The organism is Microbacterium natoriense (genome assembly GCF_030816295.1).
GTDB lineage: Bacteria > Actinomycetota > Actinomycetes > Actinomycetales > Microbacteriaceae > Microbacterium > Microbacterium natoriense_A.
The window spans coordinates 1876143-1989219 of the sequence record NZ_JAUSXV010000001.1; the positions used below are offsets into that span (position 1 = coordinate 1876143).

Consider the following 113077-nt stretch of genomic DNA (forward strand, 5'->3'; position numbering starts at 1 on the left):
AGGCGATGGTCGACATCCGCCGCACACCGCTCGAGCTGCTGCTCAAAGTGCTCGACGTCGACGGTGCGGTCCGCCGCGTGCAGGGCGGCTGGGTCGCCACCGGAGAGCCGTGGATCTACGACGCCGAGCGTTACGAGCGCATCGCCGCTGAGCGGGTAGCCGAGCAGCAGAGCATGATCGACTACGAGACCACGCGCGGGTGCCGTATGGAATTCCTGCAGCGATCGCTCGACGACGACACTGCTGTGCCCTGCGGTCGGTGCGACAACTGTGCGGGAGCGTGGTTCCCTCGCGACATCGAGGAGACTGCGACGGCAAGCGCCGCCGAGTCGCTCGACCGGGTGGGCGTGCCGATCGAGCCTCGCCGTGCCTGGCCGACGGGCGCCGACCGTCTGGGCGCGCCGGTGAAGGGCCGGATCGCCGCTGAGGAGCAGGCGACCGAGGGCCGCGCGCTCGCGCGCCTCACAGACCTCGGCTGGGGCGGCACGCTGCGCGAGCTGTTCGGAGCGGGGGCAGCGGATGCCGCGGTGTCCCCACAGTTGCTCGCGGGGTGCGTCCGCGTGCTCGCCGGATGGGGCTGGGGGCACAGGCCGGTCGCCGTCGTCGCGGTGCCGTCCCGCTCGCGGCCGCTGCTCGTCGATTCGCTCGCCCGCGGCATCGCAGAGATCGGTCGGCTGCCCTACCTCGGCGAGCTCGGACTCATGGGCGGCGGGCCGACCGGGCAGCCCGGCGGCAACAGCGCCTTCCGCGTCGCGGGCCTGTGGGAGAAGTTCACTGCCGAGGGCCTCGAGGTCCCGGCGGGCCCGGTGCTGCTGGTCGACGACCAGGCCGACAGTCGCTGGACTCTGACGATCGCAGCCCGCACGCTCAGGCGGGCGGGAGCCACCGACGTGCTGCCGTTCGTGCTCGCCCTGCGAGGGTGAGCTGCAGCATCCGCTCCTGAGCTTTCGCGGCCTGCAGAACTTTGGATTGGCCGTGGAATGGGCAGACGCCGGCATCCGTCCTGGGTGTCGCTTTGTCGGGAGCGACGCAGGAGATCGCGGCGAGTCGTGCTCGAGACTCCCGACCGACCGGAGAACTCCCGACAAAGTGAACGGCGACCGCGACACGAGGCGACGGTCACCGCGCGACCGGCATTCCCTCAGCGCAGGTCGTAGACCCGCTTGTATTTGCCCTCGCTGCGCGGCAGCGTTCCCGGTTCCTCGACCTGCACGCCGACGCTGGTGCCGATGTGCATCTTGATGCGGTGCTGGAGCACGGCCGCCGCAGCATCGCACTCCCCGGCGCTCAGCTGCGGGTGGCGCTCGATGCGCACCGTGAGAGTGTCGAGCCGGGCGACGTGGCGCAGCTCGAGCACGAAATGCGGCGTGAGCGTCTCGATGCCCATCACGAGCTCTTCGATCTGGGTGGGGAACAGGTTCACCCCGCGCAGGATGATCATGTCGTCGTTGCGTCCGGTGATCTTCTCGATCCGGCGCACGGCGGGATACGTCGTGCCGGGAAGGAGCCGGGTGAGGTCGCGGGTTCGATAGCGGATGACGGGGAAAGCCTCCTTCGTCAGCGAGGTGAACACGAGCTCGCCCAGTTCGCCGTCCGATACCGCCTCACCGGTGTCGCCGTCGATGGTCTCCGGCAGGAAGTGGTCCTCCCAGATATGCGGGCCGTCTTTCGTCAGCACGCTCTCGCTCGCGACGCCCGGACCCATGACTTCACTGAGGCCGTAGATGTCCACGGCGTCGAGGTTCAGGCGCCGCTCGATCTCCCGGCGCATCTCGTTCGTCCAGGGCTCGGCGCCGAGGACGGCGATCTTCAGCGATGTAGCGGCCGGATCCAGGCCCGCCTCTTCCAGGGCGTCTGCGATCGTGAGTAGATAGCTGGGGGTGCACAGGATCGCGTCGGGCTGGAAGTCGTTGATCAGCTGCGCCTGGCGGGCCGTCTGTCCACCCGAGACGGGGATGACGGTGGCGCCGAGCCGCTCGATGCCGGCATGCGCGCCGAGCCCGCCGGTGAAGAGGCCGTAGCCGTAGGCGTTGTGCACCTTCATCCCTGCGCGGATGCCGGCCGCATGCAGTGAGCGGGCGACCAGGTCGCCCCAGTGGTCGAGGTCGCCTGCGGTGTATCCCACGACGGTCGGCCGTCCGGTCGTGCCGGACGAGGCGTGGATGCGGCGCACATCCGCCATCGGCACCGCGAACATGCCGAAGGGGTAGGTCTCGCGCAGGTCGGCCTTGGTCGTGAACGGCAGCCGGCTCACGTCGTCGAGGGTGCGGATGTCGTCGGGATGCACGCCGTGCTCGTCGAACTTGCGGCGGTAAAGCGGCACATTCTCGTAGGCATGGTGCACGGTCCACTGCAGGCGCTGCAGCTGAAGCTCGACGAGCGTCTCACGGGAGTGCAGCTCGAGCTCGGTTCCGATATCGGGGCGCTCACTGATCATCGTCGACTCCTTCGTCGCGGGTTCACTCGGACTGCGGACGATTCGTGATGATCGAGCGGCCGCGGAACTCTGCGATGGGGTCGCCGGTCTCATCGGACACCGTGACGTCGTAGAGGCCGGTGCGCCCGCTCACGACGCGGCGAACGGCGGTGGCCGTCAGCGTCTGGCCTGCGCGCGTCGACTTCAGGAAGGTGATGTCGGCGCCGCCTGCGACCGTGACCCGCTCGTCCTCATTGCACGCGATCGCGAAGGCGGTGTCGGCGAGGGCGAACACGAGTCCGCCGTGCGTGATCGCGAACCCGTTCAGCATGTCGTCGCGCACGGTCATCGAGACGACCGCGCGCCCCGGCTCGTCGAGTTCGACGGCCATGCCGAGCATGGCCGAGGCGTTGTCGCGCTGCATCATCGGCCTCACGACTTGCTCACCAGGGTCAGCACGTCGTACGTCGCGACGATCTCGTCCTTCTGGTTGCGGATGACGGCATCCCAGCGCACCTCGCCGTACTCGTCGGTCTCACGGGGCGTGATCTGCTTGGCCGTGAGGTCGACGCGGATCTCGTCACCGGGGGAGACCGGAGTGACGAAGCGCAGGTTCTCGAGCCCGTAGTTCGCGAGCACCGGTCCGGGTTCCGGGTCGACGAACAGGCCCGCCGCCCACGAGACGAGCAGATAGCCGTGCGCCACCCGCCCGGGGAAGAACGGGTTCGCCGCTGCGGCCTCTTCGTCCATGTGCGCGTAGAAGGTATCGCCGGTGAAGTGCGCGAAGGTCTCGATGTCGTCGAGGGTCACCTCGCGCGAGGCGGACGCGATCTGGTCGCCGATGCGCAGCTCGGCCAACGACTTGCGGAATGGATGCCGTCCGCCGCTGTGCGCTGCGGCGCCCGCGTGCCAGACACCTGTCAGAGCCGTCAGCATCTCGGGGGAGCCCTGCACCGCGGTGCGCTGCATGTGATGGTGCACCGCGCGGATGCCGCCGAGTTCCTCGCCGCCGCCGGCGCGGCCGGGTCCGCCGTGCACCAGGTTCGGCAACGGCGAGCCGTGGCCGGTCGAGGAGCGGGCGTCATCGCGGTCGAGCAGCAGCATCCGTCCGTTGAACGGCGCGATGCGCCCGGCGAGTTCGACCGCCTGTGCCGGGTCGTGCGTCGCGATGCTCGTGACGAGAGATCCGCCGCCGCGCGCGACCAGTGTCGCCGCCTCGGCCGTGGTGTCGTAGGTGAGCAGGGAGGACACGGGGCCGAAGGCCTCGACGGAGTGCACGGCATCCGTCTGCGGGTCGGCGAACCGCAGCAGCACGGGAGACACGAAGGCGCCGTTGGATGCAGGTCCGGTACTGCCATCCGCGAGGCGCACCTCGGGGGTGTCCGTCGAGCCCACGACGATCTCGCCTCCGGCCTCCTGCAGCTCCCTGATCCGACGGAGCACCTCGTCGCGCTGGGCCAGAGACGCGAGCGGACCCATCGTCACGCCCTCGGCCCGTGGATCGCCCAGCACGGTCTTCTCGGCGATCCGAGCCCGTACGGCGGCGATCACGGCATCCGCCGACGCCGTGGGCACGATCGCACGTCGGATCGCCGTGCACTTCTGCCCGGCCTTGGTGGTCATCTCCGTGACGAGCTGACGCACGTAGGCATCGAACTCCGGTGTGCCTTCGGCCGCGTCCGTGCCCAGCACCGAGGCGTTGATCGAGTCGGTCTCGGCGGTGAACCGGACGCCGCCCGTCTGCACCGCGGGATGGACCTTCAGCGACTCGGCGGTCGAGGCGCTGCCCGTGAAGCCCACCAGGTCTCCGAGGCGCAGGTTCTCGAAGAGCCCGGGCACGCTGCCGCTCACGAGCTGCAGCGAACCATCGGGAAGCAGCCCCGACTCGATCAGGATGCGCACCATCGCCTCGGCGAGGTAGCCCGTGGGTGTGGCGGGCTTCACCAACGTGGGCATGCCGGCGAGGAACGCGGGAGCGAACTTCTCGAGAGACCCCCACACGGGGAAGTTGAAGGCGTTGATCTGCACCGCGACGCCGGGGAGGGTCGTGTAGATGTGGCGGCCGAGGAAGGATCCGTCCTTCGACAGCGGCTCGACAGGACCGTCGATGTGCACCGTGCCGTTCGGCAGCTCGCGCCGCCCCTTGCCCGAGTATGAGAACAGCACGCCGATGCCGCCGTCGATGTCGACCCAGGAGTCGGTCTTCGTGGCGCCGGTGCGCGCGGAGAGCGCGTACAACTCGTCCTTGCGCTCGGTCAGCGCGAGCGCGAACTGCTTGAGTAGTACCGCGCGCTGGTGAAACGTCAGAGCGGCGAGCGCTGCGTGCCCGGTGGTCCTCGCGTAGTCGAGGGCGCCGGCGAGATCGAGCCCCTCGGTGGAGACACGGGTGATCACCTCGCCTGTCGAGGAATCCCGCACGTCGGTTGCGCGGTCGGGGGACGACGGCGTCCACCACTCGCCCCGGACGTAGCTCGGCAGGTAGTCGGTCATCTCTCCTCGTTCCATTCGTAGAATCCCTGACCGCTCTTGCGGCCCAGCTTGCCCTCGGCGACCATCCGGCGCAGCAGCTCAGGCGGGGCGAAGCGCTCGCCGAAGGCGCGCTCGAGCTCCTCGGCGATCCCGAGCCGCACGTCGAGACCGACGATGTCGGTCGTGCGCAGCGGACCGGTCGGATGCCTGTAGCCGAGCGTCATCGCAGCATCGATGTCCGCGGCGGAGGCGACGCCGTCCTCCAGCATCCTGATCGCCTCGAGGCCGAGCATGACGCCGAGGCGCGATGAGGCGAAGCCGGGAGAGTCGCGGACGACGATCGGCGTCTTGCCGAGGGCGCTGACCCAGACGCGGGCGCTGTCGATCACGTCTGGCGATGTCGCCGAGCCCTGGACGACCTCGACCAGTGCCGACGCGGGCACCGGGTTGAAGAAGTGCAGCCCGAGGAATCGCTCGGGGCGCAGGCGCCGCGAGGCGAGGTCGTCGATCGAGATCGAGGAGGTGTTGCTCGCCAGAATCGCGTACGCGGGCATGGCGGCTTCGGCGCGAGAGAGAGCGGTCTCCTTGAGCGTGCGTTCCTCGGGCACCGCCTCGATCACGAGATCGCACTCACCGAAAGCGGTGGCGTCGGTGCCCGTGTCGAGGCGGGAGCGGATCTCGGTCTCGTCGAGACCTCCGTCGCGCTCGACGGACCGGCGGATGCTGTCGCCGACGCGGTGGGCCGCGGCAGCTGCGCTCTCGTCATCGCGTTCGACGACGCTCACGCGGGATCCGGCCAGCAGGAAGGCATGCGCGATGCCCGCGCCCATGCGCCCGCCGCCGAGCACCCCGACCTGCGCGGGAGCCATCGGCTCGCGGCGTTTCGTCTCGCTCAACGAACCGTGGATTTCCTCAGTTCCGGTCGTTGAGCGAGAAGCGGAGCGACGAGACGAAACGCTCGTCTCCTGCGTCGAGGTCGGCTCGCTCTCACTTCGCCCGGTCATCGATTCGCCTTTCGTTCGAGGAAGGCGGTCATCCGGCGATGTTTCTCCGGCGACTCGAACAGCTCGGCCTGCAGCTCGAACTCGATGGCCGGATGCTGCGCGCGAGGAGTGCGCAGGGCGCGCTTGGTGTGCTGCGTGGCGAGCGGGTCGTTCGCGGCGATCCGGTCCGCGATCGCATGAGCGGCGCTCATCAGATCCACCGCCGGATGCACGGCCGACACGAGTCCCAATTGCAGGGCCTCTTCGGCATCCAGCATCCGCCCGGTCAGGAGCATCTCGCTCGCTCGTGCCGCTCCGACGATCTCGGGCAGCCGCCAGGCAGCCCCGCCGGCGGCCATGATGCCGAGGCCCGTCTCGGGGTTGCCGATCTGCAGAGCCGGTGTGGCGATGCGGATGTCGGCGGCGTAGGCGAGCTCGGCGCCGCCGCCGAGAGCGTAGCCGTCGATCGCGGCGATGACCGGCATCGGGAGCTCGCTGACCCGGATGAACGCCGTGGCGTTGATGCCCCGCCGCGCATCCTCCGCCGTACGGTCTCGCAGCTGCGCGATGTCGGCTCCCGCGGCGAACACGCCGCCCGATCCCGTGACGACCAGGGTGCGAGGGTGGGATTCGAGAGAGGAGCACAGGGCGTGCAGCGCGTCGATGGTGTCCTGATCGATCGCGTTGCGCTTCTCCGGGCGGTCGAGCGTCGCGACGACGCGGTCGGTATGCTCCTCGATGCGCAGGGTCATCACACGCGCTCCACGATCATCGCGGTGCCCTGGCCCACGCCCACGCACATCGTGGCGAGACCGTACCGGACGCCCTCTCGTTCCATCCGCCCGAGCAGGGTGACGACCAGTCGCGACCCGCTCGACCCCAGCGGGTGGCCGAGTGCGATCGCCCCGCCGTCGGCGTTCACGATCGCGGGATCGAGGCCGAGTCGGCGGATGCATGCGAGGGACTGCGATGCGAAGGCTTCGTTCAGCTCCACCGCGCCGAGATCGGCGACCGTGAGTCCGGCTTTCTGCAGGGCCTTCTCCGTGGCGGGTACGGGGCCCAGTCCCATGATCTCCGGCGCGAGTGCGGCCGTCGCCGATGCGACGATCCGCGCGCGCGGGCGCAGCCCGTGTCGCTCCACGGCGTCCACGCTCGCGACCGCGATCGCCGACGCCCCGTCGTTCAGCGAGCTCGAGTTGCCCGCCGTGACCACGGCGCCGCCGCCGACCACTGGCCGCAGCCCCTCCAGAGCCTCGAGAGACGTGTCGCGGCGCGGCCCTTCGTCGGTCCCGACGGAGCCGCGTGGGGTCTCGACGGCGACGATCTCGGCGGCGAATCGCCCGGCGTCGATCGCCGTGACAGCGCGCCGGTGGCTCGCCAGCGCGAAGGCGTCGGCATCCGCTCTGCTGATCCCGTCGACGCGCGCCACCTCTTCTGCGGTCTCCGGCATCGAGAACGTGGCCTTCTCGCGCGCCGCCAGTCGGGGATTCGTGAACCTCCAGCCGATGGAGGTGTCGAAGGCGTCTCCGGGTTTCGCCCAGGCGCGCGCGGGCTTGGCCTGAACCCAGGGCGCCCTCGTCATCGACTCGACGCCTCCCGCGATGATCGCGTCGGCGTCGCCCGCGCGGATCGCCTGAGCCGCGATCGTGATCGCGGACATGCCCGACGCGCACAGTCGGTTGACCGTCATCCCGGGGACCGTGTCGGGCAGACCCGCCAGAAGCACGGCCATGCGGGCGACGTTGCGGTTGTCCTCGCCGGCCTGATTCGCCGCTCCGAGGATGACCTCGTCGAGCGCGTCGACCGGCAGCCCCGCCCGTGCCATGGCTTCTCCGACGACGAGCGCCGCGAGATCGTCGGGGCGGACGCCCGCGAGTGCTCCGCCGTACCGGCCGATCGGCGTGCGCACACCGCCGACGAGATAGGCCTCGGACATCGTCATCCTCTCGATCGTCGACGCTGGCGTATTTCCAGACCGATCGTTCAGGAATACGATCTCAGATCGTCTCGGGAATGGCAACTCCTCGGCGGTGCCAGACTGGACGACATGTCACAGACCGAACTCGGGGCGCCGACGCCCAAGCGGGGACGCCCCGGATACGACCGTGAGCAGGTGCTCGCGGTCGCGGTCAAGGTCTTCAACGAGCACGGCTACGACGCGACCAGCGTGGCGGATCTCACTGCGGCGCTCGGGCTCACCAAGTCGGCCCTGTACCATCACTTCGACTCCAAGTCCGCGATCCTCGAACTCGCTCTGAACGACGCTCTCGACGGTCTCGAGCAGGTGGTCGACGACGCCGAGGCGCGGCATCCGCTCGCCTCCGATCGGCTGCGCGCGATCGTGCGCGGGGCCGTGCACGTTCTCATCGCGAAGCTGCCCTCGGTCACGCTGCTGCTGCGCGTACGCGGCAACAGCGAGGTCGAGACCACCGCGCTGCGGCGTCGCCGCGACTTCGACCAGCGGGTCACCGCGATCCTCGCCGAGGCGCAGAGCGAGGGGCTGATCCGCGACGACGTCGATGCGGCCGTCGCGACGAGGCTGATCTTCGGCATGATCAACTCGGTCGTCGAGTGGTACCGCCCTGGTGGACCGGTCGACCCGGACGAACTCGGCGAGGACATCCTGCGCGTGACCCTCGACGGGCTGCAATCGCGCTGATCGCGGCTCTCCGGGAGGGTCCAGCGATCGCCATGGGCGTCGGGCGGCGCTTGCTGTCAGATGGGGCGCGTGATTCCGGCGCGGGGTGCCACCTCGGTGGGGGAGGGCTGCGGATGCTGCTGCTGCGGGTTCAGTCCTCCGCAGGTGCGACCCGGGGCGGCCAGACGGCCGCGCCCAGCTCGCGCGAGATGTTGCGCGCGGTCTCGCGCAGCGCACCGAGGACGTCGTCGGATGCCGGCGCCTGAGACGTCGGCAGCACGACAGCAAGAGCGGCCACGATGTCGCCGCGAGCGTCCGCGACGGGGGCGGCGACCGACGATTCGCCCAGGACGGCCTCGTCGGTCTCGCTCGCGCTGCCGCGCTCGGTGATGGCGGGGAACTCGAGCGTGAGGCGGGCGACGTCGGTGATCGTGTCGCCGGTGAGGCTGCGCAGAGGGCGTTCGAAGACGGTCTGCTGGAAACCGACGTCGTAGGCGAGCAGCACCTTTCCCATCGCCGAGGCGTGCGCGGGGATGGCGACCCCGGTCTCGAGCATCTGCTGGCTGTCGTCGGGGCGGAGACTGTGATGGATCACGAGCACGTCGGCGAAGTGCGGCGCACCCAGGCGCACCGACAGACCGGTGCGCCTGGCGAGATCCTGCGTCCAGCGCATCGCCCGCGCCCGCACGTCGAGCGTGTCGAGGTACACGTTGCTCAGTCGCAGCAGGGTAGGGCCGAGCATGTACCGCTGCCCTCCGCGCTCCTTCGCGACGAGTCCGTGCTCGCGCAGGGACTTCACGATGCCGTGCACCGTCGACGGCGGAAGATCCAGCGCCAGAGCCAGATCTGTGATGCCCAGATGACGGGCTCCTTGCAGCAGTTCGAGCACCTTCGCGGCACGGTCGATGGCCTGGATCATGCGCGTCCCTCCTGTCCGGATCGTCGTCGAGCCGGGCTCCTGGATCGGGGGTTGACAACCCGATCGAGTCCGAGCATATTCGACATTGACGAAAAGCTTTCGAATTCTCACCGAATTCGACGTGGCCGAGATCAAGGGAGATCGAACGATGAAAAAACTCATCAACAACCCGGCAGACGTGCTCATCGAATCGCTCAGAGGAGTCGCTGCGGCGCACCCCGAGCTGTCGGTCGACCTGGAGACCAGCGTCATCACTCGAGCCGAACCGAAAGCCCAGGGGAAGGTCGCCGTCGTCTCGGGCGGAGGATCGGGACACGAGCCGCTGCACGGCGGATACGTCGGCCTCGGGATGCTCGACGCGGCCGTCGCCGGCGAGGTGTTCACCTCGCCGACGCCTGATCGCGTGCAGGCTGCGACGAAGGCCGTGGACCGCGGAGCCGGCGTGCTGCACATCGTGAAGAACTACACGGGAGACGTGCTGAACTTCGAGATGGCGGCCGAACTCGCCGAGATGGAGGGCATCGAGGTGGGCACGGTCGTCGTGGACGACGATGTCGCCGTGCAGGACTCGCTCTACACTGCCGGCCGTCGCGGCGTGGGCCTCACGGTGCTGCTCGAGAAGATCGTCGGCGCCGCTGCGGAGGAGGGGCAGGATCTCGCCTCAGTCACCGCCCTCGCTCAGCGAGTGAATGGGCAGGGCAGATCGATGGGCATGGCCTTGACGAGCTGCACGGTCCCGGCGGCGGGGAAGCCCACCTTCGACCTCCCTGAGGACCAGATGGAGATCGGCATCGGCATCCACGGCGAACCCGGTCGCCATCGCGAACCGCTCGCCCCGGCGTCCGAGATCGCTCGTCAACTCGTCGAGCCGATCCTCGCCGACCTCGATTTCGCAGGCCCCGCGATCGTGATGGTGAACGGCATGGGCGCGACCCCGCAGATCGAGTTGTACCTGATGTACGCCGAGGTCGCCGCCTTGCTGGAAGCGGCGGGCGTGCAGATCGTGCGCAACCTGGTCGGCAACTACATCACCTCTCTCGACATGGCCGGATGCTCGGTCACGGTTCTGAAGGCGGACGACGAGATCCTGCGCCTGTGGGACGCACCGGTCGTCACCCCGGGCCTGCGGTGGGGCGCCTGATGGGAGCGGTGGAGACGACCACTCTGCAGGACTGGATCTCGCGATTCGGCGCTGCGATCGCAGAGAAGCGCGAGTGGCTCACCGAACTCGATTCGGCCATCGGCGACGCTGACCACGGAGCGAACATGGCGCGCGGCATGACAGCGGTGAGCGAGAAGCTCGGCGCGGGGGCGCCAACGGGCATCGACGATCTGCTGAAGACCGTGGGAATGACGTTGGTCAGCTCGGTCGGTGGCGCGAGCGGACCGCTGTACGGCACCTTCTTCCTGCGCATGGGCATGAGCGCGGGCGCCGTGGCCTCCCTTGACGGACCTGCGCTCGCCGCGGCGCTACGGGCGGGGCTCGAGGGGATCGTCGCCCGGGGCAAGCCCGAAGCGAGGGACAAGACCATGTTCGATGCGATGGCACCCGCGGTCGACGCGCTCGACGAGACGTTGGCCTCGGGCGCCTCGGTGGCCGAGGGTGCTCGGGCTGCGGCCGACGCAGCCGCAGCCGGCCGAGACGCGACCCTGCCGCTCGTCGCGCGCAAGGGGCGGGCGAGCTATCTGGGTGAGCGCAGCGCGGGTCACCTCGACCCCGGCGCGGCGTCGACGGCGATCCTGTTCGAGACGTTGGCCGACGCGATCGCGGGCGCATCCTGATGATCGGCATCGTCGCCGTCTCTCACAGCGCTCGGCTCGGGGAGGCGGCGCTCGAACTCGCCCTGCAGATGGTGCCGGGCGGAGGAGTGCAGGTGCGCGTGGCGGCGGGGGCGGGAACGGATGCCGACGGTGCGCCGATTCTGGGCACGGATGCGGCAGCGGTCGCCGCGGCGATCGACGAACTGGCGGCGGACTGCGACGGCGTGCTCGTGCTGATGGATCTGGGTTCCGCCGTGATGAGCGCCGAGATGGCGCTCGAGTTCCGGATGAGCGACGTCCCGGTGCGGCTCGTGCCGGCGCCGTTCGTCGAAGGGCTTCTCGCCGCGGTCGTGTCTGCGGCGGCAGGGGGAACTCTCGACGCCGTCGCCGAGGAGGCCACGGCCGCGCTCGCCGCGAAGACCGGGCAGCTCGGAGAGCCGGAGCCGGGCGCACCCACCCGGTCGTTGAGCGAGGAGCGCAGCGACGAGACGAAACGCGGTGACACGACGTCGGACTCGTCTTCACCGCGTTCCGTCTCGCTGCGCTCGCTCAACGACCCGCAAGGGGCGGAGCGCACGTTCCGCACAGTGACGGTGCGCAATCCGCTCGGCATCCACGCTCGGCCCGCAGCCCTGATCGCGGAGGCATCCGCCGGTGCGGACGTCCGCTTGCGCAAGCTGCCGGACGGGCCGGAGGCCTCGGCCGCGAGCCTTTCCCGCTTGCTGGTCCTGGGCGCGCGGCAGGGCGACGACATCGAACTCTCCGCATCCGGCGACGATGCCGAGCAGGTGGTGACACGCCTGGCGGCGCTGTTCCACGACGGATTCGGCGAGGGCACCGCTCCGGTGGCGCCGAGGCGTCAGGCGGAGCCCGCCGATGAGCGCGTGCCCGTCGCGGCCGGCGCCGTGCTGCGCGGCCGCGGTGTGAGCGCGGGCGCAGCCGCGGCATCCGTCGTGCATCTGGCCCTGCCGCTGCCGGAGCCGCCCTCCGACATCGTGATCGCGCCGGCCGACCGCGAGTCCGAGGTCTCAGCCATCGAATGGGCGGCTGTGGCGGTGGCCGACGAACTGCGCTCGCGCACCGCCGGTGCGTCGGGGGAAGCCCGCGACATCCTCGACGCCTCCCGCCTGCTGGCCTCCGACCCGGAGCTCGTCTCCGAGGCATCGGCTCTCGTGCGCACGAACGGGCGCAGCGCGGCACGCGCGGTGTGGGAGACCGCCGCCGTGCACGAGAAGAATCTGGCGGCGCTCGGGGGACGCATGGCCGAGCGCGCGGCCGACATCCGCGACGTGCGCGACAGGATCATCGCCGAGATCCTCGAGGTCGAGATGCCTGGCGTGCCCGATCGCGACGAGCCCTTCGTGCTCGTCGCGTCCGATCTCGCCCCGGCAGACACCGCCGCCCTCGAAGGCGGACGCTGCGTGGCTCTCGTCACCGAGCAGGGCGGACCCACCTCGCACACGGCGATCATCGCGCGGTCCCTCGGGCTCCCCGCCGTGGTCGGAGTGATCGGCGCGACCGGCATCGCGGTCGGCGCGACCGTGCTGGTCGACGGAGACCGCGGGACGGTCGAGGTCGACCCTTCCCCGTCGAAGATCCATGCGGCGAAGGCTGCAGGCATCGTGGTGCCGTTCGACGGCACAGGGAGCCTGGCCGACGGCACCGAGCTGCCCCTGTTCGCGAACGTCGGCGGTGCCGCGGATGCGGTCGCCGCTGCAGTCGCCGGTGCCGAGGGCGTAGGCCTGTTCCGCACCGAATTCTGCTTCCTTGACCGAGCCGAGGCTCCGACCGTCGACGAGCAGGTCGCCGCCTACCGCGGAGTTCTCGCGGCATTCCCCGACCGTCGCGTCGTCGTGCGCACACTCGACGCCGGTAGCGACAAGCCGCTGCCCTTCGCGAACTCCGAGCACGAGGACAACCCGGCCCTCGGCGTGCGCGGGCTGCGCATCGCACGGAGATCGCCGGCGCTGCTCGACGATCAGTTGCGGGCGCTCGCGCTCGCCGCGGAGCAGGAGGCTGCTCTGGTCGACGTGATGGCGCCGATGGTCGCGACCGTCGACGAGGCCCGCGACTTCGCGAGCAGGGCCCGCGCGGCAGGGCTGCCGCGCGTCGGGATCATGATCGAGACGCCGGCCGCGGCGCTGCTCGCCGCGGAGCTGTTCGAGATCGTCGACTTCGTGAGCCTGGGAACCAACGACCTCGCTCAGTACACGCTCGCGGCCGACCGGCTGCTGAGCGAGCTGGGCGACCTCAACGACCCGTGGCAACCGGCCGTGCTGCGCTTGATCGGTGCGGTGGGCAAGGCGGGCCGACAGGCCGGCCGATCGGTCGGCGTGTGCGGCGAAGCGGGCGGCGATCCGGCGCTGGCTCCCGTTCTCGTGGGGCTCGGCGTCACGAGTCTGTCTATGACGCCACGGGCGCTCGGGCGGGTCGCAGCTGCCTTGGCGCAGAACACCTCGGAGCAGTGCCGTGAGGCCGCCGAGGCGGTGCTCGTCGCGGCGACCGCCGACGAGGCGCGGGCCGCGGCATCCGCTGTTCTCAGCCGCTGACGGCAGCGGATCGACCGGTACCCGGAAGACGAGGCTCGCCTCCTGCCGGCGCAGATCCTTCGCACTCGGACATCTGCGGCGCGCTCCTCGACAAGTGCGGATGAAGGGGGCATCCGACAATGAGATGAGGTCGACGACCCGGCCTGCGCCCCGCTCGAAGGAGAGTCCTGATGTCCGATTCCGCCGCATCCGCAGCCGCCGTGCTGCTCGACCGCATCCAGGCGCCCGAGGGTTCGGGGCGGGAGATCCCGGATGCCGCGACTCGCGAGATCATCGGCCGTGCGCCCGTCGATTCGGTCGCCGAGCTCGACGAGGCGATCGCCCGTGCCAAGGCGGCTCAGCCTGCATGGGAGGGCTCGGGTCACGAGAAGCGCATCGAGCTGCTGCTCGCGGCTGCTGACGCGATCGACGCGAACGCCGAGGCTCTTGCGTACATCCTCTCGCGCGAGCAGGGCAAGCCGCTGAACGGTCCGAACGCCCGTTTCGAACTCGGCGCCTGCTCGGCCTGGCTGCGCACGAGTGCGGCGATCGCGCTCGAGTCGCAGGTGCTCGTCGACGACGAGAACCTGCACGCCGAGCTCGTCTACAAGGCGGCCGGCGTCGTGGGTGCGATCGGACCGTGGAACTGGCCCCTCATGATCACGATCTGGCAGATCGGCCCATCGCTGCGCATGGGCAACACGGTCGTCGCCAAGCCGAGCGAGTACACGCCGCTCAGCGTGCTCGCGATGCTCTCGGTCATGAACGAGGTGCTGCCGCCCGATGTCCTCATCGGCATCTCGGGCGACCGTGAAGTCGGAGCCCGCCTGGCCTCGCACCCCGACGTCGACAAGATCATGTTCACCGGCTCGACGGCGACCGGTCGCCGCATCATCGAGAGCTCGGCGGGCAACCTCGCCCGCCTCACCCTGGAACTGGGCGGCAACGACGCGGGTATCGTGCTGCCGGGGACGGATGCCGCCGCGATCGCACAGGATCTGTTCTGGGGCGCGTTCATCAACACCGGCCAGACGTGCGCCGCGATGAAGCGGCTCTACGTGCACGACTCGGTGTACGACGACGTCGTGAACGCGCTCGGCGAGATCGCGGCATCCGTTCCGATGGGCAACGGACTCGACGAGGACAACGTCCTCGGGCCGCTGCAGAACAAGGCGCAGTTCGACATCGTGAGCCGCCTGGTCGAGGACGCCAAGGCGCGGGGAGCCCGCGTCGTCACCGGAGGCGAGAGCGCTCCCGAACTGGGCGAGCTGTTCTACCGCCCGACGATCGTCGCCGACATCTCCAACGACGCGGATCTCGTGCAGGAGGAGCAGTTCGGCCCTGCCCTGCCCGTGATCCGGTACTCCGATGTGGACGAGGCGTTCAAGTGGGCGAACGGCGTCGACGTCGGTCTCGGGGCCTCGGTCTGGTCGAGCGACCCCGACGCTGCACGGGAGGCCGCGACCCGCATGCAGTCGGGAACCGTCTGGATCAACTCGCACGGCGGACTGCATCCGATGGTGCCGTTCGGTGGAGTGAAGAGCTCGGGCTACGGTCTCGAGTTCGGCGTCGAGGGCCTCAAGTCCGTGGCTGTCACGCAGGTCGTGTCCGGCCCCGGCCGGAAGGGCTGAGCCGTGCGCTCTGCGATCGTCGTAGGAGCGGGCACTTCGGGCGCGATCGTCGCGCGGCGTCTGGTGGATGCCGGTGTGGTCGTCACCCTGATCGAAGCGGGAGGCTATGACACGAACCCGGCGATCCACGACCCCTCGCGTGCGGGGGAGCTGTGGCACTCCGCGGAGGACTGGGATTTCTTCACCGTTCCCCAGGAACATTCTGCGGGGCGCCGCCTGCATCTGCCGCGCGGAAAGGTCACCGGCGGATCGCACGCGCTGAACGCCATGATCTGGGTGCGGGGCGCGGCATCCGACTACGACGGCTGGGAGCGCGACGGCGCCACAGGCTGGGGCTGGTCCGAGGTCGAGCCGGTCTTCGACGCGATCGAGAACGACCTGCTTCCGGTCACGGACGATTACCCGCTGTCACCGGTCCAGGCGTCGATCATCGATGCCGCAGTGCAGGAGGGACTGCTGCGCAACGCGAACTACAACGGCGGCACCCTCGACGGCGTCTCGCAGGAGCAGGTCACGATGCGCGACGGCCGCAGGGTGAACACCTGGATGGCCTATGCGCAGCCGGTGGCCGACAGGCTCACGATCGTCACGGGCCGCGAGGTGCACTCCGTGATCGTGGAGGAAGGACGAGCGCGGGGAGTCCGGTTCGAGGACGGCGACGAGCTGCGGGCCGACGAGGTCATCCTCTCGGCGGGGGCTCTCGGCTCCCCGGTGATCCTGCTGCGCTCGGGGATCGGCCCGGCGGACGAGCTGACGGCGCTGGGGATCGCTGTGGTGCAGGATTCGCCCCAGGTCGGCAAGAACCTGCACGACCACCTGCTCTCACCGGTGATCTTCACCACGCAGCGCCCGGTGGGTCCGCCGCAACCGGGGGTGTCGGCCACGCAGACGCACCTGTTCTGGCGCAGTCGTGCCGGACTCACCGAGCCCGACACGCAGCCGCTGCACTTCTCGGTGCCGATGTGGGGTGAGCTCGAACCGCGTGGGGACGACGGTTTCACGCTCATGGCCGGTCTCGTCACGCCGCACAGCCGGGGGTCGCTGACCCTGTCGGGGCCCGGCGTGGCGGACCTGCCGCTGATCGACCTGGCCGCGCTCGCCGACGACCGGGATCTCGCTGCGCTCGCCGCATCCGTGCGCCAATGCCGCCGCATCGGCGCACGACCGGCGCTGGCGGAGGAATGGGGCGCGAGCGAGGTGTACCCCGGTCCCGAGGTGGCCGACTCCGACGTGGAGGAGTGGGTTCGCCGCACCGCGATCACCTACCACCACCAGGTCGGCACCTGCCGGATGGGAACCGACCCCGGGGCGGTCGTCGATCCGCAGCTCCGCGTGCGCGGCATCGAGGGGCTTCGTGTGATCGACGCCTCGGTGATGCCGACCGTGCCGACCGGCAACACCAACGCCCCGGCCGCGATGATCGCCGAGCGCGGCGCGAGGTTCCTGCTGGAGGAGTGACCTCACCCCGCGTCTCTCACCCCGCGTCTCTCCCGAAACCCCCACTTACTGCCGAAACCCCCACATATTCGCGTCAACAGGTGGGGGTCTCGGCAACAAGTGGGGGTTTCGATGTGCCGCGCGGAGAGGGTCGCGCGAGGATGTGGGCACGGTGGCAGGGTCTACGGAGGGCGGATGCCGAAGGCGCGAAGTCGCGCGCTGAGGATGTCAGGAGTTCGGATGTGCGAAGACTCCCAGCGGCCGAAGCCCCACCCGGTGACGCCGCGCACGGCATCCTCCCGTCGCTTCTCCGCCATCACGATATCTTCGATCGCGGCGCCGCCGGTCATGGTCGGATCGGAGTACTTGCCCCTGCCGTCGAACTCTCCGAAGCATCGTGACCGCTCGAATGCGAAGTCCAGCCAATAGGACTCGCCGTCCGGGCCGATGATGTGCTCCTGCAGCCTCACAGACCGGAAACCGAGTCGGTGCAGCTGCAGGCGGCTCACGCTCTCGCCGGGGAGCTGCGCCCTGCCGTCCGCGAACGAGATCACCTCCCTCGCCTGGCGGATGCCACGAGTGGAGACGGCGTGAGCGCGCCCGGAGAGCACATCGCGCCAGGTTCCGGCGAGCGCGGCATCCTGGTGATGCCCGTCGATGACGGCGACGCGACGGAGGGCCGCATCGGCCGCGGCGACCGCCGCCTCTCGGTGCATCGTCGCGGTGATGTCGAGAACCGTGCGGTCGAGCGATGTGCAACGGATGCCGTCGATGGCCGTGATGTCCTCGGCGGGCACAGTGACGTCGTGCCAGTGGATGCCCATGCGATTGCGCGTGTGACGTCGTCCGTCGATGGCCGCGTGGACCTGTCGCGGCACCGTGCGGTACAACGGGAGACCATGCAGCACAGCCGCGGAAACCCCGATGAGCAACGGGCCCGGCGGTGCGGAGTTCATCTCCACGGCGACGACCTCGAGAAGGTGTCGTCCCTCGCTCCACAGGTCGTTCCAATCGTGTACGTGCACGTAGCGGCCTCGACGCACTCGGCGCAGCTCACCGGAGTCCACGCGCGCACTCAACTCACGATCCGTCAGACCGGTCGCGCGCAGCTCATCGCGAGAGAGGAGCAGACCGCGTGCGGCGGGGACGGTGAGCGTGCGCATCAGCACATCATTCGGCATCCGACCGGTCGCCGGTGTCCGTCAGCCGCATCCTGTGGATGCTTTCCGCTACCGACTCATCTGTGCAGGAGCAGTGCGCTCGCCCGTTGCATCGCCGACACCCCCACTTGTTGCCGATACCCCCACGTACTTGCGTGAATAGGTGGGGGTCTCGACAACAGGTGGGGGTCTCGACAGAGGGGGAGGGGGAGGGGGCGGGAACCTCAGCCCGAGTACACCTCGCGGCCGGCGAACCACGTCGACAGCACACGCGCGTCGATGATGCGGTCGGCGGGGCCCGCGACGGCATCCCGGTCCAGCACGACGAAGTCGGCGGACTTGCCCACCGTGATCGATCCGGTCTCGGTGTCCAGGCCCATGGCCCGAGCGGCGTTGATCGTGAACACCGCGAGCGCCTCCTCCGCGGTGATCGCCTGCTCGAGCCACAGGGTCCCCGGCGCGCGCCCGAGAGGGTCGGCGCGGGTCACGAGTCCCTGCATCCCCTCGAGCGGGTTCGGGGACTCGCTCACCGGCCAGTCGGATCCGCCGGCGACGAGCCCACCCGCGTCGATGATCGAGCGGTTGGGCTGCGAGTGCTCTGCTCGGTCGCCGAGCACGGCGGCGAGGGCATCCGGGATGACGCCCGGGTACCAGATGAACGGCGAGATGTCGGCGCTCACACGGAGGTCGGCCAGGCGACGGATGTCGTCGTCGGCGAGGAACTGTCCGTGCGCGATCTGGAAGGGAGCGTCCGTGAAGCCCTCAGAGCGGAGGCGCTCGATCACATCGAGCAGCAGCCGCGCCGATCCGTCGCCCGTGGCGTGCACCTTGGCGCCGAGACCGCGCTCGGCCACCCGCCTGAGCCAGTCGTAGAGCTCGTCGAAGGACATCGTCGTGGTGCCGTGGAAGTGCGCGCCGTGCGCATCGTCCGGAAGATACGCGTCGATGAACAGCGCGGTCCGAGCCGGGGGCACGCCGTCGAGGAAGATCTTCACGAAATTCGGACGGTGATGCGTGGTTCGGAATTCCTCGCCGCGGTCGATCAGCGCGTCGCCGATCGTGTCGAATCCGAAGATCTCGTCGTTGATCGTGAGGCTCGAGACCACCCAGGCGTTCAGCTCGCCGGCCTCATCGAGCGTCTTCAGGGCGCCGAGGATCTCGAGCGATGCCGCAGCATCCTGGAACGCCGTGACGCCGAAGCCGTTCAGCAGCTCCACGCCGCGCCGCGACGCCTGCCGATGCTGCTCGGTGGACAATCCGCCGGCGCGGGCGTGCGCCTGCGCGACCAGGACTCCGGCGGCCTCGAGGAGCACGCCGGTCGGCTCGCCGTCGACGGCGTCGAGCAGAGTCACGCCATCGGCCGGGATCGTCTCCTTCGAGATGCCCGCGAGTCGCAGCGCCTCGCTGTTCGCCCAGCGGTTGTGATGGCTGTCGTCCGAGAGCATGACCGGGCGTACGCCGGCCGCCTCGTCCAGCCGCCGCCGCACCGCTGAGCTGTTCAGCTCGTCCATGAGCGTGCTGGCCCAGGACCCGCCGGTGACCCAGGCGCCCTCGGGGAGCGTCGCTGCGCGATCCCGTACGAGATCCAAGATCTCGTCCAGACCGAGAGACGTTCCGAAGGAGAGCTCGAACAGATCGGTCACCCCGGCGACCGCGTGGTGGTTGTGCACATCGACGAATCCGGGATACACGGCGGCACCGTCGAGATCGCGCACCTCGGTGCGCCGCCCGCGGAACGCCTCGATCTCCGACGCCGTACCGACGGCGAGAATCCGACCATCGCCGACCGCGATCGCCTCGGCGAGAGGGTTCTCGAGGTCGACCGTGCGGACGGTCGCGCCTGTGAGGATGAGGTCGGCGATGATCGTCATGTTCAGCGCTCCAGGGCGCGTGCCGGATCGTACTCGACGGGGTGGACGGTGTTCGACAGCAGGCGTCCGTGGGCGCCGAAGGTGAAGTGCGTCGGGGCGGTGCCCGACTCGTCCCAGCCGAACAGCACGCCGTGCGAGCGGATCGCCTTCTGATCGCGGTGGTCGGCGATCGTCACCGAACCGCAGGGAATGACCTTCTCGCGCCAGGTGAAGACGTAGATGCCGGGGCGGACCTTCCACACGGTGTTCGCGTCGGTGTCGGCGAGCCCCTGCTCGGGGCCGGCGAGGCACTGCCAGGTGTACCAGTGCGGCGACAGGTAGACGTGCTCGTACGCGTGGGTGCTGGAGTACACCCACAGCACGCGGCGGCCGATGAGCTCCTCGGTCGGGGCCGGCGCTTCGCCGCGCGTCTCGATGCCCTCGATCAACCCGGGAACGAAGACCATCTGCACGGCGGTCTTACCGGGAGAGGCCTGCCCGAGGATCGAGATGACCGAGAGCGCGTGGCCGCTGGCGAGGTCGAGGATCAGGGTGACGGCCTCGTTCGGCAGGTACTTGTGGTGGAACTGCGCGTAGAACAGGTCGTCGGCGACCTCGATCACCTCGCAGTCGTCTGTGTCCTCTGCCGGGGCGGTCTCGTCACCGGTTCCGGGTTCGTACTTCCAGCTGACGGTTCCGCGGCCGAACGTGTGCGTGACTCGGGTGCCGCGGTCATCGACCACGGTGAACGTGCGGCCGTCGAGCGCGTCGCTGAGCTCGGCCTTGCTGGCGTCGAAGCCCGGTGCGAGGCCGTCGAGCGGCAGCCAGGTGGAGGTGTCGGACAGGTTGACTACATCAGCCATGAGGGTTCCTTCGTGGGTGGGGGTCGGATGCTGTGCGGTTCGGACGATGGGGCGAGGACGCTCAGCGCGTGCTGAACTTCTCGAGGTCGGTGGCGAGGCCGTCGTACACGGCCGGCCGGGACTTCTTCAGGTAGACGCCGTACACGATGCCGCCGATCACGGCGAGCACCAGAAGCAGCGGCATGAGGCGGATGGCGAGCTCCTGCGAGCCGGCGACGATGTCGAAGTTCACGACCGCGAGGATCGAGATCGCCGCGATGCCGAGGAAACCGATTCCGGGGGCGATGAAGGTGCTCCACCACCTCGGGTCGCCCTTGCGGCGGAAGTACACGACGATCGAGATCGCGGCGAGGCCCTGCAGGATCAGCACGCTCAGGGTTCCGAATCCGAGCATCGCCGGGACCAGCGTGACGATCGGATCGGCTCCCGCGATCGCGAAGATGATCGCGACGACGGCGGCGAACGACGCCTGCACGATGCCGGCGAGCTGCGGGGCTCCGCTCGCGCGGGTGCGGGCGAGAGCCTGGGGCAGAATCCGGGCGCGGCCGAGCGAGTACAGGTAGCGGCTCGCCGAGTTGTGGAAGGCGAGCATCGCGGCGAACAGGCTCACCAGCAGCAGGATCATCATGACCGTCGTGAGCGGTCCTCCGAGGTACTGCTGCGACAGCGTGAAGATGAGGTCGCCGGTCGGCAGATGCTCCAGGGCCGTGGCCTGCGCCTGGGCGACGCCGGTCGCGCTGACGACGGCCCACGTCGTGACACCGAGGATGACGCCGATCGCGATGATCGCGGTGTAGGTGGCACGCGGGATCGTGCGCAGCGGCTGCTTGGCTTCTTCGCTGAACAGCGCTGTGGCCTCGAACCCCAGGAAGCCGGTCGCGGCGAGGAGCATGCCGATCGGCAGCGATCCCGAGAACACGGCCTCCGGGCTGAACGCGGCCACGTCGTAGCCGGTCTGCACCAGCACCGACACATCGAAGACGACGAGCATCAACGTCTCGAGCACGAGGCACACGCCGAGCACCTTCGACGAGAAGTCGACGCCGATGCGTGCCAGCACGAAGCAGACGACGATCGACGCGAGCCCCCAGATCAGCCAGTGCACGTCGAGTCCGGTGAGGTCGCGGATGATCGTCTGCATGAAGAAGCCGCTCGTGCCGATCGTGCCGACGACGAAGAAGTTGTAGCCGAGGGTCGCGATGAGTCCCGCGATGAGACCGCCGGTGCGGCCGAGGCCCTTCACCACGAAGGCGTAGAAGCCGCCGGCGTTGACCAGTTGCTTCGACATCTGCGCGTAGCCGATCGCGAAGAGCAGGAGGATCCCCGCGACGAGGAAGAAGGACATCGGAGTGCCGCCGCCGTTGCCGAGTGCGACAGCCAGTGAGGCGACGACGACGATGCCGGTCAGCGGTGCGACGGCCGCCAGCACGAGGAAGACGATCCCGGCGACGCCCAGGGCGCCGGGACGAAGAGCGGTGTGCTCGGTGGGCGGTGCGATCGAATCAGCCACGGCGACTCCTTTGTTCGGTGACGGCCGTGGGTTCGGAGAGCCTGCGCACGGCATCGACGACGAGGGGATCGTCGATAGAGCGAGTCTGCTCCGACGGCACTCGTCGCGCTTGACGCTGAGCGAAGGACGATGGTGCCAGGGTGCACAGCAGCGTCGCGGAGATAGGGGCGAGCGGATGCCGGGTAGCAGGATGACGGCATGGATCTGCAGCTGCGCGGTACGAGCGCCCTCGTCACGGGCGCCGGGAGCGGCATCGGTCGCGCCGTGGCGTCGGCGCTCGCCGCGGAAGGCGTGCGGGTCGTGCTCCTCGACCGCGACGAGAGCGCCGTGCGCGATGCTGCCCGCACGTGCCCGGATTCGATCGTCCTCGTCGCCGACGTCACCGACGAGGAGCAGACGTCCTCAGAACTCGCCTCTCTGGAGCGCCTGGATGCCGTGGTCTGCTGCGCCGGTATCTCCGGTCCCGTCGGCTCGGGCATAGAGGAGATCTCGCTCGGGGAATGGAACGCGGTCTTCGCCGTCAACGTCACGGGTCCCTTCCTCGTGCTGCGCCACGCGCTTCCTGCCCTGAGAGCGGCAGGCGCGGCATCCGTCGTCCTGGTATCCAGCGACTCCGCCTTCGTCGCCTCGCCGGGGATGGCGCCGTACTGCGCCTCGAAGGCGGCGCTCGTGCAGTTCGCGCGAGCCCTCTCCGTCGATCTCGCAGGCACCGGCATCCGGGTGAATACCGTCGCACCTTCGGTGGTCGACACTCCGATGAGCCGAGGCGATCTCGGCGACGCCGCGTTCGACGCGGCGGATTTCCCCGTGCAGACGGCAGACGAGGTGGCCGCCCACGTGGCCTATCTGGTGTCGCCGCGCAGTCGCGCGGTCAACGGAACCACCCTTCTCAGCGACTTCGGGTACACCGCCCGGTCGGGATTTCCCGCTTAGCGCGCACGCGCCGAACAGACAGGAGCAGCACATGGGACTCGCAGTGGGATCGACGGTCTCGGGACGCGTCGTCGTCATCACCGGAGGGGGCACCGGCATCGGCGCCGCGATCGCCGAGCGGTATGCGGCCGAAGGCGCACACGTCGTCGTGGTGGGTCGCCGACCGGAGCCGCTAGAACGGGTCGCGAAGGCGGTCGGGGCGAGGACGATCGTGGCGGATGCGGCGGACACGGCCTCTGCGAAGGCCGCCGTCGCCGAGGTTCTCGCGACGTTCGGGCGCCTCGACGTGCTGGTCGCGAACGCCGGAGGCCACGGGTTCTCGCCCGTCGGCGAGACGGATGACGCGGGGTGGGAAGCAGCGATCCGCGCCAACCTCACCACCGCCTTCATCATGGCGCGTGAGGCGCTGCCGGCGCTCTTGGAGTCGAAGGGGCAGATCGTGATCGTGTCGTCTCTCGCGGGACTCTTCGCTGGCCCCTCGGTCGCCGGCTACACCGTGGGCAAGCACGCTCTGATCGGCCTCACCCGCACCCTCGCCCGCGACTACGGCAAGCACGGCGTGCGCGTGAACGCCGTCTGCCCCGGGTGGGTGCAGACGCCGATGGCCGACGAGGAGATGGACGAGTTCGCCTCGCACGCGGGTCTCGCCTCCCGCGAAGAGGCGTATGCGGCGGTCACCGCCGATGTGCCGCTGCGACGACCGGCGCGCCCGGCCGAGATCGCCTCGGTCGTGCGGTTCCTGGGCTCGGGGGAGTCGTCGTACATCACCGGCTCCGTGATCGTCGCCGACGGCGGCTCGCACGTCGTGGACGTTCCGACCATCGCGTTCGATCACGCCGGGATGTAGCGCCGCGAGGTCGCGTTCCCGGGCTCCTGGGCAGTCCGGATGCGGGTTCGGTCACGCGTCGGGCGGGTTCGGTGGAGGCATGGCCGCCGGATGTGTGACTGGAGCGCAGAGACGGTCACGGTTCAGGCGGCTTCCGCTGGGCTGAGTCGCCAGACGTGTGACCGGGGTGCGGAACTGGCCGCTGCCGGGGTGCCTTCGGCCGGGCCGCGAGATGTCCGCGACCAATGCCAGGGCGCTTGCGGCGGGCTCAGCCGACCGTGAGCTCGAACCCGTCGGCGGTCGCGACGACGGCCACCTGAGTGAGGTCGTCGACGTGGTGTTCGGGAGAGTGTGCGACCGCGTGCGCACCGACGCCGATCACACGCATGCCCGCAGCGTGGGCGGCCTGGATGCCGGCACCCGAGTCCTCGAAGACGATGCAGTCGGCCGGGTCGACGCCGAGCGTCTTCGCACCCAGCAGGAACCCTTCGGGGTCGGGCTTCGAGCGCGTCACGTTCTCGGCGGTCACCGCGGTCGTCGGCACGACGAGATCCGCGGCGCCCATGCGGGCATTCATCAGCCGCAGGTCGGCCGACGTCACGATCGCGTGCGGGTGGGGCCGGAGCGCCTCGAGCAGCACGTCTGCTCCGGCGATCGCGACGACGCCGTCGACGTCCTCCGCCTCGTTCGCGAGCATCGAGGCGTTCTCGGCGATGTTGATGGCGTGATCGCGCTCGGGCAGCATGATCGCCATGCTCTGGTGACCCTGGCGCCCGTGGATGACGCTGAGCACGTGCGCGGGATCGAGTCCGTGCGGCTCTGCCCACGCCAGCCAGATGCGCTCGACGGCGGCCGTCGAATCGACGAGGGTCCCGTCCATGTCGAGGAGGACGGCGCGGGCGTGGACGGTCTCGGTCATGCTCTCAGGCTAGCGTCCCGGGCTGAGCGCCCCTGCGGAGCTTCCCGTGCGAGAATCGTCGCCCCGAGAGCTGCGCAGGACGGCGATCCCCGTGACATGAACGGATCCTGATCCGTTCAGCCGCCGAGATACGCGCGGTGCAGCAGCTCGGGATCGGACTTGATCTGCTCCGACGTCCCCTGGAACGAGACCTGACCGCCGGCGACGACAACGGCCTCGCGGGCGAGGCTCAGCGCGAGCTGGGTGAACTGCTCGACCAGCAGCACGCCGACGCCCGACTCGGCGATGGACTTCACGATCGGCATGAGCCGCATGAAGACCACGGGGGCAAGGCCCAGCGACATCTCGTCGATCAGCAGCACACGTGGTTTCGCCGCGAAGGCCCGTGCGAGCACCACCATCTGCTGCTCACCGCCCGACAGCAGCGCTGTCGGCGAGTCGATCCGCTTCTCGAGTTCGGGGAACTGCTCGAGCGCGGCGTCCAGCTCAGCCGGAGTCCGCGCGGTGAGCGAGATGTTCTCGCGCACCGTCAGCGATGGGAACACCGCCCGCCCCTGCTCGATGTGCACGATCCCGCGGCGGGCACGGGCGACGCGCGAGAGCTTGTCGATGGCCTCGCCGTCGAGGGTGAGCGTGCCGGCGGAGTGCGGAGTCACCCCCGACACGGACTCGATCAGACTGGTCTTGCCCGCGCCGTTCGGCCCGACGAGCGCGAGCACCTCTCCGCCGCGCACGGTGAGCGACACGTCGGAGATCACCGGCCCAGCTCCACGGCTGACGGTCACGCCGTCCAGGACGAGTTCACTCATGACAGCAGCTCCGTCTCTCCCATGTACGCCTTCACGACGTCGGGGTTCGCCAGCACCTCGGCCTGCGGGCCGCTCGCCAGCACTCGACCGAAGTCGAGCACGGTGAGCATCGGGCATACCGAGCGCACGAGATCGAGGTCGTGCTCGATGATGATCAGTGCGACGCCGTAGCGCCCGGGGAGCTCCCGCAGCCGTGCCGCGAGTGCCAGATGCTCCTCGTGCGACAGGCCGGCTGCCGGCTCGTCGAGGATGAGCAGTCGGGGGCGCGCGATCACGTTCGCCGCGACTTCGACCAGCCTCCGGGTGCCGACGTCGACGCTCGACAGGCGAGCCTTGGCCGGCGGGCAGCCGAAGAACTCCAGGACCTCGTCGATGTCGGATGCCGCGAGCCGCCGCCGCGCCACGAAGCGCACGTAGGCTCCGACGGTGAGCGCCGGCGGCACACGATCCTGCTGGAACGTGCGCCGAAGACCCAGGCGGGCGCGCCTCGTGGGGGAGAGGCCGGCGAGGTCGCGACCGCCCAGAAGCACGCGGCCGCCGTGCTTCGGCAGGAATCCGCCGATCGCGTCGACGAACGTCGACTTGCCGGCCCCGTTCGGCCCGATGAGGCCCATGATCGACGCGCTCGGCACCTGGAACGACACATCGTCGAGGGCCTTCAGCGCCCCGAACTGCACCGTGAGCCCTTCGACGGTGAGCACGGGCGCGCCGTCGAGAGCGGCCTCGTCGACGGTCGCCGTGGTCGTGGTGGTGATGACCGCTGCATCGGCTTCGGCATCCGGAGGCAACGCCGTCAGCGCCGCGCCCGCGGTCCTGCGGTCCGCGCGGCGCCAGATCAGATCGCGGACGGTCTGTCCCAGGTTCGTGCCGCTGGTCAGAGCCTGCACGCCGAGCACGCCGAAGACGACGAAGCCCCAGTTCTGGTCGATGCCCCACCGCTTGAGGAGCTCGGGCACGAGCACCCAGAGGATGCCGCCGAGGATCGCCATGTCGATGAGGTGCGCGCCCGACATGATCGCCAGGACATAGAGCGCGAGCGACTGCAGCGGAGTGAAGCTCGAGGCGAAGGGCAGTTGCACCTGGCCCGCGAGGAGACCACCGGCGATCCCGCCGAGGGCCGCCGACACGGCGAACGCCGTGAGCTTCGCGACCTGCACGCTCTGTCCTGCCGCCGCGGTGCCGCGCTCGGAGAAGGCGACGGCCTTCCACGACGAGCCCCAGCGCCCTCGCTGGAGGAAGAACACGCCGAGACCGCAGACGGCGAGCACGACGACGGAGAGGAAGAAGAACTGCCGGTCGTTCGAGAAGAGCTCCGGGCGCTCGATCGAGGTGCCGTCGACAGAACCGGGGAACTGGATCTGCACGAGCGTGACGTCGGCTGCGGCGGCGAATCCCAGGGTGACGACCGCGAGATTCACTCCGCGCAGGCGCAGCGCCGGCAGCCCGACGATGATGCCCACGAGACCGGCGGCTATGCCGCCGAGCACAAGCCAGACGACGAACCCGCCCGGCGCCTGCATCACGTTCAACAGCGAGACGATCCACGCGCCGACGGCCGCGAAGGTGAGCTGGCACAGGGCGATCATCCCGGCCGAGCCGGTGACGATCCCGAGTCCGAGGATGGCGATGGCCGCGACGACCGCGCTGATCGCCAGGAAGACGAAATAGCCGGGCAGGGCGGCGCTGAGGATCGCGCCGATGCCGATGCCGACGGCGGCTGCCGCGACGGCGAACGGCCAGGTGGACTTGAACCAGGAGCGGTCAGCGAGCGGCATCCCACACCTCCTTGCGCTGGGTCCACAGCAGCAGGACCACGATGAACAGGAACGGGAGGAAGTTGCGCACCAGGGCGACCTCGTCGAGCTGCGCGACCAGGCCGCCGAGCACGCCCAGCACGATGCCGCCGACGACGGCGAGGTCGAGCCGGCGGAAGCCGCCGAGCAGCGCGGCGGCAGCGGCGGGCACGATGAGCATCGAGAGTCCGGTGGCGTCGCTGGACTGCGTCGGCGCGACGATGATGATCGCGATGGCGCTGATGACTCCGGTGACGAACCACACCGAGATCGACAGCGGACGGGAGCGGATGCCGAGCAGCTCCGCCGTGGTCGGACGCTCGGACAGCGCCCTCAGCTGCGTGCCCACCCTCGTGCGGCGGAGGACGACGCGAACGACCACCGCGGCCACGACCGCCATCAGCACCGTGGCGACGGTCACCTGGCTGACGACGACGCCGCCGAACGAGAATGCCGGTCCCGCGATGATCGGCGTGAACGGCTGCGGTTTGTTGCCGAACAGGATGAACGACAGCGAGATCAGCAGGAGCAGAGGTCCGACGGTCATCGCCGAGCGGGTCGTCGTGGACGCCTCCGAGAGCCAGGTCGCGGCGATCCATCCGATCGCCGCCGACAGGAGCCCGGCGACGAGGATCCCGATGATCGAGCCGAGCCAGATCGGCAGGCCGAGTCTGCTCACGAACCACACGGCCGTGAACGCGCCGAACATCCCCGTGGCGGCCTGAGCGAAGTTGACGACCCGCACGAGGCGGCTCATCAGCGTCAGACACACGCCGAGGACGGCGTAGAGTCCGCCGGCGGCGAGTCCGGCTATGGCGCCTTGCAGCATGAGGCGTCCTTTCTGATCTGAGGGGGAGGAGACCCCCGGTCGTTGAGCGAGGCACCCGGTCGTTGAGCGAGCGAAGCGAGACGAAACGCAGTGACCGACGTTCGGCGCCGGGTGAGGCGTTTCGTCTCGGTCGCTCCGCTCCCTCGCTCAACGACCGGGAGCGAAGAGCGACTATTCGCCGATGCGCAGCCAGTCTTCGGAGACCTTCTCCCAAGCGTTCGTGCCGGATTTCAAGATGATCGGCCAGCCGGCGGTGTTCTGCGTGCCGAACGCGTAGGGCGTTCCCACCATCGGGTTGTCGATCGGGTCCATGCCCTGCAGCGCCTTCGTCACGCTCTCGCGGGTGATGTCGCCCTTGATGGACTTCAGCACCTCGATGAAGTACGTCGCGGCGAGGTAGCCGCCCTGGCTGAACGACGTGAGCGGGATGTCGTTCTTCTCCATCAGCGCCCGCCAGTCCTTGTTGATGTCGTTGTCGTCGGTGAACGGATAGAACTCGGCAGGCACGTAGATGCCGGCGCCCGCGTTGTCGACCGCCTTCGCGAAGTTCTCGCTGTAGACGCTGGTGAGGTAGAGCCAGGTCACGTCGTCCCAACCCTGTGCGTTGGCGGCCTTGACCTGACCGATCGCGTCGGGCTCGACGGGGTTGATCGCGAGAGCCTTGCAGCCCTGCTCACGCGCCTTCACGATGTACGGCGTGTAGTCGGATGCTCCGTAGGGCACGGTGTCGTCGACGTACTTCGGCTTCTTGCCTGTGATCTCGGTCCACTTGTCGATCGCGGCCTGGTAGGTCGGCCGGGTGGAGCCGGCGATCTCGAGAAGCACGCAGATGTCGTCGAGGCCGAGGACCTCAGATCCGTACTGCAGCGTCAGGGTCATGTCGTTGAACGGTCCGACGTTCGCAGGCGAGATGTTCTCGCTGTCGAAGCATCCCGTGTCCACGCCGATGCCGGGAATAGAGAGGATGCTCTCCTGCTCGTAGTACTTGGCGTTGATCTCGCACTCGATGAGGCTGGCCGAGCCCACGAGCGCGACCGCTCCGTCGCTGCCGACCAGCTCTCGGGCCGACGCCGTCGCCGTGGCGGGATCGCCCTTGTCGTCGAGCGCCTTGTAGTCGATCTTCTGTCCGTTCAGACCACCTTCTTCGTTGAAGGCGTCGAACACGGCTGCCGCCGCCTGCGACGCCTCCGGGAATGTCGCCGGGCCGCTGATCGTGTTGACGGATCCGACGACGATCGAACCGCCCCCGCTGCCGGATCCACCGTCATCGGCGCAGCCGGACAGGATGAGGGCTGCCACGGCGAAAAGGGCCGCGGTGCCTGCTACTCGCTTGTTCATGTGCGTTGTTGCCTCTCGGTTCTCGGGTGTTGCTGTGTGTCGTTCAGTCGCGCAGTGCGCGATTGACCAGCTCGGTGTCGGTGAACTGCTCGAACGCGGCGACCCGCCCGTCGGTCAGCCGCCAGACGTGCGCGACGCGCGCGGCGAAGAAGCGCCCCGTCCGGATGTAGGTGCCGGAGTACGTGCCGATGCCGACGACGACGTCTCCGCCGTCGATGACCTCGTCGATCGCGAGCGTGTAGTCGTCCCACTCCTCCTGGATGCGCTGGAACACGTTGGCGGCGACGGCATCCGGTCCGACGTAGGTGCCTGCGTACGGGAATCCCGCAGCCTCCGTCCACTGCACATCGTCGGCCAGCGGCGCCAGCATCCCCTCGAGGTCTCCCCGGTCGCTGGCGGCGTAGTGGGCGAGGATGATGTCTGCGTTCCTCATGTGATCTCCTTCTGTTCCTTCTGGGTCCCTGAGCCTGTGGAAGGGGTCACACCGGCTGGGCGTCGGGGTAGGCGACGGAGCCGAGCGGGTAGATGTGGCCTCCTGCACGGGAGTGCTCGGCGTCGCCGTCGCCGTTGAGGCCGAGGAAGATCCCCGTGGTCATGAGCTGATAGCCGAGGTCGTGCAGCCAGACGCTGGCGACAGCGATGCGGAACTCGCGGAAGCAGAAGAGGTACAGGCCGTCGGCGAACTTCCACACGGTCGACAGGTCCATGTCGCCGTGACCGCGCTGCACCCCTTCCAGGCACTGCCACGCGTAGCGAAGGCTGGAGACGTAGACGTGCTCGTAGAGATGGTGCGGGCTGTAGCGGTACACGTTGCGCTTGCCGATGAGATCGCGGCTCGGCCCTGGAACCTCGCCCGTCGCCGGACCACGGTCGGTGGTCGCGGCCCAGAAGTCCTGACCGACCTGCGGAACGCCCTCCACCGCCTCGGCGGCGATACGGGAGCGGACCACGGTCGCGCGGTGGGTCGTGGTCGAGTAGACGACGGTGATCGCTTCGCGTTCACGGCTCTCGAGAGGGATGTTCACGAACACGATGTCATCTCGCACGGCGACCGCGTCGTAGGGGTCGGTTCCGGCCGCCTCGAATCCGGTCCAGGTGACGGCCACGGAATCGAAGGAGAGCGCGAGGATCGAGCCGTCGTCGAGTGTCAGCGTGAGGGCCGTGCCGGCGAGGGTCGTGTTCGGCAGGCGGAACGCGTCGATTCCGGCGGCGAACTCGTCGTAGGTGCGCCACTCATCGAGCGCCGGGTCTGTGGAGGTGTCGGCCATGGGTGTCCTGACGTCGCACGCGGCGGAGCGTCGTCGCTCCGGGCACCGCGGCTTCGCGATGCGCTTGCCTCATGCTCGATCCGAGAGGGGCATCCGCTCAAGGCGTGCGCGACCATCGCGCGCCGAGAGTCAAACGGCGTGCCCTCCGGGGCAAGTCGGCTGGAGAGCAAAGTCCCCGCGCGTGCCACCATCGACGCTGCGCGCCACCATCGAGTGGACGTCGGGATCGTGGTGGCGTGTCCGGATCCGGGTGGCGGAGCGGATGCCGGGGGCGTCAGTGCGCGGCGCGGTACTCGCTGGGGGATACGCCGAAGGTGGTCTTGAACGCGCGGCTGAAGTGCGCGGCATCCACGAAGCCCCACCGTGCGGCGATCGCGGCGACCGGGCGATCGGCCAGCATCGGGTCGAGCAGGTCGCGGCGGCACTGCTCGAGGCGGCGTGTGCGGATCCACGTGGACACCGTGACGCCCTGCTCCTGGAACAGGCCGTGCAGATGGCGGGTCGAGATGTAGTGCGCCGACGCGATCGACGCGGGGCCGAGGTCGGTCGACGCGAGATTGCGCTCGATGTAGGAGCGGATGCGCTGCACCAGGGCGCGATGCGGGTCGGCGGACACCTCGTCGAGTCCGAGCTCGCGGGTGAAGACCGTCGAGACCAGATCGAGGGCGCTGTGGGCGAGGCGCGCCCCGGTCGTGCCTGCGAGCTGATCGAGGTTGCCGGCCAGTTGCGTCAGGTAGGGAACCACCATGCTCCCCAGCCCCTCCTGCCCTGAGATCCGTACGGCGGTGAGCTGGCCGATCATCTCAGGAGGCAGGCTGATCAGGTGCTTCGGGAACATCACGACCATGGTGCGGAAGTCCTCGTCGAACACCAGGGAATACGGGCGATCGGTGTCGTACACCGCGAGATCGCCCGGGCGCAGCACCGCCTCGCGGTCGTCCTGGATGAGCATGCCGGTTCCGGCGAGCATCAGGCTCACCTTGAAGAACGAGCGGTCGCCTCGGGCGATGAGCTCGGGCGTGCGCTCGACGACGTGGGAGGTCGCGCGCAGGTCGGTGACGTGGACCTCGTCGACGGATGCTGCGCGGATCATGCCGCGGAAATGGTCGGGTCCGCTGCTGGACACCTGGAGAGGGACGAACGACTCCGACACCGCGGCGCGGAAGTCGCTGATGTTGCGCGCGATGAGAGTCGACACCGATTCGGCGGAGGCCATGGGTGCACCGTTCATGAAAGATCACCTCGGGTGGTGGAACGACGACGTTGTATACGATCCGTTCCGTGATGCTATCACCGACCGTGCCACGCCGGCACGACTTCTAGGATGTGGAGCGGAGGTGCGCATGAAGGCGGTCGGCGACAGGGTCATGCAGGTGCTGCGCCAGCTGCGCGGACCCGACACATCGGACTCGGTGTTCGAGGCGACGGCCTTGATCGTGGGGGCGGTGTTCCTCGTTCTCGGCTTCGCGATCGGCTTCCCTGTGTTCTTCGGGCACGAGCTCACGATCAGCGGCACGGGATCGATCGGCAGCTTCGCCTCCTACGGCGGTGCGATCACGGCGGTGCTCGCGTTCGTCCTCGGGCGCCTCGCCGTGCGCCCGGAGGAGATCCGTGAGGACGCCGTGCGCGACGGGTTCAGCGTGCCGGGTGACCGGCTGCGCTGGTACGACCTCGCCGCGATCGCCTTCGCGCACGCGGCGATCGCCTATCTGGGCTGGCTCGGCGTCGCTGAGCTTCTCGAGCGCAGCTTCCTCGGGGCGCCGGTCTTCCCTTTTCCCGGGGCGATCCTCGTGAGCGTCGCTTTCGCGCTCACGGCGTACGTGGCCTTCCTCAGCGCGGTCGCTCTCACCCCGATGGTGCTCTCCCTCGTGCTCGCGGTGTTCCTCGTGGTCGGCGCCTTCGCCGCGATGCTCGCCTCGAGCGATCGCGACTGGTGGCGCAACAACCTGTCCGCGCTCGGCATGAGCACGAACAGCGCGTCGATCGCCTTCAACGCCACGCTGGTCATCGCGGGAGTGATGATCACCACGATCTCCCGCTACGCCACCGCGGGGCTCCCCGTCGACGAAGACGGGGCCCGTCGCGGACGCTTCATCGTGCGCGGGGGCCTCATCCTGATGGGCGTCTTCCTGGCGTGCGTCGGAGTCTTCCCGGTCGACGAGTTCTTCCTGGTGCACAACACCGTGGCGACCGGGATGACCGTCGTGTTCGCCATCGTCGTGGTGGGGTTGCCGTGGTTCCTGAGGTCGATACCCCGCGTGTTCGTCCTGTTCGGCTGGGCGTACGTTCTCGTGATCGTCATGCTCGGCGTCTTCTTCGCCGTGGGGTACTACAACCTCACCGCGGTCGAGCTGATCGCAGCAGTGCTGATCTTCAGCTGGATCATCGTGTTCCTCCGCACAGCGGGCTCGGTGACCGGGGGCTCCCGAGGCGACCCGGCCTCGGCCCGAACGGATCGGGTGCGGGCCGGGTCGCCCGATCTGCTCGCAGGCTGAATTCAGCCCCGACGCGCTCTGAGCGTGAACAGGGCCGTCAGGAGTCCTGCCGCGGCGATCGCGGCCGCGCCGAGGAAGGCCGCGCTGTAGCCATCTGCCGCGCTGGTGCTCGCACCTGCGCTCACCGCGGTGAGGACGGCCAGTCCGACGGCCGAGCCGATCTGATAGCTCGTGTTCACCAGGCCCGATGCGACGCCGGCTTCGTCGGGCGGTGCGCTGGCGATCGCCGTGCTCAGAGACGGGACGAAGGCGAGTGCCATGCCGGAAGCGGCGACCAGCGAGGCCGGCAGCACGTGCAGGACGTACACGCCGTCCTCCGGCGCGAAGGCCAACCACGCCACACCGGCGCCGAGCAGGGCGAATCCGGACACGACCATGGTGCGCGTCGTCAGCGTCGATGCGAGACGCGGGGAGACGAGAGTCATCCCGATCACGATCAGAACGGTCATCGGCACCAGTGCGGCACCGGCGGCGAAGGCCGAGGCGCCCAGGGACTTCTGCAGATACAGATTCAGGAAGAACCACATCGGAATCCACGCGGCTCCCAGCAGCAGCTGGGCGATGTTGGCGCCGGCGAGGTTGGGCAGACGCAACATCCCCAGGCGAAGCAACGGCTGCGCCGCACGAGTCTGTCGCGCGACGAAGAGGCCGAGCAGCAGCAGTCCTGCTGCCAGTGCGCCGATCGCCTCGACGCTGACCCAGCCGGCTTCGGGGGCGCGGACGATGCCGTACACCGTGAGTGCCAGACCCGCGGTGCCCGTGAACGCGCCGGTCAGGTCGACGCGTCCGGAGCTGCGGGCCCCGGCGGGGAACGCCATCGGCGTGAGAGCGAGGATCACGACCGCGATCGGCACAGTGATGTAGAACACCCAGGGCCAGCCGATGTACTCGGTGAGGACACCGCCGAGGAAGACTCCCGCGGTTCCGCCGATCGGTGCGGCCGCGCCGTAGACGGCGAAGGCGCGGGGAAGCTGGGGCGTTCCACCGAACAGCGCCATCAGGAGGGACAGCGCGGCGGGAGCGATCAGCGCCGCGCCCGCTCCCTGTACAGCCCGGGCGGCGATCTCGACCCAGGCATCACCGGCGGCGCCGGCGGCCAGGGAGCCGAGGAGCAGAACGGCCCATCCGATCGTGAAGACGCGTCGTGCCCCGAGGAGATCGGAGAGTCGGCCGCCGAGCAGCAGCAGGCCGCCGAACGCCACGACGTAGGCGTTGAACACCCACGACAGGCTCTCGGACGTGAAGCCGACATCTCGGGCGATGTCGCTCAGAGCGACGCCGATGATCGAGGTGTCCATGATGACGACGAACTGGGCGGCTGCGATGAGCACCAGCCCCAATCCACGGTGCGGTGCGTGCCGGAGCGTGTCGGCTCCAGCGCTCTGAGTCGTTGACACAGGAAATCCTCTCCATCGTGGACGCCGACGGCCGGCATCCCTCGAAGAGGTGAAGCTAATACCCCCAGGGGGTATTCCCGAATGCGGGAATGATCTCGATCGGCGACGTCGGAATCACTCCACGCGCAGCGGCCGAGTGGCGTCGGCGGTGCGCTGCAGCGCATGCACGGAGTGTGCGTGCCGACGCTGGGCGACTCCGATGAAGAGCGCGTCGACGAGGGCGAGCTGAGCGATCCGGCTGACCATGGCGCCGGCGCGGAAGCGTGACTCCCTGGCATGCGTGAGCAGGATGTGATCGGCTTCTCGGGCGATGGGGGAGTCGGCCGCTCCCGCGATGGCGATCGTCGCGGTGCCGGTGGCTCGAGCCGTCTGCAGGAAGCGCAGGGTCTCGAGCGTGGTGCCCGAGTGGGAGAAGCCGATCGCCACCGACCTCGTCGCCGTGAGGGCGGCGGCGGCGCTCGCCTCGTGAGCGTCCGAGAGCACGATCGCGGATCGTCCGATGCGCAGCAGCTTGTGGCCGAGATCGTCGGCGGCGAGACGGCTCGCGCCGATCCCGAACAGCAGCAGCCGTTCGGAGGCGTCGATCGCGTCGATCGCGGATTCGAGCACGTCGTAGTCGAGGTTGCCGATCGTCTCCTCGATCGCGAGCAGCTCGAGTGCGGCGATCTTCGATGTCGCCTCGCGCAGGGAGTCGCCCGCGGAGATCTCGGAGCCGAATCCGCGCGGCTCCTTGAACTGCACGGACTCGCGCCCGAGCTCGGTGGCGAGCGAGACGCGCAGCGCCGCGTATCCGCCGGCCCCGATCGCCCGGCAGAACCGCACGACGGAAGCCACGGACGTGTCGCACGCCGCTGCCAGTTCGTTGATCGTGCAGTCGACGACGATCGAAGGGTTGTCCCTCACCGTGCGGGCGATGCGCGCCAGAGACGGCGGCAGGGTCTCGACGGCTGTCGCGATGGTGGTCTGGATGCTCATGCCTGTCTTCCGTCTTGATTCGTGTCTGAACAATTGTTTCATGCAATACACGATTCACGTAGAGTATTTTCATGACCTCGTCCGTTCCTTCCGCGGCCATCGATCTCGGCAAGACGCGCTGCCGCCTTCTGCTGACCGACGGCGACGAGAGAATCCGAATCGACGGTGACGGCGCTCCAGGGCTCGCCTCCTCGCAGGGCGTCGACGCCGTCGTCGCGGCCATCGACGCATTGCTCAGGCATGTCGACGCGACTCTTGCGCATCTGGGCGTCGGCGCCGCGGGGGCGTGGGTGGCGCCCGAAGAGGCGGGCAAGCTCGCTCACCGTCTGGCCGCACGCACGGGCGCCTCCGTCGTCGTCGCCTCTGACGTCGTGACCGCGCACCTCGGCGCGCTGGGCGGGGAGGCGGGGACTCTGCTGATCGCCGGAACGGGGGCTGCGGCGCTCGGCGTCGACGCCGGCGGCGCACGCCTCGTCGACGGGTGGGGGCCCGATCTCGGCGACTTCGGCAGCGGTTCGTGGCTCGGTCGCGAGATGCTGCGTGCGGTCGTCCGCGCAGACGTCGGTCTCGGCCCCGAGACCGCGCTGACGCGCGTCGTCACGGAACGTGTGGGCGCGGCATCCGTCATCCCCTCGTGGATCGCCCGCGACGAGCCTCTCGCACGCCGCCTCGCCACTCTGGCGCCGTCTGTGCTCGATGCCGCGGAAAGCGGTGACGTCGTCGCCCTCGGCATCGCCGATGAGGCCGTGCGGCTGTTGACGGCGTCAGCCGCGGCCGCCTCGTCTTCCGTCGCGGTGGCTGTGCACGGCGGCCTCACGGATCACCCCTGGTTCCGCGCGAAGCTCGGTGCATCGCTCATGTCAGCGGGACGGACCGTAGTGCCCGCGGCGGGCGACGCCCTCGACGGCGCGCTCCTGCTCTCCCGCCGCACTGATCTTCCCCACGAAAGGTTCGCGCACCGTGCCGAATGACGATCTCCGCCTGACCGAACTGCTCGACGAGCTCTCGCGCCTCAGCACCGAGGATTCGACGACCGAACGCGGAGATCTCGATCTGCTCGAAACCGTCGACCTCGTGCGCGCGATGAATGCCGAGGATCGCGGGGTGCCCGACGCCGTGGCGGCCCGGGCCGCCGAGATCGCCGCCGCGGTCGACGGCATCACCGCCCGGTTCCGCCGAGGGGGCCGCCTCATCTACATCGGCGCCGGCACCGCCGGCCGGGTGGGCGTGCTCGACGCGAGCGAGTGCCCGCCGACCTTCGGCACCGACCCCTCGATGGTGGTGGGACTCATCGCCGGAGGCGAGACGGCGATCCGGTCCGCAGTCGAGAACGCGGAGGATGACGCGGACGCCGCCGAGAGGTCGTTGCGCGACCTCGACCTCGCTGAACGCGACGTGGTCGTCGGGATCTCCGCGTCGGGTCGCACCCCGTACGTCGTGGGCGGCCTGCGATACGCGCGCCGTACCGGCGCGCTCACCGTCGCCATCGCCTCGAACGATCACTCGGCGATCGGTGCAGAGGCTGATGTCGCGATCGAGGTGACCACGGGCCCCGAGTTCATCTCGGGCTCCACTCGGCTGAAGTCCGGGACAGCGCAGAAGCTCGTCGTGAACATGCTCACTACGCTGTCGATGATCAAGCTGGGCAAGACGTACCGCGGTGTCATGGTCGACCTGGTCGCGACAAACGAGAAGCTGCGGGCGCGATCGATCCGCACCGTGTCTCAGCTCGCGGGCGTCGGCACAGAGGAGGCGTCGGACGCTCTCGCCGCAGCCGACGGCTCGGTCAAGCTCGCGCTGCTGATGCTCGCCACCGGAGCGGATGCGGACGCGGCGGCATCCGCACTGGCCGCCGCCGATGGCATCCTGCGTGAGGCGATCGCCTCGCTCGCCTGACGACTCAGTGCCCGCAGGTGCAGGCGGCGCCCCCGCCGCAGCATCCGCCATCCGCTCCGCCGTGCGCCTGGGACGACTCCGGCACGTCCATCGCCGGGTTCTGATCGAGGAAGCCGTAGGGCTTGAGCCAGAAGCCTGCGTAGTCGACGGGCATGATCGGCCAGTCCTCGGGGCGAGGGAAGTGCGTGAGGCCGAACGTGTGCCAGAGCACGATGTCCTCCCCGTCCAGCGACCGGTCGCGGGCCGCGTACTCGGGCAGGCCCGCACCTCCCTGATGCGCGTTCGGGTAGCGTCCGGCCGGCCAGATCTGCCCCGGCTCGTGCTGTGTCGCCCACAGGTGCCTGGTCGCGAACGCGGCTCTAGCGGCCACGGATGACGCCGGATCCGCCATCAGGAGCGCGGTGGGCTCAGGAATCAGGTGATACGCGGTCGGCCGTCCGACCGCGTTCGTGCGCGATGCGCTCTGCACCTCCCACACCCGTGCGACCGAGGTGTCGGCGTCTCGCTGCGCCTGCTTCTCAGTGGTCAGCGGCGTCTCCGACCAGCTGAAGGCGTTGCCGAAGGGGTTCTCCGGACCCATCGGCACGCGCTGCGCGTCGATCTCGACCAGACGGTTGTCTTCGCCGTCGATCGCGACGTCGAGGCGCGCGCTGAACAGGTGCTGGTGCACCGGGGCGAACACGCCGGGGGCGAGCTCGGTGGCGTGTCTCTGAGGCACGCCCGGCTCACCCGCCCCGACGAACACGATGCCCGTGGCCTTCGCCACGACCTCGATGGATCCGTCGAGGTAGAAGTGCCAGTAGAAGCCGTAGTCGTAGTTGCCGATCGTCGAGAAGTACGAGACGACGAAGCGACGCGAGCGGCGCACATCCGACCGGCCATCGAGGTTCGTGTGCTTCCAGAGGATGCCGTAGTCCTCCTCGTGCATGCAGACGACGTTCGGGATGCGCACGGGATGTCCGTGGTCGTCGGCGACGTAACCGTCGAGGTAGCGGATCACACCGAGGCAGTCGCAGCCGAGCTCGAGGTGGTTGGCGTTCTTGCCGAGGAGGTACTCGCCGGCGTCGAAGTAGCTGATCCAGAAGCGACCAGGGGCGGTGTCGCCGTAAGGCACGACCATCTCGGGCACGCTGGCGCGGCTGAGCACCGAGCGGCCGTCGAAGGTCACGTCATGGAGCACGAGGCCCTCGCGCGCGTTGAAGCTCACCCGCATCGCCCAGTTCTCCCACTCGACCAGCGAACCGCTCACCGCGAAGCTCGGTCCTTCGGGCTGGCTGATCTCGATGGGCTTGAGGGTGGTGCGCGCCTCACCCTGCACCTCGGGATAGTAGTTGCCGTGACCGGCGGGAACGGGGACGTCGCCCACATCCTCGACGCGGATGACGCTGTTCGAGGTGAGATCGATGTGCACGATCAGGCCTTCGACGGGGTGAGCCCAGGGCGAGTCGTCCTCGTCGTATCGCAGGAAGGTCAGCGAGCGGATGACGCGGCGCCCGACCTCGTCGGCGCGGCCCGTGTAGCCCGGCGCGAGCGGGCCGCAGAATGCGAGGTCGATGTGATCGGCGAGACCGCGGCGCGTCATCGCGGCCCGCCACTCCGGCGACGCCTTCGCGATGACTTCGGCGCGCTCGTACTCCTCGAAGAGGTACTGCGGCTGCCCGTACGGTGGGGCGTCGTTCGGGACCCGCTCGGCCCGCACGACCTCGCCGCGCGTGATCGAGACGACGACCTCGGTGGCGACGCCCGTGGTGATGTCGAGCAGGGTCGCGTCGACTCGTCGATCGATCGGTGCGCCAGGCGTCCAACCGGCGAGTTCGGCCTTGGTGGGCTCATCCGGAAGGAGCATCGGCACCCGGACGGTCTCGCCCAGGAGGCCTGCCGCGTCGAGCACGGCGCGGGCTGCGGCGATCTCGGCTCCGGTGAGCGGATCGAGCGGGTGGGGGACGGCGAACTTCTCGATGGTGACGGGCTGGTGGGACATCGGCCTACCTCACTATTTCGAGCGAATGCTCAATAAACGGGTTGCGATGATGCTACGCCGGGGTTGCGGGCGTGCACAAGCCCCGCGGTGATCCGGCTGTCCGCCGGGCTGCGCCGTGCGAAACGTCGGAGTCGCCGCGCGCCGCGCCGCCTCCCGGCATCCGCCGACGGCGTGCCGCGCGGACCGTCCGACTTTTCCAACGCGCCGCCGCGCGGGGAGGGGGCTGCGTGCGGATGCGGGGGAGTGCGTTCGTGCCGGTCAGGAGCGCCAGGGGGCGAGGATGCTGTCGAGCACCGCGATGTGGGCGGTGGCATCCTGCGGCTCGGTCACTTCGACGACCTGCTGGCCATAGGTGATCGAGCGGAGCAGGGCCATCACGGCCTCGGTCGGGGTGCCCGGTGCGAGTTCGCCGTCGGCGACCGCTTCGTCGAGCGCGCTGCGGATTCCGCTCTGCCAGGTCGCGAGCGTCGGCGCCGCGGCGTCGGGTGCTGATGCGAGTGTGGCGAGGCGGCCCCAGAACCCGACGACGACACGCGCTTCTGCGCGGGTGCGGTCGTCGACCGGCAGTACTTCGCGCATGAGCGCATCGAGGCGGGCGAGGCCTCTGAGGCCGGCCGTGGCGATCGTGATGCGTTCGTCGGTGCGGCGGGTCACCTCGGCGGCCGCGGCGCGGATGACCTCGTCGAATCCGTCGAAATAATGCCAGAGCGATCCGGTGGCGACGCCGAGCTCCTTCGCGACGGCGCGCGACGACACGTTCTCGTGGCCGTCCCGCGCGGCGACGGCGAGCAGCGCCTCGGCGATCTGCCGGCGGCGCTCATCGTGATCGACGACGCGGGGCACATGCCCATCCTGCCCCATCCGAGAAGAGTGTGGCTATTTTGAGCAAATGATCAATATAATTCAGGCGTGGATCACGCACTGGCTGCGGCGCACTGGCTGACGGCGGGGGCGGCACTCGCCTCGGCCGCCGCCTGCGTCGCGGCGTGGCGTGCGGTGCCGTGGCAGGGGCGGCAATCCGCGCTCGCATCAGCGGCAGCCATGCTGGCCCTCGCCGCAGGCGAGGTCCCTGCCGGGATCGGGTTGCTCCTCGGGGCGGCTCTTCTCGTCTCGGCGATGCTGGGGACGGCGGGGGTGCGCGGGACGACCGCGGCCGCGACCTGCTGCCATCGAGCAGTCGGTTCTCTGGTCATGGCGGTCTGCGTCTTCCAGGGCGCATCCGGTGGGACCGCCTCAGCGCCGACGGCGCATGCCGGGCACGGGCTCACGGGAGTCCTCGCCGTGCTCGGAACCGTCGGCGTCGTCGGGATCGTCGTCTGGACCGTGGTGACGCAGTGGTTCATGGAACCTGTTCATCGCGGTCGCGCCGGTCGGTTGCTCGCTCTGGAGTCGTGGGCGATGGCCGCCGGCATGGCGATGATGCACGCCGCCGCCTGATCCGCAGGTCGCTGATCAGTGCGCCCCGCCGAACTCGATCAGCCCGACGCCGACGGCGATCAACGCGACGCCCGCGGCCATCACGAGCGAGAAGTGGTCTTTGAAGATCACTCGGCCGAGGACCGCTGTGATCGCGACTCCAGCCGCGGCCCACACGCCGTAGGCGACGCCGACCGGCATCCCCATCGCGAGGATCGCTCCGAGAAGACTGAAGGCCGCCAGGTAGCCGACCACGATCACGGGAATCCAGCGCTTGCGACGCAGCCCCTCCGATGCGCGCAGGCTCAGGGTCGCCGTGACCTCGCTCGCGATCGCCAGAGCGAGCAGAGCCCAGGTCACGACGTCGCCTCCTTCGGGTGACCTGCACGCGAGCCGAGTTCGACGAGGAGCACCCCGACGACGATCACCGCGATGCCGACGATCTGCACCGCGCCGAGCAGCTCGCCGAAAAGCACGGCTCCCATCACGGCGGTCAGCACCACGCCGATGGCCGACCAGATGCCGTAGGCGACGCCCACCGGCATCCCGCGGTCGAGGACGACCGAGAGCAGCCAGAGGGATCCGGAATAGCCGATCACGACCGCGATGAGCCAGAGCGGGTGCCTGAAGCCCTCGGCTGCGCGCAGCGACAAGGTGGCGGTGACTTCGAGGGCGATCGCGGTCAGGAGCGGCGGCCAGGCCGAGGGGCGGGTGCGTGTCATCGATCGCCTTTCTGCGTCTCGTGATGAGAACCTGGGGGATGCTCTCCTGATTCCCGTCGGGCGGATCGACTATTCCGCAGCGCGAGAGGATTCGTCGCCCTGTGCCGACCGCGCGTACCCTGAGAGCACCCCCGATGCTCCACCCGGCGATTCCGCGCGCCGGCCACTCTTCGGCGCGCGCTCACAGATGCAAGGATGCAGATGACCGACGTACACGGCGACGACTGGCTGGCACGCGAGGAACTGGCCGAGCGGATGATCCCGCTCATCGGCTCCCTCCGACGGGAACGCGATGTGATCACCTCGCTGCACGGGCACCGCCTGCTCGGGCTGTCGGCGACCGGCATCGTCGAGGTGCACGACCGCGTCGCGCGGCTGGGGCACGCTCCGCTGGCGCTCGAGGACACGCTCGCAGTGCTCGAAGCCGTGCACGCTCTCGCACCCGGGGCGGCATCCATCGACGTCGCCCGGCTCGTCGAAGGACGCGGCATCGGCGCGCTCGAGGAGTACCTCGCCGAGGCGCTCGCCCCGGCGTCCGGTGCCGTCGCGGCCGACCCCACGGACGTCGTGCTCTACGGTTTCGGTCGCATCGGGCGTCTGCTCGCCCGCATCCTCATCGCCCACACTGGTGGCGGCAGCGGTCTGCGCCTGCGCGCCATCGTCGTTCGCCGCGGCTCGGAGAACGACCTCGTCAAGCGCGCCTCGCTGCTGCAGCGCGACTCGGTGCACGGCAGCTTCGCCGGCTCCGTCACCGTCGACGAACAGGCCGAGCAGATCATCGCGAACGGCACGCGCATCCAGGTCATCTACTCCGACGACCCCGCCTCGATCGACTACGCCGCCCACGGCATCCACAATGCGATCGTCGTCGACAACACCGGACGCTGGCGTGACGAGGCCGGCCTCTCGCAGCACCTGCGCGCGAACGGCGTCGCCCGTGTGCTGCTGACGGCACCGGGCAAGAGCCCGCTCAAGAACATCGTGCACGGCATCAACCACGGCACGATCGAGCCGTCCGACCGCATCCTGTCTGCGGCATCCTGCACGACCAACGCGATCACACCCGTGCTCGCCGCGATCGACGAGGCGTACGGCGTCGTCAAGGGCCACGTCGAGACCGTGCACTCGTTCACGAACGACCAGAACCTCATCGACAACTTCCACAAGGGCGATCGACGAGGACGTTCCGCCGTGCTGAACATGGTCATCACCGAGACGGGCGCGGCGAAGGCGGTGTCCAAGGCGCTGCCGCAGCTCGAGGGCAGGCTCACCGGCAGCTCCATCCGCGTGCCCACACCCGACGTCTCGCTCGCCGTTCTGCACCTGACCATCGCTCGTCCTGCGACCAAGGAGCAGGTGAACGACTACCTGCGCCGGGTGTCGTTGCACTCCAAGCTGCGCCAGCAGATCGACTACGTGGAGTCGCCCGAGGTCGTCTCGACGGACTTCGTCGGCTCGCATCGCGCGGGCATCGTCGATGGGCTCGCGACGATCGCCGACGAGGACACCCTCATCCTCTACGTCTGGTACGACAACGAGTTCGGCTACTCCTGCCAGGTCATCCGCGTGCTCGAGACCATGGCGGGATCGCACCCGGTCGTCCTGCCCGCACGACGCGTGGTGACGCTCGAGAGCTGATGTCGGCGGAGCAGGGCATCATGGTGTCATGACGCCCAGCGCCCTGCTCTCCGAACGGCTGCGATCGCATCGGCTGACGGCTCCGGCCCGGTCGGTGACAGATGCCGCGGCGCACATGCTCGCGGTGCAGAGCCAGGAGTTCCTGGGCGGAAGATGGGCTCTCGGGATCCGCTCCTCCGGATCGCCGACGCTGTCCGCAGTCGACCGCGCCTTCGCGAACGGGCAACTCGTCCGGTCGTGGACCATGCGCGGCACTCTGCACATCATCCCCGCCGCCGATCTGCGCTGGGTGCTCTCCGTGACCGGTGCCCGCCAGCGACAGCAAGTCGCCGGCCGGCACCGGGAACTCGGCATCGACGCGGAGCTCCTGGCCCGCGTCGCACAGGCGCTGCGCACGAAACTCGCAGATGGCGGGCGCACCAGGGCCCAGCTGCTCGACGACATCGCCGAGCTCGGCATCGACCCGGCAGCGCAGCGCGGCGTGCACATCATCGGGGCGCTGTGCGTGGATGCCGTGCTCGTGCAGGGGCCGGTGGTCGCGCGCGACGGCGCCGTGGGGCGGGAGCAGCTGTTCGTCCTCGTCGACGAGCACATCCGAGACGCGCCGTTTCCCGACGATCCGCTGGCCGAGATGTTCGTGCGCTACATCGACGGCCACGGGCCGGCGGGCGCCGCCGACTTCGCCTGGTGGTCGGGGCTCACCCTGGGGGTGGCGCGCGAGGCCGTCGAACGCGGCCGGCAGCGTGTCGACGAGGTGTCCGAGGGGCTCTTCGTCTCGTCTTCGCGCCCTCGGCGGGCGTCGGGCGGCGACGTGGTGCGCGCTCTGCCGATGTTCGACGAGTACTACATCTCGTATGCCGATCGCGCGCCCGTCGCCGACGTGGAGGCGATGAGGCGCATCGGTCCCGGGAAGAACGGCATGGTCCGCGCGAGCCTGCTCGCCGACGGACGCGTCGTGGGCGCGTGGACGCATTCGGCGGCGGTTGGCAAGCATCGCGACGCACCCGTCGCCGAGCCCTTCGACTCCTCGCTCGACCCGGGTGCGGTCGTCGCGGCGCTCCAGCGCTACAGCGATTTCGTCAGCGGCTGAGCGTCGAGCGGTCCCGCCTCACTCGTCGGCGTGCCGCAGGAGGAAGTTGTACACCTCGTTGTCGTCGACGCCGGGGAAGGCGCCGCGGGGGAGCGGCGAGAACATGTGCGTGTGCACGCGCGCGCTCGGCCATGCCTTTCCCTGCCAGCGTTCGGCGAGATCCGCCGGAGGACGCCGGCAGCACGCCTCGTCGGGGCACGTCGACACGGCTCGATCAGCGGTCTCCCGTCCTCGCCACCAGCGCGCGTCGTCGAAGGGCACACCGACCGTCACCGAGAACTCGCCGTCGCTCGACGAACCGGTCTGGGTCGAGCACCAGAAGGTGCCAGACGGGGTGTCGGTGTACTGATGGTGCTCGGTCGTGCGGTTCTGCTGGGTGAAAGCTCCTCGCGCCTGGAACTTGCGGCACACGCGCTGCCCTTCGACGGCTCCCGTGACGTCCATGGGCAGGGGTAGATCGTCGTTCTCGTAGACGCGCGTGATGGCGCCGGTCTCATCCACGCGGAGGAAGTGCAGCGGCATCCCCAAGTGCTGCGTGAGCAGGTTCGTCATGCGCATGCCAGCGGCCTCGTGCGTCACGCCGAACGCGTCGCGGAAATCCTCCACCGCGAGGTTGCGGTCCTTCTTCGCCTGCTGCAGGAAGGTGACGGATGCGGTCTCGGGCATAAGGCACGAGGCGGCGAAGTAGTTGATCTCGAGCCGCTGCTGCAGGAAGTCGGCGTAGGAGGTGGGTGGACGGTGGCCGAGCAGACGGTGCGCCATCGCCTGCAAAGCCATCGATCGCAATCCGTGGCCGCCGGGGATCGACGCGGGCGGCAGGTAGATGCGCCCGCTCTCGAGGTCGGTCACCGAGCGCGTGGAATGCGGCAGGTCGCTGACGTAGATGAGCTCGAATCCGAGCTTCTCGGCCATGATGTTCACGGTGCGGTGGGTGAGCGCCCCCTGCACGTGCCCGGCCTGGCGGAGCTGCTTCTCCGCCAGCTTCTCGATGTCGGGGAGGTAGTTGTGCTGCGAGCGCATGCGCAACCGCAGCTCGGTGTTCGCCCGTCGCGCTTCTTCGGGGGTGGCGATGGCTTCGCGCTCCCGGCGCTGCAGTTCGCGGTGCAGGCCCAGCAGCGATTCGATCGTCTCGTCGCTCATGCCCTTCGTGACGCGGACGGGCGCGATGCCGAGCTGACGGAACACCGGGCTCTCCTGCGCTCGCTCGAGCTCGATCTCGAGAGCGGCTCGCCGGTTCGGCGGCTCGCCCGAGATGAGATCGGTGACTTCGGTGTGCGTCGCGTGCGCGATCGCCTGGAGCAGCGACAGCTTGGGTTCGCGCTTGCCGTTCTCGATCAGGCTGAGCTGCGAGCCGGCCACGCCGACCAGTGCGCCGAGTTCGTCGAGCGTGAAGCCGTTCTCGAGCCGGTGATGGCGGATGCGGTGGCCGAGCGTCGTGAGATGGATGCCGGTAGGAGACATTCCTTGATCTTAGCGAAAGAATCACGATTCTTATCGGCTCGAATCGCCGAAAGTCATCGAAGAGTCAGAAGAAGATGGATGCAACGGCCCCCACTTCAAAGGAGCAGCAGTCATGGCGATCGCCGAAGTCTTCACCCCTCGCGCAGCATCCGTCGCCCCCGTGCGCACGTTCGGGACGGCACCGACCTATGACACCCCCGCGATGACCGAGCTGGCCGAATGGGTCGACGGGATCGCCGCGCTCACGCAGCCCGCCCGCATCCACTGGGTCGACGGTTCGCGCGCCGAGAACGACTGGCTGCTGCGCGGCTTGGTCGACGAGGGCAAGCTCATCAAGCTCAACCCCGAATGGCGCCCCGGTTCCTACCTCGCACGCTCGCACCCGAGCGACGTCGCCCGCACCGAGGGCCGCACGTTCATCTCCTCCGAGCGCGAAGAAGATGCGGGTCCCACGAACAACTGGGCGCCGCCGGCCGAGATGCGTCAGAAGATGACCGAGATCTTCGAAGGCTCGATGCGCGGGCGGACGATGTACGTCGTGCCGTTCTCGATGGGGCCCGTCGGCGGTCCGCTGTCGCACATCGGCGTCCAGGTCACCGACAGCGCCTACGCCGTCACCTCGATCGGCATCATGACCCGAGTCGGCGACGCGGTCACCCGGCAGATCGCCGACGGCGCCCCGTGGGTCAAGACCGTGCACTCGGTCGGCGCACCGCTCGCCGAGGGAGAGCCCGATGTCGAGTGGCCGTGCAACGACGACAAGTACATCGTGCACTTCCCCGAGACGCTCGAGGTCTACTCCTTCGGCTCGGGATACGGCGGCAACGCGATCCTGGCGAAGAAGTGCTTCGCGCTGCGGATCGCCTCGGTGATCGCCCGCGACGAAGGCTGGCTCGCAGAGCACATGCTGCTCATCCGCGTGATCTCCCCGGAGGGCAAGGCCTACCATGTGGCTGCCGCGTTCCCCTCGGCCTGCGGCAAGACGAACCTCGCGATGCTGCGCCCGACGATCCCCGGGTGGAAGGTCGAGACCCTCGGCGACGACATCGCCTGGATCCGTCCGGGCGAAGACGGCCGCATGTGGGCCATCAACCCGGAAGCCGGGTTCTTCGGAGTCGCGCCGGGAACCGGCGAGTCGACGAACGTCACGGCGGTCGAGACGCTCTGGGGCAACACGATCTTCACGAACGTCGCGCTCCGACCCGACGGTGACGTCTGGTGGGAGGGTCTGACCGACCAGGCGCCTGCGAACCTCATCGACTGGGAGGGCAACCCGTGGACGCCGGAGTCCGGACGGCCCGCGGCGCACCCGAACTCGCGCTTCACGGTGTCGGCGGCGCAGTGCCCGCAGATCTCCGAGGACTGGGAGTCGGCGGTTCCGCTCGATGTCATCCTGTTCGGCGGGCGCCGCGCGAGCAACGTTCCGCTCGTCGTCGAGGCGACCGACTGGACCCACGGCGTCTTCCTCGGCTCCAACATCTCCTCCGAGCGCACGGCCGCGGCCGAGGGCACGGTCGGTGAACTGCGCCGCGATCCGTTCGCGATGCTGCCGTTCTGCGGGTACAACATGGCAGACTACTTCGCGCACTGGCTGAAGGTCGGCCGCACCCTGCGCTTCGACCGTGCACCGCGGATCTTCCAGGTCAACTGGTTCCGTCGCGGCGACGACGGCCGCTTCCTGTGGCCCGGCTTCGGCGACAACTCGCGCGTCGTCGACTGGATCATCCGCCGGGTCTCGGGTGAGGTGGGCGCGGTCGACAGCCCGATCGGCCGTCTGCCGATCACCTCCGACCTCAACCTCGACGGTCTCGACATCCCCGCCGAAGACCTCGACGAGCTGTTCTCGGTCGACGCCGAAGCGTGGAAGACCGAGGCCGATCTCACCGAGGCGTTCTACGACACCTTCGGAGACAAGCTCCCGGCCGCGCTGCGCGCCGAGCTGGCATCGCTGCGGTACCGCCTGGCGAACGCCTGACACAGACGGGGCGCCGGCATCGGGGGATACGGCGCCCTTCCACCCCGCGAGGCGGGATGCTCGAGACGAACCCATGGCTGAGTGGTCTCGAGCATCCCGCCTTCGCGTTCTTCGAGAGGCCGGGTCAGGCCAGGAGCTGGTGGCGGGCGAGGTCTCGGTAGAGCGGAGTCGACTCGATGAGCTCGGCGTGCGTGCCGCTGCCGACGACGACGCCGTCCTGCAGCACGACGATGAGGTCGCTGTCGACGACGGTCGACAGCCGATGCGCGATCACGACGAGCGTGCGGTCGGCCGACACGGCGTCGATCGCCTCGCGCATGCGCTGCTCGTTCACGCCGTCGAGCGATGAGGTCGACTCGTCGAGCAGCAGGATCGGAGCGTCGGTGAGCAGTGCGCGGGTGATCGCGAGACGCTGACGCTCGCCGCCCGACAGCATCACGCCGTCTTCGCCGACGGGGGCGTCGAGTCCGAGAGGGTTGCGTTCGAGCACCTCGCCGAGATTCACGGCGCGGAGCACGCGCTCGCAGTCGGCATCGGATGCGGTGGGTGAGGCGAGCCGCAGGTTGTCGGCGAGCGTTCCGGCGAGCGTGGGAGCATCCTGCTCCACGTAACCGAAGTGTGCTCGCAGCTCTTCGCGCGGGTACGTGCGCGCATCGTGACCGTGCAGGCGGATGGACCCGCCTGTGGGGTCGTAGAAACGCTCGACCAAAGAGAGGATCGTGCTCTTGCCCGCGCCGCTGGGACCGACGAGCGCCACCCGAGACCCCCGGGGTACCGTGAAGGAGACGCCTCGGAGCACGTCCCGCTCGGAGCCGGGATTCGGGTCGTTCGACGGGTCGAGGTGCGCGTCTGCGAGCAGGGTGCGCGCTTCTCTCGCCGCCTTCTCCCGCGCGGCCACCACGTTCTCCGGATAGCGGAAGCGCACGTCGCGGAACTCCAGGGCCGGAGCATCGGGGTCTGCGGGGTCGCGGGGGAGCGACGCCGTGATCTCGGCATCCGCCTGATCTTCCGTGGGGAGGTCGAGGACCTCCTGGATGCGTCCCAGGGCGCCGAGGGCCTGGTTCACCGAGGTGATCGCGCCGAAGGTCGTGGCCAGCGGCATCACGAGCATGAACAGGAACATGATGAACGTGATCAGGGAGGCGATCGTGATGGTTCCCGCCGCGACGCGGAACCCGCCGACACCGAGAACGACGAGCAGCGACAGCTGCAGCGCGATGCCTGCGATCGGGACGACCAGCGAGGAGATCTTCGCGATCTGCACGCCGATGCCGTATGCGTCGGCGGCGAGATCCGACACTGCGGCCGTCTCACGCTCGGTGGCGCCGGAGGCGCGGACGGTACGGATCGATCCGACGGCGCGTTCGACGCCGGAGGCGAGTTCTCCGACCTTGACCTGCTGAGCGGTCGAGGCGGTGCGGATGCGTCCGCTGAGGGCGACGACCACGGTCACGGATGCTCCGATCACCACCACGATGAGCAGGAGCAGCAGGGGGTCGATCACGAGCATCGCGATCAAGGCCCCGAGGAACAGGATCGCGCTGCCGACGGCATCAGCCAGCCCCTGTGTGAGCACCGCGTAGAGCAGCGTCGTGTCGGTGCCGACGCGCGACACGAGGTCACCGGTGCGCCGTGCGTCGAACTCGCTGATCGGCAGATGCAGGATGCGGGCGATGAGCTTGCGCCGGCTCGAATGCACGACGGCGGTGCCGGTGCGCTGCAGCAGGTAGTGCTGATATCCCGAGAGGATCGACGAGACCACCACGAAGCCGACGAGCAGCCAGATCAGCAGGCCGAGGCCGCGGTTGCGCTGCACGGCGTCGATGACCTGGCCGACGAGCAGCGGCTGCACGAGCGAGGTCGCGGCTCCCGCGACGCTGAGGATCGCGACGACGATCAACGTGCGCTTGTGCTCGAAGAGGAACGGGAGGAGCTGACGGAACGTGGCGCGCGGACCGTCCTGCTGCGCGCCGCGTCTCAGGCGGCGGGATGTCGCCGTGCTGGACATGCGGAACCTCGTTCTGGAGATGTGTACTTCGACCGTACTTCGTGCCGAATCCGAGTCTGTGGATGGGCTGTGTGGTCGACGGAGGGGCGCATCAGCGGTGGATGAGCTCCTGCCAGTTCTCCGGCACGCGGCCTGCCGGTCCCGGTACGGGCTGATCTGCGGGATGGCTCCTCGGCGCCGCGAGCCTCGGCCCCTCGAGCGTGGTCTCGTCCGCATAATCCCAGTACCATTCCTCGCCCGGCTCGAAGCTCTGCATGAGCCGGTGGCCCGTTTCGCGGAAGTGGGCGCTGGCGTGCTGACCGGGTGACGTGTCGCAGCAGCCGATGTGTCCGCAGGCGGCGCAGCGGCGCAGGTGCACCCAGAACCCGCCGTCCGCGTCGCACTCGACGCATCCGGTCCCGGACGGCGCCGCGTTCGTGTCGATGTCGGAAATCATCATCTCTTCCTCTCTCAGAATGCCAGCGCGCGGTGGACGGATGCCACCGCGCTCGATCCTTCGCCGACAGCGGCCGCGACCCGCTTCATCGATCCGCGCCGCACGTCTCCTGCCGCGAACACCCGTGGTGCCGACGTCTCGAACGGCAACGGCTCACGACCGAGCCCCTGCCACTGCGCGAGGGTCTGGATCCCCACATCGGTGCCGGTGCGGATGAACCCCTCGGCGTCGCGGTCGAGCGTCGGCAGCCAGGACGTCGCGGGCGTCGCTCCGATGAAGCAGAACAGCCCCCGAGCGTCGACCTCGCCGACGGTGTCGATGCGCACCGACTCCAGCGTGCCGTCCCCGTCGAGTCCGGTGACGTTCGAGGATGTGTGGACATGCACACGCGGGTCGTCGGCGAGACGGTCGGCCAGGTAGCTCGACATTCGCGTGCCCAGGTCGTGGCCCCGCACGACGAGGTGCACGGGCGAGCCGTGGGCTGCGAGGTAGAGCGCGGCTTGTCCAGCGGAGTTCGCGCCGCCGACCACCACCACGGGCTTGCCCTGCACCTGGCGCAGCTCGAGCGGAGTGGCGGCGTAGTACACCCCGGAACGCTCGAAGTCCGCCCAACGATCGAGGTCGAGTCGACGATACGCCGCTCCCGAGGTGACGACCGCGCTGCGCGCGCGGATCAGACGACCGTCCGACAGGGCGATGTCGAGCAGGTCGGGTCCGGCCCGAGTCAGCCCGACCGCTTCGCACGGCGCATAGACCCGCACGCCGAACTTCAGCGCCTGGAGTATCGCCTGGCCGATCAGATCGCCGCCGCTGACGCCGAAAGGAAACCCCAGGAAGTTCTCGATGCGTGACGTGGCTGCGGCCTGTCCGCCCGGTGCGACGGCATCCAGCAGAACAGTGCTCAGGCCCTCGGAGGCTCCGTAGATGGCGGCCGCGAGTCCGGCAGGGCCGCCGCCGACCACGACGAGATCGACGACCTCATCCGCCTGTGCCTGATAGCTGAGGCCGAGGCGCTCGGCGACGAGGCCGGGAGTCGCGCGCTTGAGCGGTTCGCCCTGGATGAAGGCGACCGGAAGGTCACCGACCGTGATGTCATGCGAGTCGAGCGAGCCCAGCTCGCCGGGTGGGAGAGCCACGGCCTTGTGCACCAGGTCGAGGCGCTCGGCGAAACGACGCAACGCCAGGAGGTCGTTCGACGACGCGGTTCCCACGAACTTCAGGGTCATGGCGGCAGGCCCCGTGCGGAGCGATTCACGGCGCGCCCACAGAGCGTGCAGGATCAGATCGCACAGTTCGTCGTCCTCGTTCATGAGGGCACGCAGTGCCGCCCGGCTCACGCGGTGGACCCGTCCCGGTTGCATCACGCGGGCCGTCAGAAAAGCGCTCTGCCCGTTCAACAGCCCGAGTTCGCCGGCGAAGGAGCGCGGACCCATCGTGGTGATGACGGCCTCTTCGATCCAGCGTGCGGCGCCGCGGACGATCTGAATCTCACCGGATTCGATGACGATGAGGTCGTAGTCCGCGTCGCCGGCGCGGAACACATGGTCGCCGGCGGCGACGTCCTCCGCGGTGCCGGCCGCGACCAGCCGTCCCCACTGCTCATCGGTGAGCACAGGCGACATGACCGGATCCGCCTCTTCCGGTCCGTCGTGCTCTTCGATTCCGTCCAATCGGCGCCTCCGATGCTCGTGGCGTCAACGGTATCCGTTGACTGGGCGCGGATTCCACCGCGCGCGGGTATTTCGTTCTGCACATCCGAGCGCGGCCGAGATGTGCTGTCAGCGCTGGCCGAACCGCCGGTGAGCCGCCTGCTTGCTGACGCCGAGTGCACTCGCGATCGCCTGCCACGAGTAGCCGAGGTTGCGTGCTCGACGCACCTGGGTCTCTTCGGCGCGAGCGATGTCCTGGCGTATGGCGGCGAGGCGGTGCAGCTCTGACAGCGGCTCGCCCCCTTCGTGCTGTGCGATCGCGGGTGTCGTCATCTCGATTCTCCTTTCGTCAACCATTGTTGACGAGCTCGGTCGATCTGTCAACATGCCTTGACGAGTCGCACGATCTCCCGAATGCATCCATCCGGATGGCACACTGAACGGATGCTGTCCACACCCAAGCTCGTGCCCGGTGACAGAATCGCCGTCCTCTCTCCGGCCTTCGCTGCCCCGGCCGTCGCCCCGGAGCTGCACGAACAGGCCCTAGAACGACTGACCGAGCTGACCGGGCTCATCCCCGTCGAGTACCCGACCACGCGTGAGCTCGGCGCGAGCCCGGAGGCGCGAGCGGCTGACGTCAACGCGGCGTTCGCCGATTCCGGCATCCGCGCGATCCTCGCCACCATCGGCGGAGACGACCAGCTCATGGTCGTGCCGCACCTCGATGCCGCGCTCGCGATCGCCGACCCGAAGCCGTTCGTGGGGTACAGCGACAACACGAACATCCTCAACTGGCTGTGGGGCAACGGCATCCGCGGCTACTACGGCGGCTCGACCGCCGTGCATCTCGGCCCGGGGCCCGCCGTCGACGACATCCACGCTCGCTCGTTGCGCGCCCTGCTCATGGATGGTGCCGCGCTCGAGATCACCGAGCCGGGGGAGTCGGAGGACGTCGGCAGGCGCTGGGCCGACCCGCGCGCCCTCACCGAGTACGGTGATCGGGTGCCCACCGAACCATGGACGTGGGCGGGGCCGCCGAGACGCGTGGCAGGGCGCACCTGGGGAGGTTGCCTCGAATCGATCGACGGACTGGCGTTCCTGGGCCGGTTGCCGCACGCGCAGGAACTCGACGGAGCGATCCTTCTGCTGGAGACGAGCGAGGAGCGCCCATCAGCCGGCTGGGTGGCCCGCTGGCTGCGCGGGCTCGGAGAACTCGGCATCCTCGAGGCGGCAGCGGGCGTGATGGTGGCCCGCCCGCCCGTGAGCGACTTCGAGTTCCGTCCTTCGCCGGCCGAGGCGAAGGCTCTGCGTGATGCTCAACGCGACGTGGTGCTCGACGTCGTCGCGCGGTACAACCCGGATGCCGTGGTGTGTGTCGGTGTGCCGTTCGGTCATACCCGCCCGCAGTGGATCCTGCCCTACGGCGGCACCATGGTGCTCGACGGCGGCGCCAGGAGGATCACCGCCCACTACTGAGAAATGGCCGCGCCCCGGAGACGGGCACGGCCATTTCTCTCAGAGAGGGTCAGAGTTCCACAGCAGCGGCGAGGCCCAGGTCCTCTTCGTAGTCGTGGTCCTTCGTCTCTGTCGACAGCAGGAGGGCCACGAACGTGAGCACGCCCATCACCGACAGGTACAGGCCGACGAGCCAGGGTGCGCCGCCGGCCCATTCCCACAGCTTCAGCGCGATCAGCGGAGCCACCGCCGCGCCGAGGATCGACGAGACGTTGTACGAGATCGCCGAGCCGGTGTACCGCACGTTCGTCGGGAACAGCTCGGGCAGCAGGGCGCCCATCGGGCCGAACGTCGCGCCCATCAGCATGAAGCCGAACACGAGGAACGCCTGCGTCAGCGCTCCGGTGAACTTCGGGTCGACCGCCGGCATGAGGAAGGCGTTGAACGAGAGGCCGAACACGATGATGAGCCCGGTGACCCACAGCAGCAGTTTGCGGCGGCCGATCGCGTCGGCGATGGGTCCCGAGAGCAGGGTGAAGATGCCGAAGAACACCACGCCGATGATCTGCATGAGCACGAAGTCGGTGTATCCGAAGCCGAGGCCTGGATAGAACTGCGCCGCGAACGCGGTGGCGTCGAAATCCTTGCCGGTGGCTTCCGCTGCGGCCCGAGCGGCAGCGGAGGCCGTCTCGAGCGATGCGGCCTTGGTGCCGTAAGCGAGCGTGAAGTTCGTCATCAGGTAGAACAGCACGTAGGTCGCCAGCATGATGAACGTGCCGAGGATCAGCTGCTTCCAGTGGTGACGGAACACGGTGGCGAGCGGCAGCTTGCGGATCGCGCCCTTCTGCTCGGCCTTCTTGAACGTGTCGGATTCGACGAGCTTCAACCGCACCCACAGGCCGATGATGACCATGACGGCGGAGAACAGGAACGGGATGCGCCAGCCCCACGACAGGAACGCTTCGGACTTCAGCGCCGGGTTCTCGGAGTGCGGCAGAGCCCAGTTGATGCCGAGGAACAGGAAGTTCGCGATGATGAAGCCGAGCGGCGCCCCGAGCTGCGGGAAGGTGCCGTACCAGGCGCGCTTGCCCTTCGGGGCGTTCTCGGTGGCGACCAGTGCGGCCCCTGACCACTCGCCGCCGAGCGCGAAGCCCTGAGCGAGTCGCAGGATCAGCAGCAGCAGCGCGGCCCACCATCCGATCACCTGGTAGGTGGGCAGCAGCCCGATCAGGAACGTTGCGATGCCCATCGTGAGAAGCGAGGCGACGAGGGTGGCCTTGCGCCCGAACTTGTCGCCGAAGTGGCCGAACACGACGGCCCCGATGGGACGAGCGACCATGGCGGCGCCGAAGACGGCGAATGACGAGAGCAGGGACGTCGTGTCGTCTCCCGTCGGGAAGAACAGCACGGGAAAGACGAGCACGGCCGCTGTCGCGTAGGCGTAGAAGTCGTAGAACTCGATCGTCGTGCCGACGAGGCTCGCGGTGATGACGCGCGAGCGGGGGTTCGCGGGCGCCGTTGTCGTACTCAAAGTGCTCCTCCGATCATTGCTCCACGCGGAGCACCTGGGGAGTTTACGCCTTCCTGAGTGTTTGCTGGGCGAAGCGCCCTGCGCGTCACTCCTCTGTGACGCCGAGTGACAATGCGGGGAGGAAGGCGGCCACGGGGGACAGCAGCTGCTCGAGCTCCAGCACGACGAGGCGGTTCTCACCCGGGACGGTGGCGGGCTCAGGCACGTACATCGTTCGGGTCGGTCCATTGCGCCAGTAGCGTCCGAGGAAGAAGCCGTTCACGAATGCGTAGCCCTTGCTCCACTCCGACGTGTCGAGGAAGAGGTCGGCCGGAGCGTCGAGATCGAACGACGCCGTCCATGCCGAGGGGCCGGTCTCGGCGGGGGAGAACGAGGCGGATTCCGCGATGGCAGACACGTCGAGCGGCGTCGACGTCCAGCCGGTGAGGGGCTCGCCGTTCAGCGTGACACTGCCGATCAGGCCCTTCTCCTCGCCGAGCCGGTGGTCGTAGTTCACGCGCCCCTGGTCTTCGACGAGGATGCTGAGCGCCGCGCCGGGCGGAATCGTGATCGCGCGGTCGTGCCGGGTGCGGGCGAGCGTGCCCACCGACACTCCGTCGACGCTGACCCACGCGAGGTCGCGAACGTCGCCGATGACCAGCTGGCCGCCTCGTGCTCCCGGCAGTTCGAGGTCGTAGCGGACGAGAGCGCTGAGATGGCCGAGCGTATCGAACGAGAGCGGATGTTCTGCCCGATCGGTGGGTGCCGGAGCATGGGTCCAGGCTCCCGCGCGGGTCAGCGGCACGGAGAACTCAGGCGCCTCGGTTGCTGCTGCCGGAAGCTCGTCGGGAACCGGTGCGTACTTCGCGATGACGTCGCGGAACGCGAAGAACTTCGCCGTCGGATTGCCTGCTTCGTCGAGCGGGGCGTCGTAGTCGTAGGACGTGACGAGCGGCAGATACCGGCCCTTGTCGTTCGCGCCGTTCGTCAGGCCGAAGTTCGTGCCGCCGTGGAACATGTAGATGTTGACCGAGGCGCCGGCGGCGAGCAGGTCGTCGAGGTCGGATGCCGCGGCATCCGTGTCGGTGGTGTGGTGGACCCCGCCCCACCAGTCGAACCAGCCGTCCCAGAACTCCGAGCACATGAGAGGGCCGGTGGGCTGGTGACGACGTAGCGTCGCGAGGCGCTCCGTGCTGCGCGAGCCGAAGGAGCCGGTCTTGTGGAGTTCGGGCAGGCTGCCGTCGGCGAGCATCTGGTCGGTGGGCTGGTCGACCGTCGTGAGCGGCACGGTGATGCCGGCGGCGCGAGTCACCTCGACGAGCGCGCGCAGATAGTCCTTGTCGGCGCCGTAGGCGCCGTACTCGTTCTCGATCTGGACGAGGATGACGGGACCGCCGCGGTCGATCTGCCGCGGTGCGACGACCTCGTACACGCGGCGCAGGTAGGCGCTGACGTCGGCGAGATACGACGGCTCGGAGGAGCGGAGCTCGCGTCCATCACCGGTGAGCCAGACGGGGAGACCGCCGTTGTGCCACTCGGCGCAGATGTAGGGGCCGGGACGGACGATCGCGTCCATGCCCTCAGCGGCCACGAGGTCGAGGAAGCGACCGAGGTCGTTCCAGCCGCTGGCATCCCACTCGCCGCGCCGCGGCTCGTGAGCGTTCCACGCGACATAGGTCTCGATGGTGTTCAGCCCCATCAGGCGGGCCTTGCGGATGCGATCCTGCCACTGATCCGGGTGCACGCGGAAGTAGTGGATGGCGCCCGCGATCACGCGGTGCGGCCGACCCTCGCGGAGGAAGTCGGTGTCGCCGATGGAGAAGCTGGTCACGATGAAGCGCTTTCGGTGAAGAAGGGCGGGCGCGCCGACGGCGCGCCCGCCCTGAGGGTGTTACTTGTTGACGGAGAAGCCCTGCGAGTTGCCGTACTCGGCCAGCGCGTCCTGCCATGCGGTCAGGCCCTCGTTGAGGTCCGTGCCGTTCTGGTAGGACTGGCCGACAGTGTCGCCGAAGATGCTGTTCGCGTAGACCTGGTAGGGCAGGTAGTTCCAGCCCTTGACGACGTTCTTCGCGGCATCCGCGAGCACCTCGTTGATCTTCTGGCCGCCGAAGTACTCCGGGGCCTCGCTGAGGAACTCGTCGCTCGAGAGCTCGGCGTTGGTCGACGGGAAGCCGCCGGACTCGAGGAAGATCTTGATGCTGTCCTCGGAGTTGTTGAGCCACCACAGGAAGCCGGCTGCGAGAGCCGGGTTCTTGCTCTGCGTCGTGACGGCCTGGCCGCCGCCGCCGTTCTCGGCGCTCGCCGGGGCGCCGTCGTAGGTCGGCATCGGGGCGACTCGCCAGTTGCCGGATCCGTCGGGGGAGCCGGAGATCAGGTTGCCGGGCATCCAGGCGCCGATGATGAGCGTCGCGATGCTGCCGTCGCCGAGGCCGCGGAACCACTCGTCGCTCCAGCTGGAGGTCGGGGCGACGAGGCCCTCGGTGACCAGGCGGTTCCAGTTCTCGGTCCACTTCTTCGAACCGGCATCCTGCAGGTCGATCGTGACGTCCGTGCCGTCGGTCTGGAAGGGCTGGCCGCCGGCCTGCCAGATCATCGAGGTCGCGAAGCCCGCGTCGCCGGTGTCGTTGGTGATGTACGCGTCGGGGTTGGCCGCGTGGATCGCCTTGGCCGCCTCGTAGTACTCGTCCCACGTGGTGGGCACGGCGATGCCTGCGGCGTCGAAGACGGCCTTGTTGTAGAACAGCGCCATGGGGCCCGAGTCCTGCGGCAGACCGTAGATGGCGTCGCCGTTGGTGACGGAGCCCCACGTGGACGCGGTGTAGTCGTCTTCGAAATCGGCGAAGCCGTACTGCGCGAGATCGACGAAGGAGTCGGTCAGCGAGAACTGGGGGAACGCCTGGTACTCGACCTGCACGACGTCGGGAGCGCCCGAGCCGGCCTTGATGGCGTTCTGGAGCTTCGTGTACTCGTCGTTGTTGGTGCCCGCGTTGACGAGGTTGACCTTGACGTTCGGGTAGGCCTTCTCGAAGGCCTCGACCTGAGCCTCGGCAGACGGCGTCCACGACCAGTACGTGATCTCGCCACCCTTCTCGAGTGCGGCCTTGACCGAGTCGAAGGTGCCGTCGCCCGCGGCAGAGCCGCCGCCGTCGGAGGAACCGCCGGTCGAGCAGCCGGCCAGGGCGATGGCCGCCACGGTTCCGGCCGCGAGCACGGCGAGGGCGCGCCGTGCAGCGGAGGAGGGAAGGTGCTTCATTGCTGTGTCCTTTCGGGAGGGTGGTCCGGCTTTGGACCGTGTTGCAGGGAGTGCGGGCGAGCTACTGCTTGACGCTTCCCGCGGTGAGACCTGACTGCCAGAAACGCTGCAGCAGCAGGAAGGCGATCACGATCGGGATGATCGTGAGGAGCGAGCCGGTGATCACGAGGTTGTAGATCGGCTGGGATCCGGCGCCGATCGCCTGCGAGCTCCACTGGTTGAGGCCGACCGTGAGCGGGTACCAGTCGGGATCGGAGAGCATGATGAGCGGCAGGAAGTAGTTGTTCCACGTCGCGACCACGGTGAAGAGCGCGACCGTCACGATGCCGGGCGCCAGCAGGCGCAGCGAGACCGTGAAGAACGTGCGGAACTCGCCGGCGCCGTCGATGCGGGCGGCTTCGAGCAGCTCGGTGGGCACTGATTCCGTGGCGAACACCCAGATCAGGTACAGCCCGAACGGGCTGATCAGAGACGGGATGATCACGGCCCACGGCGTGTTCGTGAGGCCGAGTTCGCTGAACAGCAGGAAGGTCGGCACGGCGAGGGCGGTACCCGGCACCGCGACGGCTCCGAGCACAACGGCGAAGACCGCACGGCGACCGGGGAAGCGGAACTTCGCGAGGCCGTATCCGGCCATGGTGGCCAGCAGCGTCGCACCGCCGGCGCCGACGACGACGTAGAGCAGCGTGTTGCCGAGCCAGCGCAGGAAGATGCCGTCGCGGTACGAGAAGGTCGCGGCGAGGTTGTCGAAGAGTGCGAAGTCGTCGGCGAACCACAGCCCGAAGGAGCTGAACAGGCCGCCCTGGGTCTTGGTCGCGCTGAAGAGCAGCCAGACCAGGGGAACCAGCGTGTACACGCCGTACGCGATCATGACGATCAACAGGATGTTCGACTTGCGCGGGTTGAGCGGGTCGTGACGCTTGCGGCTGGGACGGGCGAGGGGGAGTGCCATGTCAGCGCACCTCCGACTTCGAGCCGCGCAGCTGCACGACGTAGGCGATGACGGCGGTGATGACGCCCATGATGATGGCGATCGTGGCCGCGTAGTTGAACTGCTGGCCCGCGAAGGACAGGTTGTAGGCGTACATGTTCGGGGTGAAGTAGGTCGTGATGACGTTGGGGGCGAGCGGACGCAGAATGTTCGGCTCGTTGAACAGCTGGAAGCTGCCGATGATCGAGAAGATGGTCGCGATCACGAGGGCGCCGCGCACCGAGGGGATCTTGATCGAGAAGATCGTGCGCCATGCGCCTGCGCCGTCGAGCGACGCGGCCTCGTACATGTCGGTCGGAATGGTCTTCAGCGAGGAGTAGAAGATCAGCATGTTGTAGCCGACGAACTCCCAGGTGACGATGTTGCCGATCGAGACCAGCATCCATTCCTTGGCGAACGGGGTGATCCCGTCGAATCCGAGGAGGTCGTTGACGTTGCCGGCGAGGCCGAACTGGTCGCCGTAGATGTAACCCCACATGAGGACGGCGACGACGGCCGGCACGGCGTACGGCAGGAAGATCAGGATGCGGAAGAACGATGCTCCGCGCAGCCGGGCGCTGTCGAGGGCGAGAGCGGCTCCGAGTGCGAGTGCGAGCATGATCGGCACCTGCACGACGAGGAACAGCAGCACTCGTCCGAACGCCTCCCAGAACTGCGGATCGGTCAGGGCGCGCACGTAGTTGTCGAATCCGACGAACGCGTTGCCGCCGATGAGCTTCTCCTGGAAGAAGCTCAGGTAGAGCGCATAGGCGAGGGGGGTGAGGAACACCAGGGCGAACACGACCATGAAGGGGCCGACGAATGCCCAGCCCTTCCAGTCGCGCTTCTCGCGGCGGATGCCGAGGGCTCCGGCCGCCGCAGTGATATCAGTCGTCATCGACGAGTTCTCCAGTTCGGGCGGTGCGCTGCTTCGTTGCGCATCCACCATGTGTCAACGTCAACATAAGCGATCGACTGGTAATGTGTCAACGTCAACACAGAACGGATGTGATCGTGTCCGAACAGGGAACGGCAGAGTCGCCGCAGCGTCGACGCGAGCCGTCGATGGAAGACGTCGCCCGAGAGGCCGGCGTGTCGGGGCAGACGGTGTCGCGGGTGGTCAATGCACGCGGCTATGTCGGTGCTGCCACGAGAGAGCGCGTCGAGACGGCGATGCAGCGGCTCGGCTACCGGCCGAACAGCGCCGCTCGTGCCTTGCGGTCAGGGCGCTTCCGCACCATCGGCGTGGTCATGTTCTCGTTCAGCTCCTACGGCAACCAGCGCACGCTCGATGCGATCGCGGTCCGCGCCGCCGAGCTCGGCTACGCGTTGACGCTCATTCCGGTGGCGTCCAGTGCCCGTGAGACGGTGGCCGGGGCGTTCCGGCGGCTCGAAGAGCACGCGGTCGACGGCATCATCATCGTGATCGAGGCGCACCAGCTCGACGAGGCCGACATCGAGATCCCCGATGCGCTGCCGGTCGTGTTCGTCGACTCCAACCGCTCGACCGAGCATCCGTTCGTCGACACCGACCAGGCGCAGGGCGCGCGTCTCGCGACCGAGCATCTTCTCGATCTCGGACATGCGACCGCGTGGCACGTCGCGGGACCGGCGAAGTCGTACTCGGCTGAGCGGCGCCGTGAGGCCTGGCAGGCGACACTGGAGTCACGAGGGCTCGAGATCCCCGAGGCGATCGAGGGTGACTGGAGTGCTGCCTCGGGATACGAAGCGGGACGCCGCCTGGCCTCGATCGAAGGCGTGACGGCGGTGTTCGCGGCGAACGACCAGATGGCGATCGGCGTGCTCCGGGCGTTCCGCGAAGCGGGCCTCGATGTGCCGGGCGACGTCAGCGTGGTCGGTTTCGACGGCCTGCCCGATGCGGCTCAGCTGTGGCCGCCGCTGACCACTGTGCAGCAGCATCCCGAGCGTGTCGGCGCTCTGGCTGTCGATGCGCTGCTCGCCGAGCTCGAAGGCGAGGAGCGGGTGCAGACGCCGCTGGTCGGCACCGAGCTCGTCGTCCGCGCGAGCACCGCGGCGCCGCGCTCTTCCTGACGCGTTTCGTCTCGGTCGCTGCGCTCCCTCGCTCAACGACCGGTGACGAGCGGAGGACCTCATCGCTGCGCTCCCTCGCTCAGCGAACGGGGGTCGATCACCAGATGGCGGCGATGCCTGCGTTCGTTGCGGTGAGGATGCCGACCAGCCAGAACACTGCGGGAGCGATCTTCTCGCCGCGCTTCTGCCGTGCCGTGCCGATGCCGAGCAGGGCGCCGATCACGAGCAGGATCACGAGCTTCGTGCCGATCTTCGCGTAGTTCATCTCGGCGCCATCCGGCAGCCCCCAGGGGGCGGCGAGCACGAGGCCCGCGACCGCGGCGATGCTCATGCCGATGCTCATCAGACGGGTGAACTCCCGCTTTCCGCCGAAGGCCTGCACGGCCCAGGCGCCGAACAGCACGGCGAAGCCGATCAGGTGGACGAACAGCACGATGTGGCGCAGAGTCTCCATGCCCTCACCGTACGCCCGAGCGGTATTCCGCCGCCAGGTAGGCGAGCCTCAGCAGGCTTCGCCCTCATGAGAAGAGGTCAACCGCGCGAAGGAAGGACGGACGCGGTCATTCCGTCCTCGTCTCGTGCGGTTGACCTTTTCTCGGATGCCGCGGCGAGCCTCAGCCGCGAAGGTCGCGGATGACAAGAGCGGTGCGGAGCGCAGCATCCGCCGCCTCCGCTCCCTTGTCCTCCTTGGAGCCTTCGATGCCCGCGCGATCGAGACCCTGCTGTTCGTCGTCGAGGGTGAGCACACCGAAGCCGACCGGCTTGCCCGCGTCGAGCGAGACCCGGGTGAGCCCGTCGGTCGTGGCCGACGAGACGTACTCGAAGTGGGGTGTGCCGCCGCGGATGATCACACCGAGAGCGACCACCGCATCCGCTCCGCCGGCGAAAGCCGCCTGCGCCGCCACCGCGAGTTCGAACGAACCCGGTACCCGCACCAGGCGATGCGTCGCCTGCGCGGCGTTCAGAACGCGCTCGGCTCCGGCGATCAGGCCGTCCGTGATGACCTCGTGCCAGGTGCCGGCGATGATGACGACGTTCAGCCCGCGTCCGTCGATGTTCCCGGCCTGTGGAGCTCCTGCGCCGCTCATGCGTGGTCCTTTCCTTGAGCGAGAGCCTCTGCGAGCTCCGCCTGATCGATGATGTGACCCATGCGGTCACGCTTGGTCTCGAGGTACTGGTGGTTGTTCGGGCCGACTCCGACGATCAGCGGCACCTGCTCGACCACGTCGAGTCCGAGACTGCGCAGCTGATTCACCTTGTCGGTGTTGTTCGTCAGCAGACGCACCTTCGAGATTCCGAGATCCGCGAGGATGCCGGCCGCCGCCGCGTACTCGCGGGCGTCGGCAGGCAGCCCGAGGGCGAGATTGGCGTCGACCGTGTCGAGGCCCTCCTCCTGCAGGCTGTAGGCGCGCAGCTTGTTGATGAGGCCGATGCCGCGGCCCTCGTGACCGCGCATGTAGATGACGACACCGCCCTCCTGCTCGATCGCATCGAGCGCCGCGTCCAGCTGCGGGCCGCACTCGCACTTGAGCGATCCGAAGGCCTCTCCGGTCAGGCACTCGGAGTGCACGCGAACGAGCGCTGTCTCGCCGGGCTCGCCCTTGACGACCGCGATGTGATCGGTTCCGCTCACGCGGTCCTTGTAGGCGAGGAACCGGAAGGTGCCGTGCGAGGTGGGGACGGTGGCGTCCGCCCGCAGACTCACGCGGCGCGTGGTGGTCGTCGACGCGCCCTCGGGGTCGATCTCGTTCAGGTGCGCGATCAGCTGCTCGATCGTGATGACAGGCACGCCGTCGCGGGCGCCCAGCTCGATGAGCCCCGGCATCCGCATCATGCTGCCGTCTTCCGCGACGACCTCGGCGATCGCTCCGACCGGACGGAGTCCGGCGAGCTTCATGAGATCGACCGCGGCTTCGGTGTGCCCGCTGCGTTCGCGGACCCCGCCGTCCACAGCCCGCAGCGGCAGCACGTGTCCTGGCCGGATCAGATCGCCCGCGCCGGACTGCGGGTTCGCCAGCACGTTCAGCGTGTGCGCGCGGTCGTGCGCGCTGATGCCGGTGGTGACCCCTGACGCGGCGTCGACGCTGATCGTGTACGCGGTCGAGCGGGCGTCTTCGCTGACTGCGACCATGGGCTGCAGGTTCAGGGCGTCGGCGAGATCGGTCGGCATCGGGGCGCAGATGAAGCCAGACGACCACCGGACCGTCCACGCCACCCACTCGGGCGTCGCGAGCTCAGCGGAAAGGATGACATCGCCCTCGTTCTCGCGGTTCTCGTCATCCGCGACGAGCACAGGGCGGCCGGCGCGCAGCGCCTCGATGGCCTCGGGGATGGTGGACAGGCTCATCGCGAGCCTCCTTCCGTTGCGATCTCGCGGAATGCGAGCAGACGCTCGACGTGTCGGGCGAGGATGTCGGTCTCGAGGTTCACCCGATCGCCGGCGACACGCGCTCCGAGGGTCGTCGCGGCGAGTGTCTCGGGGATCAGCGAGACCTCGAACCAGGCCTGCTCCTCGGCCGGCGTGCTGACCGCGCTCACCGTCAGAGACGTGCCGTCGACGGAGATGGACCCCTTGTCGACGACGAGAGGGGCGAGGTCGGCGGGCAGCGAGACGCGCAGCACGCTCCACTGCGCTCCGGGGCGCACCTCGAGCACTGCGCCGACTCCGTCGACGTGGCCCTGCACGATGTGCCCGCCGAGACGAGCGCCCACCGGCATCGCCTTCTCGATGTTCACGCGGGTGCCGACGACGGCGCCGCCGATCGCAGCCACATCCAGGGTCTGCTTCATGACGTCGGTGTCGAAGGTGTCGGCGGTCGAGCCGACGACGGTCAGGCAGACGCCCGACACCGCTATCGACTCGCCGTGCACGGCATCCACTGCCGCCTTCGGCGCGCGCACCGTCAGGCGCCAGCCGTCGCCGGCGGGCGCGATGGCGGTGATCTCGCCGATCTCCTCGATGATTCCGGTGAACATCAGGCTTTTCCTTCTTCCAAGAGATCTTCCGTGAGGCGGGCGACCGCGAGCAGGTCGGGTCCGAGCGGCACCCATTCATCGACCGTCAGCCGGCGAGCGACGTCGATCGACGGCACGCCGATGTCGGTGAGCGCGAGGCGGTCGCCGCCGAGCAGCACGGGGGCGATGTAGGCGAGCACGCGGTCGGCGAGCCCCTCGGCGATGAACGCGCTGGCGAGCGTCGGCCCGCCTTCGATGAAGACGCTCTGCACCCCGCGGGCGTGCAGGTCGGCGACGACGGCGCGCAGGTCGCGGGTGTCGTAGAACAGAGGGGAGAGCGGATGCCGGTGCACCGCGGCGTCCGCCGGCGTTCCGCGTGAGCCGATCACCACGGGGATCGGCTGATGGTCGTAGAGGGCGTCGCCGTCACGGGCGGTGAGCGCGGGGTCGTCGGCCAGGACTGTTCCGGTGCCGACGACGATCACATCCGCCTCGGAGCGACGTCGGTGCACGTCGGCGCGGGCGGCGGGTCCGGTGATCCACTGGCTTGTGCCGTCGGATGCTGCGGCGCGACCGTCGAGGCTCTGCGCCCATTTGACGGTGATCTCGGGCCGGCCGAGTCGCTGCGCCGTGAGCCACCCCTCGATGAGTGCGTGCGCGGCATCCGCTTGCTCACCGGGCTCGACGCTGACTCCCGCGGAGCGGAGCCGATCGGCTCCGCCGCCCGAGACGGCGCCGGGGTCGTCGAGCGCGTACACGACACGGGCGATGCCGGCCTCGATGAGGGCGACGGCGCAGGGCCCTGTGCGTCCGGTGTGGTTGCAGGGTTCGAGAGTGACGACGGCGGTCGCGCCGTGCGCTGCGCCCGGCGCGAGCTTCGACAGTGCGTCGACCTCGGCGTGCGGAGTGCCGGCGCCGTGGTGCCAGCCCTCAGCCAGGACCTCGCCGTCGGGGGAGAGGATGACGGCGCCGACCTGCGGGTTAGCTCCGCGCGGTCCCTGCGCTGCGAGTTCGAGAGCGCGTGTCATCGCGTGGCGCTCCGCCTCGTTCACTGCCATCCGTCGTCCTCCTCTGAGGCTCCGGGGTTCACGAAGGGTACAACGAGCGCACGCGTGCGCATCGTGCTGCCTCCCTTCCGGACTAGCGAGATCTCTCTCGCATCACCGTCGGTACCGGAATTCCACCGGATCGGAATCTCGACGAATCGAGGCTCTCGCGGACTGTCACCGCCGGTTCGGATTCTCACCGACCCCGGAGCACGTTGATGCTCTGAGTGTACTCAACGCGCCTGGGAGCGATTCATTCCACGACATGGAACGGAACGCGACTGCGACGTGGCCCCCACTCCACCGATTCGTGACGGTGCGGCGCCGGTGGCAGCGTGCTACTTCAGCAGACGCGACAGGCGACGGTCGGCCAGCGGCTTGCCGCCGGTCTGGCAGGTGGGGCAGTACTCCATCGAGCGGTCGGCGAAGAACACGCTGCGCACGGTGTCGCCGCACACGGGGCACGCCTCACCACGGCGCGCGTGCACCTGCATGCCGCGGCGCTTGGCGTCTTTGAGGTCGGCCGGGGGCTTGCCGGCGGCGGCGGTCACGGCATCCGTCAGCGTCGCGTGCATCGACGCGAACAGGCGATCGATCTCGTCGTCGTCGAGCTTCGCCGCGATCGCGTACGGCGACATGCGCGCCGCGTGCAGGATCTCGTCGGAGTAGGCGTTGCCGATGCCCGCGATCACACCCTGATCGCGCAGCAGACCCTTGATCTGCGTGCGGCGCCCCTCGAGGAGCCCCGCGAAGACCTCGCGGGTGAACGAGGGGTCGAGGGGATCCGGTCCGAGCCGTGCGATGCCCGGGACGTCATGCGGATCGCGCACCACGTACACCGCGAGCGACTTCTTGGTGCCCGCCTCGGTGAGGTCGAATCCGCTGCCGTCGTCGAAGGCGATGCGCAGGGCGATCGGGGACTTGCCCGGTTTGATCAGCGTCGTCGGGAGCTGATCGAACCAGCGCAGCCATCCGGCTTTGGCGAGATGGAACACCAGATGCAGATCGGGTCCGCAGGACAGCACGACGAACTTGCCCTGTCGAGCGGATGCCGTCACCTCGGCGCCCTGCAGCGCGTGTATCGGCGGATCGTAGGTCCTCAACGCCGCGATCGCGGCGACAGTCGCGCGCGTGATCGTGCGTCCGACGGCGCGTTCGGCGAGGAACGCGGTCAGGCCCTGTACTTCCGGCATCTCCGGCATGGACCAATCCTGTCACCGGCATCCGACGCTGTCATCCGTCCCCGCGGAGAGCGCCGCACTCTCGAGCCGGTCAGTCGAGCACCGGCCACGTCACCGGTGCGCGGTCATCTGTCGCCAGCAGCCCGGCGAGCCAGCCGTCGTCGCGACCGCGCGGGCTGGTCAGCGCCTGGCGCTGCAGGCCTTCGTATCGGAATCCGAGTGCGCGGGCGGTGCGGGCTGACGGGATGTTCCCGGCGACAGCCTGCCAGCGGATCCGGGCGAGCCCGAGCTCTGCGAAGCCCCAGTCGACGACCGCTGCGGCAGCCTCGACGATGTACCCCTTGCCGCGTGCCTGCTCTGCGACCCAGAACCCCAGCTCGGCGTGGCCGCCGGCGTGATGCTCGGCGATGTCGTGCAGTCCGATCATGCCGACGAGCACGTCGGCATGGCGGATGCCCCACACGGTCTCCGTCTTCGTGGCCCAGGATCGGCCGACGAGATCGACGAAGTCCTCGGCGTCCTTCCGCGTGTACGGGCTCGGCACCGTCGTCCACTTCGGGATCTCGGGATCCTGGCACGCGTGCTCGATCGCCTCGACATCCGTCAGAGTCGGTGCGCTCAGGACGAGGCGGTCGGTGGTGAGGATGACCGGTTCCATCCCGGCATCCTATGTCCCACCTCGGCCGGAGCCGATGTCCGACCCCCCGGTCTAAGCTTGTCCGGTGACTGTTCCGGGGATTCTGCGCGCCTTGGAAGAGGCGTCTCTGTACCGTGACGCCCTCAGCTGGGCGCACACCGATGCCGACCTCGGACTGGTCGACGGGCTCGACGCGCCTGCGCTCGCGGGGCTCCTCGACAAGCGCGCCACCGCAGGGCATCCCGCCGCCCTCCTCGCCGTCGTCCCCACCGGGCGCCGGGCCGAAAGCCTTGCGCAGGCTCTCGCCGCGTACATCCCCGATGCGGAGGTGCTGACCTTCCCGGCCTGGGAGACCCTGCCGCACGAGCGGCTCAGCCCGAGCCCCGACACGGTCGGCCAGCGTCTGCAGACGCTGCGTCGCGTCGCCGGGTGGACGGGTGATCACCCGATCGTGGTCGTGGCCTCGGTGCGTGCGGCTCTGCAGCCGATCGCCGGCAACCTCGGCGAGATCGCGCCTGTCGTCCTGAAGACCGGAGGCCGCGGCTACGATCTCGACGGCGTCGCCGAGCAGCTCGTCGAACGCGCCTACTCGCGCGTCGACATGGTCTCGCGCCGTGGAGAGTTCGCGGTGCGCGGCGGCATCCTCGACGTCTTCCCGCCGATCTCCGAACATCCGTACCGCGTCGAGTTCTTCGGCGACGAGGTCGACCAGATCCGTGCGTTCTCGGTCGCCGACCAGCGATCCCTTCCCGGCGACGTGGATCTCGTCGATCTGGCGCCCAGCCGCGAGCTGCTGCTCACGCAGGATGTGCGCGACAACGCCCGCGCGCTGAAGGACGCGTTCCCTGCCATCGCGGGGATGCTCGAGAAGATGGCCGAGGGCATACCCGTCGAGGGCATGGAGTCGCTGCTTCCCGCCGTCGCCGGCCCGCTCAAGTCGCTCGTCGAGTACATGCCCGAAGGGGCGGCGACCGCCGTGGTCGACCCCGAGCGCGCGAGCGCCCGCGCGATCATCCTCGGCGACACGAACCGCGAGTTCCTCGATGCGGCGTGGAGTGCGGCGACCTCAGGGGCGTCCGCTCCCATCGATCTGGGAGCAGGCGACTTCCTCACGATCGCGCAGCTGCGCGAGGTCGTGCGCGACCGAGGCGGCGTGTGGTGGCGACTCAGCCCGTTCGCGATGGGGGGAGAGGATGCCGAGACGGTCGACGCCGCCGTCATCCCGTCGTTCCACGGCAACGTCGACGGCGCGATTTCGTTCGTCGACGCGAAGATTCAGGACGGCTGGCGCGTCGTCGTCATCGCGACCGGCACCGGCCTGGTCGACCGCGCGCGCGACGTGCTCTCCGACCGCGGGATCGCTGCCCGAATCGTCGACGATCTCGTGGCCGCGCCGGATGCCGGCGTCGCCACCCTCACAGCGGGCAGCGTGGAGGCGGGATTCCAGATCGCCGAGGCGAAGCTCGCCGTCCTCACCGACAACGAGTTCTACGGCCGCACGATCGGCGGAGACCAGCGTGTCGTCAAGAAGCTCGCCTCGAAGCGCAAGAACGTCGTCGACCCGCTGCAGCTCAAGCAGGGCGACTTCGTCGTGCACGCCACGCACGGCATCGGACGCTTCGTCGAGATGACGCAGCGCGAGGTGTCGACCGGCGGCCGCAACGCGACCAAGTCGGTGCGCGACTACCTCGTGCTCGAGTACGCGCCCTCCAAGCGCGGTTACCCGGGCGACAAGCTCTTCGTGCCCACCGACCAGCTCGATCTGCTCTCGAAGTACGTGGGCGGCGAGGCGCCGACCCTCTCGAAGATGGGCGGCAGCGACTGGGCGGCGGCGAAGGGCAAGGCCCGCAGGGCCGTGCGCGACATCGCGGTCGAGCTGGTGAAGCTGTACTCGGCGCGCATGAGCGCCAAGGGGTACGCCTTCGGGCCCGACACCCCGTGGCAGCGCGAGTTGGAAGAGGCGTTCCCGTTCGCCGAGACACACGACCAGCTGCAGACGATCGAGGAGATCAAGGCCGACATGGAGCGGCCGATCCCGATGGATCGCCTGCTCTCGGGCGACGTCGGCTTCGGCAAGACCGAGGTGGCCGTGCGCGCCGCCTTCAAGGCGATCCAGGACGGCAAGCAGGTCGCGATGCTCGTGCCGACGACTCTGCTCGTCAAGCAGCACCTCGAGACCTTCACCGAGCGTTTCGCCGGGTTCCCGGTGAAGGTGCGCCCGCTCTCGCGCTTCCAGACCGACAAAGAGGCCCGGCTCACCCTCGCCGGCCTCCTCGACGGCACGGTCGACATGGTCATCGGCACGCATCGCATCCTCACCGATCAGGTCATGTTCAAGGACCTCGGGTTGATGATCATCGACGAGGAGCAGCGTTTCGGCGTCGAGCACAAGGACGCGCTGAAGAAGATGAAGACGAACGTCGACATCCTCGCCATGAGCGCGACGCCCATCCCTCGAACGCTCGAGATGGCGGTCACCGGCATCCGCGAGATGTCGACCCTGCAGACGCCGCCGGAGGACAGGCATCCGATCCTCTCCTTCGTCGGTCCCCGCAGCGACAAACAGATCGCCGCCGCGATCCGGCGCGAGATCCTGCGCGAGGGGCAGGTGTTCTTCGTGCACAACCGGGTGCAGTCGATCCAGCGCGTGGCCGCCGAGATCGCCGAGCTCGTGCCCGAAGCGCGCATCGCCGTCGCACACGGGCAGCTGGGCGAGCACCAACTCGAGCAGGTGGTCGACGACTTCTGGGAGCGCAAGTTCGACGTGCTCGTGTGCACCACGATCGTCGAGACCGGGCTCGACATCTCCAACGCGAACACGATCATCATCGACCGCGCCGACAAATACGGACTCAGCCAGCTGCATCAGCTGCGCGGTCGCGTCGGCCGAGGGCGCGAGCGCGCCTACGCGTACTTCCTCTACGACGAGGCGAAGCCGCTGAGCGAGACGGCCGCCGATCGCCTGCAGACGATCGCCGTGAACAACGACCTCGGCTCGGGCATGCAGGTCGCGCTCAAGGACCTCGAGCTCCGCGGCGCGGGCAACATGCTGGGGGCCGAGCAGGCGGGGCACATCGCCGGCGTCGGCTTCGACCTGTACCTGCGCATGATCGGCGAGGCCGTCTCGACCTTCCGCGGCGAGGACGTCGAGTCCGGCCAGGAGCTGCGTCTCGAACTGCCCCTGGACGCGCGCATCCCCGAGGACTACATCGACAGCGAGCGACTGCGTCTCGAGGCGTACCAGAAGCTCTCGGCGGCCTCGGCGGCCACGGCCAAGGACGAGGCGATCGATCTCGTGATCGAGGAGCTCACCGACCGCTACGGTGCGCTGCCGCCCGAAGCCGAGGGGCTGATCGCGATCGCGCGTCTGCGCCGTCGGGCTGCTCGGGCGGGTCTGACCGATGTGGTCACGATGGGGTCGAACCTGCGGATCGCGCCGGCGCGCTTCGAGGACTCGATCAAGGTGCGGATGCAGCGGCTCTACCCGAAGGCGAAGCTGGTCGGCGGGGGCGAGGCGCTGGTCGTGCCGATGCCCACGGTGCCGGCCGCAGTCGGCGTCGGGCTCGAGCCGCTCGCCGACGCGGCGCTGCTGGAATGGGTCGCGCAGCTGTTCACCGCACTCTTCCCCGAGCCCGTCAAGGCCGAGTGACATGACACGACCTTCTCCCAAGCGGATGCTGCAGGTGCTCGCTCTCGTGCTCGCGGCTGTGACCGCAGGGCTCGTGTTGTTCATGCCCAGCTACACGGTGGTGACGAGCGACTCCCGCGGCAACGAGTCGACCAGCACTCTGAGCATCTGGGAGTACAACGGCCCCCTGTTCGCGCTCGTCGTCGCGATTCCTGTCGTCATCGCTCTGATCCCGGTCGTGACGCGCGGCCGGTGGTGGCCGCTCGTGAGCGTCGCCTCCGCCGGCCTTCTGCTCGGATTCGCGTTCCTCGGCGCGATGAGCATCGGCATGGCTTTCCTGCCCGCCGCGCTGGCGTCCGTCATCGCTGCGATGCTGAGGCCGCGGATGGGCTCGAGCGACGCCTGATACGGTCGTCTCTCCGCACGCCGCCGCGAGAGCGACCCGTGTGCGCCGAGACATCGGTCTTCCGATTCAGGCCCAGAGCCACCGCAAGGCATCGGGCAGCAGCGTCCCGCCGTGGTTCGGACTGTGCCCGCCGTCGCCGACGACGAAGCGCAAGTCGAACCCGGCCCGCGCCAAAGCTGCCGCTGTCTCGAGGTTCTCGGCGAACCAGTTCCCCTCCTGATCGTTCCAGCCGATGTCGCGATGCGCCGCGTGCAGCAGGACTCGCAGTGGCTGGCGCGCACCTGCAGCCATCAATGCGGGGTAAGGATTGCCGCCGGGGATCTGCGCGAAGCTGGCGTTGAAAGCGATGACGCGTCGGATGCTATCGGGGCGCTGCCACGCCACGGTGAACGCCCCGTTCCCTCCCGAGCTTCCGCCGCAGATGCCGCGCAGGCGGGGATCATCTGTCAGCGCCGTGGTCTCGGCGACGCGCGGGAGCACCTCATTGAGTAGGAACCCCGCGTAGCGGCCGTCGCCGGCGTCGTACTCGTTGTTGCGATTCTTCGGTTCCGCGGCATCTGGAAACATCCCAGGGTCGACGAAGATTCCCACCATCGGCGGGAGCTCAGGGGCGATGTTGTCGAGCACGATCCCCGCGCGCACGTCGCCGTCCGGATCGAGATACCACCAACCGTCGTTGAAGATCATCACGGCGGCAGGTGCCGACGGATCGTGACTGTGCGGCGTGTGCACCCAGACCGTGCGAGTAGTCCCCGGGTAGACGATACTGTCGTCGATCACGAACGAGCGGATGCTGCCGGGCAGCACCTCGGAGCGCTGCGACGAGTCCGGACCGTAGGCGTACACGACGGGATCATCGGCGATCGGCATGGCTCGGTATGCGAATTCCTGCGTCATCCCAGCGAGAGCCCTCCGTCGGTGGTGAGAACCTGGCCGACCACCCAGGAGCCGGCATCTGTGGACAGCCAGCCGATCAGCCGCGCCGGATCGTCGGGACGTCCGACCCGCCCGAACGGCGTCGTCGGAAGCCACTTCTCGAACTCGCTCAGGTCGCGGTCGGTGCTGTCGGCGTCGAGGTATCCCGTGTTGACCGGACCCGGGTTGATCGTGTTCAGCACCAACCCGACCTCCAGCAGCTCGGCGGCGACCGTGCGGGTGATTCCGGCCAGCGCCGCCTTGCTCGTGGCGTAGGCGACCTCGCCGCGCATCGGGCCGTGACCCTGACCCGACGTCATCCAGATCACGTGCCCGGTGGGGCGGACGAATGGCCCGAGAGTGCCGAGGCGGTCGCCGGGGCGCGCTTGCCCGGCGTCCTCGCCGCCGAGCAGGTCGCGCAGCCGACGGGCCAGCCCGGCAGTGAGCAGCAGCGACGCGCGCGCGTTCGCGGCCCAGTGCACGTCGAGCCGGTCGGCGGTCATGTCGAAGATGGTGCCGTCGGATCCGCTCATGGCCTGATTGCAGACGAGGATGTCGATCGCGCCGGTGAGGGCGGTTGCGGCATCCAAGAGCTCCTCGATGGCTCCCGCGTCGCGGAGGTCGGCGTGGTGGTCGCCCATCACCGCGCCGGCCGTCAGGGCGTCGGCCACGCCCTGGCGAACCGCGTCGAGGTCGTCACCGCCCCAGGGATGGTCGAGGTCGTGCGGGCGGAAATGGTGGATGAAGACGTTCGCGCCCAGGCGCGCGAGCTCGATCGCGGTGGCGAAGCCGATGCCGCGGCGCCGGGAGACGCCGGTGACGAGAGCGGTCTTGCCGAGCAGAGGAAGGTCGTCGAAGGACATGCGTTGCTTTCGGTGAGGGTGATGCCGGGCACGCCTGTCGGCGGCCTCACGGCGCGGGTCGGAGCGGCTCACCTGCATTGCATGCCTGCCAGCGTAGTGCAGCGGGCATCCGCCGTGCACCTCCCTCGGTGCTGTGCGCATTCCTCTGCGGAATACCTCGGTCCGTCCGAGAGAAGCGCATCTCTCCGAGCGAAGCCTGCGGCATCGGCGCCCAGGCAGGACTAGTCTGGGCCGCATGTTGTACGAGCACCTCGGGGCTCGGCCCCGGATCCATGACACCGCCGTCGTCGCTCCCACCGCCGTGATCTCCGGCGACGTGGAGATCGGGCCGCACTGCCAGGTCCTGCACGGGGCGGTGATCACCGCCGAAGGCGGCCCCATCACACTCGCGGAGCATGTGATCGTCATGGAGAACGCGCTGATCCGTGCGACCGCGGCGAACTCGGTGCACATCGGCGCCCACACCCTTATCGGCACGCTCGCCAGCATCGCGGGCGCGACGGTGGGGGAGGAGGTGTTCTTCGCCTCCGGCGCGCGCGTCTTCAACGGCGCGCTCGTCGGCGATCGCTGCGAAGTGCGCGTGAACGCGGTCGTGATGCGGCGAGCGGTGCTGCTGCCGGAGACGGTCGTTCCGATCGGCTGGGTGGCAGCGGGCGACCCCGTGCAGCTCTTCTCGCCGGATCGCGACGCGGAGATCGCGGCCGCGCAGCCAGAGCTCGACTTCCCCGGCCATGTGTTCGGCGTGGATCGCGACACCCCTGACCTCATGGTGCAGCTCACCGAGCGCTACGGCACCTCGCTCGCGCGGCACCGCGACGATGGCGAGGTCGGCGGATAGCGGCATCCGCGACGCCACACGCGAGTGCGGGGTGGACGGATGCCGCAGCATCCGTCCACCCCGCATCGACGTCGTGCGTCAGATGACGCCCTGTGCGCGCATCGCGCCTGCGACGCGCTCGAAGCCGGCGATGTTGGCGCCCGCAACGTAGTCGCCGGCGACGTCGTACCGCTCGGCCGCGTCGAAGGCGGCCTGATGGATGTCCGCCATGATCTCGCGCAGCTTGTTCTCGCTGTCGCCAAAGCTCCAGCGCTGACGCGAGGCGTTCTGGCTCATCTCGAGCGCAGATGTGGCGACACCGCCCGCATTCGCGGCCTTGCCCGGTGCGAACAGCACACCGGCCTTCTGGAACGCGTCGACCGCATCGGGCACGCAGGGCATGTTCGCGCCCTCCGACACCGCTCGCACGCCGTTCGCGATGAGCGCCTCCGCATCCGCGAGGCTGACCTCGTTCTGCGTGGCCGAGGGCACCGCGATGTCCACGGGGACCTCCCAGACGCTGCCGCCCTCGACGAAGCGCGCACTCGGACGGCGCTTCGCGTACTCCACGATGCGAGCGCGCTCGACCTCCTTGAGCTGGCGCAGCAGGTCGAGGTCGATGCCGGCGTCGTCGACGACGTAGCCGGAAGAGTCGGATGTCGTGACCGCGGTCGCTCCGAGTTGGGTCGCCTTCTGGATCGCGTAGATGGCGACGTTGCCGGAACCGGAGATGCCGACGCGCTTGCCTTCGAGCGACTCGCCGTGCACCGCGAGCATCTCCTGCGCGAAGAACACGGCGCCGTAGCCGGTGGCCTCAGTGCGCACTTCGGCGCCGCCCCAGGCCGTGCCCTTGCCCGTGAACATCCCCGACTCGTGGCGGTTGGTGATCTTGCGGTACTGCCCGAAGAGGTAGCCGATCTCACGACCGCCGACGCCGATGTCGCCGGCGGGGACGTCGGTGTGCTCGCCGAGATGACGGTACAGCTCGTTCATGAACGACTGGCAGAAGCGCATGACCTCGGCATCCGACCTGCCGTGCGGGTCGAAGTCCGAGCCGCCCTTGCCGCCGCCGATGCCCTGACCGGTGAGCGCGTTCTTGAAGATCTGCTCGAAGCCCAGGAACTTGATGATCGACAGGTTCACCGAGGGGTGGAAGCGCAGACCGCCCTTGTAGGGGCCGAGCACCGAGGAAAACTGGATGCGGTAGCCGCGGTTGACCTGCAGACGTCCGGCGTCGTCGACCCAGGGAACGCGGAACATGATCTGACGCTCCGGCTCGACGAGCCGCTCGACGATGCCGCCGTCGATGTACTCGGGATGCCGCTCGAGCACGGGGGCGATCGAGTGCAGCACCTCGTGGACGGCCTGGTGGAACTCCGGCTCGTGCGGGCTGCGCGAGAGCACCGTGTCGAACACGGGTTGCACGGACTCGGCGAGCGGGTGGAAGTCTGCGGTTGTGGAAAGGGTCACGAAGAGCTTTCTGAATCGGTGGGGGACTCGCAAGCGATCGTGTCGCGCGATTCGTCGCCGGATCAGGCGGAGCTTTTCACTTTACCGGCAGGCTCGCTGTGATCTTCTTCACGTGACGAGCCGATGCCGGGTCACCCGGTGTTCTGCAGACCGGCCGCGACCCCGCTGACCGAGAGCAGCAGCAGGCGCCTCTGCTCGTCGTCGGCACCGGAGCCGGTTGTCGCGGGAGCGGTGCGCAATGCCCGGAGCGCGCGCAGCTGCAGCAGGGACAGCGCGTCGACGTAGGGCGTGCGCAGCTGCACGGCGCGCTGCAGGATCGGCTTGTTCTCGAGAAGGCGCTCGCCGCCGGTGAGGCGGATCACCCACTCGCGGGTCAGCCGCAGCTCGTCGAGCACGAGCGACGCGAGGTCGTCGCGGTCGCCGAGCTCGAGGTACTGGCGGGCGATGCGCTCGTCGGTCTTCGCGAGGCTCATCGCCACGTTGTCGATCAACGTGCGAAGCAGCGGCCAGTCGCGGTAGGCCTCGGCGAGACGCTGCTCGTCGCCGACCGCGGCCAGAGCCGTACCCAGGCCGAACCAGCCGGCCAGGTTGATGCGCGCCTGCGTCCACGCGAACACCCAAGGGATCGCGCGCAGGTCCTCCAGCGACTCCACCGACAGGCCTCGGCGCGCCGGCCGTGAGCCGAGCGCGAGCAGGCCGATCTCCTCGAGAGGCGTCACGGTCGCGAACCACGGAGCGAAGCCCTCGGCCTTGACCAACGAGAAGAACCGCTCGCGAGAGGCGGTGTCGAGCACCGAGGCGATGTCCGCGAAGCGGGTGGCAGCCTCGCTCGTGCGCTCCTCGACCGTGGGCGAGGAGGCCAGCAGCGTGGCGGCGGCCACCTGGTCGATGTGCCGCATCGCGATGGCGGGCTCGCCGTAGCGGGCGAAGATGACCTCGCCCTGCTCGGTGAGCTTGAAGCGGCCGTCGACCGAATGCGGCGGCTGGGCGAGGATCGCCGAGTTCGCCGGGCCGCCTCCACGCCCGAGCGCGCCGCCGCGGCCGTGGAACAGGGTCAGTTCGAGACCTTCGTCTTTCGCCCACTGCGCGATCTTCTCCTGCGCCTCGTAGAGCGCGAGGTTGGCGGCGACGGGACCGACGTCCTTCGACGAATCGGAGTAGCCGAGCATGACCTCGAGGCGGCCGCCGGTGGCGGCCATGCGCTCCTGGAACTCGGGGAAGGTCACGGCTTCGGCGAGGATCTCGGGAGCCGCCTGGAGGTCGGCGAAGGTCTCGAACAGCGGCACGACGTCGAGGACAGGGGCGTCATCGCCCAGCGCGTGCTTCGCGAGACGATGCACGGCCGCGAGGTCGGATGCCGCCTGCGTGAACGACACGACGTAGCGGCCGGCTGCGCGGAGGCCGCGGTCGCGCTGGATCTCGGCGATGGCGCGGAAGACCTCCAGCACCTCCTCGGTCTGCGCGCTCAGCGCTCCACCGCCCTCGATCTCAGCGAGCGCGGTGGCGTGCACCTGCGAGTGCTGACGGACTTCGAGCTCCGTCAGGTGGAATCCGTAGGTCTCGACCTGCCAGATCAGGTGCTGCACGCCGCCGAAAGCGTGGCGGCGGGCGCCGGCATCCGCGAGCGAAGACTGCAGCGAACGCAGATCCGCCAGAAGCTCCTCGGGAGCGGCGTAGCGGTCGTCCTCGCCACGCCGCGTGGCGGCGATGCGATGCGCCAGCACCAGCAGTACGCGGCGGTGCGGCTCGTCGGGGGAGCGGGTGGCGAGGTCATTCGCGGTCTCGGTGTGAGAGGCGGCGAAGCGCTCCCAGATCGCGGTCACCTCGGCGCTCGGGGGCGTGCCCTGCGCGTCGAGGGTGAGGGTGCGGCCGATCCGCTCGACCGCGCGCTCGAGGCCGCGGAGCACATGGTCAGCGGCGATCTGCGAGGCTTCGCGGGTGACGGATGCCGTGACGAACGGGTTTCCGTCGCGGTCGCCGCCGACCCATGATCCGACGCGCACGAATGCGGGGACGATGGGCGCGCTGGAGCCTGAAGCGTCTCCGCGCAGCGCGTCGTCGATGCGGCGGTACACGTGCGGCACGGTCGTGAACAGCGTCTCGTCGAAGACGCTCATGACGGTGCGCACCTCGTCGGTGGGCGTGGGCTTCTGGGCGCGCAGCGGCGCCGTGCGCCACAGCGTGTCGATCTCCTCGAGCATCCGGCGGTGTGCGCGGTGCTGCTCGGCGCCGCCCTCGCTGGCCGCATCGTGCTGCGTGAGCAGTTCGGAGAGGCGGCGGATGCTGCTGGACACCGCGCGACGCCGCGCCTCGGTGGGGTGCGCCGTGAAGACAGGGTGGAAGCGCAGGCCCTCGAGCCTGCGGCGCGCCTCGTCGTCGCCCACCTCCGTCTTCAATCGGGCGTACGCGGTGGCTACCGTGTCGGCGGCCTGGACCTGGGTCCCTGAGCCTGTCGAAGGGCCGGGCTGGCCGGCACGCTCGCGGAGCACGCGCACACGCTGATGCTCCTCGGCGAGATTGACGAGGTGGAAGTAGCACGTGAACGCACGTGCGACCTCGTCCGCCCGTTCGACGGTGAACGACTCGGCGATGGCCGCCGCGCGGTCGAACGCATCGGGGGTCTCCTCGTCGTACGCCTGGATCGTGGCGAGGCGCAGACGCTCGACATCTTCGAAGAGATCGTCGCCGCCGGCCTCGCGGAGCACCTGGCCGAGCAGTGCTCCGAGCATCCTGACGTCGGAGCGCATGGCATCGGGAATGCCGCGGCCTGCTTCGAAGCGTCCGATGACGCGGATCGCCTCGGTGTTCGTGGGCTCGGGAAAAGACTGTGCGGGGGTCACCCTTCGAGCGTATCCCGGCCGGGAAGGGTGCTCTGAACGGATGACGGCACGTAACGAACTCTTCACGAACCCGGCTGCGTACGATGGACACGATGCGAATCTCGGCGAAACACCTCCGTGGCCAGCAGTTCCCCGCCGTCCTCCTGCTGCTGGCAGCGGGGCTCGGGCTTCTGCTCGCGAACCTGGCGACGCATGACGCGATTGCTGCGATCCTCGACTTCCACATCGCCGTACCCGGCACCGCGCTCGATCTGTCGGTCGCGCACTGGGTGTCGGACGGACTGCTGGCGGTGTTCTTCCTCGTCGTCGCCATCGAGCTGCGGCACGAACTCACGCACGGCGAGCTCGACTCGGCGAGCAAGGCCATCCAGCCGGCGATCGCGGCCGCCGGAGGCGTGATCGTGCCGATCGCCGTCTACCTGCTGTTCGCGGGGGCCGACAGCGGCACGGCGTCGGGCTGGCCGATCCCCACTGCGACCGACATCGCCTTCGCTCTCGGCGTGCTCGCGATGTTCGGACGTGGGCTGCCGTCCACGGTTCGAGTGTTCCTGCTCGCGCTGGCGATCCTCGACGACATCATCGGCATCGTCTTCATCGCCGTGCTGTTCGCGCACGACGTGCAGTGGCTCCTGCTCGGCATCGCCGTCGTCGCTGTCGCCGTGTTCTGGGTGCTCAGCCGGATGCTGCACCGCCACGGACACCCGGCCGTGGCCGTGCTCATGGTCGTCGTCGGGTTGCTCGCCTGGGGACTCGTCGCGGCCTCCGGCATCCACGCGACCATCGCCGGGGTGCTGCTGGGGCTGGTGATGGCTCCCGTGCCCGCGGCGCGCGTGCGGCACGCTCTCGAGCCCACGGTGAACGGCCTGATCCTGCCGTTGTTCGCCTTCGTCGCCGCGTTCGTCGTGATCCCGGCGGTCGCGCCGAGCGAACTGTCGCCGGCGTTCTGGGGCATCGTCGTCGCGCTTCCCGTCGGCAAGGTGATCGGCATCTCGCTGTTCGGCTGGGTCGCGATGCGCATCCGTCCGCGCGGTGCCCCGCCCGCCCTGCCGTTCGCCGACATCGTCGCTGCAGGCACTCTCGGAGGCATCGGCTTCACGGTGTCGCTGCTGCTCGCGAACCTCGCGTTCGCCGGAGATGCCGGGGTACGCGATCAGGCGATCCTCGGGGTGCTGATCGGCTCGCTCATCGCTCTCGTGCTCGCCGGCTTCTTCGTCTCGCTGCGAGCCGGGTGGTACCGGCGTGCAGCGGCTGCGACATCATGAGCACGTCGGAGGGAGACGTCGTGACCGAAGCGCCGGAGGATCCGCTGCGTCAGGTCGCGGAGACGATGCGAGCGGTGCGTGAGACGTGCGTGTGGTCCCAGCAGATCACGCATCGCGACCTCGTCCCGTATCTGATCGAGGAATCGCACGAGGTGATCGACGCGGTCGAGAACGGCTCGCGCGCCGACCTGCAGGAGGAGCTCGGGGACCTGCTCTGGCAGGTGCTCTTCCACTCCGCGATCGCCGCGCAGGATCCCGATCATCCCTTCGACATCGACGATGTCGCGCGGGGGCTGAACGAGAAGATGGTGCGACGGCATCCCCATGTCTTCGCCGACGCGGTCGCTCGCACCCCCGATGAGGTGCTCGTGCACTGGAACGCCGCCAAGGCCGCCGAGAAGCGCACGCGCCGCAGCGCTCTCGATGGCATCCCGCGCGGGATGCCCGCCCTCGCCCTCGCCCAGAAGATGCTCGGTCGCGCTGCAGGGGTGGACGTGTCTGTCGCTCCGACCACAGAGGCGCCGACCTCGGAATCCGAGCTCGGAGATGCGCTCCTGGCCCTCGTGGCGAGTGCGAGGGAGAACGGCTGGGACGCGGAGCGGGCTCTGCGCGAGCGGCTTCGTGAGATGGAAGATCAGGTGCGCGCGGCGGAGAGTTGAGCTCCGACCTGGAAAGATGGTCGCGTGGCTACCGTGAACCCGCCCCGTGGCATGCGTGACATCCTCCCCGCCGACAAGACGCGCCGTGAGCGCGTCCTCTCCGTGATCCGCGAGCGCTACCGCTCGCACGGATTCGACGAGATCGAGACGCCGGCTCTCGAGGAGTACTCGCGCCTGCACGCCGGGATCGGGGGCGACAACGAGAAGCTCGCCTACAACGTGCTGCGCCGCGGACTCGACGCCGAGGCGATCCGCGAAGCCGCCGCAGACCCCGCAGCGCTCGCCGACCTCGGACTCCGCTACGACCTGACCGTGCCGCTCGCCCGTTTCTACGCGAGCAACCGCGGTCAGCTGCCGGGCGTCTTCCGCTCCATCCAGATCGGCCCGGTGTGGCGCGCAGAGCGCCCGCAGAAGGGCCGCTACCGCCAGTTCGTGCAGTGCGATATCGACGTCATCGGCGACGATTCGTCGCGCGCCGAGGCCGAACTCATGGTCGCCTCACTCGACGCGCTGGACGCGCTCGGTCTGGAGGGATCGACCGTCCGCATCAACGATCGCAGGGCTCTGGATTGGATGTTGGAGAGCTTCGGCTTCACGTTGGACGAGCGGCCGGGCGTGCTCATCACGATCGACAAACTCGACAAGATCGGTCCGGACGGGGTCGCCGCTGAGCTCCGCGAACGCGCCCTTCGGCAGGCTCAGGGACCCAGTTCGAACGCTGCCGTCGACGCGTTCGAGGCGTTCCTCCGTCGCCCGCAGACCATGGAGTTCAACCCGTTCGGCGAGCGGCAGATCCGCAAGGCGCTGCCCGAGAACGCGCCCGACGAGGTCGTGGCGCACCTGGTCGGCATCGGCGAGGCCGTCGCTGCGGGCACCGGCCGTGCAGACATCCCGCTCGTCTTCGACCCGTTCCTCGTTCGAGGCATGGGGTACTACACCGGGACGATCATGGAGCTCGCGCACCCCTCGGTCGACTACTCGCTCGGCGGTGGCGGGCGATACGACGGCATGATCGGACGGTTCCTGGGACAGCAGGTCCCCGCCGTCGGGTTCTCGCTCGGCTTCGAGCGACTGGTCGATCTCGTGACGTCGGACACGGATGCTGCGCCCCGGGCTGTCGTGCTGATCCACGACGCCGATGTGCCGGTCGCCGAACTCGTCGCGCACAAGGCCCGCCTGATCGCCGACGGAGCGCGGGTACGCCTCGAGCGCCGTACCAAGAACCTGAAGGCGCTGCTCGAGCGTTCCGCCGCCGACGGATACACGGCCTTCGCGACCGTCGGTGCCGGATCGACTGAGCTGGAGCTCAAGCCCTTGAGCTGAGCCGCCGCTCGGTCGCTGCGCTCCCTCGCTCAACGACCGGGTCCGGGCCGCTTCAACGACCAGGACGGGCCGCTCATCGACGGAGCCGGGGCCGTTCACCGGACGTTCACGGCGTCGGGGTCGAATCGGAGAGTGCGACGCCTCCGCCCTCTCCTCGCCGTCGGTCTCCTCCTCGCGGCATCCGTCGTCGGCATCCGCCTTCTCCTCTCCCGTCAGGCGGCGATCGCCCGTCGCCGCATCGGCAAACCGCTCGGAGAGGAGTCCGTCGACGCAGACCGCCTGTGGAGGCGCAAGCTCGACGGGGAGCCGATCGAGCTGCTGCTGCTCGGCGACTCCCTCGCGGCCGGTCTGGGCGCCCAGACGCGCAAGCAGACGCTCGGCGGGCGGCTGTCCAAGGCTCTCGCCGTACGGCTCCAGCGTCCTGTGCGGCTCACCACAGGCGCGGTCGTCGGCGCGGAGTCGCCCGATCTCGGCTCGCAGATCGATGCGCTCCCCGCCGGCTACCGGCCGCACGTCGCCGTGATCGTGGTCGGCGGCAACGACGTGACGCACCGGATCCCGGTCGCGGCGTCGGCACAGCACCTGGAGAAGGCGATCGGACGGCTGCTCGCGGTGGGCGCCGAGGTCGTCGTCGGCACGTGCCCGGATCTCGGCGCCCTCCGTGCCGTCCCGCAGCCGCTGCGGCGGCTCGCCGCGAGCATGTCGCGTCGGCTCGCCGAGGTTCAGGCGGAGACCGCGGTGCGGGCGGGCGCCGAACCGGTCGACCTGCGTCGCGCTGTCGGCCCGATGTTCTTCGACGCTCCGGAGGAGATGTTCAGCCTCGACCTGTTCCACCCGAGCGCGCTCGGCTACCGTCGCACCGCCGAGGCGCTGCTCCCCGCGGTCTGCCGCGCTGCGGGCAAGGTCACTCCGGTGCGCTGAACGATGCGGCCCACTCGGCGACGCGTCGGGCGCTCTCCTCTTCGGAGAGGTCCTCGACGCGCGTCATGATCGACCACCGCACCCCGAACGGGTCGCGGATGCTCGCGAACCGGTCGCCCGAGACGAAGTCGGACGGGGCCTCGCGCACCGTGGCTCCCGCAGCGACAGCGCGCTCGACGACGGCATCGACATCGGACACGTACAGTCCCATCGAGTAGCAGTCGTCCTCCCCACAGGGCGCGGGCACGAGGTGGTACTCCGGGTTCGGCTCGCCGAGCTGCAGCAGCCCCGTGCCGAAGTCGAGGTCGGCATGCGCGACGACGCCGCCGAACTCGGTCACGTCGACCACCCGAGCGCCGAAGACGTCGCGGTAGAACTCGATCGCCTCCTTGGCTCCGGGGATCGCGAGGAAGGGGGTGAGCGAGGTCGCGCGGTGCGGACGGCCGTCAGTGGTGTGCTCGCCGGTCACGCCGGCCGTGGTGTGGTTCGTCATGGATCCAGGCTAGGAAGAAGCGGTTGCCGCGGGCTTGAACATCTGCGACAGCTTCACTCGGGCGCGGTCGGCGAGGGATCGTACGCTGGTGCGATGGTGAATCCCACGCGCGGAGTGCTCTACCCTGCGAGGCTGCCCGAGTTCCATCGGCTGCCTGCGACCGGAGCCGCGGGCGAAGTCGTCGTGTGGTTCTGGATCCCCGAGTGGGACATCGAGCCGGGTCGCTCGTCGCGTCAGGAGATCGTGGGCTATCCGGCGCTCAACCTCGTCGTCGAGCCCGACGCCGTGACCCTGTCGGGCGCGACGACGCGTGCGACTCATCGTGATCTCCGCGGCACGGGCTGGGCGGTGGGCGCTCTGCTGCGCCCAGCCGCGGTCGCAGCGCTGATCGACGATCCCGTCGCGGTGGTCGACGAGGAGCGGATGCTCGACGAGCCCGAGCTGCTCACGTCGGTGACGTCGGCGATGAGATCGGGGGAGGGACATCGGGAACGCGCGGTGGCGGCTTTCTCACGCTGGATCGCCGAGCGCGTCGGGCCGCTGGATGCCGCGGCCCGCCAGGCGAACGCGCTCGTCGACGTGCTCCTCGGCGATGACGCTGCGTCGAGCGTCGAGGAGGCGGCGCTGCGACTGGCGGTGTCGGTGCGCACGCTGCAGCGCCTCGCGCACCGTCACGTGGGGCTCTCGCCCGCGGCGATGATCCGCAGGCGTCGGTTGCAGGATGCCGCCCAGCAGCTGCGTGCGGACCCGGGAGTCGATCTCGCGACCCTCGCGGCCGAGTTCGGATACGCCGATCACGCACACCTCACGAGGGATTTCCGCGCCGTGCTCGGGATCGCCCCGAGCGCGTATCGGGCTGACGCGCGCCGCTGACGTTCAGCTCGTCGGGAGCGGGTCCGCGACGCGCCGCTTTTGGGCCGGCATCCTCCCGACAGAAGAGAATCGTCCCTACGAAGCGATCGCGTCAGCGACGTGCGAGGCGAAGGCGCAGCATCCGATATCCGACGCCGACCAGCACGACGCCCGTGCCGACCAGCGACGCGACGACGGGCAGGGTGCTCACCAGCAGCAGGCAGCCGAGCGCGCCGGCGACCTGCAGCCATCGCGGATAACGTCGGACGTCCGCTCTCTGGCGGAACGCGGAGGCATTCGCGATCAGGTAGTACAGCAGCACGCCGAAGGACGAGAAACCGATCGCCCCGCGCAGGTCGGCGACGAGCACGATTCCGATCACGATCGTCGCGATGACGAGTTCCGCCCGCCGCGGCACCTGCCAGCGGTCATCGACCTTCGCCAGGAACCGCGGCAGATCGGCTTCCCTCGCCATGGCGAGTGTCGTGCGACCGATGCCGGTGAGCAGTGCGAGCAAGGCGCCGAGCGAAGCGGTGGCGGCAGCGATCCGCACCGCGGGTGAGAGCCACGACCAGCCTGCCCGGTGGACGACATCGGCGAGCGGCGCCGTGCTCGACGCGGCATCGGCCCCGAGCACAAGCAGCGTCACGACTGCGACAAGCACATAGACCGACACAGCGCCGCCGAGGGCCAGCACGATCGCCCGCGGGATCGTGCGAGCGGGATCGGCGACCTCTTCGCCCATCGTCGCGATGCGGGCGTACCCGGCGAACGCGAAGAACAACAGGCCTGCGCCCTGCAGAACCCCGTACGCCGTCGCGTCGGGCAAAGGGGCGGGCGTCGCCGCCGGGGCCGCCGAGAAACCGGCGGCCACGACGATCGCGAGCCCGATCAGCGACACGACCACGAGGATGCGCGTGACCTGCGCTGTGCGAGTGACGCCGAAGCAGTTCACCGCGCACAGGGCCGCGACGGCCGTGACGGCCACGGGCACCTGCCATCCGGCCGGCGCCGCATAGGCGGCGAAGGTCATCGCCATGGCCGCGCAGCTCGCGATCTTGCCGATCACGAAGCACCAGCCGGCCACGAACCCCCACCACGGGTCGATCTCGGCGCGGGCGTAGGCGTAGGTGCCTCCCGCCACGGGATGCGCGGCGGCGAGCTGAGCGGACGCCGTCGCATTGCAGAAGGCGACGACACCCGCGATCAGGAGGGCGACGAGCAGGCCGTCTCCGGTGACCGAGATCGCGGGTCCCCACACCGAGAAGACGCCGGCGCCGATCATGGAACCGAGGCCGATGGCCACGGCATCCCGAAGCGTCAGACGGCGAGCGAGCGGCATCCTGTCATCGTGCCACGCCTCGGTGAACGGCGAGTGTCGTCACGGCGCCGCCGGAAGCGAGAGCACCGCCGGTGTGTCGCCGCCGAGCGCAAGGATCTGGTCGCTGGGTACGAGACGCGAGAGATCGCGCACGGGGTCAGCGGTCCCGGGGTTGCGCAGATGCAGGGGATGAGCCCCCGACGACACCTGCACCCGCAGGCGGCTGCCGGCGGCGAACCGGTGCGCGAGAGGGGCGAGCGGAAGCTTGATGCGGCGCAGCTCCCCGGCGGCCGCGTCGGGAGCGAGCCGGAGATACCCATCGGTGATCGCGGTCGATCGCCCTTTCGGATCGACCTCGCACACGCGGACGAAGACGTCGGCGCGCGGGTTCGTCGAAGACAACGTCAGCTCGATCGAGGGGTCGCCCATCACCAGCAGTGGATAAGCCAGGGGCTCGCCCGTGAAGACGAGCACGTCGTCGCGGCTCTCACGGCGGCGCTGGTCGCGGCGCCCGGCGCCGAACGGGTTCAAGGTGCGTCCGCCGGCGTCCGGCGTGGGGTCGGCCGGGTCATAGCGATAGCCGAGCGTCCCCGAGGTCTGCGTCGCGTCGCGCGGCACGAGGCCGCCCGCGAGCGTGAGCTCTTGCTCCTGCCGCCGGCTCTCCGGCGGCCAGGCGGGCAGGTCCCGCCAACCGCCGCCACCGCTGACCTCGACGCGCACATCCGCCGTGACCAGAGTGCCCGCGAACTCGTGCAGCGCCTCCCGCACGCCGATCACCGTCGTCTCCGGGGCGCCGTGGATCCAGTCGCCCACCACCAGCCGCACCGGCACTCCGGCGTCGCGCAGCGCTGCATGGTCGTGCAGCTGGCCCACGAGGAACAGATCCTGCCACCCGGCCATCAACGTCACCGGAGGCACCGTTCTCGGATCGGACGCGAAGTGCATCGGCTGCCACCAGGGATCTCCGGAATCGCTGTGCTCGACCCAGTCCCGGAAGAAGTCGGGGTCCTCGCCGAGGGCCATCGGAACAGCCTCCGAAGGCGGGATCGCGAGCGATCCACGGATCAGCGCACGCCTCGCTCTCAGCAGGGCCCACAGCCGTGCCGGGAGCGGGCGTTCCTGGATGCCCAGCGCATAGGCCCAGGTGAGCGGTGTGTCGATCGAGAATCCGCCGCCGGGGTAGAGGATCGCGTCGTCGAAGCGGCGGGCGGAGATGGCGATGCCCATGGCATCCGGGCGCAGCTCGCCGTCGCAGTACGCCCACTGCGTCACCCCGAAGTAGCTGCCGCCCCAGGAGTGCACGCGGCCGGTCGCCCAGGGCTGGACTCGCAGCCAGCGCAGCGTCGTCTGGCCGTCGGCGGCTTCGTCGTGCAGCGGACGGAACCGGCCACCAGACCCGAAGGTGCCACGGCAGCTCTGGACGACGACGTGGTGTCCGCGCTCGGCGATGAAGCGCGCGACGCCGGCGGCGCCGTCCCTCCCGTACGGTGTGCGCACGAGCAGGGTGCTGTCACCGGCGCCGTCCGCCCACCAATGATCGGTGAGGAGCTCGGCGCCGTCGTCGGCGATCACCGGAATCCCTTGCTCCCTGTGCACTCCGTGGTGAGTGGCGGGCGGCATGTCGGGGGCGGCCTGAAGACGTCGGTACTCCGCGCGTGCTGCCCGCGGCATCCGGATGCGGTCGCTCATCGCACCGCCTTGACCCGGGTGACGGCGAAGGCGGCGAGGAGGGCCATCACGACCGCGCCGACGTAGAGGGCGACGAAGTTCTCGCCCGTGGGCGAGTCGATGCGGGTCACGAAGAAGCCGAACACGGGCACGAGGATACCGGGGAGCAGATAGGCGAGCGCGACGATGCCGAGATCCTTGCCCGCGTCTTCGGTCGATGGCAGGCACTCGGTCATCAGGGCGACGTCGGCGGCGATGTACGCACCCTGGCCGGCGCCGACGATGGCGATGCCGATGAGGAAGAACGCGATGTCGCCGAAAGCGACGGCGAAGACGAGCCCGGCGGCGCTCGTCAGCGCGCCGATCACGACGGTCGGCTTGCGGCGGCCCGTGCGGTCGGAGACCACTCCGAACACGAACGCCATCACGAGATTCATCACCGTGAACGCGGCGGTCGCCTGCGTCTGGATGCCGGCGATCTCTGCCGGATCGTCGATGCCGAAGCGGCTGGAGATCGTGAGGTACAGGTAGCTCGTCACCGAGACGATCGAGGCCGTCATGAAGAATCGGCACGTCCAGGCCCACGCGAAGTCGGGGTACCGCCGCGGGCTCAGCCAGAAGGTCTCCCGCACGGCGCGCCAGTCGAGGGGCGGTGCGGGCTGCGTGCGATGAAGGTCGCGCAAGGAGAAGAACAGCGTGATCGCGAGGAGCACCGACAGCCCGCCGGGGATCAGGAACATGCCTGCCTGACCTGCGCCTGCGACGTTTCCGGCGAGCGCGACTCCACCGAGGATCCCGAGCGTCGTCGCGGCCCCTGTGACGGCGGACATGATCGCGCGGATGCGCCGGCGGATCTGGTCGGCGAAGAGCGTGTGCACGGTCATCGACACGGCTCCCCAGCCGATCAGCACGAGGATCACGCCGGCGCCCAGCATGAGCAGATCGCGGGCGAAAGCCTGAACGACGTAGCCGGCCGCGGCGACGAGCACGCCGTAGAGGATCCACGGCCGACGGATGCCGAGTCGCGACATCGAGCGGTCGCTGAGCCGCCCGAAGATCGGCGTGGTGATGAGTATCGCCGCCCCGCCGACGGTCAGCACGATGCTGAGGTTGCCGGTCGCCTGCTCGGGATCCCACTCCTTCAGCAACTGCGGCACGGCGACGCCGGCGACGCCCTGCGCGATGCCGGTCGCGAACCACGTGAGCGCGAAGGCGACCCAGAACCACCAGCTCTGGCGCTCGCCGGGGATCGCGTCCTCGGCGAGCGGGGGCACAGGAGGGGAGGGGAACACGGGATCGACAGCATGGGTGGACATCATCGTCTCCAGACGGTTCGGGTGGTGATCGGGTCTGCCGCCGCGACCGCGTAGGCGGCGGTGAGTTCGGCTGCGAAGAGGTCGTGCCAGTCGCGCGCGCCCTGCCAGGTGGTGATGCCGGGGGAACCGTGCACGTGCCCCTCACCGATGTGCAGGACTACGGGGACGCCCGCCGCTTCGAGCGCCCGTGCGTAGGCGACGGCGCCGTCACGGAGCGGGTCGAATTCCGCGGCGAAGATGAGGGCGGGCGCCAGGCCGCGATGGTCGGGAGCGTCGAGCGGCGACGCCGCGGACAGGGGCGCGCCGGCGCGGTAGACGTCGGCGAGATGCTCGGCGCCGATCATCCCCGAGGCGCGCCGGTATCGGTCGAAGGATTCGCCTGCCGGTCGCAGCGCGGCCGGCAGCACTTCCAGAGCCTGGTGGATCACCGGGCGATCCGCATCGCGCTCGCGCAGGGCGGCGGACGCCGCGATGGTGGCGCCGGCGGAGTTTCCCCCGATCCCCAGAGCGGCGATGTCGACGCCGATCTCGTCGGCACGGGCCCGCAGATCGGCCAATGCGGCGACGGCGTCGTCGACGGCCGCGGGGAACGGATGCTCCGGCGCGAGTCGGTATTCCAGGGAGATGATCTGCACGCCCGAGCGGAGGGCGCGATCGGCGCAGATACGCTCGTTGACGATCTCGTCGATCGTCCCGCCGATCCAGCCGCCGCCGTGCAGCCAGAGCATGGTGGGCTGCGGGCCGACTGCACCGGACGAGCGGAATCGGCGCGCGCGGCGAGGGTCGTCTCCGCCGGCCAGATGGAGTTCGTCGACATCCACCCCGGCCGGTGCGGGGTCGGTGAACTCCAGGGCGAGCCGATCGCTCAGCTCGCGTGCAGCCCGACGTCGTGCGACGATGTCTGCGGATCCGGTGCCGGGGAGGGACGCGGAGAGCTCCTCGGCGCGACGGATCCAGTCGAGCACAGGGGAGCTGAGGGGAGGAAGATCGCTCATTCCGCACCCGCCTGATGGAGCGCACGGAGTTCGCTGACGATGAGGCGATGCGCGACGTCGGCCGCCGGTACGAAGCCGGTGGACCCGAGGGAGCCGTGCGTCTGCCCGATGAATCGCAGGGCCGTGACCGGCACCCCCGACGCCGAGAGAGCGCGCGCATAGGCCTCTCCGTCTCCGCGCAGCGGATCCAACTCGGAGGTGATGATCAGCGCAGGCGGCAGACCCTCGTGCGAGGGGGCGAGCATCGGCGAGGCGTAGGGATGCCGCGCCTTGGACGTGTCGTCACCGAGGTACTGCCGCACCAGCGACCGTCCTGCTTTTCGCACGATCACCCCCGGCATGCCTGCACTGATTCCGCGCATATCGGCATGCCCGATGGTGAGGTCGAGAGCAGGGTTCTCCAAGAGCTGCAGGGCGATCGGATGCCGCGCCCGATCGCGGTTCATGAGCGTGACGGCGGCGGCCAGGTCGCCACCAGATGAGGCGCCGCCCACCGCGACCCGGTCGCGTCGTCCGCCGATCTCCTCGGCGTGCTCGACGGTCCACTCGAATGCGCTCCAGCACTGCTCGGGCTGCACGGGGTATCGATTCTCGGGAGCGTGCGCGTAGTCGGCGGCCACGATGATGACGCCGGCATCCCGCGCGCGTTCGCGGAACCGAGCGTCCCACGAGACCCAGTCGATCCCCGCGATCGTGAAACCGCCGCCGTAGAAGTACACGAGGATCGGAAGCCCGGCATCCGATGACGCCGGCTCGTCACCAGGCCAGTAGATGCGGACGCGCACGTCGGGGTGTCCGTCGACGGCGACGGTGCGGACCTCCGACGCAGTCGCCGGTGATTCGATTCCCAGCGCGGCCGACACGGCGGCGTCGTTCTCCTGAGCGACGCGTCGACGCCCGGCGGGATCGGCCGGTTCGGGCGCGAGCAGAGGAGCCATCCGCTTCTCGTGCGCGGCGACAGCGCTGTCGAGCATCGGGCGGCGGAACCGGGACGTTCTCGGCATCGGGCATCTCCTTCGATGGACTGCGCACTAGTCTGAGCAATCGAAGAACTTCGATGAAGCGCGGAGGTCGGCGTATGCGAGCACGCCCTGGGCGGGTCACCATCTACGACGTCGCGGCGCGCGCCGGCGTCAGCATCTCGACCGTGTCGCTGGCCGTGAGCGCCCCGCATCGGGTGCGCCCTGAGACCAGAGAGCGCATCGTCGAGGCGGCCACGGCACTCGGATACCGGATGACCGCGGGGCGGCGCGTGGGCGCCGCGCGGATCGCGGTCGCCGCGCCCTTCACGAGCTACCCCTCGTATCTTCGTCGGCTCTCCGGGATGCTGCGGCGGGCGCGGGATGCCGCGGTCGACATCATCCCCTACGACCTGGACTCCGCTGCAGCGGCCGACGAGCCACTGCTCGATGTGCTGCCGACACGCACCGATGTCGCGGGCCTCGTGGTCATGGGCGTGCCGCTGGGCGGCGCAGCCCGGCGCGCGAGCCGTGCGGCGCGCATCCCCGTCGTGTATGTCGATGTCGTGCCCGCACGAGCCGACGTCGGGGGACCGGTGGTACTCGTGGACGACCTCGACGGAGGCTCGCAGATCGGCCGTCATCTGGCAGGCCTCGGTCACCGCCGAGTGCTGTTCGTGCACGAGCCGCAGCGCTCCCCGGCCTATGTGTCCGCCGGCATGCTCCGCATCCGCGGCATCGAGCAGCACGTCGCGGTCACCGGCATCGCCGTGAGCAGCCCGGAGGCGATCGACGAGCGGGTGTTCCGTGCGGCGGCGGATGCCGGAGCGACGGCGATAGCCGCGAACCACGACCAGTTCGCCGCCGCGATCCTGGCAGGGCAGCGGGGGAGGCCCGAGCGCGAGCATCTCGCCGTCGTCGGCTACGACGACGGCGAGGTCGCCGCCGCTCTCGATCTGACGACCGTGCGGCAGCCGTTCGAGGAGAGCGGCCGGGCCGCTCTCGAACTCGTGCTCGGACTCGTCTCCGGAGCCGCGACCTCGCACGAGACCGTGGCGCTCGCACCGACGCTGATCCCGAGGGGATCCACGCGGCCGAAGGCATCCGGCGCCTTCTGACCGATCAGGAACGGGTCGCGGTGACCCGCTTCTTCTCGCGGATGTACACCTCGCGTCGCACCTTCGCCACGATGTCGCCGTCGCGGTCGGTGATCACGGTGTCGAACCACTCGAGCACTTTCGCTCCGCCTTTCGCCCGTTCGCGGATCTCCTCGGCTCGCTCTCGCGACACCTCGAACTCGGCGGTCAGCACACCTCGGCCCGGCTTCACGAACTCGATCTCGCCGCGGGTGTCCCACACCACGTAATCGCGACCGAGCTGATGCATGACGAGCATGAAGAAGTACGGATCGGTCATGGCCGACATCGAACCGCCGAACGCGGTCTTGACGTAGTTGCGGGTGAACACGTTCACGTGCAGCTCGACGGTCGCATGCGTCCAGTCCTCGCTGAAACGTCGGATGCGGATTCCGCTGAAGAGGTTGGGGACCCACAGGCTCATGCCCATGGCGAGGCGGCGAGGAGTGATGCGCATGGGGTCAGTGTGAGGGTGGCGACGATTCTCGGCAAAATCACTGCAGGGATCCCACAATTGTTATAGTTGACCTAGAACTAGTGGAGGTGACATGCTCATTCGGATCGACGCTGACAGCCCCACGGCGATCTTCGACCAGGTCGCCGCTTCCATCCGCACGGACATCGTGACCGGGCGTGTGGTCCAGGGCGATCGACTTCCGACCGCCCGCGAAGTCGCTTCCGCTCTCGACATCAACGTGCACACGGTTCTGCGCGCATATCAGCAGCTGCGGGACGAGGGGCTCGTCGATCTGCGGCGCGGCAGAGGCGCCGTCGTCTCGGCATCGGCCGCGGCGTTGACCGACCTCGCACAGGAGATCCACGCACTCGTGGCCCGTGCCGCCCAGCTGGGAGTCTCCGCAACCACCCTCGCTGCTCTCGTGAAGGAGACTGCACCATGAACGACGACGCCCGCCGCTCGCGTACTGCCTTTCTCTGGGTGGGTGTGATCGCTCCACTCGGAATCCTGATCCTCGCCGCGGCGACCATCATCGCGTGGATGCCGGTTCTTCCTGATCCCATCGCCACGCATTGGGGGACCGACGGCGTCGACGGCTTCTCGCCGAAATGGGTGTACGTCGTCGTCACGGTCGGCATCGGCGCGGCCGTGGTCGTGCTGGATGCGGCTCTGGCGTTGATCGCACACCGCTTCCCGCAGAACAGCAGCTCGACGATCGGCCCCTGGTCGTCGACGGCGCGATTCCTCGGTGCGGTGAACCTCGGCGTCGCGGTGATGATCGCCGTCATCGCACTGGCAGGAGCGGGTATCCAGCGCGGACTCGCCGATGCTGCGGATGCACCGGATATCGGCGGCTGGGTCGCGCTCGGCTTCGGTCTGCTCATCGCGGCCGCGGTGCTCGGCTGGTTCCTGCAGCCGCAGAGTCCTCTGGTGTCCGCGGAGCCGGAGCCTCTCGATCCGAGCATCCCGCTCGGATCGAGTGAGCGCGTCGTCTGGTTCGGCACGGCGACGATGGCCCGTTCGGGCGTGATCGTGCTCGTCGTGGCGCTCGCCGTGCTGGTGATCACCACGGTGTTCGTCGCGGCGAGCGGCAGGGGAGAGTGGGGGATGCTCGCGGCCCTGACTGTGGTCATGACGCTCGTGACCGGCACGATGATCGTCTTCAGGGTGCGAGTGAACTCCGAAGGACTCCGGGCGCGTTCGCTGTTCGGATGGCCGAGCAACCACGTACCGCTGGACCGCATCGCCCTGGTCGACGTGGTCCAGCTCGACCCGTTCCGCGAGTTCGGAGGGTGGGGCTGGCGGCTCGCCGTCGATGGGCGCCGGGGGATCGTGCTGCGCGCCGGTGAAGCGCTGCAGGTGACGCAGACCAACGGGCGGGTATTCGTGGTGACGGTCGACGGCGCATCCGATGCCGGGGCGGTCCTCGATGCCCTCCGCATCCGAGCCGTCGATAGCCCTACCCGAGGTGATTCATGAACATCCGCATCCGTCCGATCGCCACCATCTCCTTCGTCATCCTCGCCCTCGGACTGGCCTGGCTCGTCGCCCTGCCTCTTTGGCTGGATGGCGGTCTGGGGAATCCGCTGGCGGGTGTTCTGCTCCCCGCTATGATGTTCACCCCGGCGGTCGCGGTCGTCTTGGTGATGGCCATGCTGCGCCCCGTGCCCCGGGGAGAGCGGTTGCGCTTCCTCGGCATCTGGCCGCTGCGCCCTGCGAAGCGCGTCATATGGATGCTTGTCATCGGCTGGCTCGTGCCGCCACTGCTCGTCGCGCTCAGCATCCTGCTCGCAGCGGCTCTGGGATTCGTGCAGCTCGACTTCGCGTTCTCCGGCTTCGCCCGAGAGCTCGAGAAAGCTCTGCCTCCTGGCACGCCGCTGCCTCCCGTCGGCATCGTCGTCGCCGCGCAGGTGGCGACGATTCCGCTCGCCGCTCTGTTCAACGGCATCCTCGCTTTCGGTGAGGAGCTGGGATGGCGAGGCTGGCTCGTTCCGGCGCTGCGGCCGATGGGAACCTGGCCCACACTCGTTCTGAGCGGTGCGATCTGGGGCGTGTGGCACAGCCCGGTGATCCTGCTCGGATACAACTTCGGACGGACCGACGTCACCGGGGTCCTGTTCATGATCGGAGGGTGCGTCGCGTGGGGCATCCTGCTCGGCTGGCTGCGCCTGCGATCCGCGTCGATCTGGCCGGCCGTGCTCGCGCACGGTGCGCTGAATGCCGCGGGCGGGCTCATCGTGCTGTTCGCGGCTGCGCAGCCCGATCTCGCCCTCGCGGGCCCGCTCGGTGTCGCAGGGTGGATCGTGGTCGCGGTGGTCGTCGTCGTGCTCGTCCTCACGGGTCAGCTCCGGCGACAGCCGGACCTCGCCGGCTCGGCAGTCCCTCCCACGCATTCGGCTCCCGCCGCCCCTTGACCGCGACCCGCGACGCGGGGTTGGCTGAGGACATGGATTCCACCCCCGCGGCATGGGCCGCAGCCGACGTCTTCCTCGCCGACACGCTGGTCGGCCACGACCCAGGACTCGAGGCGGCACTGGATGCGCAGCGCGCGGCCGGTCTGCCGGAGATCGAGGTCGCGCCCGTCGGCGGCAAGCTGCTGAGCGTGCTCGCCCGGATGAGCGGTGCTCGGCGGGTGCTCGAGATCGGGACGCTCGGCGGATATTCGACCATCTGGCTCGCTCGTGCCGTGGGGCCGGAGGGGAGTGTCGTCACGGTCGAGGCCGAGGCTGACAACGCGGCCGTGGCTCGCGCGAGCATCGACGCGGCAGGAGTCGGCGACCGCGTCGACATCCGCGTCGGACGCGGTGCAGACGTGCTGCCGACGCTGGACGGGCCGTTCGACCTGGTGTTCATCGACGCAGACAAGGAGTCGAACACGATCTACCTGGACTGGGCCGCCAGGCTCGGTCGACAGGGCACCGTGATCGTGCTCGACAACATCGGCCGCGAGGGAGAGATCGTGCGCGAGGACTCGACGGACCCGAAGGTGATCGGCACCAGGGACGGATTGCGGATGCTGGGAGAGGACCCGCGCTTCGATGCCACCGCGCTGCAGACGGTCGGCGTCAAAGGTTGGGACGGCGTCGCCATCGCACTCGTCGTCTGAGCCGGTCCACGTCTGAAATCGCGCCGACGCGACGGGCTAGACTGACCACGGATCGACGTCGCTCCACCACAACACTTTTCCGAACAAGGAGCACTTCTGTGGCACTGATCGAGGCTGTAGGCGCACGCGAGATTCTCGACTCGCGCGGTAACCCGACCGTCGAGGTGGAGGTGCTCCTCGACGACGGCGTCGTCCAGCGAGCAGCCGTCCCCTCCGGAGCATCCACCGGCGCGTTCGAGGCGTACGAACTGCGTGACGGCGACAAGAGCCGCTACGGCGGCAAGGGCGTCCTCAAGGCCGTCTCCGCGGTGATCGACGAGCTCGGCCCGGCCATCGAGGGCGTCGAGGCGAGCGAGCAGCGCATCGTCGACGAGATCCTCAACGAGACCGACGGCACCGAGAACAAGCAGCGCACCGGCGCGAACGCGATCCTCGGCGTCAGCCTCGCGGTCGCCAAGGCCGCCGCCGACTCGGCCGATCTGCCGCTGTTCCGCTACCTGGGCGGCCCCAACGCACACCTGCTGCCCGTGCCGCTGTTCAACGTCATCAACGGCGGCGAGCACGCCGACAACGGCATCGACATGCAGGAGTTCTTCCTCGCGCCGATCGGCGCAGAGTCCTACTCCGAGTCGCTGCGCTGGGGCGTCGAGACCTACCACGTTCTGCGCAGCGAACTGAAGGCCGCCGGCTACGCCACGGGCCTCGGCGACGAGGGCGGCTTCGCCCCCGACCTGCCCAGCAACCGCGAGGGCCTCGAGTTCCTCATCAAGGCGATCGAGAAGGCGGGCTTCACGCCTGGCAAGGACATCGCGCTCGGCCTCGACGTCGCCGCCACCGAGTTCTTCAACGACGGCGTCTACCGTCTCGACGACAAGGACTGGACCGGCCCCGAGCTGATCGAGTATTACCAGGGTCTGGTCAACGACTTCCCGATCGTCACGATCGAGGACGCGCTGGCCGAGGACGACTGGGACAACTGGAAGCTCCTCACCGAGGCTCTCGGTTCGAAGGTGCAGCTCGTCGGCGACGACCTGTTCGTCACCAACCCGCAGCGCCTGGCCGATGGCATCAAGCGCGGTGTCGCCAACTCGCTGCTGGTCAAGGTCAACCAGATCGGCACCTTGACCGAGACGTTCGACGCCGTCAGCCTTGCGCAGCGCTCGGGCTACACGGCGATGCTGTCCCACCGTTCGGGCGAGACCGAGGACACCACGATCGCCGACCTCGCCGTCGCCACGAACGCGGGCCAGATCAAGACGGGTGCGCCTGCTCGCTCCGAGCGCGTCGCGAAGTACAATCAGCTTCTGCGCATCGAGGAGGAGCTCGGCGACGCGGCAGTCTTCGCCGGTCGTTCAGCCTTCCCGCGTTTCAGCGCCTGATCGGCTGACGCGCACGCGCTGACTGAACACGTCGAGGGCCGCTGACCCAGCGGCACGAAAGAAGGGGGAGCCATGGCGAGACGTCCGGCTCCCCCCTTCTCCGTCTCCCCGTGCACCAGCCCCCGCGTCGAAGCCCGCCGCTCGCAGGGACCGGCAGGCCACGCGCAGCGTCGATGTGCGCGAGTGGGCCTCGGGTATCCGTCTGTCCGCCTTCTCGGTGATCATGCTGTCGCTGGTCGTGCTCGGCGCCTGGGTGCTCGTGCCCACGATGGGGACGTTCATCGACCAGAGGCAGAAGATCGCCGCCCTCGAAGCGTCGATCCAGGTCTCGCACGACGAGATCGCGGCGCTCGAGAAGGAGCGCGAGCGGTGGGACGATCCTGCGTACATCACGACCCAAGCGCGCGAGCGGCTGTACTACGTCAAGCCCGGCGAGGTCGTGTACCTCGTCGACAACGACCTCGATCCTGCCGCTCTGCCACGCGAGCAGGAGCCGGTGAGCGACACCCTCGAAGAGAAGCCAGCCGACTGGATGCCGCAGTTGCTGCGAACGCTCACCGCCGCGGGTCTCAGCCAGACGGCCGTCCCCGCGCAGTGACGCGCCCGAGCGGGAACGCTCTGGGCATCCTCTCGGCAGCCTCCCGTACGCTGGAGCCGTGACCACGCCGCCCTTCGCCGCCCCCACTCCCGCCGAGCTCGCCGTCGTCTCCGCGCAGCTCGGGCGCCCCGCGCGCGGCGTCGTCGGCATCGCGGCGCGCTGTGCGTGCGGCAACCCCACCGTGGTCGCGACCACCCCTCGTCTGCCCGACGGCACGCCGTTCCCGACGTTCTACTACCTCACGCACCCGGCTGCGACCGCAGCGATGTCGACTCTCGAGGCGACTCAGGTGATGCCGGAGCTGGCGGCGCTCCTCGCCGACGACGAGGACATCGCCGCGGCCTATCTCGCCGCGCATCACGCCTATCTCGGCGACCGCGCCGAGTTCGGCGAGGTTCCCGAGATCGACGGCATCTCGGCCGGCGGCATGCCCTCGCGCGTGAAGTGCCTGCACGCCCTCGCCGGTCATGCGCTGGCGGCAGGGCCGGGTGTGAACCCGATCGGCGACGCGGCGCTCGCTCGCTCGGCCTGGTCGCCGGCTGTCTGCCGCTGCGAGGAGCCGGGTGCGGCGCTGCGTGAGGCACCGGACGCATGACCGTGCGGCGGATGCTGCGCGCCGTCGTCGCTGTGGCGGCGGTGGCGGCATCCGTCCTGATCACCGGCGCTGCGGCGACACCGGGCCCGGTCCCCGACGACCTCACTGATCCCGTGCGGGCCAGCGAGTACTGGCTCGACGCGGCGCACATCCGCGAGGCCTGGCAGACGACGCGCGGTGAGGGCGCGACGATCGCGGTCATCGACACGGGCATCGCCAAGGTCCCGGGGGCCTTCGACGGCGCTGTCGCCGACGGCACCGACGTGTCGGGCAGCGGTACTTCCGATGGACGGACACCGCTGGGCGCGATCGACGGCAATCACGGCTCGTGGGTGGCGTCGCTCGCCGCCGCGCGGGGATCCGCGGAAGGAACCGGGATGATCGGCGTCGCGCCGGAGGCGAAGCTGCTGTCGATCTCGGTCGGCTTCGGCGCGGCAGCATCCGTTCCGTTCTCCGAGCAGATCGCCAAGGGCATGCGCTGGGCGGTCGACCACGGCGCCGATGTGATCAATCTCTCATTCACGACGAACACGCTGGACTGGGATCAGAGCTGGGACGACGCGTTCCTCTACGCCTTCGAGCACGACGTGGTGGTCGTCGTGGCTGCAGGCAACCGGGGGAGCGGCACCAACATCATCGGCGCACCCGCCACGATCCCCGGCGTCCTCACGGTCGGCGGAGTCGATCAGACCGGCGTCGCGAGCCTTGAAGCCTCCACGCAGGGGATCACGATCGGCGTGTCCGCACCCAGCGAGGGACTCATCGGAATGTCGGCCGACGGCACCCTTGCGTCGTGGAACGGGACCAGCGGCGCCGCGCCCATCGTGGCAGGCGTCGCGGCGCTCGTCCGCTCCGCGCACCCGGACATGACCGCAGCCAACGTCATCAACCGCATCATCAAGACGGCCACGCCCGCGGCGGGCATGACCGCGGTGCCCGATCCGCTGTACGGCTACGGCCTGCTGAACGCCCAGGCCGCCGTGACCGCCGACGTGCCCTCGGTCGACAAGAATCCGATGGGCGACCTCGCCGAATGGGTTCGGCTGTTCCGCCGTGCACAGACCGAACCGCTTCCCGAGCCCACGGCGACCCCGATCGCGATACCGCCGCTCCCGGCTGCCGATGCCCCCGCCGAGGCCACCTCGCCCCTCCTTCCCAGCGCCGATTCACTGCGTTACGGTACCCTTCCGCTCATCGCGCTCACAGTCCCTGGTATCCTGGTAGCGCTTGGCGTCACCGCAGCTGCCCGGCGCATCCGATCGGCGCGCGCTCGCACGCCACATTCCTGACTCCGAGGAGTTGTCCCCCTGTGCCTCAGAACAGCACTGTGCCCAAGATTCTGATCGTCGGTGGAGGCTACGCAGGCTTCTACACCGCGTGGAAGCTGGAGAAGCACCTTCGCAAGGGTGAAGCCGAAGTGACCATGGTCGACCCGCTGCCGTACATGACGTACCAGCCGTTCCTCCCCGAGGTCGCCGCAGGCTCGATCGAGGCGCGTCATTCGGTGGTGGCGCACCGTCGCCACCTCAAGCGCACCAACGTTCTCACCGCGAAGGTGACGGGCATCGATCACGCGAACAAGGTCGCCACGATCACGCCTCCGATCGGCGAGTCGTACGAGTTCGCGTACGACCACATCGTCGTCACGGCCGGCGCGGTGTCGCGCACCTTCCCGATCCCGGGCATCGCCGACAACGCGATCGGGCTCAAGACGATCGAAGAGGCCGTCGCGATCCGCGACCGCCTGATGTCGAACTTCGACAAGGCGGCCTCCGTGCCCGCCGGGCCCGAGCGCGACCGTCTTCTGACCGTCATCGTCGTCGGCGGCGGCTTCGCCGGCATCGAGGTCTTCGCCGAGCTGCGCTCTCTCGCCTCCTCGCTCCTGTCGAAGTACCCGCAGCTGACCTTCGAGGACACGCACTTCCACCTCATCGAGGCCATGGGCCGCATCATGCCCGAGGTGTCGCTGAAGACCAGCGAGTGGGTCCTCAAGGATCTCGCCAAGCGCGGCGCCAACGTGCACCTCGACACGCAGCTCACCGGTGCGATCGACGGCAACGTCGAACTCTCCACGGGCGAGGTCATCCCGACCGACCTCATCGTCTGGACGGCCGGCGTCATGGCGAACCCGACCGTCGTCCGCGGCGGAGACCTCCCCGTCGAGGAGCGCGGTCGCATCCAGACCCGCGCCGACCTCCGCGTCGGCACGGCCGACGAGTTCGTCGAGGGCGCCTGGGCTGCCGGTGACGTCTCGGCCGTTCCCGACCTGTCGGGCGGCGGCGTGGGCGGAATGTGCGTGCCGAACGCGCAGCACGCCGTTCGCCAGGCGAAGCTCCTCGCGAAGAACCTCGTCGCCGTGCTGCGCGGTGAGGAGCCCAAGGAGTACTTCCACAAGAACATGGGCGCGGTGGCCGGTCTCGGTCTCTACAACGGCGTCTTCCAGTCGGGCAAGATCGCTCTCAAGGGCTTCGTCGCCTGGGTGGCCCACCGGGGTTACCACGGCCTCGCGATGCCGACCTGGGAGCGCAAGTTCCGCGTCATCTGGGGCTGGTGGAACAACCTGTGGCTCGGCCGCGACCTCGTGAACCTGCAGACGGTGCAGAACCCGCGCTACGTCTTCGAGGAGTTCGCCGCACGTCCGCGCCCGGCGGCGGATGCCGCTCCCGCGGCGCCCAAGGCAGACGCACCGGCGAAGGCCGAGGAGAAGAAGCCCGAGCCTGCAGCCGCGAAGTAGTCCGCTGTCGCTCGAACGCCCCGTTTCCGAGAGGAAGCGGGGCGTTCGTCGTCCCGACCGCCGGCTCACCGATCCGCGGTGACGGAACGACGCTGTACCCCCGGTCGGACTCGAACCGACACTGAAGCGATTTTAAGTCGCCTGCCTCTGCCATTGGGCTACGGGGGCGCGCTCGCAAGCCTACAAGCGGATGCCGGATGCGACGCGGTTCCAGGCGAGGCGACACCGGATACCCGAAGGTCATAGGGTGGGGGAGTGCTCGACCTCACCGATGAAATGAGCCCCACTCCAGTCGCACCCGAGTGGGAGGATCACGCCCGCTACTGGCCGCGTCTCTCTGCCGCGACCGGACATCTTCCTGCGCCCGTCGCCGTGATCGATCGCGAGGCGCTGCGGCACAATGCGATGGATCTTCTCGTGCGTTCGGGCGGGCTTCCGATCCGTGTGGCGTCGAAGTCGGTCCGCGTGCGCGCGGTGCTCGACGCGGTGCTCGCGCTGCCGGGGTTCCGGGGCATCCTCGCGTTCACTCTCGCAGAGGCGCTCTGGCTCGCCGAGACGCACGACGACATCGTGATCGGCTATCCCACGGTCGATCGGGCGAGCCTCGCGCGCCTGTTCGCCGACGAGCAGGCAGCCCAGCGCATCACGCTGATGGTCGATGACGTGGTGCATCTCGACCTGATCGACAGCGTCGCCGCACCGGGAAGCCGCCCCGAGATCAGGGTCGCGATCGATGTCGACGCCTCGCTGCGTTCGCCGGTGCTCGGTCACATCGGCGTCCGCCGCTCCGGTCTGTTCTCCGCCGGCGAGGTCGCCGCTTTCGCGCGCAGGATCGTCTCGCGTCCCGGCTTCCGTCTCGTCGGCCTGCAGATGTACGACGCGCAGATCGCGGGTCAGGGTGACAACGCCGGCCCCGATGCCCCGCTCATCCGTGCGGTGCAGGCGATGTCCCGCTCCGAGCTCCGCGACCGCAGGGCGGCGATCGTCGCGGCGACAGCTCCGATCGCACCTCTCGAGTTCCTCAACGGCGGCGGTACCGGTTCGCTCGAGTTCACGGGCAGCGACGAGTCGCTCACGGAGGCGAGCGCCGGAAGCGGCCTGCTGGGCGGGCATCTGTTCGACGGGTACCGCTCGTTCCGGCCCGCGCCCGCAGCGGCGTTCGCCTTCGACGTCGTCCGACGCCCCACCCACGACATCGCGACGGTGCTGGGTGGCGGGTGGATCGCATCCGGCCCCCCGCTCGCCTCTCGTCAGCCTCTGCCCGTGTGGCCGGAGGGTCTGCGGACCCTGCCGCGTGAGGCGGCTGGGGAGGTGCAGACGCCGCTCCAGGGCCGCGCAGCCACCGGGCTCGGCGTCGGTGACCGCGTCTGGTTCCGCCACGCCAAGAGCGGCGAGGCAGCAGAGCGGATCGACAGCTATCATCTCGTCTCGGCAGACGAGGTCATCGACGAACTGCCGACGTATCGCGGTGAGGGAAAGGCGTTCCTGTGACGAGAATCGGCGGCACCTGGCAGAACTGGGGGCGGTCGGCATCCGTGAAACCGCTGAGGGTCGAACGCCCGCGCACACCGGAGGGTGTGCAGCGCGCCGTGCGAGCGGCCGTCGCACAGGGACTGACCGTGAAGGCGGTCGGCGCGGGCCACAGCTTCACCGGGATCGCGGTGGCACCCGGCGTGCTGCTCGAGCTGGACGACATGCAGGGACTCGTCTCGGCGGATGCCGCGACCGGGCACGTCACCCTTCTGGCCGGCACCCGGCTGCACCGCATCCCCGCCCTGCTCGCGCCCTACGGTCTGGCGATGCAGAATCTCGGAGACATCGATCGTCAGTCGATCTCCGGCGCGATCTCGACGGGTACGCACGGCACCGGCGCCCGCTTCGGCGGCCTGTCGACACAGGTGGTCGGCCTCACCATGATCACCGCCGCGGGGGAGTTCCTGCGCATCGACGAGGAGCGCAACTCGGAGATGCTCCCGGCCGCCGCGTTGGGCCTCGGCGCACTGGGCATCGTCGTCGAGGTCACGCTGCAGTGCGTGCCTGCATTCGTGATGCAGGCCATCGACGAGCCGGCTCCTCTCGCCGATGTGCTCGCCACGCTCGACGAGCGGGTCGCGGCATCCGATCATTTCGAGTTCTACTGGTTCCCGCACACCGAGGTCGCCCTCACGAAGAGGCAGACGCGGCTGCCCGAATCCGCGAGACGTGACCCGCTGCCCGCCGTCGGCAGGTGGATCGATGAGACTCTGCTCTCGAACGGCGTCTATCGTGTCGTGTGCGCAGCGGGCCGTGGAGCGCCCGCGATCACCCCGCCCTTCAGCCGCCTCGCGGTCAGACTCACCGGCGATCGCCGCTACACAGACGTGTCGCATCGCGTTCTCACGCAGAGCCGCACGGTGCGCTTCCGCGAGATGGAGTACGCGCTTCCCGTCGAGAACGTCGTCCCCGCCTTCCGTGCCGTGCAGGCGTTGATCGCCCAGCGCGGATGGCGCATCGAGTTCCCGATCGAGGTGCGCTTCGCGCAGGAGGACGACCGGTGGCTGTCGACTGCTCACGGCCGCTCGACCGGCTACATCGCCGTTCATCGATACTGGCGGAACGATCCGACGGTCTATTTCGAAGCCGTCGAGCAGATCATGCTCGAGTACGGAGGACGCCCGCATTGGGGCAAGCTGCACACGCTCTCGGCCGAGCAGCTGCGTGAGAGATACCCCCGCTTCGACGACTTCACGGCTCTGCGCGACCGGCTCGACCCCGAGCGCCGCTTCGCCAACCGCCACCTCGACCGCATCCTCGGCGCATGATCGCCAGCGCGGCGTACCCAGTCGACGCGCAGACTGCGTCGATAGGATGAGAGAAACACGAGGAAGGGTGGGGCTCTGATGGAATGGCTCGTACCGGTACTGATCATCGTCGGTCTGGTTCTGCTCATCGGAATCTATCTCTGGGCGACCTACAACTCGCTCGTGCAGCTCAACGTCCGCGTCGATGAGGCCTGGAGCGGTATCACCGTCCAGCTGAAGAGGCGGGCCGATCTCATCCCGAATCTCATCGAGACGGTCAAGGGCTATGCCTCTCATGAGAAGGCCGTGTTCGAGAACGTCACCCGTGCGCGCGCCGAGACGCTGTCCGCCGGCAGCCCGGGTGCCGCAGGCATCGCCGAGGGGCATCTGCAGCAGGCTCTGCGCAGCCTGTTCGCGGTCGCCGAGGCGTATCCGCAGCTGCAGGCGAGCCAGAACTTCCTCCAGGTGCAGTCCGCGCTGGTCGACACCGAAGACAAGATCCAGGCCGCGCGCCGGTTCTACAACGGCGGGGTGCGCGAGCTGAACACGAAGATCAAGGTCTTCCCGAACAACATGTTCGCGAAGGGCCTCGGCTTCACCGAACGCGAGTTCTTCGAGGTGGCCGACAGCGGAGCGATCTCCGAACCTCCCCGCGTGCAGTTCTGACATTGATGACGAAGGCTCGGTGCATGCACCGGGCCTTCGTCATGTGAACGGATGCCGAGCGCATCCGTTCGGTCAGCGGGGAGATCGGTCTCTCCTCATGCGGCGCCGAGCGCGGCGGCGATCTGCGCGTATCGGTCGGCGGGATCGAGCGTGAGTCCGGCCTTCACGAAAGTCGCCCAGTCGTCGCCCAGCACCTCCTGTGCACCCGACTCGATCGCGTCGAGGCCGGCAGCCGCCAGCTCGGCCGGGCTGATCTTCGGCGCCGGCACGCCCTTGGCCATGTCAGTGTCGACCAGGCCCATGTGCACTCCGACCACATGGGTGCCCTGTGACGCGAGCTCGAGCCGCGTGCTGTCGGTCAGCATCCACGCCGCCGCCTTCGATGCCGCGTACGCGCCGACTCCCGACGTCGTGAACCACGACAGGGCCGAGACGACGTTGAGGATGGCCCCGCCGCCGTTGGCGCGGAGGATCGGGGCGAACGCACGCGTCATCAGCAGCGGTCCGTAGAAGTTCGTGTCCATCTCGCGCCGGATGTTCTCTTCATCTCCCGCCACCAAGGCAGTGCCGGTGGAGATGCCTGCATTGTTGATCAGGAGCTGCACGTCGTCGGCGACGTGTGCAGCGTCCGCGATCTGGGCTGAGTCGGTCACGTCGAGCGTGATCGGAACGACGCCCTCGGCGGTGATTGTGTCGGCATTTCGAGCGGCGGCGTAGATCTTGCCCACTCCGCGCGCCTTGAGCTGATCGACGAATGCTGCACCGATGCCACGGTTGGCTCCTGTGACGAGGACGACTGCGCCGTTCAATTCCATGACAAACCCATTCTGTAGTGATTGCTATTGATTGCCTGCCGACGCTACCACATTGTGTAGTGGTCATTACGGTATGCTTTTGGCATGGCAGGCCGACCCCGGAGCTTCGATCGCGACGCAGCGCTCGCCGTCGCGGTCCAGCAGTTCTGGCGCGAGGGATACGAAGAGACGTCAGTCGCGAGGCTGACCGCCGCGATGGGCGTGTCGCCGCCGAGCCTCTATGCGGCGTTCGGCGACAAGGCCGGGCTCTTCGAGGAGGCGTCGCAGCTCTACTTCCGCCGCACGTGCGAGGGACTCGACGCCGCAATCGCGCTGCCCACGGCGCGTGAGGCCGTCTTGCGCATGCTCCAGGACACGGCTCGAGCGCACACGGACACCGCGACGCCACCCGGATGCCTGATGCTGACCGAGCCGCGGCTCGCCGCGCAACGAGAAGAGGTTCGGCGCAGGCTCGGAGAGCGCCTCGATCAAGGGGTGCGCGACGGCGACCTGCCTCCTGAGACGCGCACCGAACAGCTGGCGTCGTTCCTTGTGGCTGTCATGCGCGGTATGTCGGGGTGCGCTCGAGACGGCGGAAGCACCGAGGACCTTCTGGCCATCACGGAGACGGCGATGGCCGCGTTTCCGTCGCCGCGGTGACAGGCGTCACCAGATGTCGATCTTGACCTTCTCAGGGCTGATCTCGACATCGCCGCGCACGGCCCAGTTCTCGGTGCGATAGGTCTCGGTGCGCGGTGAGCCGTCCTGCCCTGTACCGGTGACGGTGGCCACGAGGACGCCGCCGCCCGCCGTGAACGTATCGCCGTCGAGCTCGAGCATCGGCAGCTTCTCCACCCGATAGCGGATGCCGGAGACCGCGGCGAACTCGGTGCCCCACGGGATGCTGATCCCGCAGTGCTCCGGAGGCACGCTCTCCGTGCTCTCCGCGCACGCGGTCAGGGTGGCGTCGAGCTCGTCCTGCGCGCGGTCGGCCGCTGGAGCCGACGTGGTCGCCACAGCCGTCGGTGTCGGTCTCTCGGACGGCGGAGCGGTGCTGCCCTGCCAGAGGATCCACAGGGCAGCACCGGCGAGCACCACGGCCGCGCCGCCGCCGATCGCCCAGCCGGTGCGGCGAGTCACGCCACGACTTCTCTCGCGTGAACGTGCCGCCTCACGGACGCCTCGGCGCGGGAGCCGAGCGCCTCGTGCAGCGTGCCCGCGGCGGTGCCCCAGCCCGACACCGACACGTGCTCGAGGCCCTGCCAGGCCGCAGCGAGCGCGAGCTCGCCGGCGATGAGATCCGCGTCGTCTGAAGGGCGCGCCTGCGGCTCCCACCAGGCCGATTGCACCTGCAGCGTCGAGGCGGCACGATCGGCCTTGAGATCCACGCGTGCGACGATGCGGTCGCCCACGAGCACAGGCAGCGAGTAGTAGCCGTACCGGCGCTTCTCGGCGGGCACGTAGATCTCGATGCGGTAGTCGAGGTCGAAGGCGCGCAGCGCCCGGTCACGGAACCAGACGACCGGGTCGAACGGCGTCAGCAGGGTGGCGGCGTTCACGCTGCGTGGGAGAACGGCATCGGCGTGCCGCCAGGCTGGCAGAGGCCGCCCCTGTCTTTCCCAGCCCTTGACCCGCACAGGCATCAGCTCGCCTGCATCCGTCAGTTCGCCGATCGCCGTGATGACAGCGGAGCGATCCCGGATGCGGTAGTAGTCGGCGAGGTCGGATGCGGTCGCGACGCCGTGCGAGCGTGCGGCGCGGCGGACCAGCTCACGCATCGCGTCTGGCACCGGGATCTCCTGGGCCAGGATGTCGGCGGGGACGACGTGCTCGGCCAGCGCGTAGCTGCGCTCGAACCCCTTGCGGCCGCTGATGGCCACGTCTCCGGTGCGCCACATGTGCTCGAGAGCCAGCTTCACCTCGTCCCAGTCCCACCAGGTGCCGCGCTCTCGCGGGGCGTCGGCGCGGATGTCGGCCGGGCGCAGCGGACCGCGGGAGCGCAGTTCGTCGCGAACCCAGGCCAGTGTGCGTTCGTTGCTGGCCGCCCACGAGCCCGCCTTCGCGAGCCTCGCTCGGAAGTACTCGCGGCGAAAACGCCAGAGCGGCCAGTCCTGGATCGGCATGAACGTCGCCTCGTGCGCCAGGTACTCCACGTAGTGCGTCGTCTTCGCCATGAAGACGCGGTCGAGAAGATCGGGGTCGTAGGCGCCCAGGCGGGAGAACAGCGGCATGTAGTGCGACCGCGCGAAGACGTTGACCGAGTCGATCTGCAGCACGCCGAGGCGCCCCATGACGGTGTGGATGTGTCGCGCGGCGACGGATGCCGGGCGCGAGCGCGTGAAGCCCTGTGCGGCCAGCGCCATGCGTCGTGCCTGTGCGGCGCTGAGTGAGTCGGTCACGTCGTCAGCGTATCGCCGGGTGCGGACATGACGACTCGACCGCTCCGCAGGTCCGTGTCCTGCCGGCGCAAGCGCCGGCGCTCATCCCGGCTGTGTCAGCCCCGTAGGATTGTCAGATGAGCGAAGAGCAGCGTCTGCGGCTGAAGGATCTCTTCCGCCCGCGTCCGATTCCGACCGACCGCACCGTCACGACCGAGGCCGACGAGGCGGTCCCCATGGGGCTGCGCGTCACCGCGGGCTATGCATGGCGGGTGCTCCTGATCGCCGCGGTGATCGCGGGGTTCATCTGGATCGTCATCCAGCTGAAGCTCCTGGTGATCCCGCTGATGGTCGGCATTCTCGTCACCGCCCTGTTGTGGCCGGCATTCGAGTGGATGCTGCGCAAGAGGTTCCCGCGATGGGTCGCCGTCGCGATCTCCATCATCGGCACTCTCGGGATCGTCGCCGCACTGATCACGCTGGTGGTCTGGCAGATCCGACAGCAGCTCGAAGAGGTGCAGGCGCGCAGCTCACAGGCGGTGGACGATCTGCAGCAGTTCCTGATGGGCGACCCGCTCAACCTCACCCAGAAGCAGATCGACGGCTACCTCGAACAGGCCGGAGGGTTCTTCAACGACCAGGCCGACCTCTTGCTGAACGGCGCGCTCAGCGTCGGCACCACCGCGGCGCACGTCGTCACCGGCGCCGTCCTCGCCCTGTTCATCCTCATCTGCCTGCTCGCCGACGGCGGGGGCATCTGGAAGTGGACGCTGCGCCTGTTCCCGCGCGTCGCGCGCCCGGCAGCCGACGCTGCAGCCCGCAACGGCTGGGCGACGATCGTCAACTACGCACGCACCCAGCTGCTCGTCGCGGCGATCGACGCGGTCGGCATCGGTCTCGGCGCCGCGCTCCTCGGCGTCCCGCTGGCCATCCCCGTCGCCGTGCTGGTGTTCCTCGGCTCGTTCGTTCCGATCGTGGGTGCCGTCGTCACGGGCGCGCTCGCCGTGCTGCTCGCCCTCGTCTACAACGGCCCGTGGATCGCGCTGGCGATGCTCGGGGTCGTGCTGCTCGTCCAGCAGCTCGAGGGCCACATCCTCCAGCCGATCCTGATGGGCTCGGCCGTGAAGGTCCACCCGCTCGCGGTGGTGCTCGTGGTCGCCGGCGGATCGATGATCGGCGGCATCCCCGGTGCGCTGTTCGCCGTGCCGCTCGCGGCGTTCGTCAACGTCGCGGCCGTCACCGTCAGCACCGGGTCCTGGCGCACCGGCGACCTGCCCGACGCAGACCTTATCTGGAGTACAGTTCCGCGTCAGCGGAGAAGGAGCAATCGATGAGCGCAGTCCCCAGCCTGACCGAGTTCGAGCACGCCGCTCACAGCCTGGCTGAGGTGATCTCGCACACGCCGACGCTCCCGTCTCGTGCGCTGTCCGACATTCTGGGCGCTCCGGTGCTGCTGAAGATGGAGAACCTGCAGCGCACCGGGTCCTTCAAGATCCGCGGCGCCGCGTACCGCCTTTCCCGCCTCAGCCCCGAGGAACGGGCGCGCGGCGTCGTCGCAGCATCCGCCGGCAACCACGCGCAGGGGGTGGCGCTGGCCGCTCAGGAGCTGGGGATCAAGGCCACGATCTTCATGCCGCTCGGCGTGCCTGTGCCCAAGCTGCTCGCGACGCGCGGATACGGCGCGGACGTCGTGCTGGAGGGCGAGACCGTCGCCACCTCGCTGCGACTCGCGGCCGAGTTCGCCGAGCGCACCGGCGCCGTCGCCATCCCGCCGTTCGATCACCGCGACGTGATCATCGGCCAGGGAACGCTCGGTCTCGAGCTGCTCGAAGACGCACCCGAGGTCGACACGATCCTTCTCGGCATCGGCGGAGGAGGCCTCATCGCCGGTGTCGCCGCTGCAGTCAAGGCTCGGGCCGCCGAGCTCGGCCGCAGCATCCGCATCATCGGCGTGCAGGCCGAGAACGCCGCTGCCGTGCCGCCTTCCCTCGAAGCCGGTCATCCGGTCGACATCGTGACGCGGCCGACGATCGCCGACGGCATCCTCGTGGCGCGCCCCGGAGCGATCCCCTTCGAGATCATCAAGGATCTCGTCGACGAGGTCGTCACCGTCACCGACGACGACCTCGCCCGCGCGATCCTGATCCTCCTCGAGCAGGCGAAGGTCGTGGCGGAGCCTGCCGGCGCCGCCGGCGTCGCGGCGATCCTCGCCGGCAAGGTCAAGCCCACGGGCACGACCATGGCGGTGCTCACAGGCGGCAACATCGATCCGCTGCTGCTGCAGCGGGTGGTGTCGCACGGTCTTGCGGCGTCCGGTCGCTACCTGACCATCCGCATCCCGCTTCCCGATCGACCCGGTCAGCTCGCACGGGTCTCCGAGCTCATCGCCGAGGCCGGCGCCAACGTGATCGAGGCGATGCACACCCGGCACGGTCACGGTCTGCAGATCAGTGAGGTGTTCCTCGAGCTGAGCGTCGAGACGCGCGGGCCCGAGCATTCCGAGCACACGCTGGATACCCTGCGCCGCGCGGGCTTCGAACCGCTCGTCGTGCCCGACTGAGCTTCGACGCAGAAACGCCCCATCCGATGTTGTCGTTCGGATGGGGCGCTTCGTCTCTGCGTTTCGTCTCGCTTCGCTCGCTCAACGACCATCGCTCGCTCAACGACCATTCGACGTTGGCCGGAGCAGCGTGTCAGCCCGTGTACGTCTCGACGTTCACGATCTCGACGTCGATCGAGCGGCCGTTCGGCGCCTCGTACGACGACTTCTCGCCGACCTTGAGGCCGAGGATGGCCTGACCGAGCGGGCTGGCCTCGCTGTACACGTCGAGGTCGCTGCCGACCGCGATCTCACGGCTGCCGAGCAGGAAGACCTCTTCGCCACCTGCCACGTTCGCGGTGACGACGGTGCCGGGCTCGACGATGCCGCGACTGGCCGGCGCCTCGCCGACCTTGGCGGTCTTCAGCAGGTTCTCGAGGGTGCGGATGCGCGCCTCCTGCTTGCCCTGTTCGTCTTTCGCGGCGTGATAGCCGCCGTTCTCCTTGAGGTCGCCCTCTTCGCGGGCGGCCTCGATGCGCTTGGCGATCTCGTCGCGGCCGGTGGTGGACAGGTGCTCCAGCTCAGCGACGAGCCGGTCATATGCTTCCTGCGTGAGGAAGGGAACCTGAGCATCGGTAGACATGACGAAGCTCCTTCGTTCGGTATCCCGGCCGGGGCCTCCGGGGGATATGCCAAGACGCCCTGGCACGGTGCCAGGGCGTCGTCTGTCTTCCTCGAGTCTAGGCGACCCAGCAGGTGTTCACCAAACCTGTCGTGGCCTCGGCCACCGTGGGCACGGTCGCCGAGATGGCCTGAGAATGCTCTTCGCCCGCCGGGATCTCGACGACCTTCCAGCCGACGATCCCGAACTCCTCGTCGAGCGCCTCGACGACGCACGCGACGTCCTTGCCCTGCACGCCGGTGAGCTGGAAGCGCACCGTGACCGTGTGGGAGTCGACCAGGTCGAAGCCCAGGTCATCGGCATCCACCGACTGCATCTCTCGGGTCGCGGTCATCCACGCGAAGGCGCCGACCCCGACGACGGCGATGATGATCGCGATGACCCAGGGCGCCCGCTTCCTGCGGGTACGGCCATAGCGTTCGTCGAGCTCTTGTGCGGTCGTCACGGGTGGGGTCTTCCGGTCGTTAGGCTTGTCTCTACAGGTTATGCGACCTGCATATGAAAGGCCGACACATGCGCGCTCTGACCGACACACCGATGCCGACGCCCACGATGACGGTCGACCCGCAGCTCGTCTCGCCCGGCTTCATCGGCTTCGCAGCGGTCGTGGTCATCCTGATCGCCGTCGTCCTGCTCATCCTCGACATGAACCGCCGCATCCGCCGGGTCCGGTACCGCGAGGAGGTGCGGGAGGAGCTCGACGCCGAGGAAGCCGCTCTCGCTGCGGACCGTGCGACGGAGACCGATGCGGACCTGCCGATCGTCGACGAGGGCGACGACGACCCCTTCAAGAAGTAGTTTCCGGCTCAGGCGGGTATGCCGAGCGAGGGGCTCAGCGGTGCCAGGGCGATGAGCAGGCATGCAGCCCAGTGGCACAGGAATGCGAGCACGGTGCACACGTGGAAGATCTCGTGGAAGCCGAAGCGGCCCGGCCACGGGTTGGGCTTCTTCATGGCATAGACGACGGCGCCGCCGGTGTACAGCAGTCCGCCGACGATGACGAGCACCATCATCGCGAAATTCGCGTTCATCAGGTCGACCATGTACATCACGGCCGCCCAGCCGAGCAGCAGGTAGAGCGCGACATACAGCCAGCGCGGTGCGTTGATCCAGAACACCCGGAACAGGATGCCGAGCAGCGCGCCGCTCCACACCAGGACGAGCAGCAGCAGCCCCTTCTGCGGAGGAAGGGCGAGGACGGCGAGCGGCGTGTACGTGCCGGCGATCAGCAGCAGGATGTTGGCGTGGTCGATGCGCTTGAAGATCATCTTGACCGTCGGGCGCCAGTCGAAGCGGTGGTACAGCGCGGAGTTGCCGAAGAGCAGCATGGACGTGGCCATGAACACGGCAGACGCCCACTTGCCCGGGGTGCCGACCGTCAACGAGATGAGCACGATGCCTGCCACGACCGCGATCGGGAAGGTGCCCGCGTGGATCCAGCCGCGCCAGGTCGGCTTGATCTCGATCGCGGCGTCTTTCGCGGCCGCGTCGAGAAGAGGGAGTTCAGGCATGTCGGCCGGCGAGTTCTCGGGTGTGCTCACCTTTTCACTCTAGGCGGGGCAGCATGCCCACGGCCGTACATATCCTCAGCAACCGCACCGGATGCCGGGGCACGGGCGCGGTAGCGTAGGGAGGTGATGTCACGGGAGAGCCAGGGGCGGGGACCGCTGTATCGGCTCTACAGCAGCCGCCTGCGCCGGCACCTGGACCCTGCCACCATGCCGCACCACGTCGCGATGATGATCGACGGCAATCGTCGATGGGCTCGCCAGCTCGGCTACACGACCCCGGCCGAGGGCCATCGGGCAGGAGCCGCGAAGATGCGGGAGTTCCTGGGCTGGTGCGATGAGCTCGGCATCCGCGTGGTCTCGTTGTATCTCCTCTCCAGCGACAACCTCCTCAAACGCGATTCCGCCGAGCTGGCCGACCTCATCGAGATCATCGCCGAGCTCGCGGACGCGCTCTCGCGGGAAGGCAACTGGCGCGTCAAGCACGTCGGACGCAGCGACATCCTTCCGGCGGAGCTCGCGAAGGTCCTGGCGGATGCCGAAGAGCGCACGCGGGACCACACCGGCCTGCATGTGAACCTCGCCGTCGGCTACGGCGGCCGCAACGAGATCGTCGACGCCGTGCGCAGCATCATCACCAAGCACGAAGCGTCAGGCGGCACGATGGAGGACCTCGCCGCCCATCTCACGCCCGAGATGATCGGCGAACACCTCTACACCGGTGGGCAGCCCGATCCCGACCTCGTGATCCGCACCAGCGGCGAGCAGCGGCTCAGCGACTTCCTGCTGTGGCAGAGCGCGCACAGTGAGTTCTACTTCGTCGAGGCGCTCGGCCCCGACCTCCGTCAGGTCGACTTCCTTCGCGCGATCCGCGACTTCGCCGATCGTGATCGGCGCTTCGGGCGCTGAGCGGCACCGTGCCAGAATGGCGCGGTGAGCACCTTCGACGACTACCTCGCGACGTTCGACACCGAGCCCGGCTATCTGAACTGGGCGGCTTTCGGGCCTTTGTCGACATCGGTGCGCGAGGAGGTGTTCGCCGACGCGGATCTTCTCGGCACCGGCCGCCCGTCTTCTCTCGCTCTCGTGGGGGAGCGCGTGGGAGAGGCGAAGGAGCTCATCGCTGAGCTTCTCGGTGCCGAGGCCGACGAGATCGCCCTCCAGCCGTCGTCGACGCACGGACTGATGCACGCGCTGTACGGCCTGTCCGGTGCGGTGATCGCCTCGACGGCCGAGTTCCCGAGCGTGAGCCTCACCCTGGAGCGCGCAGCCCTGGCGTCACGCGGCGCCGTGAGCCCGCGATGGATCGCTCCGCCCGACGGCAGGGTGACGACGGATGCCGTCGCAGTCGCGCTCGACGACGAGGTCTCAGCCGTCGCCGTCAGTCACATCGACTTCCGCACGGGCTACCGGGTCGATCTCGCAGCCCTCAGGGAACTCATCGGGCCCGACCGTCTTCTCATCGTCGACGCGGTGCAGTCCTTCGGCATCGTCGACGACGACTACGCCGCAGCGGATGTGGTCGTGGGGCACGGCTACAAGTGGCTTCGAGCCGGCCGCGGCACAGGCTTCGCCCGCTTCTCGGCACGGGCACGCGAGCGCATCGTCCCCGTGCTCAGCGGGATCACCGGCACCTCTGCCGTCGGGCTCCCCGCCGACCAGTTGCCCGATCCGGCGGCATCCGCCCAGGCGTACACCGTGAGCGGCCCCGATACGCTCGCGGCCGCTCGTCTCGCGGTCGGCGTGCGCGGCGTGCGCGACGCCGGAGTGGCGGCGGTCGAGACAGGCCTCGCCGAACGCGTCGACGCGGTGATCGAGATCGCCGACCGCAACGGGATCGCGGTGAGTTCGCCCCGCGCCCGTGAGCGACGAGGCGGAATCGTCGCGCTCGCTCCGCAGGAGCCGGCGCGGATCGCCGCGGCGCTCGCCAACGCAGGTC

Annotated in this window: 104 protein-coding genes, 1 tRNA gene and 1 riboswitch (2 of these 106 only partly in view); of the genes, 45 read left to right on the forward strand and 60 right to left on the reverse strand. The window is 69.1% G+C overall.

Translation table 11 applies throughout. The annotated features are described in order from the left end of the window. On the forward strand, nt 1-923 hold the end of the coding sequence (locus QFZ53_RS08560; protein WP_307295457.1) for a RecQ family ATP-dependent DNA helicase. It extends 1183 nt beyond the left edge of the window; only the last 923 of its 2106 coding nucleotides appear in the window; its start codon lies off the left edge, out of view; the stop codon is at nt 921-923. Between the two features lie 218 nt (nt 924-1141). On the opposite strand, the gene paaK is transcribed toward QFZ53_RS08560, so the two are convergent. The 6 genes from paaK to QFZ53_RS08590 all read right to left on the reverse strand — a co-directional run bounded on the left by paaK (nt 1142) and on the right by QFZ53_RS08590 (nt 7804). Then, a complete protein-coding gene (gene paaK, locus QFZ53_RS08565; RefSeq protein ID WP_307295458.1) occupies nt 1142-2437 on the reverse strand; it encodes a phenylacetate--CoA ligase PaaK in 1296 nt (431 codons plus the stop codon). Nucleotides 2438-2459: 22 nt separating this feature from the next. Continuing rightward, the gene (gene paaI, locus QFZ53_RS08570; protein ID WP_307295460.1) at nt 2460-2843 is read right to left on the reverse strand and encodes a hydroxyphenylacetyl-CoA thioesterase PaaI; all 384 of its coding nucleotides are present in this window, start codon (nt 2841-2843) and stop codon (nt 2460-2462) included. Nucleotides 2844-2848: 5 nt separating this feature from the next. Continuing rightward, a complete protein-coding gene (gene paaZ / locus QFZ53_RS08575; protein ID WP_307295462.1) occupies nt 2849-4906 on the reverse strand; it encodes a phenylacetic acid degradation bifunctional protein PaaZ in 2058 nt (685 codons plus the stop codon). Beyond that, nucleotides 4903-5754, reverse strand: a complete 852-nt coding sequence (locus QFZ53_RS08580; RefSeq protein WP_307299374.1) for a 3-hydroxyacyl-CoA dehydrogenase family protein — start codon at nt 5752-5754, stop codon at nt 4903-4905. The genes paaZ and QFZ53_RS08580 overlap by 4 nt, the downstream gene beginning before the upstream one ends. Nucleotides 5755-5885: 131 nt before the next feature. Further along, nucleotides 5886-6620: an enoyl-CoA hydratase/isomerase family protein gene (locus QFZ53_RS08585; protein ID WP_307295464.1), complete on the reverse strand. Its 735-nt coding sequence runs from the start codon at nt 6618-6620 to the stop codon at nt 5886-5888. Further along, nucleotides 6620-7804, reverse strand: a complete 1185-nt coding sequence (locus QFZ53_RS08590; RefSeq protein WP_307299375.1) for a thiolase family protein — start codon at nt 7802-7804, stop codon at nt 6620-6622. Before QFZ53_RS08590 ends, QFZ53_RS08585 begins: the two co-directional genes overlap by 1 nt. Before the next feature lie 111 nt (nt 7805-7915). On the opposite strand from QFZ53_RS08590, the gene QFZ53_RS08595 reads away from it, so the two are divergent. Beyond that, a complete protein-coding gene (locus QFZ53_RS08595) occupies nt 7916-8527 on the forward strand; it encodes a TetR/AcrR family transcriptional regulator (RefSeq protein ID WP_292906499.1) in 612 nt (203 codons plus the stop codon). A 130-nt stretch (nt 8528-8657) separates the two neighbouring features. Here QFZ53_RS08595 and QFZ53_RS08600 read toward each other — a convergent pair whose 3' ends face one another. Next, nucleotides 8658-9425, reverse strand: coding sequence for an IclR family transcriptional regulator (locus tag QFZ53_RS08600; RefSeq protein ID WP_292906501.1), 768 nt, complete (start codon nt 9423-9425; stop codon nt 8658-8660). A 148-nt stretch (nt 9426-9573) separates the two neighbouring features. Between QFZ53_RS08600 and dhaK the strand changes: the two genes are divergently transcribed. The 5 genes from dhaK to QFZ53_RS08625 all read left to right on the forward strand — a co-directional run bounded on the left by dhaK (nt 9574) and on the right by QFZ53_RS08625 (nt 16803). Continuing rightward, on the forward strand, nt 9574-10566 hold the full coding sequence (gene dhaK, locus QFZ53_RS08605) for a dihydroxyacetone kinase subunit DhaK (protein ID WP_307295465.1): 993 nt from the start codon (nt 9574-9576) through the stop codon (nt 10564-10566). Beyond that, nucleotides 10566-11207: a dihydroxyacetone kinase subunit DhaL gene (gene dhaL / locus QFZ53_RS08610; RefSeq protein WP_373426322.1), complete on the forward strand. Its 642-nt coding sequence runs from the start codon at nt 10566-10568 to the stop codon at nt 11205-11207. Before dhaK ends, dhaL begins: the two co-directional genes overlap by 1 nt. Next, entirely contained in the window at nt 11207-13735 is a 2529-nt protein-coding gene (ptsP, locus tag QFZ53_RS08615) for a phosphoenolpyruvate--protein phosphotransferase (protein WP_307295469.1), read from the forward strand. The genes dhaL and ptsP overlap by 1 nt, the downstream gene beginning before the upstream one ends. A gap of 170 nt (nt 13736-13905) precedes the next feature. Further along, nucleotides 13906-15345 carry an aldehyde dehydrogenase family protein gene (locus QFZ53_RS08620; RefSeq protein WP_307295471.1) on the forward strand — a complete coding sequence of 480 codons (1440 nt, stop codon included), beginning with the start codon at nt 13906-13908 and terminating at the stop codon, nt 15343-15345. A 3-nt stretch (nt 15346-15348) separates the two neighbouring features. Continuing rightward, nucleotides 15349-16803, forward strand: coding sequence for a GMC family oxidoreductase (locus QFZ53_RS08625; RefSeq protein ID WP_307295473.1), 1455 nt, complete (start codon nt 15349-15351; stop codon nt 16801-16803). Between the two features lie 161 nt (nt 16804-16964). Here the strand turns inward: QFZ53_RS08625 and QFZ53_RS08630 are convergent, their stop codons facing one another. The 4 genes from QFZ53_RS08630 to QFZ53_RS08645 all read right to left on the reverse strand — a co-directional run bounded on the left by QFZ53_RS08630 (nt 16965) and on the right by QFZ53_RS08645 (nt 22165). After that, entirely contained in the window at nt 16965-17945 is a 981-nt protein-coding gene (locus QFZ53_RS08630; protein ID WP_307295475.1) for a type IV toxin-antitoxin system AbiEi family antitoxin domain-containing protein, read from the reverse strand. Between the two features lie 221 nt (nt 17946-18166). Further along, nucleotides 18167-19813, reverse strand: coding sequence for an amidohydrolase (locus tag QFZ53_RS08635; protein ID WP_307295476.1), 1647 nt, complete (start codon nt 19811-19813; stop codon nt 18167-18169). 2 nt (nt 19814-19815) lie between these two features. Beyond that, nucleotides 19816-20655 carry a molybdenum cofactor biosynthesis F family protein gene (locus QFZ53_RS08640; RefSeq protein ID WP_292906515.1) on the reverse strand — a complete coding sequence of 280 codons (840 nt, stop codon included), beginning with the start codon at nt 20653-20655 and terminating at the stop codon, nt 19816-19818. Nucleotides 20656-20716: 61 nt separating this feature from the next. Beyond that, a complete protein-coding gene (locus QFZ53_RS08645; RefSeq protein ID WP_292906517.1) occupies nt 20717-22165 on the reverse strand; it encodes an APC family permease in 1449 nt (482 codons plus the stop codon). Nucleotides 22166-22363: 198 nt separating this feature from the next. Between QFZ53_RS08645 and QFZ53_RS08650 the strand changes: the two genes are divergently transcribed. Continuing rightward, complete coding sequence (locus QFZ53_RS08650) at nt 22364-23098, forward strand: SDR family NAD(P)-dependent oxidoreductase (RefSeq protein WP_307295478.1); 735 nt, start codon at nt 22364-22366, stop codon at nt 23096-23098. Between the two features lie 31 nt (nt 23099-23129). After that, nucleotides 23130-23945, forward strand: coding sequence for an SDR family NAD(P)-dependent oxidoreductase (locus QFZ53_RS08655; protein ID WP_307295479.1), 816 nt, complete (start codon nt 23130-23132; stop codon nt 23943-23945). Nucleotides 23946-24192: 247 nt separating this feature from the next. Here the strand turns inward: QFZ53_RS08655 and QFZ53_RS08660 are convergent, their stop codons facing one another. The 8 genes from QFZ53_RS08660 to QFZ53_RS08695 all read right to left on the reverse strand — a co-directional run bounded on the left by QFZ53_RS08660 (nt 24193) and on the right by QFZ53_RS08695 (nt 32111). Beyond that, nucleotides 24193-24843 carry an HAD-IA family hydrolase gene (locus QFZ53_RS08660; protein WP_307295480.1) on the reverse strand — a complete coding sequence of 217 codons (651 nt, stop codon included), beginning with the start codon at nt 24841-24843 and terminating at the stop codon, nt 24193-24195. A 116-nt stretch (nt 24844-24959) separates the two neighbouring features. Then, on the reverse strand, nt 24960-25652 hold the full coding sequence (locus QFZ53_RS08665; protein ID WP_307295481.1) for an ABC transporter ATP-binding protein: 693 nt from the start codon (nt 25650-25652) through the stop codon (nt 24960-24962). Next, nucleotides 25649-27427, reverse strand: coding sequence for a branched-chain amino acid ABC transporter ATP-binding protein/permease (locus QFZ53_RS08670; RefSeq protein WP_307295482.1), 1779 nt, complete (start codon nt 27425-27427; stop codon nt 25649-25651). The genes QFZ53_RS08665 and QFZ53_RS08670 overlap by 4 nt, the downstream gene beginning before the upstream one ends. Then, nucleotides 27414-28274, reverse strand: coding sequence for an ABC transporter permease subunit (locus QFZ53_RS08675; RefSeq protein WP_292906529.1), 861 nt, complete (start codon nt 28272-28274; stop codon nt 27414-27416). The genes QFZ53_RS08670 and QFZ53_RS08675 overlap by 14 nt, the downstream gene beginning before the upstream one ends. Nucleotides 28275-28445: 171 nt before the next feature. Next, nucleotides 28446-29612 (reverse strand): ABC transporter substrate-binding protein, encoded by a 1167-nt coding sequence (locus tag QFZ53_RS08680; protein WP_307295483.1) that lies wholly within the window; start codon nt 29610-29612, stop codon nt 28446-28448. A 43-nt stretch (nt 29613-29655) separates the two neighbouring features. Further along, a complete protein-coding gene (locus QFZ53_RS08685) occupies nt 29656-30045 on the reverse strand; it encodes a nuclear transport factor 2 family protein (RefSeq protein WP_292906533.1) in 390 nt (129 codons plus the stop codon). A gap of 46 nt (nt 30046-30091) precedes the next feature. Next, complete coding sequence (locus QFZ53_RS08690) at nt 30092-30880, reverse strand: MoaF C-terminal domain-containing protein (protein WP_307295484.1); 789 nt, start codon at nt 30878-30880, stop codon at nt 30092-30094. Between the two features lie 274 nt (nt 30881-31154). After that, nucleotides 31155-32111, reverse strand: coding sequence for an AraC-like ligand-binding domain-containing protein (locus tag QFZ53_RS08695; RefSeq protein ID WP_292906537.1), 957 nt, complete (start codon nt 32109-32111; stop codon nt 31155-31157). A 112-nt stretch (nt 32112-32223) separates the two neighbouring features. Here QFZ53_RS08695 and QFZ53_RS08700 point away from each other — a divergent pair, with 112 nt between their 5' ends. Continuing rightward, nucleotides 32224-33375, forward strand: a complete 1152-nt coding sequence (locus tag QFZ53_RS08700; RefSeq protein WP_307295487.1) for a DUF998 domain-containing protein — start codon at nt 32224-32226, stop codon at nt 33373-33375. Between the two features lie 2 nt (nt 33376-33377). Here the strand turns inward: QFZ53_RS08700 and QFZ53_RS08705 are convergent, their stop codons facing one another. Both QFZ53_RS08705 and QFZ53_RS08710 read right to left on the reverse strand, forming a co-directional pair. Further along, entirely contained in the window at nt 33378-34772 is a 1395-nt protein-coding gene (locus QFZ53_RS08705) for an MFS transporter (RefSeq protein ID WP_307295489.1), read from the reverse strand. A 114-nt stretch (nt 34773-34886) separates the two neighbouring features. Then, entirely contained in the window at nt 34887-35747 is an 861-nt protein-coding gene (locus tag QFZ53_RS08710) for a MurR/RpiR family transcriptional regulator (RefSeq protein WP_292906543.1), read from the reverse strand. 71 nt (nt 35748-35818) lie between these two features. On the opposite strand from QFZ53_RS08710, the gene QFZ53_RS08715 reads away from it, so the two are divergent. Next, on the forward strand, nt 35819-36718 hold the full coding sequence (locus QFZ53_RS08715) for an N-acetylglucosamine kinase (protein WP_307295491.1): 900 nt from the start codon (nt 35819-35821) through the stop codon (nt 36716-36718). Beyond that, nucleotides 36708-37643 (forward strand): N-acetylmuramic acid 6-phosphate etherase, encoded by a 936-nt coding sequence (gene murQ, locus QFZ53_RS08720; RefSeq protein ID WP_307295493.1) that lies wholly within the window; start codon nt 36708-36710, stop codon nt 37641-37643. The genes QFZ53_RS08715 and murQ overlap by 11 nt, the downstream gene beginning before the upstream one ends. 4 nt (nt 37644-37647) lie before the next feature. On the opposite strand, the gene QFZ53_RS08725 is transcribed toward murQ, so the two are convergent. Continuing rightward, the gene (locus QFZ53_RS08725; RefSeq protein ID WP_307295494.1) at nt 37648-39624 is read right to left on the reverse strand and encodes a primary-amine oxidase; all 1977 of its coding nucleotides are present in this window, start codon (nt 39622-39624) and stop codon (nt 37648-37650) included. Between the two features lie 258 nt (nt 39625-39882). After that, nucleotides 39883-40467, reverse strand: a complete 585-nt coding sequence (locus tag QFZ53_RS08730) for a TetR/AcrR family transcriptional regulator (protein WP_307295495.1) — start codon at nt 40465-40467, stop codon at nt 39883-39885. 66 nt (nt 40468-40533) lie between these two features. Between QFZ53_RS08730 and QFZ53_RS08735 the strand changes: the two genes are divergently transcribed. Then, a complete protein-coding gene (locus tag QFZ53_RS08735; protein WP_307295496.1) occupies nt 40534-41061 on the forward strand; it encodes a hypothetical protein in 528 nt (175 codons plus the stop codon). A gap of 15 nt (nt 41062-41076) precedes the next feature. On the opposite strand, the gene QFZ53_RS08740 is transcribed toward QFZ53_RS08735, so the two are convergent. Next, on the reverse strand, nt 41077-41400 hold the full coding sequence (locus tag QFZ53_RS08740; RefSeq protein WP_292906550.1) for a DMT family transporter: 324 nt from the start codon (nt 41398-41400) through the stop codon (nt 41077-41079). After that, on the reverse strand, nt 41397-41762 hold the full coding sequence (locus QFZ53_RS08745; RefSeq protein ID WP_307295497.1) for a DMT family transporter: 366 nt from the start codon (nt 41760-41762) through the stop codon (nt 41397-41399). Before QFZ53_RS08745 ends, QFZ53_RS08740 begins: the two co-directional genes overlap by 4 nt. A gap of 195 nt (nt 41763-41957) precedes the next feature. Between QFZ53_RS08745 and QFZ53_RS08750 the strand changes: the two genes are divergently transcribed. Further along, nucleotides 41958-43400 (forward strand): glyceraldehyde-3-phosphate dehydrogenase, encoded by a 1443-nt coding sequence (locus QFZ53_RS08750; protein ID WP_373426276.1) that lies wholly within the window; start codon nt 41958-41960, stop codon nt 43398-43400. A 28-nt stretch (nt 43401-43428) separates the two neighbouring features. Further along, nucleotides 43429-44490 carry a winged helix DNA-binding domain-containing protein gene (locus QFZ53_RS08755; protein WP_307295499.1) on the forward strand — a complete coding sequence of 354 codons (1062 nt, stop codon included), beginning with the start codon at nt 43429-43431 and terminating at the stop codon, nt 44488-44490. 18 nt (nt 44491-44508) lie between these two features. Here QFZ53_RS08755 and QFZ53_RS08760 read toward each other — a convergent pair whose 3' ends face one another. Further along, on the reverse strand, nt 44509-45951 hold the full coding sequence (locus QFZ53_RS08760) for an XRE family transcriptional regulator (RefSeq protein ID WP_292906554.1): 1443 nt from the start codon (nt 45949-45951) through the stop codon (nt 44509-44511). Nucleotides 45952-46063: 112 nt separating this feature from the next. On the opposite strand from QFZ53_RS08760, the gene QFZ53_RS08765 reads away from it, so the two are divergent. Beyond that, a complete protein-coding gene (locus tag QFZ53_RS08765) occupies nt 46064-47926 on the forward strand; it encodes a phosphoenolpyruvate carboxykinase (GTP) (RefSeq protein ID WP_307295500.1) in 1863 nt (620 codons plus the stop codon). A gap of 124 nt (nt 47927-48050) precedes the next feature. Here QFZ53_RS08765 and QFZ53_RS08770 read toward each other — a convergent pair whose 3' ends face one another. From QFZ53_RS08770 to QFZ53_RS08785, 4 genes are all read right to left on the reverse strand, one after another. Then, nucleotides 48051-49934 (reverse strand): ABC transporter ATP-binding protein, encoded by a 1884-nt coding sequence (locus QFZ53_RS08770; RefSeq protein WP_307295501.1) that lies wholly within the window; start codon nt 49932-49934, stop codon nt 48051-48053. Between the two features lie 91 nt (nt 49935-50025). After that, complete coding sequence (locus QFZ53_RS08775; RefSeq protein ID WP_292906557.1) at nt 50026-50370, reverse strand: UBP-type zinc finger domain-containing protein; 345 nt, start codon at nt 50368-50370, stop codon at nt 50026-50028. A 14-nt stretch (nt 50371-50384) separates the two neighbouring features. Further along, entirely contained in the window at nt 50385-51992 is a 1608-nt protein-coding gene (locus tag QFZ53_RS08780) for an FAD-dependent oxidoreductase (RefSeq protein ID WP_292906558.1), read from the reverse strand. Between the two features lie 156 nt (nt 51993-52148). Further along, nucleotides 52149-52352 (reverse strand): AsnC family protein, encoded by a 204-nt coding sequence (locus QFZ53_RS08785; protein WP_292906559.1) that lies wholly within the window; start codon nt 52350-52352, stop codon nt 52149-52151. Nucleotides 52353-52463: 111 nt separating this feature from the next. Between QFZ53_RS08785 and QFZ53_RS08790 the strand changes: the two genes are divergently transcribed. Further along, nucleotides 52464-53495 carry a S66 family peptidase gene (locus tag QFZ53_RS08790; RefSeq protein ID WP_292906560.1) on the forward strand — a complete coding sequence of 344 codons (1032 nt, stop codon included), beginning with the start codon at nt 52464-52466 and terminating at the stop codon, nt 53493-53495. A 49-nt stretch (nt 53496-53544) separates the two neighbouring features. Here the strand turns inward: QFZ53_RS08790 and QFZ53_RS08795 are convergent, their stop codons facing one another. The 5 genes from QFZ53_RS08795 to QFZ53_RS08815 all read right to left on the reverse strand — a co-directional run bounded on the left by QFZ53_RS08795 (nt 53545) and on the right by QFZ53_RS08815 (nt 60105). Continuing rightward, nucleotides 53545-55005, reverse strand: coding sequence for an MFS transporter (locus QFZ53_RS08795; protein WP_292906561.1), 1461 nt, complete (start codon nt 55003-55005; stop codon nt 53545-53547). 85 nt (nt 55006-55090) lie between these two features. Further along, nucleotides 55091-56815, reverse strand: a complete 1725-nt coding sequence (locus QFZ53_RS08800; protein WP_307295502.1) for a glycoside hydrolase family 35 protein — start codon at nt 56813-56815, stop codon at nt 55091-55093. A gap of 60 nt (nt 56816-56875) precedes the next feature. Next, nucleotides 56876-58237, reverse strand: coding sequence for an ABC transporter substrate-binding protein (locus tag QFZ53_RS08805; RefSeq protein WP_307295504.1), 1362 nt, complete (start codon nt 58235-58237; stop codon nt 56876-56878). A gap of 61 nt (nt 58238-58298) precedes the next feature. Beyond that, a complete protein-coding gene (locus tag QFZ53_RS08810; RefSeq protein ID WP_292906564.1) occupies nt 58299-59189 on the reverse strand; it encodes a carbohydrate ABC transporter permease in 891 nt (296 codons plus the stop codon). A 1-nt stretch (nt 59190) separates the two neighbouring features. Further along, the gene (locus tag QFZ53_RS08815) at nt 59191-60105 is read right to left on the reverse strand and encodes a carbohydrate ABC transporter permease (RefSeq protein WP_292906565.1); all 915 of its coding nucleotides are present in this window, start codon (nt 60103-60105) and stop codon (nt 59191-59193) included. Between the two features lie 167 nt (nt 60106-60272). Between QFZ53_RS08815 and QFZ53_RS08820 the strand changes: the two genes are divergently transcribed. Next, nucleotides 60273-61259 (forward strand): LacI family DNA-binding transcriptional regulator, encoded by a 987-nt coding sequence (locus QFZ53_RS08820; protein WP_307299376.1) that lies wholly within the window; start codon nt 60273-60275, stop codon nt 61257-61259. 97 nt (nt 61260-61356) lie between these two features. Here QFZ53_RS08820 and QFZ53_RS08825 read toward each other — a convergent pair whose 3' ends face one another. The 7 genes from QFZ53_RS08825 to QFZ53_RS08855 all read right to left on the reverse strand — a co-directional run bounded on the left by QFZ53_RS08825 (nt 61357) and on the right by QFZ53_RS08855 (nt 67099). After that, complete coding sequence (locus QFZ53_RS08825; protein WP_307295507.1) at nt 61357-61713, reverse strand: Fe-S protein; 357 nt, start codon at nt 61711-61713, stop codon at nt 61357-61359. A gap of 160 nt (nt 61714-61873) precedes the next feature. Continuing rightward, nucleotides 61874-62347: a 6,7-dimethyl-8-ribityllumazine synthase gene (gene ribH / locus QFZ53_RS08830; protein WP_292906567.1), complete on the reverse strand. Its 474-nt coding sequence runs from the start codon at nt 62345-62347 to the stop codon at nt 61874-61876. Then, the gene (ribA, locus tag QFZ53_RS08835) at nt 62344-63606 is read right to left on the reverse strand and encodes a GTP cyclohydrolase II (protein ID WP_307295509.1); all 1263 of its coding nucleotides are present in this window, start codon (nt 63604-63606) and stop codon (nt 62344-62346) included. The genes ribH and ribA overlap by 4 nt, the downstream gene beginning before the upstream one ends. Continuing rightward, entirely contained in the window at nt 63603-64235 is a 633-nt protein-coding gene (locus QFZ53_RS08840) for a riboflavin synthase (protein WP_292906571.1), read from the reverse strand. The genes ribA and QFZ53_RS08840 overlap by 4 nt, the downstream gene beginning before the upstream one ends. Beyond that, nucleotides 64235-65272, reverse strand: coding sequence for a bifunctional diaminohydroxyphosphoribosylaminopyrimidine deaminase/5-amino-6-(5-phosphoribosylamino)uracil reductase RibD (gene ribD, locus QFZ53_RS08845; RefSeq protein ID WP_307295512.1), 1038 nt, complete (start codon nt 65270-65272; stop codon nt 64235-64237). The genes QFZ53_RS08840 and ribD overlap by 1 nt, the downstream gene beginning before the upstream one ends. Before the next feature lie 60 nt (nt 65273-65332). After that, nucleotides 65333-65477, reverse strand: a riboswitch (FMN riboswitch). Between the two features lie 121 nt (nt 65478-65598). Then, nucleotides 65599-66462 (reverse strand): Fpg/Nei family DNA glycosylase, encoded by an 864-nt coding sequence (locus QFZ53_RS08850; protein ID WP_307295514.1) that lies wholly within the window; start codon nt 66460-66462, stop codon nt 65599-65601. A 70-nt stretch (nt 66463-66532) separates the two neighbouring features. Then, complete coding sequence (locus QFZ53_RS08855) at nt 66533-67099, reverse strand: GNAT family N-acetyltransferase (protein WP_307295516.1); 567 nt, start codon at nt 67097-67099, stop codon at nt 66533-66535. Nucleotides 67100-67163: 64 nt separating this feature from the next. Between QFZ53_RS08855 and mfd the strand changes: the two genes are divergently transcribed. After that, complete coding sequence (gene mfd / locus QFZ53_RS08860; protein ID WP_307295518.1) at nt 67164-70727, forward strand: transcription-repair coupling factor; 3564 nt, start codon at nt 67164-67166, stop codon at nt 70725-70727. Nucleotide 70728: 1 nt separating this feature from the next. Continuing rightward, a complete protein-coding gene (locus QFZ53_RS08865; protein WP_307295520.1) occupies nt 70729-71112 on the forward strand; it encodes a hypothetical protein in 384 nt (127 codons plus the stop codon). A gap of 66 nt (nt 71113-71178) precedes the next feature. Here QFZ53_RS08865 and QFZ53_RS08870 read toward each other — a convergent pair whose 3' ends face one another. Both QFZ53_RS08870 and QFZ53_RS08875 read right to left on the reverse strand, forming a co-directional pair. Then, a complete protein-coding gene (locus QFZ53_RS08870; RefSeq protein ID WP_307295521.1) occupies nt 71179-72009 on the reverse strand; it encodes an alpha/beta hydrolase in 831 nt (276 codons plus the stop codon). Continuing rightward, nucleotides 72006-72890: an SDR family oxidoreductase gene (locus QFZ53_RS08875; RefSeq protein WP_307295522.1), complete on the reverse strand. Its 885-nt coding sequence runs from the start codon at nt 72888-72890 to the stop codon at nt 72006-72008. The genes QFZ53_RS08870 and QFZ53_RS08875 overlap by 4 nt, the downstream gene beginning before the upstream one ends. A 235-nt stretch (nt 72891-73125) precedes the next feature. On the opposite strand from QFZ53_RS08875, the gene QFZ53_RS08880 reads away from it, so the two are divergent. Continuing rightward, the gene (locus QFZ53_RS08880; protein WP_307295524.1) at nt 73126-73728 is read left to right on the forward strand and encodes a gamma carbonic anhydrase family protein; all 603 of its coding nucleotides are present in this window, start codon (nt 73126-73128) and stop codon (nt 73726-73728) included. A 78-nt stretch (nt 73729-73806) separates the two neighbouring features. On the opposite strand, the gene gdhA is transcribed toward QFZ53_RS08880, so the two are convergent. After that, nucleotides 73807-75177 carry an NADP-specific glutamate dehydrogenase gene (gdhA, locus tag QFZ53_RS08885; RefSeq protein WP_307295526.1) on the reverse strand — a complete coding sequence of 457 codons (1371 nt, stop codon included), beginning with the start codon at nt 75175-75177 and terminating at the stop codon, nt 73807-73809. 131 nt (nt 75178-75308) lie between these two features. Next, the gene (locus tag QFZ53_RS08890) at nt 75309-78017 is read right to left on the reverse strand and encodes a phosphoenolpyruvate carboxylase (RefSeq protein ID WP_307295527.1); all 2709 of its coding nucleotides are present in this window, start codon (nt 78015-78017) and stop codon (nt 75309-75311) included. 83 nt (nt 78018-78100) lie between these two features. On the opposite strand from QFZ53_RS08890, the gene nhaA reads away from it, so the two are divergent. The 4 genes from nhaA to QFZ53_RS08910 all read left to right on the forward strand — a co-directional run bounded on the left by nhaA (nt 78101) and on the right by QFZ53_RS08910 (nt 82182). Then, nucleotides 78101-79279 (forward strand): Na+/H+ antiporter NhaA, encoded by a 1179-nt coding sequence (gene nhaA / locus QFZ53_RS08895; RefSeq protein WP_307295528.1) that lies wholly within the window; start codon nt 78101-78103, stop codon nt 79277-79279. Next, entirely contained in the window at nt 79276-79938 is a 663-nt protein-coding gene (locus tag QFZ53_RS08900; protein ID WP_307295530.1) for a MazG family protein, read from the forward strand. Before nhaA ends, QFZ53_RS08900 begins: the two co-directional genes overlap by 4 nt. Before the next feature lie 51 nt (nt 79939-79989). After that, nucleotides 79990-81261, forward strand: coding sequence for a histidine--tRNA ligase (gene hisS / locus QFZ53_RS08905; protein WP_307299377.1), 1272 nt, complete (start codon nt 79990-79992; stop codon nt 81259-81261). Nucleotides 81262-81393: 132 nt separating this feature from the next. Beyond that, entirely contained in the window at nt 81394-82182 is a 789-nt protein-coding gene (locus tag QFZ53_RS08910) for an SGNH/GDSL hydrolase family protein (protein WP_307295532.1), read from the forward strand. On the opposite strand, the gene QFZ53_RS08915 is transcribed toward QFZ53_RS08910, so the two are convergent. Then, complete coding sequence (locus tag QFZ53_RS08915; protein ID WP_307295533.1) at nt 82166-82675, reverse strand: VOC family protein; 510 nt, start codon at nt 82673-82675, stop codon at nt 82166-82168. The two genes, QFZ53_RS08910 and QFZ53_RS08915, sit on opposite strands and share 17 nt — an antisense overlap. Nucleotides 82676-82768: 93 nt before the next feature. Between QFZ53_RS08915 and QFZ53_RS08920 the strand changes: the two genes are divergently transcribed. Then, nucleotides 82769-83548, forward strand: a complete 780-nt coding sequence (locus QFZ53_RS08920) for a helix-turn-helix domain-containing protein (RefSeq protein ID WP_307295535.1) — start codon at nt 82769-82771, stop codon at nt 83546-83548. Nucleotides 83549-83639: 91 nt separating this feature from the next. Here the strand turns inward: QFZ53_RS08920 and QFZ53_RS08925 are convergent, their stop codons facing one another. From QFZ53_RS08925 to QFZ53_RS08945, 5 genes are read right to left on the reverse strand one after another with little or no spacing between them, the layout of a single operon-like run. Beyond that, nucleotides 83640-84869: an APC family permease gene (locus tag QFZ53_RS08925; RefSeq protein ID WP_307295537.1), complete on the reverse strand. Its 1230-nt coding sequence runs from the start codon at nt 84867-84869 to the stop codon at nt 83640-83642. Nucleotides 84870-84908: 39 nt separating this feature from the next. Beyond that, nucleotides 84909-86537 carry a CocE/NonD family hydrolase gene (locus QFZ53_RS08930; RefSeq protein WP_307295538.1) on the reverse strand — a complete coding sequence of 543 codons (1629 nt, stop codon included), beginning with the start codon at nt 86535-86537 and terminating at the stop codon, nt 84909-84911. Continuing rightward, nucleotides 86534-87835 (reverse strand): MFS transporter, encoded by a 1302-nt coding sequence (locus QFZ53_RS08935; RefSeq protein WP_307295540.1) that lies wholly within the window; start codon nt 87833-87835, stop codon nt 86534-86536. The genes QFZ53_RS08930 and QFZ53_RS08935 overlap by 4 nt, the downstream gene beginning before the upstream one ends. Beyond that, nucleotides 87832-88827 carry an alpha/beta hydrolase fold domain-containing protein gene (locus QFZ53_RS08940; protein WP_307295542.1) on the reverse strand — a complete coding sequence of 332 codons (996 nt, stop codon included), beginning with the start codon at nt 88825-88827 and terminating at the stop codon, nt 87832-87834. Before QFZ53_RS08940 ends, QFZ53_RS08935 begins: the two co-directional genes overlap by 4 nt. Next, a complete protein-coding gene (locus tag QFZ53_RS08945) occupies nt 88824-89831 on the reverse strand; it encodes an alpha/beta hydrolase (protein ID WP_307295543.1) in 1008 nt (335 codons plus the stop codon). Before QFZ53_RS08945 ends, QFZ53_RS08940 begins: the two co-directional genes overlap by 4 nt. A gap of 74 nt (nt 89832-89905) precedes the next feature. On the opposite strand from QFZ53_RS08945, the gene QFZ53_RS08950 reads away from it, so the two are divergent. Next, nucleotides 89906-90904, forward strand: coding sequence for a LacI family DNA-binding transcriptional regulator (locus QFZ53_RS08950; RefSeq protein WP_307295545.1), 999 nt, complete (start codon nt 89906-89908; stop codon nt 90902-90904). 4 nt (nt 90905-90908) lie between these two features. On the opposite strand, the gene QFZ53_RS08955 is transcribed toward QFZ53_RS08950, so the two are convergent. Next, entirely contained in the window at nt 90909-91379 is a 471-nt protein-coding gene (locus QFZ53_RS08955) for a PaaI family thioesterase (protein WP_307295547.1), read from the reverse strand. A 91-nt stretch (nt 91380-91470) separates the two neighbouring features. On the opposite strand from QFZ53_RS08955, the gene QFZ53_RS08960 reads away from it, so the two are divergent. The 9 genes from QFZ53_RS08960 (at nt 91471) to QFZ53_RS09000 (ending at nt 99791) form a co-directional block, all read left to right on the forward strand. After that, nucleotides 91471-91821 carry a GntR family transcriptional regulator gene (locus tag QFZ53_RS08960; RefSeq protein ID WP_307295548.1) on the forward strand — a complete coding sequence of 117 codons (351 nt, stop codon included), beginning with the start codon at nt 91471-91473 and terminating at the stop codon, nt 91819-91821. Next, a complete protein-coding gene (locus QFZ53_RS08965; RefSeq protein ID WP_307295550.1) occupies nt 91818-92858 on the forward strand; it encodes a DUF1648 domain-containing protein in 1041 nt (346 codons plus the stop codon). The genes QFZ53_RS08960 and QFZ53_RS08965 overlap by 4 nt, the downstream gene beginning before the upstream one ends. Beyond that, nucleotides 92855-93793: a CPBP family intramembrane glutamic endopeptidase gene (locus QFZ53_RS08970; protein ID WP_307295552.1), complete on the forward strand. Its 939-nt coding sequence runs from the start codon at nt 92855-92857 to the stop codon at nt 93791-93793. Before QFZ53_RS08965 ends, QFZ53_RS08970 begins: the two co-directional genes overlap by 4 nt. A gap of 32 nt (nt 93794-93825) precedes the next feature. Further along, nucleotides 93826-94485 carry an O-methyltransferase gene (locus tag QFZ53_RS08975; RefSeq protein WP_292904333.1) on the forward strand — a complete coding sequence of 220 codons (660 nt, stop codon included), beginning with the start codon at nt 93826-93828 and terminating at the stop codon, nt 94483-94485. A 98-nt stretch (nt 94486-94583) separates the two neighbouring features. Continuing rightward, nucleotides 94584-95864, forward strand: coding sequence for a phosphopyruvate hydratase (gene eno, locus QFZ53_RS08980; RefSeq protein ID WP_292904331.1), 1281 nt, complete (start codon nt 94584-94586; stop codon nt 95862-95864). Between the two features lie 175 nt (nt 95865-96039). After that, nucleotides 96040-96462 (forward strand): FtsB family cell division protein, encoded by a 423-nt coding sequence (locus QFZ53_RS08985; RefSeq protein WP_307295553.1) that lies wholly within the window; start codon nt 96040-96042, stop codon nt 96460-96462. A 58-nt stretch (nt 96463-96520) separates the two neighbouring features. After that, nucleotides 96521-97057: a DUF501 domain-containing protein gene (locus QFZ53_RS08990; RefSeq protein WP_292904327.1), complete on the forward strand. Its 537-nt coding sequence runs from the start codon at nt 96521-96523 to the stop codon at nt 97055-97057. Then, a complete protein-coding gene (locus QFZ53_RS08995; protein WP_307295554.1) occupies nt 97054-98346 on the forward strand; it encodes a S8 family serine peptidase in 1293 nt (430 codons plus the stop codon). Before QFZ53_RS08990 ends, QFZ53_RS08995 begins: the two co-directional genes overlap by 4 nt. A 38-nt stretch (nt 98347-98384) precedes the next feature. Then, entirely contained in the window at nt 98385-99791 is a 1407-nt protein-coding gene (locus QFZ53_RS09000) for an NAD(P)/FAD-dependent oxidoreductase (RefSeq protein ID WP_307295555.1), read from the forward strand. A gap of 95 nt (nt 99792-99886) precedes the next feature. Here the strand turns inward: QFZ53_RS09000 and QFZ53_RS09005 are convergent. Next, nucleotides 99887-99959: transfer RNA gene (locus tag QFZ53_RS09005), tRNA-Leu, on the reverse strand. Nucleotides 99960-100046: 87 nt separating this feature from the next. Here QFZ53_RS09005 and QFZ53_RS09010 point away from each other — a divergent pair. From QFZ53_RS09010 to QFZ53_RS09020, 3 genes are all read left to right on the forward strand, one after another. Next, entirely contained in the window at nt 100047-101282 is a 1236-nt protein-coding gene (locus tag QFZ53_RS09010; RefSeq protein WP_307295557.1) for an alanine racemase, read from the forward strand. After that, entirely contained in the window at nt 101279-102592 is a 1314-nt protein-coding gene (locus tag QFZ53_RS09015) for a D-arabinono-1,4-lactone oxidase (protein ID WP_307295559.1), read from the forward strand. Before QFZ53_RS09010 ends, QFZ53_RS09015 begins: the two co-directional genes overlap by 4 nt. Before the next feature lie 78 nt (nt 102593-102670). Continuing rightward, complete coding sequence (locus QFZ53_RS09020; RefSeq protein ID WP_292910784.1) at nt 102671-103237, forward strand: LemA family protein; 567 nt, start codon at nt 102671-102673, stop codon at nt 103235-103237. Between the two features lie 95 nt (nt 103238-103332). On the opposite strand, the gene QFZ53_RS09025 is transcribed toward QFZ53_RS09020, so the two are convergent. After that, nucleotides 103333-104052 carry an SDR family oxidoreductase gene (locus tag QFZ53_RS09025; protein WP_307295560.1) on the reverse strand — a complete coding sequence of 240 codons (720 nt, stop codon included), beginning with the start codon at nt 104050-104052 and terminating at the stop codon, nt 103333-103335. 84 nt (nt 104053-104136) lie between these two features. Here QFZ53_RS09025 and QFZ53_RS09030 point away from each other — a divergent pair, with 84 nt between their 5' ends. Next, on the forward strand, nt 104137-104691 hold the full coding sequence (locus QFZ53_RS09030; RefSeq protein WP_307295561.1) for a TetR/AcrR family transcriptional regulator: 555 nt from the start codon (nt 104137-104139) through the stop codon (nt 104689-104691). A 6-nt stretch (nt 104692-104697) separates the two neighbouring features. Here the strand turns inward: QFZ53_RS09030 and QFZ53_RS09035 are convergent, their stop codons facing one another. Together QFZ53_RS09035 and QFZ53_RS09040 are read right to left on the reverse strand one after the other, a co-directional pair. After that, nucleotides 104698-105171, reverse strand: a complete 474-nt coding sequence (locus tag QFZ53_RS09035) for a hypothetical protein (protein ID WP_307295563.1) — start codon at nt 105169-105171, stop codon at nt 104698-104700. Then, nucleotides 105168-106430, reverse strand: coding sequence for a winged helix-turn-helix domain-containing protein (locus tag QFZ53_RS09040; protein WP_307295565.1), 1263 nt, complete (start codon nt 106428-106430; stop codon nt 105168-105170). The genes QFZ53_RS09035 and QFZ53_RS09040 overlap by 4 nt, the downstream gene beginning before the upstream one ends. Nucleotides 106431-106546: 116 nt before the next feature. On the opposite strand from QFZ53_RS09040, the gene QFZ53_RS09045 reads away from it, so the two are divergent. Together QFZ53_RS09045 and ilvA are read left to right on the forward strand one after the other, a co-directional pair. Next, nucleotides 106547-107743 carry an AI-2E family transporter gene (locus QFZ53_RS09045; RefSeq protein ID WP_307295567.1) on the forward strand — a complete coding sequence of 399 codons (1197 nt, stop codon included), beginning with the start codon at nt 106547-106549 and terminating at the stop codon, nt 107741-107743. Then, entirely contained in the window at nt 107740-108969 is a 1230-nt protein-coding gene (ilvA, locus tag QFZ53_RS09050; protein ID WP_292910776.1) for a threonine ammonia-lyase, read from the forward strand. The genes QFZ53_RS09045 and ilvA overlap by 4 nt, the downstream gene beginning before the upstream one ends. Before the next feature lie 133 nt (nt 108970-109102). Here ilvA and greA read toward each other — a convergent pair whose 3' ends face one another. Beyond that, entirely contained in the window at nt 109103-109591 is a 489-nt protein-coding gene (gene greA, locus QFZ53_RS09055; protein WP_307295569.1) for a transcription elongation factor GreA, read from the reverse strand. A 97-nt stretch (nt 109592-109688) separates the two neighbouring features. Next, entirely contained in the window at nt 109689-110075 is a 387-nt protein-coding gene (locus tag QFZ53_RS09060; protein ID WP_307295571.1) for a DUF4307 domain-containing protein, read from the reverse strand. 68 nt (nt 110076-110143) lie between these two features. Here QFZ53_RS09060 and QFZ53_RS09065 point away from each other — a divergent pair, with 68 nt between their 5' ends. Further along, nucleotides 110144-110428 (forward strand): hypothetical protein, encoded by a 285-nt coding sequence (locus tag QFZ53_RS09065; RefSeq protein WP_292910770.1) that lies wholly within the window; start codon nt 110144-110146, stop codon nt 110426-110428. A gap of 8 nt (nt 110429-110436) precedes the next feature. Here QFZ53_RS09065 and trhA read toward each other — a convergent pair whose 3' ends face one another. After that, nucleotides 110437-111141, reverse strand: a complete 705-nt coding sequence (gene trhA, locus QFZ53_RS09070; protein ID WP_307299378.1) for a PAQR family membrane homeostasis protein TrhA — start codon at nt 111139-111141, stop codon at nt 110437-110439. Nucleotides 111142-111267: 126 nt separating this feature from the next. Here trhA and QFZ53_RS09075 point away from each other — a divergent pair, with 126 nt between their 5' ends. Then, a complete protein-coding gene (locus tag QFZ53_RS09075; protein WP_292910794.1) occupies nt 111268-112047 on the forward strand; it encodes an isoprenyl transferase in 780 nt (259 codons plus the stop codon). Between the two features lie 24 nt (nt 112048-112071). Further along, nucleotides 112072-113077, forward strand: the 5' portion of a protein-coding gene (locus QFZ53_RS09080) for an aminotransferase class V-fold PLP-dependent enzyme (RefSeq protein WP_307295572.1). Its footprint extends 125 nt past the window's final position; 1006 of the gene's 1131 nt are visible here — the first part of the coding sequence; it begins with the start codon at nt 112072-112074; its stop codon lies beyond the right edge, outside the window.

Coding starts and splice junctions, on each gene's coding strand:
- ilvA (WP_292910776.1), top strand. CDS start 107,740: ATGAGCGCAGTCCCCAGCCTGACCGAGTTCGAGCACGCCGCTCACAGC.
- QFZ53_RS08900 (WP_307295530.1), top strand. CDS start 79,276: ATGAGCACGTCGGAGGGAGACGTCGTGACCGAAGCGCCGGAGGATCCG.
- QFZ53_RS08765 (WP_307295500.1), top strand. CDS start 46,064: ATGGCGATCGCCGAAGTCTTCACCCCTCGCGCAGCATCCGTCGCCCCC.
- QFZ53_RS08690 (WP_307295484.1), bottom strand. CDS start 30,880: ATGGCCGACACCTCCACAGACCCGGCGCTCGATGAGTGGCGCACCTAC.
- dhaK (WP_307295465.1), top strand. CDS start 9,574: ATGAAAAAACTCATCAACAACCCGGCAGACGTGCTCATCGAATCGCTC.
- ribH (WP_292906567.1), bottom strand. CDS start 62,347: ATGAGCGGCGCAGGAGCTCCACAGGCCGGGAACATCGACGGACGCGGG.
- QFZ53_RS08925 (WP_307295537.1), bottom strand. CDS start 84,869: ATGCCGCTCGCTCGCCGTCTGACGCTTCGGGATGCCGTGGCCATCGGC.
- QFZ53_RS08590 (WP_307299375.1), bottom strand. CDS start 7,804: ATGTCCGAGGCCTATCTCGTCGGCGGTGTGCGCACGCCGATCGGCCGG.
- dhaL (WP_373426322.1), top strand. CDS start 10,566: ATGGGAGCGGTGGAGACGACCACTCTGCAGGACTGGATCTCGCGATTC.
- greA (WP_307295569.1), bottom strand. CDS start 109,591: ATGTCTACCGATGCTCAGGTTCCCTTCCTCACGCAGGAAGCATATGAC.
- QFZ53_RS08670 (WP_307295482.1), bottom strand. CDS start 27,427: ATGCCGCTCGCTGACCGCTCCTGGTTCAAGTCCACCTGGCCGTTCGCC.
- QFZ53_RS08810 (WP_292906564.1), bottom strand. CDS start 59,189: ATGGCACTCCCCCTCGCCCGTCCCAGCCGCAAGCGTCACGACCCGCTC.
- QFZ53_RS08930 (WP_307295538.1), bottom strand. CDS start 86,537: ATGAGCGACCGCATCCGGATGCCGCGGGCAGCACGCGCGGAGTACCGA.
- QFZ53_RS09020 (WP_292910784.1), top strand. CDS start 102,671: ATGGAATGGCTCGTACCGGTACTGATCATCGTCGGTCTGGTTCTGCTC.
- QFZ53_RS08630 (WP_307295475.1), bottom strand. CDS start 17,945: ATGCGCACGCTCACCGTCCCCGCCGCACGCGGTCTGCTCCTCTCTCGC.
- QFZ53_RS08700 (WP_307295487.1), top strand. CDS start 32,224: ATGAAGGCGGTCGGCGACAGGGTCATGCAGGTGCTGCGCCAGCTGCGC.
- QFZ53_RS08880 (WP_307295524.1), top strand. CDS start 73,126: ATGTTGTACGAGCACCTCGGGGCTCGGCCCCGGATCCATGACACCGCC.
- QFZ53_RS08665 (WP_307295481.1), bottom strand. CDS start 25,652: ATGAGTGAACTCGTCCTGGACGGCGTGACCGTCAGCCGTGGAGCTGGG.
- QFZ53_RS08770 (WP_307295501.1), bottom strand. CDS start 49,934: ATGTCCAGCACGGCGACATCCCGCCGCCTGAGACGCGGCGCGCAGCAG.
- QFZ53_RS09065 (WP_292910770.1), top strand. CDS start 110,144: ATGCGCGCTCTGACCGACACACCGATGCCGACGCCCACGATGACGGTC.
- QFZ53_RS08715 (WP_307295491.1), top strand. CDS start 35,819: ATGACCTCGTCCGTTCCTTCCGCGGCCATCGATCTCGGCAAGACGCGC.
- QFZ53_RS08650 (WP_307295478.1), top strand. CDS start 22,364: ATGGATCTGCAGCTGCGCGGTACGAGCGCCCTCGTCACGGGCGCCGGG.
- ptsP (WP_307295469.1), top strand. CDS start 11,207: ATGATCGGCATCGTCGCCGTCTCTCACAGCGCTCGGCTCGGGGAGGCG.
- paaI (WP_307295460.1), bottom strand. CDS start 2,843: ATGATGCAGCGCGACAACGCCTCGGCCATGCTCGGCATGGCCGTCGAA.
- QFZ53_RS08850 (WP_307295514.1), bottom strand. CDS start 66,462: ATGCCGGAGATGCCGGAAGTACAGGGCCTGACCGCGTTCCTCGCCGAA.
- QFZ53_RS08675 (WP_292906529.1), bottom strand. CDS start 28,274: ATGCTGCAAGGCGCCATAGCCGGACTCGCCGCCGGCGGACTCTACGCC.
- QFZ53_RS09045 (WP_307295567.1), top strand. CDS start 106,547: ATGAGCGAAGAGCAGCGTCTGCGGCTGAAGGATCTCTTCCGCCCGCGT.
- QFZ53_RS08790 (WP_292906560.1), top strand. CDS start 52,464: ATGCTGTCCACACCCAAGCTCGTGCCCGGTGACAGAATCGCCGTCCTC.
- QFZ53_RS09030 (WP_307295561.1), top strand. CDS start 104,137: ATGGCAGGCCGACCCCGGAGCTTCGATCGCGACGCAGCGCTCGCCGTC.
- QFZ53_RS08760 (WP_292906554.1), bottom strand. CDS start 45,951: ATGTCTCCTACCGGCATCCATCTCACGACGCTCGGCCACCGCATCCGC.
- QFZ53_RS08580 (WP_307299374.1), bottom strand. CDS start 5,754: ATGGCTCCCGCGCAGGTCGGGGTGCTCGGCGGCGGGCGCATGGGCGCG.
- trhA (WP_307299378.1), bottom strand. CDS start 111,141: ATGCCTGAACTCCCTCTTCTCGACGCGGCCGCGAAAGACGCCGCGATC.
- QFZ53_RS08745 (WP_307295497.1), bottom strand. CDS start 41,762: ATGACACGCACCCGCCCCTCGGCCTGGCCGCCGCTCCTGACCGCGATC.
- QFZ53_RS08655 (WP_307295479.1), top strand. CDS start 23,130: ATGGGACTCGCAGTGGGATCGACGGTCTCGGGACGCGTCGTCGTCATC.
- QFZ53_RS08595 (WP_292906499.1), top strand. CDS start 7,916: ATGTCACAGACCGAACTCGGGGCGCCGACGCCCAAGCGGGGACGCCCC.
- QFZ53_RS08870 (WP_307295521.1), bottom strand. CDS start 72,009: ATGACGCAGGAATTCGCATACCGAGCCATGCCGATCGCCGATGATCCC.
- QFZ53_RS08955 (WP_307295547.1), bottom strand. CDS start 91,379: ATGCGCATCACTCCTCGCCGCCTCGCCATGGGCATGAGCCTGTGGGTC.
- QFZ53_RS08820 (WP_307299376.1), top strand. CDS start 60,273: ATGGAAGACGTCGCCCGAGAGGCCGGCGTGTCGGGGCAGACGGTGTCG.
- QFZ53_RS08970 (WP_307295552.1), top strand. CDS start 92,855: ATGAACATCCGCATCCGTCCGATCGCCACCATCTCCTTCGTCATCCTC.
- QFZ53_RS09025 (WP_307295560.1), bottom strand. CDS start 104,052: ATGGAATTGAACGGCGCAGTCGTCCTCGTCACAGGAGCCAACCGTGGC.
- QFZ53_RS08875 (WP_307295522.1), bottom strand. CDS start 72,890: ATGTCCTTCGACGACCTTCCTCTGCTCGGCAAGACCGCTCTCGTCACC.
- QFZ53_RS08585 (WP_307295464.1), bottom strand. CDS start 6,620: ATGACCCTGCGCATCGAGGAGCATACCGACCGCGTCGTCGCGACGCTC.
- QFZ53_RS09075 (WP_292910794.1), top strand. CDS start 111,268: ATGTCACGGGAGAGCCAGGGGCGGGGACCGCTGTATCGGCTCTACAGC.
- QFZ53_RS08780 (WP_292906558.1), bottom strand. CDS start 51,992: ATGTCGCCTGTGCTCACCGATGAGCAGTGGGGACGGCTGGTCGCGGCC.
- QFZ53_RS08600 (WP_292906501.1), bottom strand. CDS start 9,425: ATGATCCAGGCCATCGACCGTGCCGCGAAGGTGCTCGAACTGCTGCAA.
- QFZ53_RS08710 (WP_292906543.1), bottom strand. CDS start 35,747: ATGAGCATCCAGACCACCATCGCGACAGCCGTCGAGACCCTGCCGCCG.
- QFZ53_RS08805 (WP_307295504.1), bottom strand. CDS start 58,237: ATGAAGCACCTTCCCTCCTCCGCTGCACGGCGCGCCCTCGCCGTGCTC.
- QFZ53_RS08660 (WP_307295480.1), bottom strand. CDS start 24,843: ATGACCGAGACCGTCCACGCCCGCGCCGTCCTCCTCGACATGGACGGG.
- QFZ53_RS08865 (WP_307295520.1), top strand. CDS start 70,729: ATGACACGACCTTCTCCCAAGCGGATGCTGCAGGTGCTCGCTCTCGTG.
- QFZ53_RS08620 (WP_307295471.1), top strand. CDS start 13,906: ATGTCCGATTCCGCCGCATCCGCAGCCGCCGTGCTGCTCGACCGCATC.
- QFZ53_RS08950 (WP_307295545.1), top strand. CDS start 89,906: ATGCGAGCACGCCCTGGGCGGGTCACCATCTACGACGTCGCGGCGCGC.
- QFZ53_RS08965 (WP_307295550.1), top strand. CDS start 91,818: ATGAACGACGACGCCCGCCGCTCGCGTACTGCCTTTCTCTGGGTGGGT.
- QFZ53_RS08940 (WP_307295542.1), bottom strand. CDS start 88,827: ATGAGCGATCTTCCTCCCCTCAGCTCCCCTGTGCTCGACTGGATCCGT.
- nhaA (WP_307295528.1), top strand. CDS start 78,101: ATGGACACGATGCGAATCTCGGCGAAACACCTCCGTGGCCAGCAGTTC.
- QFZ53_RS08995 (WP_307295554.1), top strand. CDS start 97,054: ATGACCGTGCGGCGGATGCTGCGCGCCGTCGTCGCTGTGGCGGCGGTG.
- QFZ53_RS08725 (WP_307295494.1), bottom strand. CDS start 39,624: ATGTCCCACCAGCCCGTCACCATCGAGAAGTTCGCCGTCCCCCACCCG.
- QFZ53_RS08815 (WP_292906565.1), bottom strand. CDS start 60,105: ATGACGACTGATATCACTGCGGCGGCCGGAGCCCTCGGCATCCGCCGC.
- QFZ53_RS08635 (WP_307295476.1), bottom strand. CDS start 19,813: ATGACGATCATCGCCGACCTCATCCTCACAGGCGCGACCGTCCGCACG.
- paaZ (WP_307295462.1), bottom strand. CDS start 4,906: ATGACCGACTACCTGCCGAGCTACGTCCGGGGCGAGTGGTGGACGCCG.
- ribA (WP_307295509.1), bottom strand. CDS start 63,606: ATGAGCCTGTCCACCATCCCCGAGGCCATCGAGGCGCTGCGCGCCGGC.
- QFZ53_RS08775 (WP_292906557.1), bottom strand. CDS start 50,370: ATGATTTCCGACATCGACACGAACGCGGCGCCGTCCGGGACCGGATGC.
- QFZ53_RS08785 (WP_292906559.1), bottom strand. CDS start 52,352: ATGACGACACCCGCGATCGCACAGCACGAAGGGGGCGAGCCGCTGTCA.
- QFZ53_RS08975 (WP_292904333.1), top strand. CDS start 93,826: ATGGATTCCACCCCCGCGGCATGGGCCGCAGCCGACGTCTTCCTCGCC.
- QFZ53_RS08680 (WP_307295483.1), bottom strand. CDS start 29,612: ATGAACAAGCGAGTAGCAGGCACCGCGGCCCTTTTCGCCGTGGCAGCC.
- QFZ53_RS08920 (WP_307295535.1), top strand. CDS start 82,769: ATGGTGAATCCCACGCGCGGAGTGCTCTACCCTGCGAGGCTGCCCGAG.
- QFZ53_RS08915 (WP_307295533.1), bottom strand. CDS start 82,675: ATGACGAACCACACCACGGCCGGCGTGACCGGCGAGCACACCACTGAC.
- QFZ53_RS08935 (WP_307295540.1), bottom strand. CDS start 87,835: ATGATGTCCACCCATGCTGTCGATCCCGTGTTCCCCTCCCCTCCTGTG.
- QFZ53_RS08855 (WP_307295516.1), bottom strand. CDS start 67,099: ATGGAACCGGTCATCCTCACCACCGACCGCCTCGTCCTGAGCGCACCG.
- QFZ53_RS08685 (WP_292906533.1), bottom strand. CDS start 30,045: ATGAGGAACGCAGACATCATCCTCGCCCACTACGCCGCCAGCGACCGG.
- QFZ53_RS08750 (WP_373426276.1), top strand. CDS start 41,958: ATGCAGATGACCGACGTACACGGCGACGACTGGCTGGCACGCGAGGAA.
- ribD (WP_307295512.1), bottom strand. CDS start 65,272: ATGGCAGTGAACGAGGCGGAGCGCCACGCGATGACACGCGCTCTCGAA.
- QFZ53_RS08695 (WP_292906537.1), bottom strand. CDS start 32,111: ATGAACGGTGCACCCATGGCCTCCGCCGAATCGGTGTCGACTCTCATC.
- QFZ53_RS08960 (WP_307295548.1), top strand. CDS start 91,471: ATGCTCATTCGGATCGACGCTGACAGCCCCACGGCGATCTTCGACCAG.
- QFZ53_RS08945 (WP_307295543.1), bottom strand. CDS start 89,831: ATGCCGAGAACGTCCCGGTTCCGCCGCCCGATGCTCGACAGCGCTGTC.
- QFZ53_RS08825 (WP_307295507.1), bottom strand. CDS start 61,713: ATGGAGACTCTGCGCCACATCGTGCTGTTCGTCCACCTGATCGGCTTC.
- QFZ53_RS08640 (WP_292906515.1), bottom strand. CDS start 20,655: ATGGCTGATGTAGTCAACCTGTCCGACACCTCCACCTGGCTGCCGCTC.
- hisS (WP_307299377.1), top strand. CDS start 79,990: ATGCGTGACATCCTCCCCGCCGACAAGACGCGCCGTGAGCGCGTCCTC.
- paaK (WP_307295458.1), bottom strand. CDS start 2,437: ATGATCAGTGAGCGCCCCGATATCGGAACCGAGCTCGAGCTGCACTCC.
- QFZ53_RS08755 (WP_307295499.1), top strand. CDS start 43,429: ATGACGCCCAGCGCCCTGCTCTCCGAACGGCTGCGATCGCATCGGCTG.
- QFZ53_RS08840 (WP_292906571.1), bottom strand. CDS start 64,235: ATGTTCACCGGAATCATCGAGGAGATCGGCGAGATCACCGCCATCGCG.